At 69.5% G+C, this 113,039-nt stretch carries 110 protein-coding genes, 6 tRNA genes, 1 pseudogene and 1 riboswitch (1 of these 118 running past the window's edge); of the genes and pseudogenes, 45 read left to right on the top strand and 72 right to left on the bottom strand.

Annotated features, from left to right (window positions below; translation table 11 throughout):
* Positions 1-484, top strand: the 3' portion of a protein-coding gene (gene purQ / locus G3I71_RS33020) for a phosphoribosylformylglycinamidine synthase subunit PurQ (RefSeq protein WP_164320412.1). Its footprint begins 197 nt before the window's first position; 484 of the gene's 681 nt are visible here — the last part of the coding sequence; its start codon lies beyond the left edge, outside the window; it ends in the stop codon at positions 482-484.
* Positions 481-2,739 (top strand): phosphoribosylformylglycinamidine synthase subunit PurL, encoded by a 2,259-nt coding sequence (purL, locus tag G3I71_RS33015; RefSeq protein WP_164320410.1) that lies wholly within the window; start codon positions 481-483, stop codon positions 2,737-2,739. Before purQ ends, purL begins: the two co-directional genes overlap by 4 nt.
* A gap of 292 nt (positions 2,740-3,031) precedes the next feature.
* Here purL and G3I71_RS33010 read toward each other — a convergent pair whose 3' ends face one another.
* A complete protein-coding gene (locus G3I71_RS33010; RefSeq protein ID WP_164320409.1) occupies positions 3,032-3,340 on the bottom strand; it encodes a hypothetical protein in 309 nt (102 codons plus the stop codon).
* Positions 3,337-3,570: a hypothetical protein gene (locus tag G3I71_RS33005; RefSeq protein WP_164320407.1), complete on the bottom strand. Its 234-nt coding sequence runs from the start codon at positions 3,568-3,570 to the stop codon at positions 3,337-3,339. Before G3I71_RS33005 ends, G3I71_RS33010 begins: the two co-directional genes overlap by 4 nt.
* Positions 3,571-3,782: 212 nt before the next feature.
* Here G3I71_RS33005 and G3I71_RS33000 point away from each other — a divergent pair, with 212 nt between their 5' ends.
* The 6 genes from G3I71_RS33000 (at position 3,783) to purM (ending at position 9,399) form a co-directional block, all read left to right on the top strand.
* Entirely contained in the window at positions 3,783-4,679 is an 897-nt protein-coding gene (locus G3I71_RS33000) for a helix-turn-helix transcriptional regulator (protein ID WP_343243140.1), read from the top strand.
* Positions 4,676-4,879, top strand: coding sequence for a DUF397 domain-containing protein (locus tag G3I71_RS32995; protein WP_164320405.1), 204 nt, complete (start codon positions 4,676-4,678; stop codon positions 4,877-4,879). The genes G3I71_RS33000 and G3I71_RS32995 overlap by 4 nt, the downstream gene beginning before the upstream one ends.
* Positions 4,880-4,886: 7 nt before the next feature.
* A complete protein-coding gene (locus G3I71_RS32990; protein ID WP_164320404.1) occupies positions 4,887-5,714 on the top strand; it encodes a maleylpyruvate isomerase family mycothiol-dependent enzyme in 828 nt (275 codons plus the stop codon).
* 86 nt (positions 5,715-5,800) lie between these two features.
* Entirely contained in the window at positions 5,801-6,646 is an 846-nt protein-coding gene (locus G3I71_RS32985; protein WP_164320402.1) for an META domain-containing protein, read from the top strand.
* A gap of 94 nt (positions 6,647-6,740) precedes the next feature.
* Positions 6,741-8,270: an amidophosphoribosyltransferase gene (purF, locus tag G3I71_RS32980; RefSeq protein WP_164320400.1), complete on the top strand. Its 1,530-nt coding sequence runs from the start codon at positions 6,741-6,743 to the stop codon at positions 8,268-8,270.
* A 49-nt stretch (positions 8,271-8,319) separates the two neighbouring features.
* Positions 8,320-9,399: a phosphoribosylformylglycinamidine cyclo-ligase gene (gene purM, locus G3I71_RS32975; protein ID WP_164320398.1), complete on the top strand. Its 1,080-nt coding sequence runs from the start codon at positions 8,320-8,322 to the stop codon at positions 9,397-9,399.
* A gap of 256 nt (positions 9,400-9,655) precedes the next feature.
* Here purM and G3I71_RS32970 read toward each other — a convergent pair whose 3' ends face one another.
* Positions 9,656-9,922, bottom strand: a complete 267-nt coding sequence (locus G3I71_RS32970; RefSeq protein ID WP_164320396.1) for a DUF3073 domain-containing protein — start codon at positions 9,920-9,922, stop codon at positions 9,656-9,658.
* A gap of 288 nt (positions 9,923-10,210) precedes the next feature.
* Entirely contained in the window at positions 10,211-11,305 is a 1,095-nt protein-coding gene (locus tag G3I71_RS32965; protein ID WP_164320394.1) for a Glu/Leu/Phe/Val dehydrogenase dimerization domain-containing protein, read from the bottom strand.
* A 242-nt stretch (positions 11,306-11,547) separates the two neighbouring features.
* On the opposite strand from G3I71_RS32965, the gene G3I71_RS32960 reads away from it, so the two are divergent.
* Together G3I71_RS32960 and bldC are read left to right on the top strand one after the other, a co-directional pair.
* Complete coding sequence (locus G3I71_RS32960; RefSeq protein WP_164320393.1) at positions 11,548-12,399, top strand: hypothetical protein; 852 nt, start codon at positions 11,548-11,550, stop codon at positions 12,397-12,399.
* Between the two features lie 524 nt (positions 12,400-12,923).
* Positions 12,924-13,130 (top strand): developmental transcriptional regulator BldC, encoded by a 207-nt coding sequence (gene bldC / locus G3I71_RS32955; RefSeq protein ID WP_033321412.1) that lies wholly within the window; start codon positions 12,924-12,926, stop codon positions 13,128-13,130.
* Between the two features lie 453 nt (positions 13,131-13,583).
* Here the strand turns inward: bldC and G3I71_RS32950 are convergent, their stop codons facing one another.
* From G3I71_RS32950 to G3I71_RS32925, 6 genes are all read right to left on the bottom strand, one after another.
* Positions 13,584-13,805, bottom strand: a complete 222-nt coding sequence (locus tag G3I71_RS32950; protein ID WP_164320391.1) for a DUF6274 family protein — start codon at positions 13,803-13,805, stop codon at positions 13,584-13,586.
* Between the two features lie 270 nt (positions 13,806-14,075).
* A tRNA-Asp gene (locus G3I71_RS32945) sits at positions 14,076-14,150 on the bottom strand.
* Positions 14,151-14,264: 114 nt separating this feature from the next.
* A complete protein-coding gene (gene hrpA, locus G3I71_RS32940) occupies positions 14,265-18,281 on the bottom strand; it encodes an ATP-dependent RNA helicase HrpA (protein WP_164320389.1) in 4,017 nt (1,338 codons plus the stop codon).
* 81 nt (positions 18,282-18,362) lie between these two features.
* On the bottom strand, positions 18,363-19,991 hold the full coding sequence (locus G3I71_RS32935) for a hypothetical protein (protein WP_203731982.1): 1,629 nt from the start codon (positions 19,989-19,991) through the stop codon (positions 18,363-18,365).
* Positions 19,992-20,110: 119 nt separating this feature from the next.
* A tRNA-Phe gene (locus G3I71_RS32930) sits at positions 20,111-20,184 on the bottom strand.
* 31 nt (positions 20,185-20,215) lie between these two features.
* A tRNA-Asp gene (locus tag G3I71_RS32925) sits at positions 20,216-20,290 on the bottom strand.
* Positions 20,291-20,558: 268 nt separating this feature from the next.
* Here G3I71_RS32925 and G3I71_RS32920 point away from each other — a divergent pair.
* Together G3I71_RS32920 and G3I71_RS51530 are read left to right on the top strand one after the other, a co-directional pair.
* Positions 20,559-21,566, top strand: a complete 1,008-nt coding sequence (locus G3I71_RS32920; protein ID WP_164320387.1) for a Ppx/GppA family phosphatase — start codon at positions 20,559-20,561, stop codon at positions 21,564-21,566.
* A gap of 56 nt (positions 21,567-21,622) precedes the next feature.
* On the top strand, positions 21,623-21,814 hold the full coding sequence (locus tag G3I71_RS51530) for a CsbD family protein (protein ID WP_164320386.1): 192 nt from the start codon (positions 21,623-21,625) through the stop codon (positions 21,812-21,814).
* A gap of 46 nt (positions 21,815-21,860) precedes the next feature.
* Here G3I71_RS51530 and G3I71_RS32910 read toward each other — a convergent pair whose 3' ends face one another.
* The gene (locus G3I71_RS32910) at positions 21,861-22,640 is read right to left on the bottom strand and encodes an ANTAR domain-containing protein (RefSeq protein WP_164320384.1); all 780 of its coding nucleotides are present in this window, start codon (positions 22,638-22,640) and stop codon (positions 21,861-21,863) included.
* 133 nt (positions 22,641-22,773) lie between these two features.
* Here G3I71_RS32910 and G3I71_RS32905 point away from each other — a divergent pair, with 133 nt between their 5' ends.
* Positions 22,774-23,145, top strand: coding sequence for a helix-turn-helix domain-containing protein (locus G3I71_RS32905; protein ID WP_164320382.1), 372 nt, complete (start codon positions 22,774-22,776; stop codon positions 23,143-23,145).
* A gap of 199 nt (positions 23,146-23,344) precedes the next feature.
* On the top strand, positions 23,345-23,527 hold the full coding sequence (locus G3I71_RS32900) for a hypothetical protein (RefSeq protein ID WP_164320447.1): 183 nt from the start codon (positions 23,345-23,347) through the stop codon (positions 23,525-23,527).
* An 86-nt stretch (positions 23,528-23,613) separates the two neighbouring features.
* Here the strand turns inward: G3I71_RS32900 and G3I71_RS32895 are convergent.
* A tRNA-Glu gene (locus tag G3I71_RS32895) sits at positions 23,614-23,686 on the bottom strand.
* A 48-nt stretch (positions 23,687-23,734) separates the two neighbouring features.
* A complete protein-coding gene (locus tag G3I71_RS32890; protein ID WP_164320380.1) occupies positions 23,735-25,372 on the bottom strand; it encodes a metallophosphoesterase in 1,638 nt (545 codons plus the stop codon).
* Between the two features lie 115 nt (positions 25,373-25,487).
* Here G3I71_RS32890 and G3I71_RS32885 point away from each other — a divergent pair, with 115 nt between their 5' ends.
* The 6 genes from G3I71_RS32885 (at position 25,488) to G3I71_RS32860 (ending at position 34,106) form a co-directional block, all read left to right on the top strand.
* Positions 25,488-25,838 (top strand): metallopeptidase family protein, encoded by a 351-nt coding sequence (locus G3I71_RS32885; protein ID WP_343243139.1) that lies wholly within the window; start codon positions 25,488-25,490, stop codon positions 25,836-25,838.
* 133 nt (positions 25,839-25,971) lie between these two features.
* On the top strand, positions 25,972-26,532 hold the full coding sequence (locus G3I71_RS32880; protein ID WP_164320379.1) for a hypothetical protein: 561 nt from the start codon (positions 25,972-25,974) through the stop codon (positions 26,530-26,532).
* 232 nt (positions 26,533-26,764) lie between these two features.
* The gene (locus G3I71_RS32875; protein WP_164320377.1) at positions 26,765-28,936 is read left to right on the top strand and encodes a DEAD/DEAH box helicase; all 2,172 of its coding nucleotides are present in this window, start codon (positions 26,765-26,767) and stop codon (positions 28,934-28,936) included.
* A gap of 383 nt (positions 28,937-29,319) precedes the next feature.
* Complete coding sequence (locus G3I71_RS32870; RefSeq protein ID WP_343243138.1) at positions 29,320-32,295, top strand: VCBS repeat-containing protein; 2,976 nt, start codon at positions 29,320-29,322, stop codon at positions 32,293-32,295.
* A gap of 82 nt (positions 32,296-32,377) precedes the next feature.
* A complete protein-coding gene (locus tag G3I71_RS32865) occupies positions 32,378-33,913 on the top strand; it encodes an amino acid permease (protein WP_164320373.1) in 1,536 nt (511 codons plus the stop codon).
* Between the two features lie 120 nt (positions 33,914-34,033).
* Positions 34,034-34,106 (top strand) — tRNA-Lys (locus tag G3I71_RS32860).
* Between the two features lie 224 nt (positions 34,107-34,330).
* Here the strand turns inward: G3I71_RS32860 and G3I71_RS32855 are convergent.
* Both G3I71_RS32855 and G3I71_RS32850 read right to left on the bottom strand, forming a co-directional pair.
* Positions 34,331-34,702 (bottom strand): DUF6415 family natural product biosynthesis protein, encoded by a 372-nt coding sequence (locus G3I71_RS32855; protein ID WP_164320372.1) that lies wholly within the window; start codon positions 34,700-34,702, stop codon positions 34,331-34,333.
* Positions 34,699-34,908: a hypothetical protein gene (locus tag G3I71_RS32850; RefSeq protein ID WP_164320370.1), complete on the bottom strand. Its 210-nt coding sequence runs from the start codon at positions 34,906-34,908 to the stop codon at positions 34,699-34,701. The genes G3I71_RS32855 and G3I71_RS32850 overlap by 4 nt, the downstream gene beginning before the upstream one ends.
* A 172-nt stretch (positions 34,909-35,080) precedes the next feature.
* Here G3I71_RS32850 and G3I71_RS32845 point away from each other — a divergent pair, with 172 nt between their 5' ends.
* Both G3I71_RS32845 and G3I71_RS32840 read left to right on the top strand, forming a co-directional pair.
* Positions 35,081-35,836 (top strand): DUF6879 family protein, encoded by a 756-nt coding sequence (locus G3I71_RS32845; protein ID WP_164320368.1) that lies wholly within the window; start codon positions 35,081-35,083, stop codon positions 35,834-35,836.
* Positions 35,837-35,850: 14 nt separating this feature from the next.
* Positions 35,851-36,708, top strand: coding sequence for a helix-turn-helix transcriptional regulator (locus tag G3I71_RS32840; RefSeq protein ID WP_164320366.1), 858 nt, complete (start codon positions 35,851-35,853; stop codon positions 36,706-36,708).
* A 59-nt stretch (positions 36,709-36,767) separates the two neighbouring features.
* On the opposite strand, the gene G3I71_RS32835 is transcribed toward G3I71_RS32840, so the two are convergent.
* The 41 genes from G3I71_RS32835 to G3I71_RS32640 all read right to left on the bottom strand — a co-directional run bounded on the left by G3I71_RS32835 (position 36,768) and on the right by G3I71_RS32640 (position 65,120).
* Positions 36,768-37,127 (bottom strand): hypothetical protein, encoded by a 360-nt coding sequence (locus tag G3I71_RS32835; protein WP_164320364.1) that lies wholly within the window; start codon positions 37,125-37,127, stop codon positions 36,768-36,770.
* Positions 37,124-37,351 carry a hypothetical protein gene (locus G3I71_RS32830; RefSeq protein WP_164320363.1) on the bottom strand — a complete coding sequence of 76 codons (228 nt, stop codon included), beginning with the start codon at positions 37,349-37,351 and terminating at the stop codon, positions 37,124-37,126. The genes G3I71_RS32835 and G3I71_RS32830 overlap by 4 nt, the downstream gene beginning before the upstream one ends.
* 10 nt (positions 37,352-37,361) lie before the next feature.
* The gene (locus tag G3I71_RS32825) at positions 37,362-38,150 is read right to left on the bottom strand and encodes an N-acetylmuramoyl-L-alanine amidase (RefSeq protein WP_164320361.1); all 789 of its coding nucleotides are present in this window, start codon (positions 38,148-38,150) and stop codon (positions 37,362-37,364) included.
* A 72-nt stretch (positions 38,151-38,222) separates the two neighbouring features.
* Complete coding sequence (locus tag G3I71_RS32820; RefSeq protein WP_164320360.1) at positions 38,223-38,477, bottom strand: hypothetical protein; 255 nt, start codon at positions 38,475-38,477, stop codon at positions 38,223-38,225.
* A 42-nt stretch (positions 38,478-38,519) separates the two neighbouring features.
* Entirely contained in the window at positions 38,520-39,026 is a 507-nt protein-coding gene (locus tag G3I71_RS32815) for a hypothetical protein (RefSeq protein ID WP_164320358.1), read from the bottom strand.
* Between the two features lie 8 nt (positions 39,027-39,034).
* Positions 39,035-41,800 carry a hypothetical protein gene (locus G3I71_RS32810; RefSeq protein WP_164320356.1) on the bottom strand — a complete coding sequence of 922 codons (2,766 nt, stop codon included), beginning with the start codon at positions 41,798-41,800 and terminating at the stop codon, positions 39,035-39,037.
* A gap of 13 nt (positions 41,801-41,813) precedes the next feature.
* Positions 41,814-43,913, bottom strand: a complete 2,100-nt coding sequence (locus G3I71_RS32805; RefSeq protein WP_164320354.1) for a phage tail tape measure protein — start codon at positions 43,911-43,913, stop codon at positions 41,814-41,816.
* 26 nt (positions 43,914-43,939) lie between these two features.
* Positions 43,940-44,095 carry a hypothetical protein gene (locus G3I71_RS32800; RefSeq protein WP_164320352.1) on the bottom strand — a complete coding sequence of 52 codons (156 nt, stop codon included), beginning with the start codon at positions 44,093-44,095 and terminating at the stop codon, positions 43,940-43,942.
* Complete coding sequence (locus tag G3I71_RS32795) at positions 44,092-44,502, bottom strand: hypothetical protein (protein ID WP_164320350.1); 411 nt, start codon at positions 44,500-44,502, stop codon at positions 44,092-44,094. The genes G3I71_RS32800 and G3I71_RS32795 overlap by 4 nt, the downstream gene beginning before the upstream one ends.
* A gap of 17 nt (positions 44,503-44,519) precedes the next feature.
* Positions 44,520-45,032, bottom strand: a complete 513-nt coding sequence (locus tag G3I71_RS32790; protein WP_239149481.1) for a hypothetical protein — start codon at positions 45,030-45,032, stop codon at positions 44,520-44,522.
* The gene (locus tag G3I71_RS32785; RefSeq protein ID WP_203732000.1) at positions 45,032-45,433 is read right to left on the bottom strand and encodes a phage tail tube protein; all 402 of its coding nucleotides are present in this window, start codon (positions 45,431-45,433) and stop codon (positions 45,032-45,034) included. Before G3I71_RS32785 ends, G3I71_RS32790 begins: the two co-directional genes overlap by 1 nt.
* 79 nt (positions 45,434-45,512) lie before the next feature.
* Positions 45,513-46,250 carry a hypothetical protein gene (locus G3I71_RS32780; RefSeq protein WP_164320346.1) on the bottom strand — a complete coding sequence of 246 codons (738 nt, stop codon included), beginning with the start codon at positions 46,248-46,250 and terminating at the stop codon, positions 45,513-45,515.
* Between the two features lies 1 nt (position 46,251).
* Positions 46,252-46,455, bottom strand: a complete 204-nt coding sequence (locus tag G3I71_RS32775) for a hypothetical protein (RefSeq protein ID WP_164320344.1) — start codon at positions 46,453-46,455, stop codon at positions 46,252-46,254.
* Complete coding sequence (locus tag G3I71_RS32770; protein WP_164320342.1) at positions 46,455-46,904, bottom strand: hypothetical protein; 450 nt, start codon at positions 46,902-46,904, stop codon at positions 46,455-46,457. Before G3I71_RS32770 ends, G3I71_RS32775 begins: the two co-directional genes overlap by 1 nt.
* A gap of 10 nt (positions 46,905-46,914) precedes the next feature.
* The gene (locus G3I71_RS32765; protein WP_164320340.1) at positions 46,915-47,511 is read right to left on the bottom strand and encodes a phage head-tail connector protein; all 597 of its coding nucleotides are present in this window, start codon (positions 47,509-47,511) and stop codon (positions 46,915-46,917) included.
* Between the two features lies 1 nt (position 47,512).
* Positions 47,513-47,725 carry a hypothetical protein gene (locus G3I71_RS32760; protein WP_164320339.1) on the bottom strand — a complete coding sequence of 71 codons (213 nt, stop codon included), beginning with the start codon at positions 47,723-47,725 and terminating at the stop codon, positions 47,513-47,515.
* A 73-nt stretch (positions 47,726-47,798) separates the two neighbouring features.
* On the bottom strand, positions 47,799-49,202 hold the full coding sequence (locus G3I71_RS32755) for a hypothetical protein (RefSeq protein ID WP_164320337.1): 1,404 nt from the start codon (positions 49,200-49,202) through the stop codon (positions 47,799-47,801).
* A 135-nt stretch (positions 49,203-49,337) separates the two neighbouring features.
* Entirely contained in the window at positions 49,338-50,012 is a 675-nt protein-coding gene (locus G3I71_RS32750; RefSeq protein ID WP_164320335.1) for an HK97 family phage prohead protease, read from the bottom strand.
* Positions 50,009-51,223, bottom strand: coding sequence for a phage portal protein (locus G3I71_RS32745; protein ID WP_164320333.1), 1,215 nt, complete (start codon positions 51,221-51,223; stop codon positions 50,009-50,011). The genes G3I71_RS32750 and G3I71_RS32745 overlap by 4 nt, the downstream gene beginning before the upstream one ends.
* Before the next feature lie 13 nt (positions 51,224-51,236).
* Complete coding sequence (locus tag G3I71_RS32740; protein ID WP_239149480.1) at positions 51,237-52,778, bottom strand: terminase family protein; 1,542 nt, start codon at positions 52,776-52,778, stop codon at positions 51,237-51,239.
* On the bottom strand, positions 52,741-53,016 hold the full coding sequence (locus G3I71_RS32735) for a hypothetical protein (RefSeq protein WP_164320331.1): 276 nt from the start codon (positions 53,014-53,016) through the stop codon (positions 52,741-52,743). The genes G3I71_RS32740 and G3I71_RS32735 overlap by 38 nt, the downstream gene beginning before the upstream one ends.
* 134 nt (positions 53,017-53,150) lie before the next feature.
* Positions 53,151-53,441, bottom strand: a complete 291-nt coding sequence (locus tag G3I71_RS32730; RefSeq protein WP_164320329.1) for an HNH endonuclease signature motif containing protein — start codon at positions 53,439-53,441, stop codon at positions 53,151-53,153.
* 125 nt (positions 53,442-53,566) lie between these two features.
* Positions 53,567-53,767 (bottom strand): hypothetical protein, encoded by a 201-nt coding sequence (locus tag G3I71_RS32725; protein WP_164320327.1) that lies wholly within the window; start codon positions 53,765-53,767, stop codon positions 53,567-53,569.
* A 169-nt stretch (positions 53,768-53,936) separates the two neighbouring features.
* On the bottom strand, positions 53,937-56,060 hold the full coding sequence (locus G3I71_RS32720) for an FtsK/SpoIIIE domain-containing protein (RefSeq protein ID WP_164320325.1): 2,124 nt from the start codon (positions 56,058-56,060) through the stop codon (positions 53,937-53,939).
* Between the two features lie 87 nt (positions 56,061-56,147).
* The gene (locus G3I71_RS32715) at positions 56,148-56,312 is read right to left on the bottom strand and encodes a DUF6257 family protein (protein ID WP_164320323.1); all 165 of its coding nucleotides are present in this window, start codon (positions 56,310-56,312) and stop codon (positions 56,148-56,150) included.
* On the bottom strand, positions 56,305-56,625 hold the full coding sequence (locus tag G3I71_RS32710) for a hypothetical protein (RefSeq protein ID WP_164320322.1): 321 nt from the start codon (positions 56,623-56,625) through the stop codon (positions 56,305-56,307). Before G3I71_RS32710 ends, G3I71_RS32715 begins: the two co-directional genes overlap by 8 nt.
* Positions 56,622-56,798: a hypothetical protein gene (locus G3I71_RS50430; RefSeq protein ID WP_203731977.1), complete on the bottom strand. Its 177-nt coding sequence runs from the start codon at positions 56,796-56,798 to the stop codon at positions 56,622-56,624. The genes G3I71_RS32710 and G3I71_RS50430 overlap by 4 nt, the downstream gene beginning before the upstream one ends.
* The gene (locus G3I71_RS32705; protein ID WP_164320320.1) at positions 56,795-57,619 is read right to left on the bottom strand and encodes a hypothetical protein; all 825 of its coding nucleotides are present in this window, start codon (positions 57,617-57,619) and stop codon (positions 56,795-56,797) included. Before G3I71_RS32705 ends, G3I71_RS50430 begins: the two co-directional genes overlap by 4 nt.
* The gene (locus tag G3I71_RS32700; RefSeq protein ID WP_164320318.1) at positions 57,616-57,990 is read right to left on the bottom strand and encodes a hypothetical protein; all 375 of its coding nucleotides are present in this window, start codon (positions 57,988-57,990) and stop codon (positions 57,616-57,618) included. Before G3I71_RS32700 ends, G3I71_RS32705 begins: the two co-directional genes overlap by 4 nt.
* Positions 57,987-58,286, bottom strand: coding sequence for a hypothetical protein (locus G3I71_RS32695; protein WP_164320317.1), 300 nt, complete (start codon positions 58,284-58,286; stop codon positions 57,987-57,989). Before G3I71_RS32695 ends, G3I71_RS32700 begins: the two co-directional genes overlap by 4 nt.
* The gene (locus G3I71_RS32690; protein ID WP_164320240.1) at positions 58,283-58,540 is read right to left on the bottom strand and encodes a hypothetical protein; all 258 of its coding nucleotides are present in this window, start codon (positions 58,538-58,540) and stop codon (positions 58,283-58,285) included. Before G3I71_RS32690 ends, G3I71_RS32695 begins: the two co-directional genes overlap by 4 nt.
* Before the next feature lie 81 nt (positions 58,541-58,621).
* Positions 58,622-58,951, bottom strand: a complete 330-nt coding sequence (locus G3I71_RS52385; protein ID WP_164320315.1) for an AlpA family transcriptional regulator — start codon at positions 58,949-58,951, stop codon at positions 58,622-58,624.
* 303 nt (positions 58,952-59,254) lie between these two features.
* Entirely contained in the window at positions 59,255-59,878 is a 624-nt protein-coding gene (locus G3I71_RS32680) for a hypothetical protein (protein ID WP_164320314.1), read from the bottom strand.
* Positions 59,875-60,099, bottom strand: a complete 225-nt coding sequence (locus tag G3I71_RS32675) for a hypothetical protein (RefSeq protein WP_164320312.1) — start codon at positions 60,097-60,099, stop codon at positions 59,875-59,877. Before G3I71_RS32675 ends, G3I71_RS32680 begins: the two co-directional genes overlap by 4 nt.
* Positions 60,100-60,333: 234 nt before the next feature.
* On the bottom strand, positions 60,334-63,021 hold the full coding sequence (locus G3I71_RS32670; RefSeq protein ID WP_164320310.1) for a hypothetical protein: 2,688 nt from the start codon (positions 63,019-63,021) through the stop codon (positions 60,334-60,336).
* Positions 63,018-63,320, bottom strand: coding sequence for a hypothetical protein (locus G3I71_RS32665; RefSeq protein WP_164320309.1), 303 nt, complete (start codon positions 63,318-63,320; stop codon positions 63,018-63,020). The genes G3I71_RS32670 and G3I71_RS32665 overlap by 4 nt, the downstream gene beginning before the upstream one ends.
* A gap of 101 nt (positions 63,321-63,421) precedes the next feature.
* Positions 63,422-63,769 carry a hypothetical protein gene (locus G3I71_RS32660; RefSeq protein ID WP_164320307.1) on the bottom strand — a complete coding sequence of 116 codons (348 nt, stop codon included), beginning with the start codon at positions 63,767-63,769 and terminating at the stop codon, positions 63,422-63,424.
* A complete protein-coding gene (locus tag G3I71_RS32655; RefSeq protein WP_164320305.1) occupies positions 63,766-64,083 on the bottom strand; it encodes a hypothetical protein in 318 nt (105 codons plus the stop codon). Before G3I71_RS32655 ends, G3I71_RS32660 begins: the two co-directional genes overlap by 4 nt.
* Positions 64,080-64,526 carry a hypothetical protein gene (locus G3I71_RS32650; protein WP_164320303.1) on the bottom strand — a complete coding sequence of 149 codons (447 nt, stop codon included), beginning with the start codon at positions 64,524-64,526 and terminating at the stop codon, positions 64,080-64,082. The genes G3I71_RS32655 and G3I71_RS32650 overlap by 4 nt, the downstream gene beginning before the upstream one ends.
* A gap of 22 nt (positions 64,527-64,548) precedes the next feature.
* A complete protein-coding gene (locus G3I71_RS50425) occupies positions 64,549-64,881 on the bottom strand; it encodes a helix-turn-helix domain-containing protein (RefSeq protein ID WP_203731975.1) in 333 nt (110 codons plus the stop codon).
* Entirely contained in the window at positions 64,878-65,120 is a 243-nt protein-coding gene (locus tag G3I71_RS32640) for a helix-turn-helix domain-containing protein (protein WP_164320301.1), read from the bottom strand. The genes G3I71_RS50425 and G3I71_RS32640 overlap by 4 nt, the downstream gene beginning before the upstream one ends.
* Positions 65,121-65,221: 101 nt before the next feature.
* Between G3I71_RS32640 and G3I71_RS32635 the strand changes: the two genes are divergently transcribed.
* On the top strand, positions 65,222-65,974 hold the full coding sequence (locus tag G3I71_RS32635) for a helix-turn-helix transcriptional regulator (RefSeq protein ID WP_164320299.1): 753 nt from the start codon (positions 65,222-65,224) through the stop codon (positions 65,972-65,974).
* An 11-nt stretch (positions 65,975-65,985) separates the two neighbouring features.
* Complete coding sequence (locus G3I71_RS32630; protein ID WP_164320296.1) at positions 65,986-67,665, top strand: site-specific integrase; 1,680 nt, start codon at positions 65,986-65,988, stop codon at positions 67,663-67,665.
* 830 nt (positions 67,666-68,495) lie between these two features.
* Here the strand turns inward: G3I71_RS32630 and G3I71_RS32625 are convergent.
* Together G3I71_RS32625 and G3I71_RS32620 are read right to left on the bottom strand one after the other, a co-directional pair.
* Entirely contained in the window at positions 68,496-68,879 is a 384-nt protein-coding gene (locus tag G3I71_RS32625) for a hypothetical protein (RefSeq protein ID WP_164320295.1), read from the bottom strand.
* A gap of 15 nt (positions 68,880-68,894) precedes the next feature.
* Positions 68,895-71,174, bottom strand: coding sequence for a M12 family metallopeptidase (locus tag G3I71_RS32620; protein ID WP_164320293.1), 2,280 nt, complete (start codon positions 71,172-71,174; stop codon positions 68,895-68,897).
* A 661-nt stretch (positions 71,175-71,835) separates the two neighbouring features.
* Between G3I71_RS32620 and G3I71_RS32615 the strand changes: the two genes are divergently transcribed.
* The 9 genes from G3I71_RS32615 to G3I71_RS32575 all read left to right on the top strand — a co-directional run bounded on the left by G3I71_RS32615 (position 71,836) and on the right by G3I71_RS32575 (position 80,676).
* Entirely contained in the window at positions 71,836-72,138 is a 303-nt protein-coding gene (locus G3I71_RS32615) for a leucine-rich repeat domain-containing protein (protein ID WP_343243137.1), read from the top strand.
* Between the two features lie 701 nt (positions 72,139-72,839).
* Positions 72,840-73,043 carry a Beta-galactosidase C-terminal domain gene (locus tag G3I71_RS32610; RefSeq protein WP_164320291.1) on the top strand — a complete coding sequence of 68 codons (204 nt, stop codon included), beginning with the start codon at positions 72,840-72,842 and terminating at the stop codon, positions 73,041-73,043.
* A 137-nt stretch (positions 73,044-73,180) separates the two neighbouring features.
* On the top strand, positions 73,181-75,475 hold the full coding sequence (locus G3I71_RS32605; RefSeq protein ID WP_164320289.1) for a hypothetical protein: 2,295 nt from the start codon (positions 73,181-73,183) through the stop codon (positions 75,473-75,475).
* The gene (locus tag G3I71_RS32600; RefSeq protein ID WP_164320287.1) at positions 75,472-76,734 is read left to right on the top strand and encodes a CHAT domain-containing protein; all 1,263 of its coding nucleotides are present in this window, start codon (positions 75,472-75,474) and stop codon (positions 76,732-76,734) included. The genes G3I71_RS32605 and G3I71_RS32600 overlap by 4 nt, the downstream gene beginning before the upstream one ends.
* Positions 76,715-77,065, top strand: coding sequence for a hypothetical protein (locus G3I71_RS32595; RefSeq protein ID WP_164320285.1), 351 nt, complete (start codon positions 76,715-76,717; stop codon positions 77,063-77,065). Before G3I71_RS32600 ends, G3I71_RS32595 begins: the two co-directional genes overlap by 20 nt.
* A gap of 773 nt (positions 77,066-77,838) precedes the next feature.
* A complete protein-coding gene (locus G3I71_RS32590; RefSeq protein ID WP_164320284.1) occupies positions 77,839-78,042 on the top strand; it encodes a cold-shock protein in 204 nt (67 codons plus the stop codon).
* Positions 78,043-78,357: 315 nt separating this feature from the next.
* Positions 78,358-79,887: a DEAD/DEAH box helicase gene (locus tag G3I71_RS32585; RefSeq protein ID WP_164320282.1), complete on the top strand. Its 1,530-nt coding sequence runs from the start codon at positions 78,358-78,360 to the stop codon at positions 79,885-79,887.
* Positions 79,888-79,933: 46 nt separating this feature from the next.
* Positions 79,934-80,263 (top strand): CBS domain-containing protein, encoded by a 330-nt coding sequence (locus G3I71_RS32580; RefSeq protein ID WP_239149479.1) that lies wholly within the window; start codon positions 79,934-79,936, stop codon positions 80,261-80,263.
* Between the two features lie 101 nt (positions 80,264-80,364).
* A complete protein-coding gene (locus G3I71_RS32575; RefSeq protein WP_164320280.1) occupies positions 80,365-80,676 on the top strand; it encodes an SCO5918 family protein in 312 nt (103 codons plus the stop codon).
* A gap of 131 nt (positions 80,677-80,807) precedes the next feature.
* On the opposite strand, the gene G3I71_RS32570 is transcribed toward G3I71_RS32575, so the two are convergent.
* Positions 80,808-81,167: a hypothetical protein gene (locus G3I71_RS32570; protein WP_164320278.1), complete on the bottom strand. Its 360-nt coding sequence runs from the start codon at positions 81,165-81,167 to the stop codon at positions 80,808-80,810.
* Positions 81,168-81,851: 684 nt separating this feature from the next.
* On the opposite strand from G3I71_RS32570, the gene G3I71_RS32565 reads away from it, so the two are divergent.
* On the top strand, positions 81,852-82,190 hold the full coding sequence (locus G3I71_RS32565; protein ID WP_164320276.1) for a MerR family transcriptional regulator: 339 nt from the start codon (positions 81,852-81,854) through the stop codon (positions 82,188-82,190).
* Positions 82,191-82,434: 244 nt separating this feature from the next.
* Positions 82,435-82,638, top strand: coding sequence for a cold-shock protein (locus tag G3I71_RS32560; protein WP_164320436.1), 204 nt, complete (start codon positions 82,435-82,437; stop codon positions 82,636-82,638).
* Between the two features lie 122 nt (positions 82,639-82,760).
* Here G3I71_RS32560 and G3I71_RS32555 read toward each other — a convergent pair whose 3' ends face one another.
* The 6 genes from G3I71_RS32555 to G3I71_RS32530 form a co-directional block, all read right to left on the bottom strand.
* On the bottom strand, positions 82,761-83,027 hold the full coding sequence (locus G3I71_RS32555; protein ID WP_164320274.1) for a DUF4235 domain-containing protein: 267 nt from the start codon (positions 83,025-83,027) through the stop codon (positions 82,761-82,763).
* Positions 83,024-83,491: a DUF3618 domain-containing protein gene (locus tag G3I71_RS32550; protein ID WP_164320271.1), complete on the bottom strand. Its 468-nt coding sequence runs from the start codon at positions 83,489-83,491 to the stop codon at positions 83,024-83,026. Before G3I71_RS32550 ends, G3I71_RS32555 begins: the two co-directional genes overlap by 4 nt.
* Positions 83,488-83,907, bottom strand: a complete 420-nt coding sequence (locus G3I71_RS32545; RefSeq protein ID WP_164320270.1) for a phage holin family protein — start codon at positions 83,905-83,907, stop codon at positions 83,488-83,490. Before G3I71_RS32545 ends, G3I71_RS32550 begins: the two co-directional genes overlap by 4 nt.
* Positions 83,908-84,098: 191 nt before the next feature.
* Positions 84,099-85,205 carry a YihY/virulence factor BrkB family protein gene (locus G3I71_RS32540; protein ID WP_164320267.1) on the bottom strand — a complete coding sequence of 369 codons (1,107 nt, stop codon included), beginning with the start codon at positions 85,203-85,205 and terminating at the stop codon, positions 84,099-84,101.
* A gap of 109 nt (positions 85,206-85,314) precedes the next feature.
* Entirely contained in the window at positions 85,315-85,974 is a 660-nt protein-coding gene (gene ribA, locus G3I71_RS32535) for a GTP cyclohydrolase II (RefSeq protein WP_164320434.1), read from the bottom strand.
* A 108-nt stretch (positions 85,975-86,082) separates the two neighbouring features.
* Entirely contained in the window at positions 86,083-86,598 is a 516-nt protein-coding gene (locus tag G3I71_RS32530) for a MarR family winged helix-turn-helix transcriptional regulator (protein WP_164320265.1), read from the bottom strand.
* 126 nt (positions 86,599-86,724) lie between these two features.
* On the opposite strand from G3I71_RS32530, the gene G3I71_RS32525 reads away from it, so the two are divergent.
* The 5 genes and pseudogenes from G3I71_RS32525 to G3I71_RS32505 all read left to right on the top strand — a co-directional run bounded on the left by G3I71_RS32525 (position 86,725) and on the right by G3I71_RS32505 (position 91,880).
* Positions 86,725-87,864, top strand: coding sequence for a dihydrofolate reductase family protein (locus G3I71_RS32525; protein ID WP_164320263.1), 1,140 nt, complete (start codon positions 86,725-86,727; stop codon positions 87,862-87,864).
* Between the two features lie 54 nt (positions 87,865-87,918).
* A tRNA-Met gene (locus G3I71_RS32520) sits at positions 87,919-87,992 on the top strand.
* A 139-nt stretch (positions 87,993-88,131) separates the two neighbouring features.
* Positions 88,132-89,229, top strand: a complete 1,098-nt coding sequence (locus G3I71_RS32515; RefSeq protein ID WP_164320261.1) for a PP2C family protein-serine/threonine phosphatase — start codon at positions 88,132-88,134, stop codon at positions 89,227-89,229.
* A 293-nt stretch (positions 89,230-89,522) separates the two neighbouring features.
* Positions 89,523-89,680: riboswitch (cyclic di-AMP (ydaO/yuaA leader) on the top strand.
* 11 nt (positions 89,681-89,691) lie between these two features.
* Positions 89,692-90,756: a M23 family metallopeptidase gene (locus G3I71_RS32510; protein ID WP_164320259.1), complete on the top strand. Its 1,065-nt coding sequence runs from the start codon at positions 89,692-89,694 to the stop codon at positions 90,754-90,756.
* A gap of 145 nt (positions 90,757-90,901) precedes the next feature.
* A pseudogene (locus G3I71_RS32505) lies at positions 90,902-91,880 on the top strand (aldo/keto reductase).
* 28 nt (positions 91,881-91,908) lie between these two features.
* On the opposite strand, the gene G3I71_RS32500 reads toward G3I71_RS32505, so the two are convergent.
* From G3I71_RS32500 to G3I71_RS32485, 4 genes are all read right to left on the bottom strand, one after another.
* Entirely contained in the window at positions 91,909-93,330 is a 1,422-nt protein-coding gene (locus G3I71_RS32500; protein ID WP_164320257.1) for a PrsW family intramembrane metalloprotease, read from the bottom strand.
* 127 nt (positions 93,331-93,457) lie between these two features.
* Positions 93,458-94,264, bottom strand: coding sequence for a tRNA (guanosine(46)-N7)-methyltransferase TrmB (gene trmB, locus G3I71_RS32495; RefSeq protein WP_164320255.1), 807 nt, complete (start codon positions 94,262-94,264; stop codon positions 93,458-93,460).
* A 104-nt stretch (positions 94,265-94,368) separates the two neighbouring features.
* Positions 94,369-95,592, bottom strand: coding sequence for an L-2-hydroxyglutarate oxidase (lhgO, locus tag G3I71_RS32490; RefSeq protein ID WP_164320253.1), 1,224 nt, complete (start codon positions 95,590-95,592; stop codon positions 94,369-94,371).
* 137 nt (positions 95,593-95,729) lie between these two features.
* Positions 95,730-97,154, bottom strand: coding sequence for an MFS transporter (locus G3I71_RS32485; protein ID WP_164320252.1), 1,425 nt, complete (start codon positions 97,152-97,154; stop codon positions 95,730-95,732).
* An 812-nt stretch (positions 97,155-97,966) separates the two neighbouring features.
* Here G3I71_RS32485 and G3I71_RS32480 point away from each other — a divergent pair.
* Positions 97,967-100,159 carry an asparagine synthase-related protein gene (locus G3I71_RS32480; protein WP_164320250.1) on the top strand — a complete coding sequence of 731 codons (2,193 nt, stop codon included), beginning with the start codon at positions 97,967-97,969 and terminating at the stop codon, positions 100,157-100,159.
* A 94-nt stretch (positions 100,160-100,253) separates the two neighbouring features.
* Positions 100,254-103,562: a BTAD domain-containing putative transcriptional regulator gene (locus G3I71_RS32475; protein WP_164320249.1), complete on the top strand. Its 3,309-nt coding sequence runs from the start codon at positions 100,254-100,256 to the stop codon at positions 103,560-103,562.
* Positions 103,563-103,608: 46 nt separating this feature from the next.
* Here the strand turns inward: G3I71_RS32475 and G3I71_RS32470 are convergent, their stop codons facing one another.
* Positions 103,609-105,645, bottom strand: coding sequence for a sigma-70 family RNA polymerase sigma factor (locus tag G3I71_RS32470; RefSeq protein WP_164320248.1), 2,037 nt, complete (start codon positions 105,643-105,645; stop codon positions 103,609-103,611).
* A gap of 240 nt (positions 105,646-105,885) precedes the next feature.
* Entirely contained in the window at positions 105,886-106,716 is an 831-nt protein-coding gene (locus G3I71_RS32465; protein ID WP_164320246.1) for a TetR/AcrR family transcriptional regulator, read from the bottom strand.
* Between the two features lie 379 nt (positions 106,717-107,095).
* Here G3I71_RS32465 and G3I71_RS32460 point away from each other — a divergent pair, with 379 nt between their 5' ends.
* Together G3I71_RS32460 and G3I71_RS32455 are read left to right on the top strand one after the other, a co-directional pair.
* On the top strand, positions 107,096-108,469 hold the full coding sequence (locus tag G3I71_RS32460; RefSeq protein WP_164320245.1) for an NAD(P)/FAD-dependent oxidoreductase: 1,374 nt from the start codon (positions 107,096-107,098) through the stop codon (positions 108,467-108,469).
* Positions 108,470-108,704: 235 nt separating this feature from the next.
* Complete coding sequence (locus G3I71_RS32455) at positions 108,705-110,411, top strand: SpoIIE family protein phosphatase (RefSeq protein WP_164320243.1); 1,707 nt, start codon at positions 108,705-108,707, stop codon at positions 110,409-110,411.
* On the opposite strand, the gene G3I71_RS32450 is transcribed toward G3I71_RS32455, so the two are convergent.
* Entirely contained in the window at positions 110,404-111,684 is a 1,281-nt protein-coding gene (locus G3I71_RS32450) for an MFS transporter (protein WP_164320431.1), read from the bottom strand. The genes G3I71_RS32455 and G3I71_RS32450 overlap by 8 nt on opposite strands.
* A 147-nt stretch (positions 111,685-111,831) precedes the next feature.
* Between G3I71_RS32450 and G3I71_RS32445 the strand changes: the two genes are divergently transcribed.
* Positions 111,832-112,380, top strand: a complete 549-nt coding sequence (locus tag G3I71_RS32445; protein WP_164320241.1) for a MarR family winged helix-turn-helix transcriptional regulator — start codon at positions 111,832-111,834, stop codon at positions 112,378-112,380.
* Positions 112,381-113,039: the final 659 nt, after the last annotated feature.

The raw sequence follows: 113,039 nt of genomic DNA, 5'->3' as shown, positions 1-113,039 counted from the left end.
CTCGCCGGTGATGGAGTCGGTCATCGAGCAGGCGAAGTCGGGCATGCCGGTCCTCGGCATCTGCAACGGCTTCCAGATTCTCACCGAGGCGCACCTCCTCCCGGGCGCGATGCTCGGCAACAACCACCTCCACTTCATCTGCCGCGACCAGAAGCTGCGGGTGGAGAACGCGGACACGGCCTGGACCGTCGACTACGAGGCCGGCCAGGAGATCCACATCCCGCTGAAGAACATGGACGGCCGGTACGTCGCCGACGAGCACACGCTCGACGAGCTGGAAGCGGAGGGCCGGGTCGTCTTCCGGTACGTCGACTTCAACCCGAACGGCTCGCTCCGCGACATCGCGGGCATCAGCAACGCCGCCGGGAACGTCGTGGGCCTCATGCCGCACCCCGAGCACGCGGTGGAGCCGCTGATCGGCAGCGGCCGTACCGACGGCCTCCCCTTCTTCACCTCGATCCTCAAGAAGCTGGTCAACGCATGAGCCGGACGCCTCTGGACACGGTCGAGCACGCGACCGAGACCCCCGACGTCGAGCTGCCCTGGGCCGAACTCGGCCTGAAGAAGGACGAGTTCGAGAAGGTCGTCGAGATCCTCGGCCGCCGTCCGACCGGCGCCGAGCTGGCCATGTACTCGGTCATGTGGTCCGAGCACTGCAGCTACAAGTCGTCGAAGGTGCACCTGCGCCAGTTCGGCGAGAAGGCCCCGCACTCCGACGCCCTGCTCGTGGGCATCGGCGAGAACGCGGGCGTGGTCGACGTCGGCCAGGGCTACGCGGTCACCTTCAAGGTCGAGTCGCACAACCACCCGTCCTACGTCGAGCCCTACCAGGGCGCGGCCACGGGCGTCGGCGGCATCGTGCGCGACATCATCGCGATGGGCGCGCGTCCGGTGGCGGTCGTGGACCCCCTCCGCTTCGGTGCGGCGGACCACCCGGACACCAAGCGCGTCCTCCCGGGCGTGGTGGCGGGCATCGGCGGCTACGGCAACTGTCTGGGCCTGCCCAACATCGGCGGCGAGGTCGTCTTCGACGCCTGCTACCAGGGGAACCCGCTGGTCAACGCCGGTGCCATCGGTGTGATGCGGCACGAGGACATCCACCTGGCGAAGGCGTCGGGCACGGGCAACAAGGTCATCCTGTACGGGGCTCGTACGGGCGGCGACGGCATCGGCGGAGCCTCGATCCTCGCCTCCGAGACCTTCGACGACGCGAAGCCGTCGAAGCGCCCGGCGGTGCAGGTGGGCGACCCCTTCCAGGAGAAGCTCCTGATCGAGTGCACCCTGGAGGCGTTCAAGGAGAAGCTGGTCGTCGGCATCCAGGACCTGGGCGCGGCGGGCCTCTCCTGCGCCACGTCCGAGCTGGCGTCGAACGGCTCGGGTGGCATGCGCGTCACCCTGGACGACGTACCGCTCCGCGACTCCACGCTCTCTCCCGAGGAAATCCTCATGAGCGAGTCGCAGGAACGCATGTGCGCGGTGGTCGAGCCGGAGAAGGTCGACCGGTTCCTGGCCATCTGCGACAAGTGGGACGTCATCGCCACGGTGATCGGTGAGGTCACCGACGGCGACCGCCTCGAGATCTTCTGGCACGGCGGCAAGATCGTCGACGTCGACCCCCGTACGGTCGCGCACGACGGCCCGGTCTACGAGCGCCCCTACGCCCGCCCGGACTGGCAGGACGCCCTCCAGGCGGACGACGCCAACAAGCTTGCGCGGCCCGGGACTTCGGAGGAGCTGAAGGCCCAGGTCGTGGCGTTGGTCTCCTCTCCCAACCAGGCCTCGAAGTCCTGGATCACCTCCCAGTACGACCACTTCGTGCAGGGCAACACGGTGTTGGCCCAGCCCGAGGACTCCGGGATGATCCGCATCGACGAGAAGACCGGCCTCGGTGTCGCCATCGCGACGGACGGCAACGGCCGCTTCGCCAAGCTCGACCCTTACGCGGGCGCGCAGTTGGCGCTGTCGGAGGCGTACCGGAACGTCGCGACGACGGGTGCGAAGCCGTTGGCCGTCTCCGACTGCCTGAACTTCGGTTCGCCCGAAGACCCGGCGGTGATGTGGCAGTTCGCGGAGGCGGTACGTGGACTCGCAGACGCCTGCCAGCAGTTGGGCACCCCGGTGACCGGCGGCAACGTCTCCCTCTACAACCAGACCGGCGATGTCGCCATCCACCCGACGCCGGTCGTCGCGGTCCTGGGCGTCATCGACGACGTGGCGCGTCGGACGCCGGTCGCGTTCCAGGAGGAGGGGCAGCTGGTGTACCTCCTCGGGGACACGCGCGAGGAGTTCGGCGGCTCGGCGTGGTCGCAGGTCGTGCACGACCACCTGGGTGGCCTGCCGCCCAAGGTCGACCTGGAGCGGGAGCGTCTCCTGGCCGAGATCCTGATCTCCGCCTCCCGCGACGGCATGATCGACTCCGCGCACGACCTGTCCGACGGCGGTCTGATCCAGGCGGTCGTCGAGTCGGCGCTGCAGGGCGGGAAGGGCGCGCGTCTGGTCGTACCGGACGGGATCGACGCCTTCACCCTCCTGTTCTCGGAGTCGGCGGGCCGTGCGGTGGTCGCCGTTCCGCGCTCGGAGGAGCTCCGCTTCAACGACATGTGCGGGGCGCGGGGGCTGCCGGTGACACGGATCGGCGTCGTCGACGGTGACTCCATCGAGCTCCAGGGCGAGTTCACCCTGACCCTGGCCGAACTGCGCGAAGCGCACGAGGCGACGATTCCGGCGCTGCTGGCGTAGTTGCCCAGTCCTCCAGTCGCCTTCGGCGGTACGAGGTTGAGGTCCCGTCCGGGCTCGGGCGGGACCTTCTCGCTTGCTGGCCCAAGGGGGGCGTATGGGTTACGGAGGGTTCGTGTTTCTCTTGCTGGCTTTGGTGCTGCTGGGGCTCGCCATTGCCTGGGTCGTCGTCGGGGTGCACGCCCTGCTTCTCGGCCGAATGCCGGGCAAGCGGCTCCCGCCGCTGGTGAGGCAGCCGAGGCTCTGGGGAACGGGTGCGCTTCTGGCGGTGGTCAGTGGGTACGCCCGGTCACCGTCACTGCTCGCTGTTGCCGTCGGCCTGGTCGCGCTGGGGCACGTCATGAAGTCCCGCTGACGGGCGGACGGTTGGCGTGACACAGGCCCCGCACGCGTACGAGGTCCGGCCCGGCCCCGTCCCCTGGTCGACCGTGGGCAGCGCGACCAGCGGGGTGTTGCTGGGCTGTTGGCAGATGGCGCACAGGCGGGTCCGGTGCAGGCACTCCGAGCACATGCGGCCGGTGTTCTCGAGGGTGCCGTAGCGCAGGAACGGGGCGCGGCCGACCTTGCAGATGTCGCAGCGGGGGTCCACCTCGACGCCGGTCACGGGTTCGGCTCCGTGTCGGTCGTGAGCGCCTGACGCTCGGTGCAGTCGGCGAGCCGCACCCAGAGGAAGTCACCCTCGGCGTCGACCTTCGGGTACCCCGAGCCGACCTGCACGACGACGCCCTCGAAACGCTCGGGCGCCTCGCGCTTGCGGGAGTCGGGCGGGACGTAGGTGGTGCCGCGGACTCGGTCGCCCACGAGGAAGGGGCCGGTGACTGGAGGAGTGGTCATGGGCATCACGGTTCCTTCGCTCCAGCAGCGACGCAATCGAACGAGGGAATCCCACATGAAATGGTATATGCCTGGAAGTGAGGAAGTGGCTGCGAAGGGTGGACTGGTGCTGCCACACTCTGGGCACAGGCAGTGATCTGCTGGGCACGGGGAGCCAACTGGCAGGCATCGGCATACGGTTGCTCTGCTCGGCCGCGAAAGGAACGGACACGGTGGCAGCGAAGACGGGGCCGACGATTCGGCGGATGCAACTCGGCCAGGAGCTACGGCGGTTGCGTGAGCAGGTCGAGAAGGACGACGGCTCGGGCAAGGGGATGACCAGGGCTCAAGCGGTCAGAGGAACCAGGGTTTCGGAGTCGACGCTTCACCGTGTGGAGAAGGGACTGACCAGCCTTCCCAAGGTCCAGGACCTCAAGGAACTGCTGGACCGGTACGGGGTCGGCGACCTGGACGACGTGGAGTTCCTGCTCGACATCCACAAGAACTCGCTGAACCGGGGCTGGTGGTCGCCGTACCGCACCTTCATGCCGTCCGGGTTCAACATCAGCCTGGGCCTCGAAGGTGACGCCAAGGTCCTGAGGGTCTATCAGCCGGATGTCATGTTCGGCCTGTTCCAGACATCGCGGTATGCGCGGGCGCAGTTTGAGGCCGCCAAGCCGATCGACGAGCGTACGACCGAGTTCGTCGAGCGGAACGTCGAGATCAGGATGCGCCGCAAGGAGGCCATCACCCGAAGTGACAGTCCGGTCGAGGTTCACGCGATCCTCGACGAAGCAGTGCTCAGGCGGGTGTTCGGCGGTCCGGAGGTGATGCGGGAGCAGTACGCGCACCTGGCGGAACTGGCTGCGCTGGAGCATGTCACCGTGCAGATCCTGCCGATGAGTCAACCGGTCTACCGGTGCAGCCAGAATTTCATGCTCATGGAGTTCCTGGCACCGCTGCCCACGGTGGTGAGCGTCGATGGGTTCAGCGCGGTCGGCGTCACTGACAAAGACACGGAGATCTGGGCGTACAAGCGCCGGTTCGATGCCATGCGAGCAGAAGTCGGCGGCCCCAGGGAAACCCCCGAATTCCTGAAGCGAGCAGCACGAGAGTTGGAACAGCCATGAGCACACACCGCAATGCTCCCGATGGGGCCTGGTTCAAGTCGTCCTACAGCGACGAAACCGGCGGCACCTGCGTAGAAGTCGCCCACCTAACCCCCACCCACACCCGCATAGCCGTCAGAGACTCCAAGCACCCCCAAGGCCCCGCCCTTCTCCTCCCCCCAGAAGCCTTCGTGGCGTTGCTGGACCACGTACGGAGCTGACGCCCCCATGCCCCCAGCCAAAAACCCGAACGCCCGCACCCGCACCCGAACCCGCACCTACGACCCCGTCAAGACCCGCACCGCCGTCCTCACCCAGTACGCCAACATCCGCACCGCCGTCCTCCCCCTCACCCCCGACCGACTCGCCCTCCCCACCCGCCTCGGGGACTGGACGGTCCGTGACCTGGTCGCCCACGTCACCATGGCCGTGGAGACCGTCAGCCGCAACCTTGACCGGGACGAGCCGGAGAGAGCCGAACTCGCCCTTCTCGACTGGCCGTTCGCCACCGCCGCCCGCGCCGCCGACATCGCCGGGGACACCCGCGAGCTGGCCGACACCCACCCCGACCTCGATTCCCTCAACGCCCTCTACGCCCTCACCGAACAGCGCCTCACCCAACGCCTGGCCACGGCCCCCGGCACTCGCCGGCTCGCCACCCGCACCGGCGCCATGACGCTCGCCGACTACCTGGTCACCCGCACCGTCGAACTGGTCGTCCACACCGACGACCTGAACGACGCAGTCCCGGGCCTCGACATCCCGTACGACAGGCAGGCGCTGGCCACCTGCACCCGCCTCCTCGCCGACGCCCTCGCCGCCAAGGCCCCCGGCGGTTCGACGGAGGTCCGCATTCCGCCGTACGCCGTGGTGCAGTGCGTCGAGGGGCCGAGGCACACCCGTGGCACCCCGCCCAACGTCGTCGAGACCGACCCGCTGACCTGGATCCGCCTGGCCACCGGCCGGGTCCAGTGGGCCGACGCCCTCGACAACGCCCAGGTCAGCGCGAGCGGCGAACGCGCCGACCTCGGAGGGCTTCTGCCCCTCATGGCCTGACGGCAGCCCCCGTACGGAGAAAGCACAGCCTTCTCCGAAAAACAGCCGGACGGGAACCGCCCACCAGCCCCTTCCGTCTCACCGGCATGAAAAAGCAGCGACTGACGAGCGTCAGCCTCAGCATCCTGACCCTGGCCGTGCTCCCCCTCGCCGCGGCCTGCGGCAGTGAGAAGGACGGCGGCGGCAGCCAGACCGTCGGGACAGGGACGGGGACAGGGGCGGGGTCCGGAACATCGGAGGTCACCGGCGTCCACTGGACCGTCAATGACCTCACCGCCGACGGGAAGAAGAGCGAGGCACCCGCCAGTGCCTGGCTGAAGATCGACAAGAACGGCCAGGTCAGCGGCAACCTCGGCTGCAACGGCTTCGGGGCCGATGCCACCGTCGACGGCGACGGGATCTCCTTCGCGCAGTTCCTGTCGACCGACATGGCCTGCGCGAACGACCCGATGACCTTCGAGAGCAACCTCACCAAGGCGCTCAAGGACGGCACCCTCACCGCACAGGTCAAGGGCGACGACGAGGAACAGCTCACCCTCACCTCCGAAGCCGGCACCACCATCCACCTCACCGAAGAGAAGGCCGCCGCCCTCTCCGGCACCAAGTGGACGGTCACGACACTCGGTGACACCAACACCGTCTCCCCGCTCCCCTCCGCCGCCGAGGCCTATCTCGTCTTCGACCAGAAGAAGGGGACCGTCAGCGGCAAAGCCGGTTGCAACAACGTTTCCGCTGAGGCAACAGTCAGCGACGGCAATATCACTTTCGGCAGCCCGGCGACCACCCGAAGGATGTGCGACGGCTCACTCATGGAGACCGAGAAGGCGTTCCTGAAGATCTTCGACGGCAGGACGGCGTACAAGATCGATCACCGCTCCCTCTCTCTGACCAGCGCGAACGGGACCACCGTCAGCGCGAACGCCGCCGATTGAGCCTCTACCGCAGTCCGCGGCCCCACGGTGCCCGCACGTCACAGTCGCGTTCCCTAATTCGGACCAGTGGTCGATCTCGCCTACACTCGGTGCCGTGCCACGTGGTGACGGTCGACTCAGTCATGATCTGCTCCCCGGCGAGAAAGGCCCTCAGGACGCTTGCGGCGTCTTCGGGGTCTGGGCCCCCGGCGAAGAGGTCGCCAAGCTCACTTACTTCGGGCTCTACGCCCTACAGCATCGAGGCCAGGAATCCGCGGGTATCGCGGTCAGCAACGGCTCCAAGATCCTCGTCTTCAAGGACATGGGCCTTGTCTCCCAGGTCTTCGACGAGACCTCGCTCGGCGCGCTCAAGGGTCATATCGCGGTCGGTCACGCCCGCTACTCGACCACTGGCGCCTCCACCTGGGAGAACGCCCAGCCCACCTTCCGCGCGACCGGCCACGGCTCGATCGCCCTCGGCCACAACGGCAACCTCGTCAACACGGCGCAGCTCGCCGAGATGGTCGCCGACCTGCCCAAGCAGCACGACGGGCGCACTCCGCGCGTCGCGGCGACCAACGACACCGATCTGCTGACGGCCCTCCTGGCCGCCCAGACCGACGACGAGGGCAACCCGCTGACCATCGAAGACGCCTCGGCGCGGATTCTTCCGCAGGTCCAGGGCGCCTTCTCCCTCGTCTTCATGGACGAGCACACGCTGTACGCCGCCCGCGACCCGCAGGGCATCCGCCCCCTGGTCCTGGGCCGGCTGGAGCGCGGCTGGGTCGTCGCCTCCGAGTCCGCCGCCCTCGACATCTGCGGCGCCGCCTATGTGCGCGAGATCGAGCCGGGCGAGTTCGTCGCCATCGACGAGAACGGTCTGCGTACGTCACGATTCGCGGAAGCGAAGCCCAAGGGCTGCATCTTCGAGTACGTGTACCTCGCCCGCCCGGACACCGACATCGCCGGCCGGAACGTGTACCTCTCGCGCGTCGAGATGGGTCGGAAACTCGCCAAAGAAGCTCCTGTCGAGGCCGACCTGGTGATAGCTACTCCGGAATCCGGCACCCCGGCCGCCATCGGCTACGCCGAGGCCTCGGGGATCCCGTTCGGGGCCGGACTCGTCAAGAACGCCTATGTCGGACGTACGTTCATCCAGCCCTCCCAGACGATCCGGCAGCTCGGTATCCGGCTGAAGCTGAACCCGCTGAAGGAAGTCATCAAGGGCAAGCGGCTGGTCGTCGTCGACGACTCGATCGTGCGCGGCAACACCCAGCGGGCGCTCGTGCGCATGCTGCGGGAGGCCGGCGCGGCGGAGGTCCACATCAGGATCTCCTCGCCCCCCGTCAAGTGGCCCTGCTTCTTCGGCATCGACTTCGCCACCCGCGCGGAGCTCATCGCCAACGGCATGACCATCGACGAGATCGGCACCTCGCTCGGCGCCGACTCCCTCTCGTACATCTCCCTCGACGGGATGATCGAGGCGACCACCATCGCCAAGCCGAACCTGTGCCGCGCCTGCTTCGACGGTGAGTACCCGATGGAGCTCCCGGACCCCGAACTGCTCGGCAAGCAGCTGCTGGAGACCGAGCTGGCCGCAGGGCCCGCCGCCACGGCCGCGGCCGACGCGATCCGTCGCCCGTAAGCCGATCCGCAGCCCCTCCGCTTCACATCAACGCGAAAGATCCCAGGCAATGTCTGCGACCAACTCTGCCTCCGGTGCTTCCTACGCCGCCGCCGGCGTCGACATCGAAGCGGGCGACCGCGCCGTCGAGCTGATGAAGGAGTGGGTGAAGAAGACGCAGCGCCCCGAGGTCCTCGGTGGCCTCGGCGGCTTCGCCGGCCTCTTCGACGCCTCCGCCCTCAAGCGCTTCGAGCGCCCGCTGCTCGCCTCCGCGACCGACGGCGTCGGTACGAAGGTCGACATCGCCCGGCAGCTCGGCGTGTACGACACCATCGGCCACGACCTGGTCGCCATGGTCATGGACGACATCGTGGTGTGCGGCGCCGAACCGCTGTTCATGACCGACTACATCTGCGTCGGCAAGGTTCACCCCGAGCGTGTCGCAGCGATCGTCAAGGGCATCGCCGAGGGCTGCGTACTGGCCGGATGCGCTCTGGTCGGCGGCGAGACGGCCGAACACCCGGGTCTGCTCGGTCCGGACGACTTCGACGTCGCCGGCGCCGGTACGGGCGTCGTGGAGGCCGACCGGCTGCTCGGCGCGGATCGTATCCGTACGGGTGACGCGGTGATCGCCATGGCGGCCTCCGGGCTTCACTCGAACGGGTACTCCCTCGTCCGGCATGTGCTGCTGAAGCAGGGCGGACTGTCCCTGGACACGCACATCGAGGAGTTCGGGCGCACCCTCGGCGAGGAACTCCTCGTACCCACCAAGATCTACTCGCTCGACTGCCTGGCCCTCATGCGCACCACCGACGTGCACGCCTACTCGCACGTCACCGGCGGCGGTCTGGCCGCCAACCTCGCCCGGGTGATCCCGGACAGCCTGCACGCGATCGTCGACCGCTCCACCTGGACCCCGGACCCGGTCTTCGACCTCGTGGGGAAGACGGGTTCCGTCGAACGCCTGGAGCTGGAGAAGACGCTGAACATGGGCGTCGGCATGATCGCGATCGTCCCGGAGGACTCGGCGGACGTGGCCCTCGCCACCCTGGCGGACCGGGGCGTCGACGCCTGGGTGGCCGGCGAGATCACCGACCGCGACACCCACACCACGGGCGCCGAACTGGTCGGCGACTACGCAGCCAACTAGATCGCAAGCTGGATCGCAAGGCGGCGCAGCCGCCGAGCCGAGGGGCGCGGGGAACTGCGCGACCAGCCACAACGCACCCGCACCCGCCAATCCACAGGCGCCCCGACCCACTAGGCGCCCCTGCCCAACCCAAGTGGAACGGCAACGCACGAAACCCGGTCCGGTGTTTGAATCTCCCGGACCGGGTGAGGTGCAGCTGATGCCCTACAGGAAATGTGCAACCTGTTCAGCGCGCCGCAGCAGACGTAATAAGACGTCAAGCCCCACGGCGTTGTTGCGACGACGCGGAACCTGAGGACTGATCATCCTCGTCCTCATCGTCGTCGTTGTACCGATCCGCGTACTGGGCGTACGGGTCGTCTTCTTCCTCGTCGTCGTCCTCGAACGGCTCGCCATTCGGCGGCTGGCTCGAAGTCGAAGCGCCCAGCTCATTGGCCAGACGCGAGAGGTCAGTCCCGCCGCTGCTGTACTTCAGCTGGCGGGCGACCTTCGTCTGCTTGGCCTTTGCCCGGCCGCGCCCCATGGCTCGACCCCCTCGGATACGGGGCTCGGTGGCCCCAGAGTCTTGACACCCGTTCATGTTCTGGAACGGGCTCTCCGTGGAGAGACCGGTCCGTAGGGCTTCCACGGTACCTGAGCCCGCGCCCATACGGTACGTCGCCCGCAGGACGTGCCCGTGCCCAGAACCCGCGAGGTGCCCTGTCCCCGCTGGTCAACCGCGATTTTAACCACTTCTTGGCGGCCGACCCGCCGACGGGGGTGAGAGTTCTCTCCAACACCCCGCCGACAGGTACCTCCGAGCTGCCTCGGACTACCGGCTCCGGCGGGCCTCCGCCATGCGCTGTTCGGCGATCCGGTCGGCCGCGGCCGACGGCGGAACACCATCTGTCTTCGCACGTGCGAATATGGCCAGCGTGGTGTCGTAGATCTTCGCGGCCTTCGCCTTGCACCGCTCGAAGTCGAACCCGTGCAGCTCGTCGGCCACCTGGATCACGCCACCGGCGTTCACGACGTAGTCGGGCGCGTAGAGGATCCCGCGGTCGGCGAGGTCCTTCTCGACGCCCGGGTGCGAGAGCTGGTTGTTGGCCGCCCCGCACACCACCTCGGCGGTCAGCACGGGCACGGTGGCTTCGTTCAGGGCTCCACCGAGGGCGCAGGGCGCGTAGACGGCCAGCCCGTCCACGCGGATCAGCTCATCCGTGTCGGCGACGGCCAGTACGTTCCGGTGCCGCTCGGTGATCCGCCGTACGGCATCCCCGCGTACGTCCGTGACGAAGACCTCGGCGCCTTCCGCCACCAGGTGTTCCACGAGGTGGTGCCCGACCTTGCCGACACCCGCGATGCCGATCCGCTTGGCGCGCAGCGACGGATCGCCCCACAGGTACTGGGCGCTCGCCCGCATTCCCTGGTAGACGCCGAAGGCGGTCAGCACGGACGAGTCGCCGGCGCCGCCGTTCTCCGGGGAGCGTCCGGTCGTCCAGCGGCACTCGCGCGCGACCACGTCCATGTCGGCCACATACGTGCCGACGTCGCACGCGGTGACGTACCGCCCGCCGAGCGAGGCCACGAACCGCCCGTACGCGAGGAGGAGTTCCTCGCTCTTGACGATGTCCGGGTCGCCGATGATCACGGCTTTGCCGCCGCCGTGGTCGAGACCGGCCATGGCGTTCTTGTACGACATCCCGCGCGCGAGGTTCAGCGCGTCGGCGACGGCCTCCGCCTCGCTCGCGTACGGGTAGAAGCGCGTACCGCCGAGCGCGGGGCCCAGGGCGGTGGAGTGGATGGCGATCACGGCCTTGAGACCGGTGGCCCGGTCCTGGCAGAGCACGACTTGCTCATGACCCCCCTGATCCGAGTGGAACAGGGTGTGCAGTACATCAGCAGGCGCGCCGGTTACGTCGGTCACTGTGGTGACTCCAGGGAAGTAGCGGCGGTCGGGGCCGGAGCCCGTACGGGTGGCGGGCTTCCGTGGGCACGAGAGTAAAGCTCCTCCCCGGCCCGCGTGTGCCAACCGTCCCCGCAGTGCCGAGGATCACCCACCGGTGACATGGGACCGTACGACGGTTTGCATAATTTTCCCGTGCTGCTGTGTGCTGGTTCCGCTGGTTGTGCGGGTTTTCCTGGTCGTCCAGGGGGGAGGGAGCAGGCGTGCCCAAGGTGTCCGCGGTGATCGTCCCGTACGCGTCCTACTTGCGTGTCTACGAGCCGCTGGCGGCCTTCCCGGAGCCGGAGCGCAGCCACTGGGCGCGCTACGCCCGACGGCCCGACCGCCCCTCGTACCAGGACGAACTGCGGCGCTCCCTGGCCGACTTGCTGCCGACCCCGCCGGTCGCGGTGCCGGTGCAGGAGAGCGCCGACGCGTTCGTGACCGAGGCCGGGGGCGTGCTGTACGTCTGCCCCTGGCGCACCCGGCTGCGCGGCTGGCAGGCGCTGGGCGCGCTCGGGGAGGAACTGCCCGTCCCGGTCCTGGACGCCGTCCTGCCGCCCCTCGTACGCCACCAGGCCGCCCAGGACTACGAGCGCTGGCTGTCCCGGAATCCGGACGCCCGCCCGTGGATCCGCACGGCGACCTGGGAGGTGCCGCTGGACTGGTTCGTGCTCGTGACCGACGAGGAGCGCGAGTACGACAAGGGCTCGGGAGCCGACGGGGGCGCGGCGCCCGTGCTGCGGTACCGGACGCCCATGGTGCAGGCGCGGCGGCGCGTGGCGCGCGGGCTGCGGACCCTGCGGGAAAGCCTCGACGAGGGGCCGCTGATCGACGGGCTGACGGACGTCGGGCGGTGGCTGGAGGAGTTCCACCCGCGGTCACTGGTCGAGCTGGACTACGGCGGGCTGGTGCACGTGCTGCCGGCCGGTGATCTGGCCGGCGACCACTCGGCGGCGGACGTGGCCGCGGGCATCGAGGCGCTGCGCGAGGGGGACGGCGAGGCGGCCGGGGAGGCGTACGGGCGGCTCATGGAGCGGTGGCGGGCGGTGCGGGACCGGCGGTCGGCGAACTGACGGTCCAACTGACGGTTCGTCAAAAAAAGACTCCCTGGAACGTGAGTTCCATATGTGTGGGACGCTCTTGGAGCTGCCGTGGGACGTAGGTCCCGATCCGGGCGTTTGTGTCAAGCGTGACGGACCGCACGTACAGGTGGCTTGCGTCCCTTGCCCCTCCTCGTGCCAAAATAGGACAAGGAGTCCGGGGGAGGCTCTATCTGCCCAGCTATGGGTGGAATCTCTGCATTGCACGCTATGGGGGGTCTCGTGACTCCTGATCGCCACTGTGACTGATCGTCACGATGGTGTGACTGTCCGCTATGGCATGGTCCATTGGCTTCCGTCGCCGATGGACACCTGGGAGGGCAATTCCATCGGTTTGGCCTACGCGGTTGGACAGATGGTGTAGTTGTAGTGCCGAGGACAAGCCGTTCGTCCTATAACCGACTCGACCCGCATCCGCCATTTCGGGCAACGCGGGTCAAGGTGCAGAATTTAGAGGAATGAACCGAGAAGGTTCGGTTCTCCCGAGGAGGCCGCTCATGACCGCTCGCACCCCTGATGCCGAGCCGCTGCTGACCCCGGCTGAGGTCGCCACCATGTTCCGTGTTGATCCCAAGACGGTGACGCGGTGGGCGAAGGCCGGCAAGCTCACATCCATCCGCACGCTCGGCGGACACCGCCGTTACCGCGAGGCCGAGGTCCGCGCCCTGCTTGCGGGCATTCCGCAGCAGCGCACCGAGGCCTGACCAACTGAATAGCCGGACAAATCGGTAGATCCCCCAACTATCGGCCGAGATGTCCGGTGGGCAACACCAGTACCGCCAGCACCAACCAGAGTCACCTGGTTCATCACCAACAGCTTCAAGCGACGTGGGTCTGCCCCAACGGACCCCACACCCAAGGCAGTTCCACCAGTTCCATAGCTTCGAGGGCGCGTCGTAGAGATCGCGCTGGACTCCGCCGGGTCCAGCGCGATCTTTTTTTGTGCCCGCGGACGGGGGTGGCACGGGGTGCTGTGCGCGAGCTTGTTGGAGTCTGGGGAGGGGTGTCGGATCCGCTGTGGGAGCCTGCTGAGGCTGGTGCAATTGCACATATTAAATTGACCAGTTGTAGGAGACCGGTAAGAACCCACATTTTGAAAACTCATACGGTGACACCCGTCACATGACGCGCGCCTTGTTGACGATGCGCCACAAGTGCTAGAGGGAGCCGCTGTTGGCACCCGGTGTCTCGTCGGCCTCGGCGTCGGTCTCGAGTCCTGCCTCGGTGTCTCCGTCGGCCTCGGAGCAGTGCTCCATGGCGAGCTTCTGTAACCGGTGACAGATCGGACAGTGTCGCGTGAGATGCGGGTACCCGATGGCGGCCGACAGATGTGCCCGAAGCAGAGCGCGTGTCTCATGCCGTCGCGCGGTCGCCGCCATACGCCACCTCCGGAAGGGGGACAGGGCATCGAAGGCCCTGCTCTCTGGGTACCGGGGGAAGGTGACTCCGTCAAGAAGGCGGTGTCGGCCCGGTGGCCGTACCGAGGCTCTCTTCGCTGAGGCGGTCCTGACGGCATCTGCCGCATCGGACTGCGGCTCCGCCGCGAGAGCGGCCTCCGCCTCGACAGGGCGGCGAGCGCGTCGGAGGTCGTGCTGCGGCACGAGAAAGGCCCGCGTCCGTTGCCGGATACGGGCCTTTTTTCTTCTCTGCGGTCCTGACGGGATTTGAACCCGCGGCCTCCACCTTGACAGGGTGGCGAGCACTCCAAACTGCTCCACAGGACCAGGTTTCGCGGCACTTGATGTTGCGCTGTGCTGCGAAACGAGACTGTACAGGAGGGTGAGCCCGGGGGCGAACTCACCCACCGTGCCGACCCCGTTACGGCGTCGGCGGCCGATTTACGGGGCCTGCGCGTCGATCGCCTTCACGATCCGCTTGTCCGACACCGGGTACGCCGTGCCCAGCGCGTGGGCGAAGTAGCTGACGCGGAGTTCCTCGATCATCCAGCGGATGTCCAGCACCGCCGACGGCACCGGCCGGCCCTGCGGCAGCTGCTCCAGCAGCCACGCGTACTCGTCCTGCATCTCGTGCACCTTCTCCATGCGGGCGGTGTCCCGCTGGACGTTGGTGGGCATCTGCTGCAGGCGCCGGTCCGCGGCGACGAGGTAGCGCATCAGGTCGGGCAGGCGTCGCAGCCCGACCGCCGTCACGAACCCGGGCCGTACGAGGGCGTCCAGCTGCCTGCGTACGTCCGTCAGGTTCGGGAGGAGCACGGCGCTGCGTACGCCCTTCAGGCGGCGTTCACAGGCCTGCCAGGCGGCCAGCACCTGCTGCACCTGGTTGACCGTACGGACCGTCGTGTCGACGATCTCCGCGCGCACCTTCTCGTACAGCTTCCGGTGCGACTCCTCGTCCCACGCCGGACCCCCGAAGTCGGCGATCAGTTTGTCGGCCGCGGCCATCGCGCAGTCGTCGAACAGGGCCTGGATCGAACCGTGCGGATTCGCGGACAGCGCGAGCTTCTGAACATTCGTCAACTTCTCGGACGCGAACTTCGCTGGATTGACCGGGATGTTGCGCAGAATCAGCCGCCGACTGCCCTTCCACATCGCCTCCCGCTGCTCCGCCTCGGTGTCGAAGAGGCGTACGGAGACGGTGTCGCCGTTGTCGACCAGCGCCGGGTACGCCTTCACGGGCTGGCCGGCTCTGCGCGTCTCGAAGAGCGGCGTGAGGGTGCCGATCGACCAGTCCGTCAGGCCGGTGCGCTCCAGGGACTCGCCGCCGGCGCGCTCCGCGGTGGCCGCGGCGGCCTGGGAGATGGCCTGGCGGGCCTTCGGCTTGAGCTGGAGGCGCAGCACCTCCAGGTCCTTGTCCTCGGCCAGCTTGCGGCGCCGCTCGTCGACGATCCGGAAGGTGATGCGGAGGTGGTCGGGGATCCGGTCCAGGTCGAAGTCGTCGGCGGTGAAGGGGACCCCGACCATGCGCTTCAACTCGCGGGCCATGGTGACGGTCAGGGGTTCCTGGAGGGGGGCCGAGACGGCCAGGAAACGCTGGGCGAAGTTGGGCGCCGGGACGTAGTGGCGGCGGATCGGCTTGGGGAGGGAGCGGATGAGCTCCGTCACCAACTCCTCGCGCAGGCCCGGGATCTGCCAGTCGAAGTTGTCGTCCGTCACCTGGTTCAGCACCTGGAGGGGGATGTGGACGGTCACACCGTCGGCGTCCGCGCCCGGCTCGAACTGGTACGTCACCCGGAACTTGAGCGGTCCCTGGTGCCAGGCGTCCGGATAGTCGTCCTTGCTGACGTCCCCGGCGCGCTCGTTGATGAGCATCGCCCGCTCGAAGTCGAGGAGTTCGGGCTCCTCGGTCTTCTTCTGCTTCCACCAGGAGTCGAAGTGGGCCCCGGAGACCACGTGTTCGGGGACGCGTTCGTCGTAGAAGTCGAACAGGGTCTCGTCGTCGACCAGGATGTCCCGGCGGCGGGCCCGGTGCTCCAACTCCTCGACCTCGGTGAGGAGTCGGCGGTTGTCGGCGAAGAACTTGTGGTGCGTCCGCCAGTCGCCCTCGACCAGCGCGTTCCGGATGAACAGCTCACGGGACGCCTCCGCGTCGATGCGCCCGTAGTTCACCTTCCGCTGGGCGACGATCGGTACGCCGTACAGCGTCACCTTCTCGTACGCCATCACCGCGGCCTGGTCCTTCTCCCAGTGCGGCTCGCTGTACGTGCGCTTGAGGAGGTGTTCGGCGAGGGGCTCGACCCACTCGGGTTCGATGCGCGCATTGACGCGGGCCCACAGCCGCGAGGTCTCCACAAGCTCCGCCGACATCACGAAGCGCGGGGGCTTCTTGAAGAGGGCGGAGCCGGGGAAGATCGCGAACTTGGCGTTGCGGGCACCGACGTACTCGTTCTTGCCGGAGGTGTTGCGGTTGCTGTCACCGGTCGACGTGGACGCGGCGGTTCCCGTCGTCGTGGTCTTCGGTACGTCCTTCATCCCGATGTGGGACAGGAGGCCGGCCAGCAGGGAGACGTGGATGCTCTGCTCCGGCGCGTCGTCCTCGTTGGGGTGGATGCCCATCTGGCGGGCCACGGTACGGAGTTGGGTGTAGATGTCCTGCCACTCGCGGATGCGCAGGAAGTTCAGGTACTCCTGCTTGCACATCCGCCGGAACGAGGACGAGCCCCGCTCCTTCTGCTGCTCCCGGACGTACCGCCAGAGGTTGAGCAGGGCGAGGAAGTCGGACGTCTCGTCCTTGAAGCGGGCGTGCTGCTGGTCGGCCTGCGCCTGCTTCTCGACGGGGCGTTCGCGCGGGTCCTGGATGGAGAGCGCGGCGGCGATCACCATGACCTCGCGGACACAGCCGTTCTTGTCGGCCTCCAGGACCATCCGGGCCAGCCGGGGGTCGACGGGCAGCTGCGCGAGCTTGCGGCCGGTGTCCGTGAGCCGTTTGCGGGGGTCCTTCTCGGCGGGGTCGAGCGCGTTGAGCTCCTGGAGGAGCTGGACGCCGTCGCGGATGTTGCGGTGGTCCGGCGGGTCGAGGAAGGGGAACTTCTCGATGTCGCCCAGGCCGGCCGCGGTCATCTGGAGGATGACGGAGGCGAGGTTCGTCCGCAGGATCTCCGCGTCCGTGAACTCCACACGGGCCTCGAAGTCGTCCTCGCTGTAGAGCCGGATACAGACACCGTCCGACGTACGGCCGCAGCGGCCCTTGCGCTGGTTGGCGCTGGCCTGGGAGATCGCCTCGATGGGCAGTCGCTGGACCTTGGTGCGATGGCTGTAGCGGGAGATACGGGCGAACCCGGGGTCGATGACGTACTTGATGCCCGGCACGGTGAGCGAGGTCTCGGCGACGTTGGTCGCCAGAACGATCCTGCGCCCTGTGTGCTGTTGGAAGACCCGGTGCTGCTCGGCGTGCGAGAGGCGGGCGTAGAGGGGGAGGACCTCCGTGAACCGGTAGTTCCTCTTGGTGATCGCGTCCGCTGTGTCGCGGATCTCGCGCTCGCCGGAGAGGAAGACGAGGATGTCGCCCTTGCCCTCGCCCTGGAGTTCCTCGACGGCGTCGCAGATCGCGGTGATCTGGTCGCGGTCCGAGTCCTCGCTGTCCTCTTCCAGGAGCGGCCGGTAGCGGACCTCGACCGGGTACGTACGGCCGGAGACCTCCACGATGGGTGCGTCGCCGAAGTGCCGGGAGAAGCGCTCGGGGTCGATGGTCGCCGAGGTGATGACGACCTTCAGGTCCGGCCGCTGGGGCAGCAGTTGCGCCAGATACCCGAGCAGGAAGTCGATGTTGAGGGACCGCTCGTGGGCCTCGTCGATGATGATCGTGTCGTAGGCGCGCAGCTCGCGGTCGGTCTGGATCTCGGCGAGCAGGATGCCGTCCGTCATCAGCTTGATGACCGTCGCGTCCTGGTTCACCTGGTCGGTGAACCGGACCTTCCAGCCGACGGCTTCACCCAGGGGCGTGTCCAGCTCGTCCGCGATCCGCTCGGCGACGGTACGGGCGGCGATACGACGGGGCTGGGTGTGCCCGATCATCCCGCGTACGCCCCGGCCGAGTTCGACGCAGATCTTGGGGATCTGGGTGGTCTTCCCGGACCCGGTCTCACCGGCGACGATGACGACCTGGTGATCGCGGATGGCGGCGGCGATCTCGTCCTTCTTCTGACTGACGGGAAGCTGCTCGGGATAGGTGACGGCCGGCACGCGGCTGCGGCGCTCGGCCATCCGCAGCTCGGCCTTCGCGACCTCCGCCTCGATCTCGGCGATGACGGCGGAACGGGCTTCGGGCTTACGGATCCTGCGCGCACCTTCGAGCCTGCGCCCGAGCCGGTGCGCGTCGCGCAGGGACAGCTCGGTCAGGCGGGGGGCGAGGTCACCGAGAGCGGGAGCGCCGGGGGCGGAGGCGGGGTGCGTAGACATACCTGACCCAGGATCTCACCTCGACGAAACGAGGGGCGAACGCTTTTGCGTCCGCCCCTCGTTTCGTGCCTGTGATGCGTGTTACCGCACGTCGACGTAGTCCTCGGCCCCGGCGCCGGCGAAATGCCTGCTGTCCGGCTCCAGATGCACCGGCACCCAGGTGCCGTCCATAGGCGCCTTGATGCCCTTGGCGAAGGAGCCGTTGCGCCCGGTCTTCACCGTGCCCATCAGGTACCAGGTGTTCTCGCCCTTCGGCCGGAACAGGATCTGGACCCACTTGCCGCCGTACGCCTTCCAGCTCGTCCAGCCCACCGTGCTCGCGGGCTTCGCCTCCTGGAGGACGCCCTTCACGGTGAGGGTCGCGCCCTTGCGGACCGGCTCGGGGGTGGCGTTCGCGCTGATGATCCGGGTGAGGGCCCTCACCCGGCGTACCGCCACGCTGGTGGTGCCCTTGAAGTCCCGGGCGGAATCGCCGGCGTACCGCAGTCGCCAGTAGCCGTCAGCGTCGCCCCGGAGGCGCTCCACGATGAACTGCTCGTCGAAGCCGGTCGTCACGGTCTTCTTGGTTATCCAGCCGTTCCTGCCGTTGGCGGAGCGCTGGATGTCGACCTTGATCCGGCCGCTGTAGCCGTTGCCGGCCAGGCGCACGATGCCGGTGATGTCGAGCTGGGCCCGCTCGTCCTGCGCGGCCGTGAACTCGCTGAACCTGCTCGTCGAGGTGACCTTGACCTTCACATCGGCGGTCGCGGTCCGCACGATCCAGGCGTTGTACGGGTATGGCGGAAAGCCCACCTCGAACGTGGTGTCGCCGTCCACCCGCCGGACGAAGGTGAAGCGGCCGGCTGCGTTCGTGGTGGCGTCGGTCGCATCGGTAATGCTGCTGTTCTTGTAGTCCAGCTGCAGCGGGATGCCCGCCAGCGGCTTCCACTCGCTGCCGCTCCGGTACTCCAGCCGCCCGGTGACCTTCATCTCGGCGTTGGTCACGAGATGGAAGCTGTTCTTGTCGAGGATCAGGCGGGTCGGGGCGGCCTTGGGGGTGATCGCGACCAAGGGGACCGTGGCGTAGCCCAGGTCGCCGCGGTACTGGGCTCGGGCCCAGCCGCCCTCGCTCACCTCACGGGCGAGGGAGAAGTGCCCCTGGTCGTCCGTGGTGACGGTCTCCTCGACCGAATCGCCGAGGTCGATGTAGACGGAGGCACTGGGCATGGCCTCGGTCGCGCGGGTGCTGGGATCGCGGAGCAGTAGATCACCGGAGGCCGTGACGAGCTTGGCGTCGATGTTCGGCGTGGTCGGTGTGACGGTGAAGTTCGTGATCACGGGCTGCTTCTGGTAGCGCAGCACACCCGCGTTCCGCTGGACAATGGTCTCGCCGCCGCTGTTCGTGGCCTCGACGTCGATCGTGTACTCGCCGAGAGTGTCCAGGTGGACGGGCTGTGAGGACCAGGTGCCCTCCCAGGGGCTGGCCCGGTACGTCTCGGTGAAGTCGGTGATCGTGGCCACCGGAGTGTCCGTCTCGGCACTGCCGAGCGGGCGCAGCTTCGCGGTGATCTTCTTGACGTCCTCGCCGACCACGCTGCCGTGGTTGAGGCGTACGTCGATGACCGACCAGTCCGTGAAGTCGCTGGACGCCTCCTGGACCACCGGAGCGGCGGCGTGGGCTGCGCCGGGTATGGCGAAAGTGGAGAGCAGGACGGCACCGGCCGTCACCATCCCCCTGATGTTGTGTCTCAAGAACCCCCCATGGTTCTCGGTGGGCCACGGCTCCGCAGTGGCCCACGGTGAGCGACGAAGACCCCCTCCGGACAACCGGAGGGGGTCTTCGTGCGATGTGGCTGGGGCCGGGATCGAACCGGCGACCTATCGCTTTTCAGGCGATCGCTCGTACCAACTGAGCTACCCAGCCACGAGGTTTCACGTGAAACATGTAACCTCAGCGGTCCTGACGGGATTTGAACCCGCGGCCTCCACCTTGACAGGGTGGCGAGCACTCCAAACTGCTCCACAGGACCTTGCTGTTGTGCGCGAAGTAAGTCTCGCACACCGTTCCGCGTGCTCCCAACGGGATTTCCCGCCTGCTCGCCTTCACCGATCCGGTGGTTCTGAGTGACCGGTTCGAGGCTGGCCGGCGGGCCGATGTCGCTGGAAAAGCGTATCAGACCACGGGCGATGGCCGGCGCACACGACAGTGCAGGTCGAGGGCCGTGCCGTCCGGTTCCCGGGCACCCCCGCGGTCGATCCGAGGGAGTGGAGGAGGCGGCGCCGGGTACTCCGGGTCCCATGCGGATGAGCGTGCTGGACGTGGGGTCGAACACGGTTCGGCTGGTGGTCGCGGACACCCGGAACGGTGTTCCCCTGCCGGCGCACACGGCGAAGTGGAAGCTGCGGCTCGCCGAGAAGGCGGAACCCGGCGGAGTGATCCCCGAGGAGTCCGTGCGGCAGCTCGTGAAGGCGGTCGCGTCTGCCGACGAGACCGCCCAGCGGTGGGGGGCGGGAGAACCGCTGGCCTTCGCGACGGCTGTCGTGCGCGCCGCGCCGAACCGGCTCGACGTGCTGCGGACCGTGCGCGACGAGACCGGCGTACGACTGTGCACGCTGCCGGGAGAGGTCGAGGCCGAGCTCACCTTTCTCGGTGCCCGGCGGTGGATGGGCTGGCGTGCCGGGGCTCTTGTGCTGTTCGACATCGGCGGCGGCTCCCTCGAGGTGGCCTTCGGGCGTGGCAGGCTGCCCGACTTCGCGGCGTCGCTGCCGCTCGGCGCGGGCCGGCTGACCCGGGAGTTCCTCGGCGGGCAGGACCCGCCGTCCGAGGAGGACCTGAGGGCGTTGCGCCGCCGGGTGCGCCATCAGCTGCGGGACGTGGCCGCACGGCTGAGGTGGGAGGGGCCCCACGTGGGGGTGGCGACCTCGCGGACCTTCGAGCAGCTGGCCCGGCTCTGCGGTGCCCCGCCCGGTCGCCGGGGTGTGTTCGTGGCGCGGCAGCTGTCCCGGGGGGATCTCCGCGCCTGTCTGCCCCGGCTCGCGGCCCTGCCGGCGGCCGAGCGGGCGATGCTTCCCGGTGTCTCCGCGCCTCGGGCCCTGCAGAGTTTGGCCGGAGCGGTGGTGGGGCACACGGCGATGAAGCTGACGGGCATCGAGACGCTGACCATCTGCCCGTGGGCCATCCGCGAAGGAGTGTTGCTGCGGTGCGTCGAGGACGGTGCGTCGTGGTGGGCGGAGACCACCCAGGAGCGGGGCGAGGCAGTGCCCGTGGGGCCGACGCCGCTGCGGATCGCGACGCCGGAGGCCTGAGCCGCCGGCGCCTCGGCGGGCGAGTCGCCCCGACCTGGCCCGACCCAGGAGGAGCCGTGGTGGACAAGGGCCGTACCGACAGGATCAAGGGCAAGGCCAAGGAGTTGGCCGGCAAGGCCACGAGCGACCACGAGCAGGAACTCGAAGGCAAGCTGGAACAGGCTCGCGGCAAGGCCAAGAAGACAAGGGGAGAGGCTCAGGAGCGCGCCGAGAAGGCCGTGCGTTCGGACGAGCGGGATCGCGGCTGAGGCTGCCGAGTCCGCTGGGTCTGCTGGGTCTTTTGACGCGACATCGTCACGGGTGAGGGCCAGGAGGCGACGGATCCTCCGGCAGGGCCCGGAGGCCGGCGACCGTCTTGGCGATCTGGAGTCGGAGCGCCTCGGGGAGCGCGTCGCCCGTGACGGCGCCGATGAGGTTGTCGGCCACCTCGTGCAGCTTGGTGTTGGTGTTCTGGGAGACCGCGACCAGCACGTTCCAGGCGTCCTCGGCGCTCAGCCCGAAAGACGCCATGAGGACGCCCCGCGCGAGGTCGATGACGGGCCGTGTCTGCATGGCCCGCCGGAGCTGGACCACCTCGATCCGCAGGTCCTGGTCCGTCTCGTCGAGCGGCGCGATGTCCGTCCCGAGGGAGAGTGGCACGGCGGGGCGTGTGTCCGGGGCCCGGCCGGATTCGCCGGCCCCGCTCGCGTCGGCGGGTTCGTCGGCGTCGTCCGGGCCGGCGAACAGCGGCAGCGTGCCGGTGATCGCGAAGAGCCGGAGCATCGCGGTGCCCGCCGACCTGATGGTGATGATCTTGCCTTCGTCGAGGGCGCGCTTACGCACGCGGAGCAGGACGTTGAGTCCGGAGCAGTCACAGAAGTCGACGCCGCTCAGATCGAGCTCGATGGCGCGCTCCGAACGGGCAAGGGCCTGGCTCAGACCGTTGTGGAGTGACTGCTCCGTGACGAGGTCGATCGCCCCCGTCACCACGACGAGTGTCGCGTAGCCCGCAGGGCGTGTTTCGATGCCGAGCAGGGGTGCCGGGCGGACTTCGTCCGCCACTGTGAGCTGCGTGGTAACTGCACGGTCCGACATCGCGGCCACTCCGTAGGCATCGGGCAGTACGTGGCTCCTCAAGCGTCGGTCCAGGAAGCCTTGTACGTCAAGAGATACATGAAACCAAGTTCAGCCTTTTGAATACGTGAATCAAACGGCCTATCCTGTCGTCATGCCTGAAGTGCCCGAGTCGCATACCGGTTGGACGTTCCTCACCAACCACTCCCGTGTGCTGGCTGCGATCGCGGAGAATCCCACCATCCGCATCCGTGACATCGCCGCCCGTTGCCGGCTCACCGAGCGTGCCGTTCAGAAGATCGTCGCGGATCTGGAGACGGCCGGTTATCTCACCCATACCCGTCAAGGGCGCTCGAACGCGTACCAGATCGAGGACGGGACCATCCTGCGGCACCCCGCCGACGAGGGGCTGCGCGTGGCGGAGCTGCTGTCCCTCCTCTCGCGACACGACGACGCGCACGCCGAAGGCCGGCGCGAGCTGCAGGCGACGGCTCCGCACGCCAGGAGCCCCGAAGACGACCAGTGACGTCCCGCAGGGCGTCGTGGAGGTGGTGGTTCTGCTCTTGCCGGAGTAGTAGCGGGCGCCCGCCCGGGTACTCGCGTGTGCGACCGGGGCCCGCCGACGAAGGGGCAGCGCTGTGAGCGACTACCGCACCAACACTCCCGAGGGCGACAGAGACGGAGCGCAGGAACAGGATTCCCGGCCCAGCCCCGTCCCGAGGGACATGCCCGACCAGCAGACGGGCGCCGCCGACGATCCCTGGGAGGTGGACGCCGACCCGGCGGCCACCGAGGCGGACGACCCCGAGATCCCCGACACGGACGAAGCCGGCACGGGCAAGCGAGGCGCACCGCACTCCGGCAGTGAACGCCCTGAGCAACCCGTCCCCGACGAGCCGCCCGCCTGACCTTCGAGTCGTGAGGTCCGCAACGCCTGTAACGCACGAAATGGCGGCCACCCCTGATGCGGGATGCCGCCAACCGTACTTATCTGTGCCCCCAACGGGATTCGAACCCGTGCTACCGCCTTGAAAGGGCAGCGTCCTGGGCCGCTAGACGATGGGGGCGAGGACGTGAGAAGCATAGGTGATGCCAGGGGGGTTCGCCAAAACGGTTTACGGGCTCCGAACGGGGGACGGTGAAGGTGAAGTCGGGGCCGAAGTCGAGGGTGAAGTCGAGCCCGAAGTCGACGGTGAGGGAACCGGCGTGGCGCCCGGCTGGTTCTCCTTCGGCAGATGGCGGCTCACCTCCGCCGTGGTCAGCCCGAGGCCGCCCAGTTTGATCTCGTCCCAGGCCTGCAGACGATGCGTGTCGCGGTCCAGATAGAGGACGGACGCCTCGATCTGGGCCGGGTTCCGCTTCTCCAGGGCGCGCAGTCCGCCGCCGCCCGTCGAGCCCTCGATGCGCAGCCGGGTGCCGTACTTCATGACCTCCATCTCCGCGTGGTGGAGGTGCCCCGCCAGGACGAGCGGGACCACGCCGTCCGTCCGCCGGGCCGCGTCCGGCTCGTGGACCATCGCGATGTCGACCGGGGTGCCAAGGGTCCGCTGGTCGCGGATGGCCGAGGCCAGCCGGTCGCCCGCCACTTCCTGATCCCGGCCGCCGTCCTGCTCGCCCGCCGCGCGGTCCGGGGTGAACGCCGGGTCTCCGATGCCCGCGAAGCGCAGTCCCCCGACGTCGACCGACTGGCCGTCGTCCAGGACGTGCACGTTCTTCATGCGCTGCAGATAGCGCTGGGTGAGCCGCGAGTCGTGGTTGCCGCGCACCCAGACGTACGGGGCCCCGAGGTCCCTGATCGGGTCCAGGAAGCCGTTCTCGGCCGCCGTGCCGTGGTCCATCGTGTCGCCCGTGTCGACGATCACGTTGATGTCGTACTGCTTCACCAGCGACGCGATGATCTTCCAGCTGACCGGGTTGAGATGGATGTCCGAGACGTGCAGGACACGGATCGTGGCCGGGTCGGGCTGGTAGGTCGGGAGCGTGGACGTGACGTCGTACAGCTTCGTCACGTTGGTCACCAGGCGCGCCAACTCCTTCTGGTAGACGTCGAATTCGGTGACGATGCTGCGCGCGTTGCCGACCAGGGAGGGGGCCGAGGACAGCAGCCCGGAGAACTTCGGTTCCAGGACCGACTTGGGGTTCCAGGTCGCGTACGCCGTCGCTCCCGACGCCATCAGGAGGGCGAGGGCGAGGCCGCCGGCCGCGAGGGCCCGGCGCGGGCGGCGGTAGACCGCGAGGCCGAGGGCGGTGGCCCCGGACACGACGGCCACGCAGGAGCGGACGGCCAGGTCGAGGGTGCCGTGCCCGACGTCCTCGGCGACCTCGTCCTGGAGGCCGGAGAGACGTTCGGGGTGGTCGACGAGGGCCTGGGAGCGGACCGGGTCGAGCTGGTCGACGTTCACGTCGAGGCGGACCGGCGCGGTGTGGCTGTTCAGCTCCAGGGCGCCCAGCGGGGAGACGTTGATCTTCGTGCCGCCGGTGAGGGACGGGCGCAGGGTCATCGTGGTGTTCATCGGGCCGACCGGCGCGCGTACGTTGCCGACGATCAGCAGGCCCAGCCAGGCACCCAGAAGGACCACCGCGACCAGGCCCAGGGCGCGGGTCCAGGGATGCGGCGGATGGACCAGCTCGGCGGCCGGATGCGCGCGGCGGGCGCGGTAGGGGCCGGCGAGGGCGGTCAGGGGGCGGGTGAGGCGGCCGGGGGTGGTGCGGGGGCTTTCGGGGTGCGGGGTGTTGGCGGGTACGCGTGCCATTGGTCCCGTATGCCCAAAGCGGGACGCGGCTAAGCGGGGTGACACAGAGCACGGCTTTCCGCAGAGCGCGGGTCCGTGACCCCCGTACGGGCGGCTCGTACCGGACAATGGGCGTGTGCTGGAGATGACGCGCGAGGAGTTCGAGGAACTGGTCGCCGAGTCCCTCGACCGGATTCCGCCGGAGCTGACGAGGCTGATGGACAACGTCGCGGTGTTCGTCGAGGACGAGCCCCCGGCGGACGAGCCCGAGCTGCTCGGGCTGTACGAGGGGACGCCGCTGACCGATCGCGGGGAGTGGTATGCGGGAGTGCTGCCCGACCGGATCACGATCTACCGGGGGCCGACCCTGCGCATGTGCGAGACACGGGACGACGTGGTCGCGGAGACCGAGGTGACCGTCGTACATGAGATCGCTCACCATTTCGGGATCGACGACGAGCGGCTGCACGCGCTCGGCTACGGCTGACGGGCCGAGGAGTCATCGAGTCGTCGAGTCATGGGGCCAGGCGTGCGGAGGCTGTTGAGGGGCGCGTGTCTTCTTGTGGGCGACGGGAGTTGAGCACGTTGACTCCTTGACTCCCCACCGGAGGTGGCTGCCCGTGCGCCCCTTGCATGTACCTGTCCGACTGGCCGCCACGGTTGTGGCCGTCGCCGCTGCCGCCGGCTGTATGAGCGTGGGCGACGGCGACGCCGGCCAGGTCAAGCCCTCCCACTCCGCCGGTCAGAAGGGCGCGAAGGCCCCCGACGGGGGGCCGGGGGCGACCGGCGGGGGCGGCTACGGGTGGGTCGGCGGGGCCGCGGGCGACGGCAAGTCCGGGCGCGGGAAGGGCAAGGGGGGCGCGAAGGGGGCCAGCGGGGCGCCCGTTTCTCCGGGCGCCTCCCCGTCCGCCGGGCAGAGCGCGCCCGCGTCGCCGCCCGCCGAACCGGGCGGCGGCAGTGCCGGGCCCGTCGATCCCGGAGCGCCCACGCCGACGAAGCCGCAGCCCACGCCGACGAAGACCGCCGAGCCTGAGCCGGAACCGACGGTCGAGTCACCCACGCCTCCGCCGTCCTCGCCGGAGCCGACGATCGCGGAGCCGTCGTCCTCGGTGCAGCCCCAGCAGGCCCAACCGCAACTGGTGACGCGGGAGCCGGCGCCCGAGGCCGGAGTGCCGGTCTAGCCGAGGGTCCGGAAGGCGGGTGACCTGCGATGACGGTACTCAATTTGCCCAAAGCGGAGGTGGGTGCGTATGGTAGTAGATCGTTTGATCCCATTGCCTGGCGCCGAAGAGATGCGCCGCGTGTGGCGCGTACTCTCCCTTGCCGTGGCTGACCGCATTGAGGCGGTCAATTTGCGAAATCACGGAGTTGACGGGCGCGTGCCGACGAGACTCCGGAAGGTTTCGCATTCGCATGTCCATTTCCAGTACTGATCACATCGTCGTGCCCGAGAACGAGAACGAGAACGACGAGGCCATCAGCCTCGACCTCGACGCCGACCTCGCTGAGACGGTCACCGACACCGACACTGACGCCGCCGACACCGAGCCCGGCGAGCCGGAGATCACCTTCACCGATCTCGGTCTCCCCGAGGGCGTCGTGCGCAAGCTCACGCAGAACGGTGTGACCAGCCCCTTCCCGATCCAGACGGCGACCATCCCGGACGCCCTGGCCGGCAAGGACATCCTCGGCCGTGGCCGCACCGGCTCCGGCAAGACCCTCTCCTTCGGTCTCCCGCTGCTGACGAAGCTGTCCGGCGGCCACACCGAGAAGAAGAAGCCCCGCGGCATCATCCTCACGCCGACCCGTGAGCTCGCGATGCAGGTCGCGGACGCCCTCCAGCCGTACGGCGACGTCCTCGGCCTGAAGATGAAGGTCGTCTGCGGCGGTACGTCGATGAGCAACCAGATGTACGCCCTGGAGCGCGGCGTCGACGTCCTCGTCGCCACGCCCGGCCGCCTGCGCGACATCATCAACCGCGGCGCCTGCTCCCTGGCGAACGTCGAGGTCGCCGTTCTCGACGAGGCCGACCAGATGTCCGACCTGGGCTTCCTGCCCGAGGTCACCGAGCTGCTCGACCAGATCCCGGGCGGCGGCCAGCGCATGCTGTTCTCGGCCACGATGGAGAACGAGATCTCCACGCTGGTCAAGCGCTACCTGACCAACCCGGTCACCCACGAGGTCGACAGTGCCCAGGGCAACGTCACGACGATGTCCCACCACATCCTCATCGTGAAGCCCAAGGACAAGGCGCCGGTCACGGCCGCCATCGCCTCCCGCAAGGGCCGCACGATCATCTTCGTCCGCACTCAGCTGGGCGCCGACCGCATCGCCGAGCAGCTCTGCGAGTCCGGTGTGAAGGCCGACGCGCTGCACGGCGGTATGACGCAGGGCGCGCGTACCCGCGTGCTCGAGGACTTCAAGAAGGGCTACGTCAACGCCCTCGTCGCCACCGACGTCGCCGCGCGCGGCATCCACGTCGACGGCATCGACCTGGTCCTGAACGTGGACCCGGCCGGCGACCACAAGGACTACCTGCACCGCTCCGGCCGTACGGCCCGCGCGGGGCGCTCCGGCACGGTCGTGTCGCTGTCCCTGCCGCACCAGCGTCGCCAGATCTTCCGCCTGATGGAGGACGCGGGCGTCGACGCCTCGCGCCACATCATCCAGGGCGGCGCGGCCTTCGAGCCGGAGGTCGCCGAGATCACCGGCGCCCGGTCGATGACCGAGGTCCAGGCCGAGTCCGCGGGCAACTCCGCGCAGCAGGCCGAGCGTGAGGTCTCGCAGCTCACCAAGGAACTGGAGCGCGCCACGCGCCGTGCCTCCGAACTGCGCGAGGAGGCCGACAGGCTGATCGCGCGTGCCGCGCGCGAGCGGGGCGAGGACCCGGAGGAGGCCGTGGCCGCGGTGGCCGAGGCCGCTGCCGCCGTCGTCGTCGCGGAGGCCGCCGCCGAGGCGACCGCCGCCGCGGAGGCGCAGGTGCGCGAGGAGCGTCCGCGCCGTGACGACCGGGGCAACTACGAGCGCCGCGACCGTCGCGATGACCGTCCGTCCGGTGGTTTCAACCGTGACAACGACCGTGGTGGCCGTTCTTTCGAGCGTCGTGACGACCGCCCCTCGGGTGGTTCGGGTGGCGGTTTCCGCCGTGACGACCGTCCGTCCGGTGGTGACCGTGGTGGCTTCCGTCGCGATGACCGCCCCTCGGGTGGTTTCAACCGTGACAACGACCGTGGTGGCCGTTCTTTCGAGCGTCGTGACGACCGCCCCTCGGGTGGTTCGGGCGGTGGCTTCCGCCGTGACGACCGTCCCTCGGGCGGCTTCAACCGCGACAACAACGACCGTGGTGGCTTCCGCCGTGACGACCGTCCGGCCACCGGTCACCGGGGCAGCGACCGCCCCTTCAACCGTGACCGCCAGGGCGACCGTCCCACCGGCGGCGGCTTCCGCGCCGGCGGCCACGAGCGCCCGCAGGGCCGCCGCGACGACCACCGAGGCACCGGCACGGGGCCGACCACCGGCACCGGCACCGCCACCGGTTCCTTCGGCCGCCGCGACGAGAAGCCGCGCTGGAAGCGCAACGGCTGATCGCCGGTCGATCACCGGGTGATCGCTGACTGATCACCGAAGGGCCCGTACGACTCCGGTCGTACGGGCCCTTCGGCGTCCCGCAAACCCATCCGGCCTCGCAAGTGCCCGCTGGTAGGCTCCCGTTGACCCTGTACAGGGCATGCACATCTCAAGCCCACCTGATGCACAGGTCGAGGGCTGTCGAAGGGCCGGGGGGTTCCTTGAAGAGCCGTGGTTTCGTGCGCGGTATTTCGGCGCGCGGTCGTGTGGGGCGCATGAGTCGTTCGGGGAAACGTACGGGTGTCGCAGTCGCCGCGTCCGTCGTTCTTGGGGCCGGGCTGAGCCCTTTGCTGCCCTCGGAACCGGCGCTGGCGGAGCCACAGGCAGCGCAGGAGACGGTGGTGCCCGCGGCGCTGAGGGACTACGGCCTGGACGCGAGGGTCAGGGCGTCGTCGACCCACAACGGCCACGACTCCGCCGGGGCCCAGGGTGTGTTCCACACCCTGGAGGGCAGGACCGGCATTCTGTGGACTCGTTACGCGGACGGCGAGTCGGTGACCGTTCCGGCGCCTGCGGGGACGGCGCCGACGACGACCGGTACGGATGTCCTGGCGTACAAGTACGCCGACGGGCGGGTCGACTTCTGGGACGCGACCGACGGCACCAGCCGCAGCCTGCAGATCCCGGCCGGCCTCAACTACCTCACGTCCTACGACGATCTGACCATCGGCTACACGATGGTGACCGGCGAGGACGGCACAGCCACCCGGGTCATGCATCTGCTGACGCCGGGGCCGGACGGGACCACCGGGAACGTGAGGGTTGAGGGAGGTCCGGCCGGCCTGCTTCTCGGGACGGCCATCGGTGCCGATGCCGAGATGCTGTACTTCCGCGCGTCCGTGGACGGGCAGACGGGGCTGGTCGCCGTGGACCGCGCGACCGGTGAGGTGCGTGGCTGGAGCGGTCCGCTGCCCGTCGCGTACTACAAGGTGAACCTGGGCGGCGGCCGGGTCGTCGTCTCCGCCACCGACAAGGCCACGGTGCTGGTGTTCCCTCGCGACCTGTCGGCGGCCCCGGTCGAGATCGCGCTCAAGGGCGTCAGTGACGGAGCGAACGCCACTCTCTCCCTGGCAGTCGTCGGTGACTGGCTGGTCAACGGGGCCTACGCGACGACGGCACAGCCCATCGCGGGCGGCGAGCAGGTGACCCTGCTGCGGTCCTCGGAGTACGGGACCGCGGCCGGCCCGGGCGGCACCGTCGTGAAGATCGGCCGTACCGGCACCGACGACCGGGGTATCCAGCGCATCACCCCGGGCACGGACGGCGGCCCGCCTGTCGTCACGCTGGTCAAGGCCCTTCCCAAGCCGACACTGCCGGTCCAGGGCCTGTCCCTGGATCAGGGACGGCTCGTCGCCCGGAGGCAGTACAACGCTCTCGCACTCGCCGCCGACGTGCGCACCGTCGCCCCGTCCGGCACCCCCGAGTTCGGCGCGCGCACTTCGTTCGCCACCGGTGTCACCGTCGCCCCCTGCGCCGCCACGGACGTCGCCTGCGCTCAGGTACAGGGCACGGCCGACGGACGTATCGCCTGGCTCGCGCACGACGAGACCACCGACCGGATCTGGGTCGCCGGGCCGGATGCGGACAGCCGCTGGGAACGCACCGAGCTGCCCCGGGGCGGGCGGATCACCGACGTGTCGGGCCAGTACCTCCTGTACACGGCGCCCGCTCAGCAGGAGGTCTACCGGATCGGCGACGACGGCGGTCCGGTCGTCACCCGCACTCCTGGCCCCGCCGCTCTCTCCGGCGACATCCTGTGGTCGACCGGTACTGCCCCGGGCAGCGTCACGGCCTACGACCTGACCGCGAAGAAGACCACCGAGACCCTCACCACCGACGCGGGCTGCGCGCCCACCGAACTCCAGGCGCTCGGCCGCTGGTTGTACTGGACCTGCGACGGCCGGGCGGGTGTCTACGACCGCACCGCACACAAGTCCGTGCCCGTACCCGTCGGCGAGGCCAGGCTCGGGGACGGATACGTCCTCACGCACGACCGGCAGGCCGGGAAGCTGACCCTCACGACGGTCACCGACGGCCCGCCCGCGAGCCGGGTCATCGGCGAACTGCCAGACACCGGTGTCTCGCAGCGGGACGTGCGCTGGACCGTGGACGAGTCCGGGGCCAACGTCGCGTACGTGGACGACGAGGAGCGCGTGCACCTCGTACCGTCCGGAGTGCCGCAGCAGCCGCTGCGCCTGCTGGCGCCTGTTGTGCGCTTCCCGTTCGCCAAGGTGCGGGGGTACGACGTGACGCCGGATCCAGTGGCCACCGTGCTGCTCTCGAAGCCGTCCGGGAGCTGGCGGCTGACCGTACGGAGCCGGGCCACGGGGAAGGTCGTCGACAGCGTCGACGGTGGCGCCGCGCGCGGTGAACTCACGGTGGGGTGGGGCGGCCTGCTCGGCGAGTACGGGGGTTCCGGGTTCCACCCCAACGGCTCGTACGACTGGACACTGACCGTCACTCCGGCGGACGGGGTCGGAGGGCCGGTGGAGGCGCGGGGCACGGTGGGACTGTCCCGCGGCAGCGCGGTGCGGCACGACTACGTGGGCGGTCCGGGGTGGCAGTCCCCGGACGGCACCGGCGATCTGCTCTCCCTCACCCCCTCGGGCACACTGGCGTTCCATCAGGGCACGGGTAAGGGCACGTTCTCCGGAAGGTTCAGCGGAAGCGGCTGGCCGGCCGGTATCACGGCGGTGCCCTTCGGCGACCTGAACCGGGACCGCTGCAACGACGTCCTCGTACGGCTGAGCAGTGGGGCTCTGCGCCTGTACAAGCCCGCCTGCCACACGGCGCCGAAGCCGTCGGCGCCGTACATCACACTCGGGACCAGCGGCTGGAACCAGTACGACGTGCTGACCTCACCCGGTGACGTGACGAAGGACGGCCGGCCCGACCTGATCGCCCGTGACTCCGCCACGGGCGCCGTCTACCTCTACAAGGGCACGAGCGAGGGCAGGCTGTCCGCGCGGGTGAAGCTGTACACCGACTGGAAGACGTACAAGAAGGTCGTCGGCGCCGGCGACCTGAACGGCGACGGACTGGGCGACCTGCTCGCCCAGGACAGGACCAACACCCTGTACCGGTACTTCGGCACCGGGAACGGCACCTTCACCGCCCGCGTCAAGGTCCTCTCCAACTGGGGCGCCACCTACAACGCGGTCGTCGGCGTCGGTGACATTACCGGCGACGGACGAAACGACCTGGTCGTACGCGACACGGCAGGCAATCTCTACCGCAACCCCGGTCTCGGAAACGGGACGTTCGGGCCGCGGGTGAAGATCGCCAGCGGCTGGCAGGGGTACAAGGGCCTGTACTAGAGGCCGGTTCTGGCCACGGGTGGACGATTTTCGGTCGGCCTGTGGTGCATGTCATACCCCCAGCAAGGGCATTGCTGGGGGCATGACAGATGACGTCAGAGTTAGTGGGCTGTCGGACGAGGAACGGCTTGCCCAGCTCGGTTACACCCAGGTCCTCGCCCGCCGGATGTCGGCGTTCTCCAACTACGCGGTGTCCTTCACGATCATCTCGGTCCTGTCGGGCTGCCTGACCCTCTACCTGTTCGGCATGAACACCGGCGGCCCGGCCGTGATCACCTGGGGCTGGGTCGCCGTAGGGCTCATGACCCTCTTCGTCGGGCTGTCGATGGCCGAGATCTGTTCGGCCTACCCGACCTCCGCCGGCCTGTACTTCTGGGCGGCACGGCTCGCTCCCCCTCGTACCGCCGCCGCCTGGGCGTGGTTCACGGGGTGGTTCAACGTGCTCGGGCAGGTCGCGGTGACCGCCGGCATCGACTTCGGGGCGGCCTCCTTCCTGGCCGCCTACCTGAACCTCCAGTTCGACTTCGAGGTCACCCCGGGCAGCACGATCCTGCTCTTCGCCGGGATCCTCGTCCTGCACGGGCTCCTGAACACGTTCGGCGTACGCATCGTCGGCCTGCTGAACAGCATCAGCGTGTGGTGGCACGTGGTGGGTGTGGCCGTCATCGTCGGCGCGCTGACCTTCGTTCCCGACGAACACCAGTCCGCCTCCTTCGTCTTCACCAAGTTCGTGAACAACACGGGATGGGGCAGCGGCGTCTACGTGGTCGCCCTCGGCCTGCTGATGGCCCAGTACACCTTCACCGGGTACGACGCCTCCGCACACATGACCGAGGAGACCCACGACGCGTCCACGGCGGGCCCCAAGGGCATCGTCCGCTCGATCTGGACGTCCTGGGTGGCCGGGTTCGTACTCCTCCTCGGCTTCACCTTCGCCATCCAGTCGTACGACGACACACTCGCGTCCCCGACCGGCGTACCGCCCGCGCAGATCCTGCTCGACGCGCTGGGCGCGACCGCGGGCAAGCTGTTCCTGCTCGTCGTCATCGGCGCCCAGCTGTTCTGCGGTATGGCGTCGGTCACCGCCAACTCCCGCATGATCTACGCCTTCTCACGCGACGGCGCCCTCCCCTTCTCCCACCTCTGGCACACGGTCAGCCCACGCACCCGTACCCCCGTCGCCGCGGTCTGGCTGGCGGCGTTCGGGGCCCTGCTCCTGGGGCTGCCCTACCTGATCAACCTGACGGCGTACGCGGCCGTGACGTCGATCGCGGTGATCGGCCTCTACATCGCCTACGTCATCCCGACGCTGCTGCGGCTGCGCAAGGGCGACGCGTTCGAGCGGGGGCCGTGGCATCTGGGCCGGTGGTCGCGGGCGATCGGGGTGGTGTCGGTGATCTGGGTGGTCGTGATCACGGTGCTGTTCATGCTGCCCCAGGTCGCGCCGGTCACCTGGGAGACCTTCAACTACGCCCCGATCGCCGTCCTGGCGGTGCTCGGGTTCGCGGCGCTGTGGTGGGTGGTTTCGGCGCGGTACTGGTTCCTCAACCCGGAACACGAGCGGACCCGGGCACGCGAGGCGGCTCGTAAGGGGGCACCCGAACCGGTCGATCCGTAACGAGGGCGCCCATTTCCTCCAGGGGTCGCCGCCCTGTCCGTGAAGCGACCCGGCCGTGTCTCCGATACCCGATCGGAGACACGGCCGGGTCCGGCTATGCTCGGGGAAGCAACATCGCGGGGACCCTTAGCTCAATTGGCAGAGCAGTGGACTTTTAATCCATTGGTTGTGGGTTCGAGTCCCACAGGGTCTACGGACAAGCCCCAGTTCAGAGGACATCTGAGCTGGGGCTCGCGTCGTTTTCGGGGGCTGGGTGATCGCTAGCTGGCCCGCTGCTGGCCCGAGAGGCAGACGATCAAGACATGGAGCGGCCCCGACCGGGACACGCATACCGGCCGGGGCCTGGACCCGCCCGCCCCCATGAGCCTGGGGGGCGGGGGCGGGCGGTTCAGAGGGCAGACGTCATGCAGGGCTTGGTCACGGTGTTGCCCGGACGAGGGTCTCCCAGTGGTCGCACAGGGCGTTGAGGACGCGGGCGAGCTTCCGGGCCACCGTGACCCGGATGGACAGCAGGTCGTCGTCGCCCAGGCGCAGCTTGTTGTGCGCCTCTCCGATACAGGCGAGGGCGCAGTACCGGGGGATGCTGTCCTTCGGCTCCCGCGCCGCCGCATTCGCCACCTCGGGGATGAGTAACTGGATGTGCCCGCGCAGTGTCGCGGTGAGCGTGGCCAGTTCGTCGGCGGCCGGCGGGAGCGCGTCCGGTGCGCCGTCCGGGCCGAGAAGTAAGGCCGTGCTGGCGCGCATCTCCTCGATGTCGGGCGGGACGTCGGTCTGTTGCTTCGTACTCATGCTGCGGGGTCCCCTCGTCGGAGTGCCTCAGCCAGCCGCATGGCCACGTCGGCGCGGATGCGGCCGAGGTCGATCAGCTTCAGGTCCGGCGAGACGTAGTCGACGCTCAGAGAGGGCAGGACGATCCCGGATCCGTCTAGTGCCGCCCTCAGCGACTCCACCGCCGTATGCGGGTCGATATCCCGCGCTTGCTCGTTCGTGGCCATGACCTGGACGGTAGGGAAGGGACGACGGAGGCCGCTATGCGAGTTATCCAAAGTTTCTTGACGCCTCAGCGGAGTTACGCAATGTTTCTCGCGAGGGCCAGTCGAACCCGGTACACGGGGCGTTGCCCTCCGTGATGCTTGACGGATCAGTCCCCGACGAAAGGAACTGGTCATGGCGCGACGACTGCGCTTCAACGGCACGGGCAGCGGCGGCGGTTCCTGTCCCTCCGTTCATGAGGACCTCGACACAGGCGAGGTCATCGTGCACGGGTCGCGGCTCACCGACCCCGAGGACATCGCCCAGCTCCAACACCTCGACGAGGACGAGATCCCGATCATCGTCCCCCGCAACACACTGATCGACTTCGGGCCGAAGGCGCGGGACACCGAGCCGCGCATCCTCGACCCGGACACCTTCGCCCGCCTCTTCGAGAACTTCCAGCACAGCGCCTGGCACCTGGAGATGCGCCGCCGCTACACGGTCGACGAGCAGACCGACACGTACGCGCAGTTCGCACGCGGCGAGAAGCCGACGTGGGACATGGACTCGCCGTGGGCCCGCACGATCAGCGCCAAGACGCGGGACGGCGCGGCCGTCGGCCGGGTCCGGATCGTCGACAACCCGCCGAGCGAGGGGCAGCTGTACCTCCTCGAACACGCGGCACACAACGCCGACTTGGGCGAGGACGTCCGCAGCATGTGGCGCGACGACGCCAAGCGCGTGAACCTCCCCGACGAAGACTTCTGGATCTTCGACTCCCATATCGTCGCCCTGTGCCTCTTCGACGAGGACGACAACCTGACGGGCGCCGAGCTGATCACGGAACCAGCGCGCGTCAACCAGTACAACCGGCTGCGTGACGTCGCAGTGCACTACGCCATCCCGTACACGGACTTCGTGGCACGCATGACCGCGAAGGAGGAGTAAGCAGGTGAGGACCGGTGAGCACGGACTATCAGAAGGCGCGCGAGGATCTCGGGATCAGGCTCCGGGAACTTCGGCTCACTGCCACTGGAGGCCGGCTCACCGGTGCCCAGCTCGCTGAACGGCTCGGGCCGGGCTGGTCCAAGGTCAAGGTCAGCAAGCTGGAGAACGGCCGGCAGACGGCGACGGTCGAGGACCTGCGCGCGTGGGCGGATGGGACCGGCCGGCCCGAGGTGTATGAGGAACTCCTCGCCAGGCTGCGGGGGTTCGAGTCCCACATCCGCTCCTGGCGCCGCCAACTGGCCGCAGGACACAGGGCCGTTCAGGATGCGGTCACGCCCGAACACGACAGGTCGAAGGTCCTCACCATCTGGGAGCCCTGCCTGATTCCCGGCATGGTCCAGACACCGGACTACGCCCGTCACGTCTTCGTCCGTCACGCCGACCTCATGCGATCACCACGGGACACTGAGGACGCCGTACGTGCCCGCATCCAGCGGCAGGAGGGGCTGTACCGGCAGGGCCGGAAGTACCGGATCATGATGTGGGAGGGCGCCCTGCGCTCCCTGGTCTGCCCGCCGTCCGTACTCGCGGCACAGCTCCACCACCTCGCCGGCGTCATCGGCCTGGACACCGTCGAACTCGGCATCGTCCCCTTCACCGCCTCGCTGAAGATCTACCCGGGCAACAGCTTCTGGCTCTACGACGAGCGCTTGGTGATCGTCGAGGACTGGCACGCAGAGCTGTGGATAGACGACACGGACAGCATCGCCACCTACCTGCGGGTCTGGAAGACGTTGCAGGAGTCGGCGGTGTACGGCACCGACGCCCAGAACCTCATCAACCACGCACGACAGGCCCTCAACTCGCGCTGACCCCGGGCATGACGAAACGCCCCCTGTACGGCCCGTGGTGGGCCGTACAGGGGGCTGAGTCAGGGGGTGTCAGTGTCAGTGTCGGCGGCGAGAGTCCTCTCAACTCGGTCGACCGCGTCCCTGAGTGACTGGCCAGAGTTGGGCCGGAGCTCGTGCTGCACGCCCTCGATGTGTTCCTCGATCCGGTCCAGGCGGACCATGACGCCGGGCCGCTCGGGAACGCCCGGGCGGCTGGGAACGCCCGCCCAGTCGTCGGCGAACGTGTCGACCCGCGCAATCACACGGCGCATCCCGCGCACGCCACGCCAGATCAGGACGACGGCCGCGGCCACCGCCGCACCCGCAATACTCCAGACCACGGCGGCGTCGACCAGCGGCACCCCGGTGCTGTCGGCCAGGACCGCCCCGGGCGGCGTCATTTCGTTTCACTGCCGATGTCGGTACGCAGCCACCCCGGCAGCAGCGCCTGAACCCCCGGGAGAGCCATGACGCGGGCGAGACCGCCGGCCACGGCGAGGGAGCCGCCCACCCACGGCAGGGCCTCGGGGATGCCGGAGGCCTGGACGATCTGCGGCAGCATCACGGCCACGCCGACGGTGGTCTGGAGGGTGGTGCGCACGGTGCGCTTGGTCGAGTCCTTCATGGAGTGCCTCCTAGTTGGCGAGTCGCGCGGCGAGCTTCGCCGCGACCTTCTCGGCGATGGCCTCGGCGAGTGCGGGGTTCGTGGCGAGCGCCTGGACCTGCGCGTCGGTCAGCGTGGCCGGGCGGGCCGCGACCGCCTTGGCGATACGTTCCACGTCGCTGGTCTCCAGCGCGCCGCCCTTGAGCAGCTTGTTCACGGTCGCGACCGCGACCTTGTCGATGTCGGCGTCGGTCAGTGCCACGTCGTCCTCCTCGGGGGTGGTGGTGCCGGTCGCGCGGGCGACGATGCCCGGGAACACGACGGTCTTGAACTGGGCGATGCGGGCGGGCCCCGGGCAGGCGTGCCCGTTGGGGTTCCAGGCGTTGTACTGCGCGTGCCAGCCGAACCCTGGATCGTCCGCGCTGCGGCACAGGCGCAGGGGGATCGCGTGCGCCGGGTGTTGGTGCGCCCACGCGCCGACGCGGATGAGCTTCTCGACCTGCTCATCCGTCCACTCGTCAGTAGCGTGCAGGTTTGACGCCGTCTCGATCGAGATGGCGCCCGTGCCGTCCGGCCGCAGGTTCGCCGACGCGTTCGCATCCGCGCGCGTCTGCGTGCCGATGTACTGCGCGAGGTCGCCCGCGTAGCCGAGCCCGAAGTGGGACTCCAGGTTCGTGGAGTCGTGCCAGTACTCGTACGTCCGCTCAGCCGTCCACGACGCGGCCAGCGAGTGGACGATGAGCTGGGTCGGCCGGATGGCCGCCTGGTCGTCCGACTCGGGTTGGAGTTCCATCCGGGTGGCGCCCGGGTACCAGGCCATGAATGCCTCCAGACATGACGAAGGCCCCGGCCAGATGGCTCGGGGCAGCGGGTAGTGCGTGGTTCCTGACGGCTACGGGAGTTCGACGTACCGGCTCGTGTACTCCTCCGTCGTGAAGATGGTCGGTGTGATGTCGTGGGCGCCCGAGATGACGAGCCACTCACCGAGGTTGACGGTGTGACGGCCGCCGTTGTCTCCGTCCGCGTACACCATGTCCTGTCCTGTGTTGGACACGAGGGTGATGCCGGTGCACCAGGTGCCGGCGATGTGCTCGGCGTTGGTGCCGTCGTACTGGACGCTGTACAGGGGCTGGATGACCCTGGGCATGTGTGCTCCTCGGGAGGTCTGTCTCGTGCGGTGGGTGGCGGGTCAGCCGACGCGGGTGAGTGTCAGGTAGCTGAAGGCCATGAGGGAGACGGTGCCGGCGCTGCCGGAGCGGGCCCAGTTGACGGCGTAGGTGCCTGCGCTGGAGGTGACGAGGAGGCTGTGGACGACGATGGCGAGTTCGTTGCCGCCGCTGATGATGGCGCCGTAGGCGCGGGAGGCGCTGATGGTGCTGCCCATGGTGCGCACGGTGCCGTCGGTGGCGGTCGCTGTGGCGGGCTGGCCGATGCCCGACCACAGGCCTTGTGCGCCGGACGGGACGGTCCAGCTCAGGTTGAAGTCGCCGTTGGTGGCGTCGGTGGTGTTGACCCGCAGGACGCCGCGCATCTCGTAGACGGCGTTGGCCTCGACGGCGAACGTCAGGTCGGGGTCGTCGGAGAGGGTGGCTGTGGCCCGGTCGGTGCCGGCCGCCTTGTACTTGAGGACGGGCGGGATCGAGTTGAGGAGGGCGGCGGTGAGGGTCTGCCCGGCGAGGAAGGTGGGGAACTGCACGGGTCCTCCTACTGGGCGATGACCGCGGGCTGGGCGAGGGCCAGCGGGGTGCTGGCGCTGTGGCTCTTGACGATGCCGTTGACGGAGCGGGCGCTGATGGTGAACGTCTGCGGGTTGGATGTCCCGGAGATCGCGGAGACGGTCATGACCTCGCCGCCGAGGCGGATGTTGAAGGGGAAGTCGGCGCCGCCGGTGTTCCAGCTGGGTCCGGTGGTGGTGTTCACGGACAGGGTCAGGGCGGTGGAGTTGATGCCGGTGGCGAGTTCGCTGCTGCTGATGTCGGCGCGTCCCAGGAGGCTGTCGCCGGTGACGCCCACGGTCCATGGGGATGCCGGGGTGCAGTTGAATTCGAGGCCCCAGTCGGCGGGGTGGCCGATGGTCTCTGTGTAGCCCTGGGCGAGGAGGTCGATGGGGCCGGGTGGCAGCCAGGCGGGCGGGTTGGCGATGGTGGCGCGGTCCCCGGAGTCGAGGCCGGTGGCGCTGTCGATCAGTGTGGGTGCGGCGGCGAGGTCGACGTGCAGGAGGGGGTAGCGGGCCTCGTCGACGGTTCCCAGGTGAAGACGCCAGGCGGCTTGCTGCTGCACCTGGTCGTCGGAGTAGAGGTTGAGGGTGAGCGAGTCGTCGTAGACGCCGACGCCGCCCGGTGGGGCGGCCGTGGACAGGGCGCCGGTGTCGAGGGTGAGGCGTGCGGAGGCGCCGTCGGTGCGCTGCACGGTGATGTCGTTGCGGATGTTCTGGTCGTCGTCGACGGGTTCGAGTGGCGGGGCCACATGCCCGGGGCTCTGGTAGTTGAGGGCGAGGGCGACGGGCTGGTTGTAGAGGGAGTTGCGGTCGCGGTAGGTGAGGCCGACGCTCTCGCGCTGCTCGGAGAGGATCCCGCCGTCGGCGTCGGCGGCCTCCTCGAACAGGGTGAGGAGGGTGTCGGGGCGCTGTGGGCCGACCTGTTCTTGGGTGGTGGGGTCGCCGTACTGGGTGAGCGGGAGGTTCTCCTCCACGCCGAGGCGGGTCATGCGGGCGCCGGCGGTCTCCCCGGTCCACGCGTCGATGGCTCCGGAGTAGGCGGTGGTGGTGTTGGAGGGCCAGGCGGAGATGTGTCCGAGGGCCATGCCGTCCAGGTCGGCGCTGTAGCCGTCGGGCGGGGATGCGACGCCGGTCGGGCGGCCCACGGTGCCGGCGAACGAGGCGAACGCGTTGCCGGCGTCGCCGCCGACGTCTGTCCAGGTGATGACCCAGTCGACGTTGCCGCCGTTCTGGGTGGCGGTGAACCGGACGTGGATCCAGGCGCCGTAGAGGTCGGTGCCGGTGGCCACGTCCTGGGTGAAGACGGTGGTGCCGTCGGTGGCCAGGCCGATGATGCGGGTGAGGTCGTTGCGTTGCTGGATGTACCACTCGGCGACGGTGCCGGTGGACAGGATCCGCATGAACGTGCGCAGGGTCGTGTTCGCGGTGTCGAGGCGGTAGATGTAGCGGACGGCCCAGCTGGTGATCGCGGCGGTGGGGGCTGGGATTCGTCCGGACATCATCGGCAGGTCGGCTCCGCTGGAGGCGAGTACCGGCAGCGCGTTGGAGGAGGCCAGGGTGTCGGCGCTCGCCCAGGTGGCGCGGGTCAGGGTGAGCGGGGCGACACCGGCGACGGGGCTGTAGGCGCGGGTGGCGGAGGCGCCTTCCTCCATGGGCCAGTAGGCGAGCGGGGTGTAGGAGGGGATGCGCCGTCTCAGGGTGGAGTCGAGGGCTTTGGTGCCCTGCCCGAGGCGGCGCAGGATTCCCGCGGCCTCGACCGGTACGCGTACGTCCTTGCCGGAGACGTCCCAGCGGGACGGCCAGGAGGACACCTCGCCGATGAAGCGGGTGCGCCGGTTGGTGATCGTGGCCGGGGCGGTCACCGTCCAGGTCAGGCCCGCGCTGTCCACGAAGCTGCCCGCGCCGGCGGCCGGGATGCTGAAGTCCGGGACGGCCACGACGGAGCCGCCGATACCCGAGCGGACCTCTGCCTTGTGGAAGCGGCCGTTCGGCTGGGTGAAGCCGACGTCCGTGGCGCGGCCGACCCGCAGCGCGGTCGCCGAGTTGAAGATGGACGTCGTCCCGGCCTGCACGACCGCGCTGCCGAACTGGGTCCACGGCCCGGACGTCCCCGAGGGGGCGGTGTAGAAGGTGACGGTGCGCCCGCCGGCGCCGTTGTCGACGTCCAGGGTGGCCCGCAGCGCGATGCGGCCGGACGCCGTGTTGGGGAAGGGAAGAGTCGACGACGCCGACAGGGTGGCGGTGCCGTCCGCCGACCACTCGAAGTACAGGGCCCTGTTGCGGGTACCGAGGAACCAGCTCTTGGTGCCGCCCGCGAACCCCAGCTTTCCCACGAGGTGGGTGGTGGACCCGCTCCCGGTCGCGTAGTCGGTCCAGTTGGACAGGGTGGCGTCGATCCGTACGTCGAGGTCCCCGGTGATGTCGAGGGCTGCTGTGTCCGGGGTGGACGCGTAGGCGGTGGACGAGCCGGGCAGGTCGAGGAAGGGGGTGCCTGCCTTGACCGAGACGCGGATGAGGGTGTTGCGTCCGATGAGCAGGTAGTACGGCGAGAGCGGATTGCGCGGGCTGTACTTGCCCGACCTGTTGTTGAAGGTCAGCGTGCACTTGCCCGGGTCGACCCGCACCCCCTCGTCGGCCCGGCCCCGGCTGATGACGATCTTGTTGGCGGTGTACACGTCGGACGTGACGTCGACCCATGTGCCGCCGATCCACAGCTCGACCAGCACGGTCAGCGGGGTCTGAGGGAACACCACGGCAGGACTCCCTTCACCCGGTGAGGATCTGGATGCTGCCGCGCCCGTCGACGCGGACCATCTTGCGCAGGAGCTTCTTGAACTCCCCGTCGGCGCCGGCCATGTCGAAGCGGACCGTGACCATCCCGCCGCCCGCCTGCGCTCCCAGCAGCGGCGCCATGCCGGTGGTCAGGGGCCGTACGGGGGTGGCGAGTTCGGGGTCGACGAGGCCTCGCATGGTCTTGTCGAGGACGCCGCGGTTGTCCTCGGCACCCATGGCGATACCGGGCGGCAGCCAGCGGCCGATGACCCTGGCCATCACCTTCGACGGGGAGCCGATACCGAGGGCCTTGGCGATCGGGCCGGGGATCATGTCCTTGGCCCAGCCGATCAGCGTGCTCCGCAGCCAGGAGCCCATCGACTTGATGCCGTTCCACAGGCCGGTCACGATGTTCTGCCCCTTGCCGTAGAGCAGGCTGCCCAGGGATCCGACCGCGCGGGCGATCCGTCCCGGTAGTCCGGACATCCAGCCGACCAGGGACAGGGCCCGGCTGACGGCGGCGTCCTTGAGGGACTGGAAGGCGCGGGAGGCGGTGTTGCGCAGACTCCCGGCCAGGCTGGACAGGGCCTTGAGGAGGCGGCCGGGCAGGCCGATCTGCCACTGGACCAGTGCCAGCATCTTGTTGATGGCCCAGTCCTTGGCCGATCCGAACCAGCCCGCGAACTTCCCGGGCAGTGTCCCGAACCACCCGAAGGCGTCCGACAGCCAGGAGATGGTCGCGTCGAACGCGGTGGTGATGGCTCCCCACACCGCGGACCAGATCGTCTGGAACCACGTGGTCTTCGTCGCGATGATGACGATCACGGCGACCAGGGCGACGACGGCGAGGATGATCCAGGTGATCGGCGAGGCGAACAGGGCGGTATTGAACAGCCACTGGGCGCCCGTCGCGATCGCGGTCGCCGCGGCCCACGCGGTCTGGGCTGCGGCCCACACCATCATCCCGCCCTTGATCAGCAGGACCGTGCCCGCGATCCCGGCGAGGGTGTAGGCCAGCGGCTCGAACACGCCCGCGTTGTCCATGGCGAAGCTGACGAACCCGCCCGCGACGTCGGCCAGTTGACCCAGGGCCTTGCGCTTGAACTCCTCCAGAGCCGATGTGGCGCTGCCCCCGACCTTCTCGACGAGCCGGTCCGTGGACCCCGCTGCGGTGTCCATGCCCGCCGCGGCGGCGGCGGTCGCGGGGTCGAGGGCGAACAGTGCCTCGCCCAGCACGTTGCCCGGGTCGCCGAACAGGGCCGCCGCCGCGTTCAGTTTGGTCTGCTCGCTGCCGGCCCCGCGCAGGCCGTCCATCGTCATCTGCAGGGCCTTCTCGGCCTGGTCCCCGCCCTGCCCGATCATCTTCGACATGTCCGCCGAGCTCAGACCGATCGACTCGAAGGCGGCATCGACGGACGTACCGCCGGCCAGCGCCCGCTCACCGAACTGACCGATCGCATCAGCCACCTGGTCGGCGTCCCGGGCGCCTGCCTGAAGTCCCTGTGCGAGCAGGCCGGTTGCGGTCTGGCCGTCCAGGCCGACGCGGCGCCACTGGGTGGAGTACTCGTTGAGCGTCTCCAAAAAGTCCCCGGCTTTATCGGCGCTGGAGCCGAGGCCGGTGGTGATGATGTCGAACGCCTCGTCGGCTGAGTCGGCCAGGCCGGTGCGCATCAACTGACCGACCGCCGCCGTGGTCATGGTCAGGTCCTGGTCGAACGTGTCCGCCAGAGCGAGTGCCTTGGTCGTCACACCTTCCAGGCCGCCTTCGGCTTGCGAGGTGTCGCCGATGTTCTGGTAGACGCCCTTGATGGCGAGGTTGACCGTCTCGACGCTGTCGCCCCACGCGTTCTCGTACACCGACGCGGACACCTGGGCGACGTCGGCGGCCTCGGCCGGCCCGAGGCCGAGCTGGGCGGCGAGCTTGTTGTTCGCCGCCTCCACGTTCAGGCTCTGCACGATGCCCGCGCCCAGAGCCAGGCCGACGCCGGCGCCGATCCCCGCGGCTGCCGCGTCGAACTTCTCGCGGACCTTGCCCAGCGTCTCGGTCGCCCGGTCGCGGGCGACCAGGTTGAACACGAGCGAGGTGTCACTCATGACTCACCCCCTGAGGACAGGGGGCGTCACCGCCCCGACTTGAGCTTCTCGTTGGCCTTCTGCTGCGCCTCTTCGTAGGCGTCGATCCAGTCGAGGTAGCGGTCTGCTTCCTGGACGGTGAGGGTGTCCCAGTCCCGGCCCACGATCCCCAGGAGGTGGGCCGCGTCGCCGAGCCGCCTCATTCGGCGATCGGCAGACTCGCTTTTCCCTCCTCGTCAGGGTCCTCGTACGCCTCGTCGATCTGCTCCTGGAGTTTCGTCAGGGCGGCGTACGCCTCGTCACCGGTGGCCACGCTGGCGACCTGGTCACGCATCAAGATCAGCTCACCCTTGGAATACTCCAGGGTCAGCTCGTCCCACTCGAACATCACGTCGGCGAACTTCAGCTGGGGGTGCAGGCGCTTGAGGAAGACGAACAGCAGCGCGCGCCGGCACAGGCTGTTGCCCTGGACGACGTCCTTCGCGAACACCGACCAGTTCCGGTCGGTGAGGCGCTCGATGAGCTCACGCTCGGGCGTGACGATGCCCCGCTTCGGGCTGTACTTCCACCGCTGCTCGTCGCCTTCGGCAGGCTTGTAGATCAGGTACACGGTTGCTCTCGCTTCTCTTACCGGGCCCGGGACGCGATGCGCCGGGCCATGTCTTCCATCGCCTGTTCCACAGCGTCCCGGTACCCGTTCGCCCGGCCCTCGAAGGACCGGTCGAACCAGTCGATCTTTCCGCGCTGCTGCACCCACTGGTCGCGGTTGCCGTACACGGGGTGGCGCCAGCCGCTCGCCCGGTTGGTGCGCTTGGGCGCGTTGGGGAAGTTGCGGATGTTCTTCGTCTTGAAGGCCTTCACCCGGGCGCCGGACCAGCGCCCCCCGAGCTTCACTTCCGGCCTGATCTTGCGGGCGATCGACGAGCGCAGGGCGGGCGCCGTCGGCATGATCCCCGAGGACGGCATCGCCATGATGCTGCTCTTGGCCTCGGCGGCGCCGGGCTTGAGGGCCTCGCGCATGTTCTTCGCGAGGTCCTTGCGCAGAGCCTTGCCGTCCTCCTCGGCACGGATCGCGCGGACCAGGGCGTCCAGGCCCTCGACGTTGCTGACGCCGAGGGCGAACGGCGGCCCGCCTGCCATCAGGAAGTCGCCCTCGTCACAGCCCCCGAGGTGGGGAAGCCCTGGCTGACGGTGGCCTCGTCACCGACCGACCCGGTCAGCGGACTCCAGCCGGTGATCAGGATGCTGCCGGTGTACTTCGGGTTGGAGGTGCCGACCGCGGCCTGGTCGGCGCGCACCTCGAACGGGACGACCGTGCCCAGCAGCGGCCACATGATGGCGTCGAGTTCCGCAGCGGTGAAGGACTGGAGGAACTCGCAGCCCAGCTCCGCGGACTTGAGGCCACCGAGGACTTCCTTCCAGCCGAGGCTGGCGTAGTTGGTGACGTCCTTCTCCTCGACCTCGACCGTCAGCTCGGCCTTCTTGGTGTAGGTGTTCAGGACGTTCGCGTTGATAGACAGGTACTCGGCGAGCAGAACCATCTTGGGCACGACAGGCCCCCCTTTCCGGGCATGGCGAGAAACCCGGACCGAGGCCGGCCGGGCAGAGGTGGGGTGCGGACTATCCGATGCCGAGGGTGGCGGCGAACAGGAACGACGGAGTGGTGCCGGAGATCGTCCAGGCGATGCGCCACCACGTGTCCGTGATGGCCGTGCCCGCGGTGCGCTGGATCTGCCCGCCCACGGCGGTCGCCGCGGTGAACGTCAGCCGGGTCGTTGGGCTGGCGAAGGTGTTGTCGACGGAGGACTCCACGCGCGCGGTGATCGACGGGGTGGTACCGGCCACCGACAGCACGTGCAACGCCGCGTACATGCGCTTGTTCAAGGCGACGGCGCCGACCTGGAGGCCGGTGCCCGTGCCGGTCGCGGTGCGGGCGGTGCCGGGCGGGTGGGCGAACTGGCCGCGTACCAGCGGCCATGCCGACTTCGCGGTGCCGGTCCAGGGGGCGACCTCACCGACCGCGTCGCCGAGTTTGTAGTCGGCGCGCAGGGCGCTGGTGAAGTACGCCAGGCTGCCCACGGACGCGTCGTTGTTCGCGCTGACCGACCACGGGCCGACGCCGCCGAGCTGGGACCAGGACGCGTCGTCGACTTTGGACGGGTCCCCGGCCTCCCACTGTCCCTCGGCGGAGATCTCAGCCGAGCCCAGGCCGCCGAGGTTCTCCTTCCAGCCTGCCGAGCCGTAGTTCGTGGTGTCCTTCGCCTCGACCTCGGCGGACAGCTCGACCTTGTTCGAGACGGTGGTCAGGTCGGCGGCCACGGCGAAGCACCGCACGTTGGTCAGGATGGTCTTGGGCACGTCACTCCTCCTCGCCGGCGGCGGTCTTGCGGCGGGCGCGGGGGCGCGCGTCCTTGCCCGGCGGGCCGACTTCCTCGGCGACGCCGGAGGCGACCAGGTGTGCGGCCTCTGCCGTGGGCAGTTCGGTGTCCTCGCCCTGGGCGGGCCAGGGCTGGCCGTTGCGCGCCGCGCCGTCGGGCATCTGGACCAGCATGCGGATCTTCATCAGGTGTTCCCGTCTCCGATGACCTTGATGGCCAGCTCGGCGCCGAGGTAGGTGGACCCTTGGTGCTCGTACCAGCGGTAGCCCTGCACGCGTTCGATGTGGAGGTCGTCGGCCGCGCCGCCGAGGGCGAGTTCGCCGGGGGCGCCGCGGGCTGCCTCGATCGCCACCTTCAGCGAGGCCGGGCCCGCGCCGGACAGCATCGCGTCCAGGATCCGCTGGGTGGAGCGGTCATCGGCGCGGCCGGCCAGCACCCGGCAGGTGAAGTCCAGCCCGTCCGTACCGCGGCCGTGTGTCTTGTCGTAGGTGACCTCGACTTCGGCGACGAAGAAACACGGGACGACCACCGAGTCCGGTACGTAGCCGGTCGACGTCAGCTTCCCGATACCGGTGGGCAGGACCACCGCACGGGCAGCGTCCGCGATGGCGTCACGGACCAGGGAGATCTGCACAGCCGCCCCCTTATCCGAAGCCCGGCAGGATGTACGGCTCGATGAGCGCCCACACGTCGGGGTCCCGGCGGGAGAGGTTGCGCACGCCCCACTCGGCGGAGCCGATGATGCCCTCGGGTGAGTCCTTGCGCTTATAGAGGCGGGAGGCCTGGATCATCGCGGCCTCGGCGATGTCGTCCGGAACAGCCGGCCAGCCGAACCGGGCGGTCACCCGCAGGCGGGTGGTCGCGATGCCCCACGTTGCCAGGGGACGCAGCAGTCCGGTGATCGGCTTGCCGTCCGCCAGGGCGTTGTCGGGGGATGTCTCGTATCCGGTGACCGCGCTCCAGGACGCTCCCGATCCGGTCTCGACGAGCAGGCCGGCCGCGCTGCCGATGTCGTCGATGAGGAACAGGTCGCCGTCGTCCTCGCGCACGATGCTGCCGCGCGGGTTGAACGTGCGCTGCACGGCCGTCGCGTCGAGCCAGAAGCGGCGGCCACAGGTCTTGTCGATGCTCCGGGACGCGGACCGGCGGGCCCGGTCCAGCAGCGCGTCGCGGGTGTCGTCGGTGGCCTCGATGCCGAGCTGGACCTTCAGGTCTTCCAGGGTGACGTACTCGTTGGCCACGTCATGCCTGCTCGGCGGGGCGCGCCCGGCGGCCCTTCGGCGGCGTCGAGCGGGAGGCGGGCGCGGTCTTGCCGTCGGCCGTCGGCTCGTGTCCGCGCAGCTTCAACTGCTCGTCGACCTGGGCGACACGGGCGTCCATGCCGCGCACGGCGTAGCCCTCGCGTTCGCGCAGCAGGGCGGCGACCATCGGGTCCTCGGTCTGCGGTTCGGTCATTGCTTCGCTCCTGCGGTGAGGCCGGACACGCAGGGCCCGCCCCAGGCGAGGCGGACCCTGCGTGATGGAGGGATCAGACGCCGGTGAACGTCGGCGCGATCAGCCCGGTGCCCGCGATCTTCCGGGCGTGGGCGTACCGGGCGTGGGTGTAGGCGAAGTAGCCGTACACGACCATGAGCACCCCGAGGCTGGCGACCTTGGTCTGCTCCGCCCGGATGTACATCGGGGCGTTCGCGTCCTCCCACAGGTGGCACTCCTGGCGGTCCACCAGGTAGATCTCGTCCTCGGTGCCGCCGCCGAGCGTCGTGGCGATGTTGTTGTCGACGATGACCGGAGTGCCGTTGGGCAGCACGCCGCGCACGCCGCTGCCGTAGGTGGTGGCGTAGTTGGCGCCCAGGGTCTGTGCCACGATCCCGGGCTGCGTGATCACGGGCCAGGTGGACGCCATGGCGTTCTGCATCCAGTACCAGCGCCGGGAGTGCATGACCGCGATGTTGTCGCCGGTCGCCATGTCCAGAAGCGCACCCTCGACGCCCGACAGACCCTCGATCACCTTCGGGTACAGCTCCGCGACGGTCGGGCTGGCGTCGGTGTAGGCGACCGAGGTCGCCACGTTGGTCAGGCCGTTGGTGGCCTGGTTGAGGAGCGTGGAGTCCAGCTTGGTCGAGTAGCGGCGGAACAGGTCGTCCAGGACGACCGGCTCCACGCCGGCGCCCCGCTCGATGGCCTGCCGGGACAGCGTCTGCTGGCCCGCGTTGGTCTGCACCGTGACCGGCAGCAGCGTGTCGTCGATGTCCGTCTCAGCGACGGCGATGTTCTCCGACGCCTGCAGGTCGACGTTGGTCGCCGTGGTGATGCGGGAGATGTTGACCGTCATGCCCTGCGCGGGCAGGTCGTGCGGACGGCACGAGTCCGCGAACGGACGGCGCGCGGCAGCCGCCGGGGCGTACAGGTCGGTCAGGTACTGCGGCACGACCAGGCCCGCGAACGCGCCCGTGCCCGCCGCACGCTGCCCGGTACGCGGGTCGATCTGGTCGCCGCGCTCCACGCGTTCCTCGGCCATGTGCCGGCCAAGTCGGTCGCGGGCCTCGTAGTCGCCCATGAACGCGGCGGCGACGTCGCCCTCGAATGCGGCACCGCGCCGGTCCTGGTCGGGCCGGTAGGTGCGCTCCTCGGCGCCCACCCGGTGCACCCGGTCGTAGGCCGGTGCCCGGTTTGCGGCCGGGACGGTGCGCGCCTGCAGAGCGGTCACCTCGTCCTCGCGGACCTGCTCGGCCTCCAGCTGGTCGAGCGCTGCCTGGCGGCGGGTGACCTCGGCGTCCGCCGTGTCGCGGGTGGCGACCCGCGCGGTGACCGCGTCCTCGGTCAGGTTGTCGTCGGAGCGCAGCGCCATCAGCGCGTCCTGCTCCTGCTGTCGTGCGGTGATCGCCGTGTCCAGGGCGGTGCGCGCCTGGGCGATCAGCTCGGCGAGGGTCATCCTCGTCGTCCTTTCGTCGTCGTGATTCAGGCGCCCCGTGTCCAGACAGACGGCCACCCGAGGCATGGCGCCGGGTGGTCTCGTGCGCGAAGAGCGCAGGGCAGTACTCCCGCCGGACGGCGGGAAGATCAGAGGTCAGCGGGCGAGAGCGATCTCCAGCAGCGCCCGGGCCCGGCTGGACGTCGGGGCGGTCGGCTGGCGCATGCTCGCCCCGGTGTGGGGGTTGGCGCCGTAGCCGACGATCGCGACGTCGCCGCGGTGGATGTCGTACCGGTTGATCCGGTACTCGGTGTAGTCCGGGGACCACTGGCCCGACTCGATACGGAACGCGAACGACATCTCGTCGACCAAGCCCGCGCGCAACTTCGGCGCGATGTAGGCGACGTCGTAGTCCGCGGGGTCGAGGGCGGGCGCGTGGACGGACAGGCCGGTGCCGTCCTCGGCGAGCAGCAGCGTGCCGGTGGTGGTGCGGGCCATGCGGCGCAGCTGGTCGTGGCCCAGGACGAGCGGCACGTCGAGGTCCGCGCGGGCCAGCGATTCGGAGCCTGCGCCCTCGGTGACGATCTCGGTGTACGGGCCGAAGTAGTCCCACATCTCGTAGGCCTGCTCGTACACCGTGGCGTGCCCGAGGAACTCCAGCGTGCCGCCGCCTCCGTCGGCCTCGCGCAGCTGCACGCCGGACAGCCGGGCGCGCATCACGGCGCGGGATCCACTCTGCTCGGCGCTGCGCCGCTGTGAGGGGCGGTCGCGGCGGGCGGTGGTGTGCTGTGCCCGTTCGGCCGCAGCGGCGGCGAGCGCGGGTGTGGTCATGACGGTGCTCCCGGTACGGCGGTCGTGGGCTGTGCGGGGACGGAACGCGAGCCGAACAGCCGGTCGAACTCGGCGAGCTGGTCCTCGGTGAAGGGCGGCAGGTTCTCCAGCGCCCGGGCTTCGGACGGGGCGAGCGTCCGGTTGGTGATGCGCGCGCCGATGGTGCGGGCCCGCGCCTCGGGGTCCATGCGCAGCAGCGCGTCGGTGTTCAGCTTCACGAACCGCGGGCCGGACACGAGCTTGCGGCTGAACGCGTCCTCGCGGCGGCCCACCGCAGGACCCAGATTCATGATCAGGAACTGGAGGTTGCGCTGCGTCATGTTGGCGTAGGTGATGCTGCTGCCCGACACCGCCACGTCGATCAGGTCACCGGGGACACCGAAGAACCGGGCGATGTCCTGCGCCCCGTACTGGCGGGCCTCCAGGAACGAGGACTGCGAGGCGACAGCCTGGATCGGCTTGTACTCCCAGTCCATGCCGTGGACGAACAGACCTGAGCTGTCGACGGAGGCCCGGAACTGCTCGCGCGCGATCCGGGCACTGTCCTTGTCCACGACCTTCGCCGTGTTCTTCAGCTCGGCCAGCGGCACCGCCCCGCCGGCGAACCAGTCACGGGCGAACTGCTGCGCCGACAGCGTCTCTTCGATCGTCCACGCGGCGTAGGCCACGGGCGACAGGCCGAGCGGGCAGCCGGCCACGGTGTACTGCTTCTCGTGCCAGACCTCCCACGGCTCGTACTCCTTGCCGTTGATGACGAACTTGGTGATCGTCGAACCGTTGCCCCGGACGGTGACCGCGCCGAGTTCCACCAGGTCGATGCGGCCGGGCAGGCCTCGGCCGTCCGGGCCGATGACCCCGGTCCGTTCGGTGATGGTCCCGAAGCAGTTCCCGCCCCGGTCCAGGTCGAACTCAGTGGAGTACACCCATTCCTTGATGCCGACCTCCAGGCCGCCCGGGGCGACCAGGACGGGAGGCTTCGGCACCTCTACCTGGATCCCGTTGACGTACCGGTACACGTCGATCGGGAACGACGACATGAGGTCCGCACGCAGGCGCAGGCACGCCCACACCGCCGAGTTCCGCAGCGCCGTCTCGTTGGTGACGTGCACCCGGTTGGTGCGCCCTTCGCGGGAACGCGCGAGGAGATCCTCGGCGGACGTGATCTGCGCGTCGCGGGTGAACGCGCCCTTCAGCCTGGACCAGGCACCCATGCCGCGCCTCCCCTCACGCGAACGAGTCCGCGATGTCGTAGTCGTCGATCACGTGCGGGCCCCGGATCAGCAGCGCCCACCGGGCGAACGTGACGGCGCACAGCGGGCTGATCTCGGTCAGGGAACTCGTGCGGTCCAGCGTCCACGCGTCGCCGTTGCGGCGGGTGCGGGCGCCGTTGACGGCGGCGGTCAGCGGGACCTGGTCGAGGTGGACGACCGTGCCCTGGTTCATGGCGTCGGCCAGCTGACCGCACGCCTCGATGATGTCCCCGGACCGCATCACAGCCAGGTCGCCGCGATCCGGATGCTCCTTGTCCTTGGGCACGTCGATGCCCGCGGCTACCAGGTCGTCGATCAGAGAACTGGCCGGCGCCCCAGATGCGGCGACCGCCACGGCCACTGGCTTCCACAGCTTGTGCAGCCGGGCCACCGCGGGCACCACCCAGTCCGTACCGGTCCGGTACGCCACGACCTCCAGGTGCACCTTGCCGTCCGGCCGGAGCGAGGCCGCACTGATCGCCGCGCGCTTGCGGTCCTGTGACACGTCGATGGCCAGAGCGACGCTGGACGCCACCGGCTTGCTGGCCTCGTCGACCAGGCCCGGCCACTTCCCCTTGGGGACGTTCGGGTCGACGGGCGGCGTCGGCTTCCGGGTCCGGTTCAGGTACGCCCGGTCGAACTCTGCCGGATCCAGCTTCACCAGCTCCGCAGCGATGACCGCCTCGGTGACCGTGAAGCCGAGCGCGGGCAGCGTCGCGTACCAGGTCGCCGGGTCATCGCGCGGCATGTCCTCCGGGGCGAACCACTCGAAGTAGCAGACGCCCGGCCACACACCGGTCTTCCACGCCTCCTCGATCAGCGCCCGCCCGATGGCCCGCTTCTTGTTCAGCCACACGCTCTTCGTCGTGCCACCGGCGGACGCCCACCACAGCTGAGCCATGGGCCGCGTCGTCATCGCTGGAGAGAACGCCTGCTCCAGACGGTCGTCCTCGTGCTTGAACGCCTCGTCGATGATGCCCAGGTCGAGGGCGGGGCCGTGTCCGGCCGACTCGGTGTTCGCGGTGATGCCCATGCGCGACCGGGTCGCTGGCCACAGGATCTTCTCGTTGCCGTTCGACTTGCGGATCCGGGCCCGCCGCACCAGGTCGGAGTCTGAGATCTTCTCCCAGAACTCGTCCTCCCAGCGCTGCCGCGCCATGTTCCGGTCCTGCGCCGCGTAGATGATGTTCTGCCGGTGCCACGCCATGGCTCGGTGAACCTGTAGCCCTAGGATCAACTCAGTCTTGCCCTGCTGTCGTGACACCGACAAGCCGGCCTCACGGTGGACGAACACCCCGTCCTCGTCCAGTTCAAGGGCGACGTCCGTGACGTACTTCTGCCACGGCATCGGCGGGGCGCCGAGCTTCTCCATGACCTTCCACAGCTTCGGCCCCAGCGACTTCCGCTCAGGGTTCCGAGGCGTGCCCCAGCGCGGCGGGCACTCCAGCCCGTACCGCTCCCGGAGATCCTCGGCGAACTCAGTCGGGGGAGCCCAGGTCTCCGAGGTCGTCGTCATCGTCAGCGGCCCGCCCCTCCAGCAGCTGGGCGAGCGTCTGCCGCAGCTCGCGGATCAACTGGGGGAGCAACCGGTCCTCTTGGGTCACCGGCTCTCCACACGTCTCGCACTGGGCAGTCGCCGCAGCATCGATCCGGACGGCCAGCGTGTAGGCCAACTCGGACAGGGACGGCTCGACGCCGACCAGGTCGCCGAGCTGCTCGACGTCGCTACGCACGGCGTCCTCGACCGAGCCCATGGCGCCCCCTTCCAAGATCATCCCTGTGCCATCGGGCCGGGGGGAGAAAAATAAAAGCTGGGCGCGGGGTTGCGATATGTCCGTTTTCTAAAAATCCCAGGAGATCCCGAGCTGATCGGCCGGATCAGTCCTGGTCACGGCCCTGCGAACCAGTCGACCGAGGTGACCAGTTGGACCACTTCGGACAGGGGGCGGTCGCTCTTCTCGCTGTTGCACTTGCGGAGGCAGATGGGGCAGCCGGTGACGCCGTGGATGGGGGCGAGGTTGTCGGGGTCGAGGCGGGCGCCGCCCTTGCTGCGGGGGTGGATGTGGTCGACGGCGGTGGAGGCGCCGTGGCCGCAGACGATGCAGACGTCGGATGCGGCGAGGATGCGCTCGCGTACCTTCCGGTACTCGTAGCTGGTGAGGTCGCTGCTGCTGGCCACGCTCACCCCCTGGGACACGACGCAGCCCCAGCCGGGGGGATTGGCTGGGGCTTCGTGTGCGTCTGTGGTGCCCGTCTGCGGACACAAGGGTTCCCGGAGATCGTTACACGCTATCTGACCTGCGGTCAAGCAGCATTGCGTGCGGCGCGGTTGGCGGCGAGGGCGGCGACGGCTTCAGCGGCGTACCAGGGCTGCCGGGCACTGCCGCCGGCGCGGTCGAGCTGGCCTCGGTGGACGAGCAGTCGGACGCCGCCGAGGGTGACACCGAGGACGCGGGCGGTCTGGTGTGCGGTGAGGTGGCCGGGCCGGATGTTCTGCGACTCCATGCCTCCATGATGCGGTAGGGAGGGAGGCGCGGGCGGGGAGTCTGAAGGGCCTGTTCCCCGTTTCCCACGCGTCCCGGGTGGTGCCTCCCTGGCCTCCCTGACTGGCCATTTCCGCAGGTCATGTACAGGGAGGCAGGGCAGGGAGGCGTTAGGGAGAACTCCCCGAGATCTAGGCGGGTCCCTCCTCGTCATCGACGTCCTCGGCGAACCGTTCCAAGATGGCGTCCTGGACGCGGTCGCGGGCGACGACCATCACGCCGTTGGACTTGTACTGCTCGGCCCCGTACGGCTCCAACGCCCTCTTCAGGTCGGTGGGCCCCCAGCTGCCGTACGCCTCCGGGTTGCGGGCGGCGAGGCGGTGCAGCACCTCCTGCGCGAGGACGCGTGTGTCGTCGGCGAGGATCGCGGCGACGTCGGCGAGCGGGTCGGCCGGCTCGAACGTCGGCTCATCGACGGCCGGGCCGCCCTCGTACAAGCCCATCGCCCGTACGACCACGGGCGTCACCTCGTCGACACCCTTGTCGGGATCACGCGCCACATAGTGGGCACGCACCACCTCGAACGGCTTGTTGCTGAACCCCACGGTCACCGCCGTGCCGACGTCCTCGCCGGGAATCAGCGTGGTCGCGGTGACGCCGGCCTTGTGACGCCCGGAGCCGAGCAGCCCGTCATTCGCCACGTGGTCGCCGACCGCGAACGCGACACGGTGGCTGGTGTTGCGGGTGACGTCACGCGGCAAGCTGTCGGCGGTCGGGGACACGGTCACCCACACGAGGGTGATGGCTGTCTTGCGGGCCTTCTTCATCACCTTGATGGCCAGCTCAGCGGCCTCTTTGCCGTACTCCTTGTGCATGAACAGCTCGTGGCACTCGTCGAACACGACGACCTTGGGCCGCATCCGCGGGTCCTTCAGGGCCAGCTCGCGCGTCACCTTCGTGGCGCCCTCGCCGAGTTCCTCCAGCAGCTTGCCGCGGGTGGTCACCTCGTCGCGCAGGCTGCGCAGGGCCTTCAGCGCGGCGTAGACGTCCTCGTCGTCGTCGCCCTTGACCAGGACCCGCAGGCGCGGCTTCAGCGGGTCGTAGTCCGTGTTGTACGCCATGACGTACGCCTCGACGATGACCAGCGGATCGAGGATCGCGCCGAGCAACAGGGCGATGACCAGCGACGACTTACCCGAACCCATGATGCCGCCGACCATGTAGTTCGCGGCCATGAGCTTGCCGATGATGGGCTCGCCGCGCTGGGAGACGGCGACGGGAATGCCCTTGAAGTAGTCGGTGGTGCCCTCGGTGAGCAGCGGCCAGGGCGGGACCGGCCCGGACAGTGAGCCCTGGTCGGCGACCCACAGATCGAGGGTGCCGGGCTGCTTCGGGGGCTCAGTGGGCCACACCTCGACGGGCTTGCGCAGCAGGTTGTGGGCGAGGACGTTCTTCCTGCCGAGGATCATCTCGACGGTGACGCCCATGGGGAGCTGCAACTGGGTGTGCCAGCCGTTCCCGGAGCGGGTGGTGGGCTGCTCCCATCTCGGTTGCCAGCCGTCCTTGATGGCCTTGTTGAGCGGGGCGATGCCGAGGTTGCCGAGCGCGCGCAGGATGGCGCCCTCGTCGGGTACGACGTCCCGTTCGTCGCTGCCTGCGGGCAGTGCCCATGCGGGTGCGGTCTGCCGGTGCCGGCCGACGGCCCACACCCCGGTGAGGGCGAGCCAGGGCAGCGAGTACAGCAGCGGTTCCCACAGCACGCCCGCGATGAACGCGACCCATCCGACCAGCTCGATGACGGTGTTCAGGGGGGTGAGGACGTCCCGGACGTCGTGGTTGTACGAGGCCAGCATGAGGCCGAGCATGAGCAGCACGCTGCCTGTGCTGAGGACTGCGGCGGCGATGGCCTTGGGGGCGTTGAGGATCATCTGCAACAGGTCCATGCGCCGCTTGTGGCGGGCGAAGCGGTAGGCGTAGGCGCGTTGTTCCCACTGCCGTACGAGTTCCTCGTTCCCCGCGGCCTCGGCCTGGCGCATCATGCGTGCGTGCGTGGCGGTCGTGCGGGCCTCCCAGGTACGGCGGGTGAGGACGCGGGTACCCCCGACGACGTAGGCGCCGTGTCGGACGAGGATCCGGTACGCGGCGTGCTCGCGGGCCTCGACGACGACCCGCCGCAGGGCTTCGGTATGGACGTGGCGGCGGGGCTGTACCTCGGTCGCGGGTACGGGGGTACCTGCCGTACCCGGGGGTGCGGGTACATCGGGTACGGGTGTACCCGTCGGATCGGTGTGGGCGGGTGCGGTCGTGTCCGTCATCCTGGTCTCTCCGGTCGTTCTCTGGACGGTCCGGGACACGGGGCGCCCGGGTGTACCTGTGCCGGGTACGGGCGCCCCGTGGTGTACCTACTTGCCGTTGGCCTCGCGCTTGCGGGCCCGGTCCTTGATCCGCTGAATGCCCTTGTCGATGTCGGGCTGGTCCTGAATGTTGGCGATGGCGCGGCGGGCGCCGCGGACCTCCAGGCGGACGATGGCGGCCTTCTCCCAGAACGTCAGCTTCGGCTCAGGCACGGTTGCTCCCCTTGTTGAAGTCGCGCCACATGGAGCGCAGGACGAGGGCGACGATCGCGATGGACAGGCCGCCGATGGCGAGCGCGATGGACGCGAACGCGAGGCCGATGGAGCCGACGCAGACGGCGCCGCCGATCGCGAGCCACTCGCCCCCGCTGCGGCCCTGGTGGTGCTGGTGCTGGCAGGCCTGCGGGGCGGGCTGCTGCTGTGCCGCCTTGGCCAGCTCGACGGCGGCGAGCGCGATCTGTACGGCGGCCGTGTTCACCGCGGCCTCTCTCGCTGCGGCCTCGGCCTTGTCGAGGGCGTCGCTCACGCAGTCCACCCCCGCACGCGGCGGGTGATACGCGGCCACAGCAGGACGCCGGCGGCGAACGCGAGCACCGCGGGCTGCGAGACGACGGCGGCCACGACCGCCAGGACGACGGCGAGCAGCGCCGGATAGGCGACGAGGAGACCGAGGACGGCCCCGAAGACCAGGCGCATCATGAGCGCACCCCCGTCAGCTCGTCACGGATGCGCTGCGCACGGCCCTGGCCGATCGAGTACGTCTCCTTCAGGCGCCGTACCCCGGGTACCTCGCCGGGGAAGTCGGTACGTACCTGGGGGATGAGCGGGTCCGGGTACGGGGTGTCCTCGTCGGTGGGCTCGGTGGGGTTGCCGGCCTTGTCGGCGTAGTCGTCCGGGACCTGCCAGTCGAGGTGTACCTGTGCATCAGGTACGGGGTACTCGTGCGCCGGTGCAGGCTCGGGTACGGGTAGCTCGACGACCGGCCCGACGGCGACCGGAGCGGGCGCGGGGCGGGCGACGATCGGCAGCAGCCGGACGCCCGGAGGTACGGCGGCGGGTACGGCAGGTACCCGTACGGCGATCGCCGGGTACGCCTCGGGTACGGGCGGCGCCGTGGCGGGTACGGGGACCCGCTCGACGGCCGCCGCGAACTCAGCGACAGACTCGGCGGGTACGTCGTCCTCGTCGCGGGCGAGAGCGTGGGTACGCCACAGCGCGACCGGCACGAGGACCGAGACGACCGTGACGAGTTCGAGGTTCACGCGCACGACCCCGGCATCGAGGGCGTGAGCGGCCACCTGCGCGGCGCACATCAGGATGAGCGACAGGGCGACGTCGAACGCACGGAACCACTTCAGAGCGGCGATGACGTAGCAGTCGAGGGCGAGCGGCAGCATGACCGCGATCGGCTGCTGTGCGCCCAACCGGCGGGCCAGCTCGTACTCGGCGATGGCGGTGTAGGCGAGGCCGGCCGCAGTCGACGTCCGGCGGATCCACGTACGGGCGGGGTCGGTGGTCACCGGCCACCCCCGAGGATCGTGTGCAGCTGGTCGGCGAGGTCGCGCAGCCGGTCCGCGTATCCGTCGAGGGCGGCGGCGAGGCTGTACAGCTGGACGGGGGTCAGGGTCCGGCCGGGCGGGTAGACCGAGACGCCGGGCGTCCGGCCGCCAAGGCTCGGGTCGCCGGGCGTCGCGTACGGGGACTGTGCGAGGCACGCGGCGATGACCTCGGTGCCGTGGAAGGCGAGGTTGACGTCGGGGCCTTTGTGGAGGATGTCGGCGCGGTGGTAGTCGGGCCTGTGGTTGGGGTGGCCGATGCACCAGGCCGGGCAGGTCACGGTGACCGGGCCGTGGTCGGCCGTGGGCAGCGTGATGGTGCGGGGCTCGGTCACTGGTCCTCCCCGGTCGGGAGCGTGACGGTCTGCGGGGTGCGGGCCTGGTACGGGCGGTAGGTGACCGGGCTGTCGGCGGTCCAGCCGCACAGCTGCCCCGCGGCCCGCGCGATGTCCGAAAGGCTCGGCGAGGTGAGTGCCGAGTTCGCGATGATCCGGGCGTTGCTGGCGCGCTCGCGCATCAGCCGGTTGGCGGTGTCGTCGTCAGCGGCCTGGTCGGCGAGGGGCACGGTGAGGGCTTCGACGATCGCGGCGAGGAGGTCGCGGACGGGCTCGGGCAGGGTCTGCTCGCTCATCGTGCGGCCACCGCCTCGGAGGCGCGGGCGAGGAGGAAGGCGTCGTCGCGGTGATCCTGGGTGCGGCGGTCGGCGCTGTTGGTGTAGTCCTCGCGGCAGAGGCGGTGCAGTTCGGCGACGCGGGCGTTCTTGATGGTGCCGGTGACGCCGGCCTGGGTGACGCGGACGCTGATGGTGCGTCCGGCGATGCGGCGGATGATGCCCGCGGCGATGAGCCTGCGGGTCGGGGTGATCGCGGGCATGGGAAGATCCATGACAGCCGTTCTCCTTGCTTGATCAAGGGTTCGGTCAGGCCCTCGGTCGGTGCTCGTAACACCGCCGGGGGCCGTCTTTGTTCAGTGCTGCTGGCGGAGCTCGCGTAGCTTCTTGCGGGTGGTGGCCAGAGCGATGGCTTGGCGGGCCTCACGGGCCTCCAGCGCAGCGCGCTTGGTCTCGGTGTCCGTCGCGCTCTGCGTCGAACGGCTGGCCAGCCAGGTTTCCGCCTCGCTACGGACGACCCAGACGGTGCGGCCGGCGGTCATGACGGGCTTGGGGAAGTCGTGCCGCTTGCGCCAGTTCGAGACGGCCGCGCGGGTGACTCCGGCGAACACGGCGACTCCGGCGAGGCTGACGAGCTGGTCGTCTTTCCCCTGGAACTCCGGGCGGTGCCACGTGATATCGGACATGGTTCAGCTCCTCCGTCGCTGCTGTTCACAGTGACTTTGTGTACCTACATTAACGCGTGATGCGTGAACCGTGTCAAGTGGATCCGTGGTGGTGGGCGTAGATTCCTGTACCTACAGGGGAGGTGCCATGGGCAGGCCAGCCACAGGCAAGACGCCTTTGCGGAACGTGCGGGTCCCGGACGGGCTATGGAGTGCTGCAAAGGCGAAGGCTGAGGCGGAGGGCCGCACGGTCACCGACGTGATCGTGTCGGCCCTGCACCGATACGTGTCCAGCCGCCCGACTCAGCAGGACTCCGACGAGGCTTAGGCCGCAGGCGTGGGCTGGTAGTGCAGCAGCAGAAGCAGGTCGGTCTCGCCCTGGTACGCGCAGCCGCACGACCGGCAGCGCACCGGCCCGCCCGGCAACCGCGACAACTCCGCCCCGCACACCGTGCCTGCGTCGTCCGTCACCGCCACGCACGTACCGAGCCGCTGCCGCCGGGGCACCGGGTCCCCGACCAGCGAGCGGAGTTCGGCCTCCAGCGCGCGTACTTCGCGTGCCAGGTCCCCGACGGGTGGGTAGTGGGTGGTGATCCACTGCAGCTCCATCGCCAGCCACCGGCAGTCCGCTGCCAGCCCGGAGGGCGGCGGCGCACTGTGGTGCGGCCAGCGTTCGCGCTGCACGTCCACCCGCCAGGAGTGCACGATCTCGCCCGCCCGGTTGTCCCGCAGCTCGTCGAGGACGTCCTCGTTGATCGGCGACCGCGGACCGGCCGTGCGCGCGGTGACCAGTTCGCCGAACCCGGAGCGGGGCGGCACCAGGAAGTCGACCAGTTCGGTGGCCAGCTCGGGCAGCTGCTCCAGCCGTGTGGCCAGTTGCATGGCGTCTCTCGCGCAGAGATAGCCGCCCGCGACCGGGTCCTCGCACAGGCCGCAGTTGGCGGTCACAGGGCTGGCTCCTTGATGACGGGAGTCGGGCCCTTCGGGTACTCCGGCCCGGTCCAGATGGAGCCGTTGGCGACGAACACGGGGTGCACCTCGGCGCCGATGGCTGCCCAGGCGATGACGGGGCAGGTGGCGGGGTCGCCAGTTGCGAGGTCGGTGACGGTGACGGTCCATCCGGGCTGGGCTGGTACGAGGGCGGCGATGGGGGTGAGGTTGTTGGTCACGGGTCTCTCCTTGGAGGGGGACGGGGGGACAGGGGGGGACGCTGTTTGTCCCCCCCTCCCTCGCGCGGTACGCGAGTCGAATAGTTATTGATCTTGATCTCTATATATGCAGGTCAGCGGCTTGATTGAATCTGAGACTGTTAGGCTCGTGAATCACTTTCGTGCTTCTGAGGGGGAGAAGGGGGGGACAAACAGCGTCCCCCCGTCCCTCGCGTCCCCCCTCATGTCCCCCCATCACTCAGGGTGGACGGGGCCAGCAGCGAGCCCGCCGTCTGTCTCGACGACCCACTCGCGCAGCACCGCGTAACTGATCGCGTCGCCCACGTACTTCTTGTCGCGCCCCGCAGCGATCCGGTCCCGGATCACCCGGCGCGTCAGCGGCTCGCCCTCGCGCGCGCGGACCGCGATGCGCATCGCCACCCGCTCGATCGCCTTCTCCGCGCGCGCCTCCTGAGCGGACTCCTTGGCCTGCTCAACGCGGACCTCTTCCGTGATGCGGGCCGTCGTCCGCTTCTCCTGCTCCAGCCTTCGCAGCCCCTCGCTGTACGCCAGTACAGCGTCCCGCGTGGCGCACGAGGCGGCCCACAAGATCTGGGCAAGGCGCCAGTCCTCGGCATCCACATGGCGGCGGCCCGCGAGGATGGCCAGGAGCGAGGCGATCTTGACTCTCATCAGCGGAGCGTGGGAGTCGAGGGGGTTCAGCTCCGACGCGGGCGTCTGCCCGCGCACCTTGGCGAGGTCGGCCAGGCGTAGCTCCTCCCGGATCGCCTCGTCGAAGGTGACCAGTTCGAAGGCGTACCCCTCGCCGGGCTCGGCCTCGATAGCCGCGCGCCACTCGAACAACTCGCCCGGCCACGGCGGTTGCTCGTCCGGGATGGACGGGTCGACGACCTGCACCCACAGGAAGCGCTGCGGCGTTCCCTCTGCTACCTCCTCGAACAGTGGTGCTGCCGTCTCAGGCTGGAAGCCGACGAGCAGGCCCAGGCTGTACGAGCCGCTGGGGATGTACCGGCTGGTGTCCTTGCTGGCGTTGGTCTGGCCGAGCGTCTGCCCTACGGCCGCGCTGCGGAGCGTCTCGCCCAGGGTGGAGCCGGAACGCTCTTTCATGAGGCGGGTGATGGTGGCGCCCTCGTCGACGTAGAAGAACGCGTTGTGCCGCACCTGCTTGCGGACCCGCACGGTTACCGGCGTCGAGGTGCCGCCTCGACCCCGGCGCACCTCGCCGGTCTCCTCTTCCACGGTGTCCATGAAGACCTCGGCGATACCCTCGCCAGACCCCAGCGGCAGGCCGTCGCGGAAGTCGAGGCCGGTGGGCGCGGGCATCAGCCGGTCGGCGACTTCCACGCCGGTCGACTTGCCGATGCCGGACGGGCCGATGATGCCGCCGAACAGGTTGAGCGAGGCATATCCGGCGACGCCGGTATCCGCACGGATGCGGTGCGAGACCATGCCCGACAGGCGGGTCAGTGCGGACAGGAGCGCGACGTCACCGGATCGGTTACGGGAGTGCCCGGCCTGGCGGATGTGCCGGAGTTCGGAACGGGCCGCGTAGAACTCTTCCGGGATCAGCCCAGGGATGGGCGGCGAGCCCGGCTCGCCCTCGGGCTCGGGCTCGGGGGCTTCGCCGAACTGGGCCCAGATGTCGTCGTCCACAGGCGGAAGCGGCGGCGTCTCGCGTGGTTGCGCGGGGGGCCGGCAGTGCTGCCGCACGCGGGTGAGCACAGCCGTCGGCAGGCTCCGCGCGGCCACATGCGCGTCCTGGTCGAACGCGGCGCGCAGCACGTCGAGGGTGGCCTCGCGCTCGTTGCCGTTGTAGTGGAGGTGCGCCCACAGGGTGGGGACGGTGAGCTTGCGGCCGGAAGCCTGTTGGCCGACAGGGAGTCCGGAGCGCTCTGACCAGTTGACGGCGACGTGGTCGTCGCAGACGAGGCTGTACTCGCTGTCGGCGGAGCCTTCGGCGCCGGCCGGACGCAGCCACTTCTCCCGGCCGTCGGCGGCGGTGCCGCGGTACGTCCAGCCTTCGGGCTCCAGGATGTCGCGGAAGGTGATCTCGCTGGCGAGGATGTCGAAGACGCTCGTCCCGCCTCCGGAGCGAGGGAACGCGGGGCGCCGCGGCGGAGACGGCGCTGCGGGTGTCCGTCCCGTGCGGGCGTCGTGGCGCGCCCGCTTCTCTGCCGCCGACTTCTCCAGGAGAGCGCGGGCGTCGGGCTCCAGGCGCGCCACGGCCTCGCGCATGACGGCCAGGTCGACAGGTTCGCCGCTGCCCGGGAAACTGCCCGTCGAGCGGGCCCCCGCCTTGCGGTTGACGGTGCCGGGGATGCGCATGAGCCGGTCGAGGTTGCCGACCTGGGTGTCCCAGGAGCAGCCGTGGGAGTACGCGGAAGCGCCGAGGACGGCCTGCAGACCCATGGTGAACTGCTCGATGGACGCCCGGTCGTCGTCGCTGCCGATGATGTACGGCTCGGCCAGTACCCAGATCGGGTTGTAGCCGCCGCCGGACAGCCACCAGCCGCTCGGCTCGGGCAGCCCGGGAGCGGCCACGATCCCGCGGACGTGGTCGGCGTCGACCGGGTGCGGCAGGTCGTCCAGACCCGGCTTATGGCCAGCCGTGCCGTAGTCGCCGTCCGCCCACAGGAACGTCAGACTGTGAGCGAGGTCCTTCCCGCCACGGCCCTCTGCGGGCCGCTCGCGCAGGGTTGTCACCTGCGCGTACACGCCCTTTGCGGACCTGCTGTCCAGTTTCAGGACGTACTCGGTGGCCGCTGTGATCCCGACCTCGTCGGTGGTGAACCTGCGTCCGGCCCAGCCGTCCTTGTCCGAGCAGATGCTGACGAGGCCGGGCACGTCCTGGAAGTGGTACGCCAGGGACGCGTGCACGAGCTGCTCGTCAGCGACGAGTTCGGCGGGCGGAGCTTGGGTCACGGGCTCACCGCCGGGAAGTAGTAGACCCCGGTCGGGCGCCCGACGCACCGCGAGCGTCGGAGGCAGACGCGCGGCGCGGAGGCGAGGCCGGCTGAGTGGACGTGCTGGTGATCGCAGAACGGGCAGTCAACGACCAGCAGTGTGCGCGGCTCGCTGTCCTCGTACTGGGTGTCGCGGTAGGCGACGACGCGGGCCGGGGCGGCGGCCATGCCGAGATGGACCGGGGGCGGCTGGATGTCCGCCTGGTCCTGCTCGGTGTCCTCCCCGAAGAGCGGGAGGACGGTGGTGGTGCTGTTCACGAACGGTGCTCTCTTCTACGAGCGGGGCCAGTGGTGTTCGTGAGTGCGCGTGCGGCCCCGGGCCAGGGGGGATTGGCCCGGGGCCGCAGCGCTCCCCGGGGTTAGTCGGGGGTTCGGATACTGAGCAGCTGTGCCTCGTGGTCCCTGACCATCACGCGGGCCTCGCGGGCGACCTCCTGGCCGAGGTGCGACGCGAATCGGGAGCCGGCCGGGATGTGGACCTCGATGAGCTTCGCCGAGAGGAAGAACGCTCCGGCGATGGCGTGCGGCAACAACAGGCTGCGGCGGACTGCGTCCTCGCCGAGGCAGACGATCGCCGTGTGGCAGTCGACGTTCCGCTGTGTCTGCTGGCGCAGGTCTTCGGTGACCTCGTCGGCGCTGTCGTACCGGCCGGTGAGGTCGACCGTGACGACGAGGCGCACCTCGGGAGTCTCGATGCGTTCGGTCATCGTGCGCCTCCAAGCACGCTGTAGATGAACACGACGGCGTCGTCGCGGTGCCCCTCACAGACGGGGAGGTCCCGGCGGACCGGGCTCCCGTCGTAGACGCGGAGCACCGATCCGGCCGTCTTGGGGCAGCCGCTGCAGCGGTGTCCCTCCTTCAGGTCGTTGAAGGTTTCCTCGTCCGGGCAGTCGCACCAGGAGCACTGTTCGCCGTTGGGGAAGTCGTTAACGACGGCAAGGGTGCGGCCGTTGGATGCAGCTTCGCGGGCGGTGGCGAGAGCCTGGTCGGACCAGAACGTCTCCTGCACGGTGCGCGTCATGTCCGCGCACCTGCCTTCTTCGCGCGGGTCTGCTCCAGGAGCTCGACGTACTGCGCGGCGATGCCGGCCGGGTCCTGTGTGCGGTCGATGTCGTCGAACATCATCCCGATCACGTCACGCAGTGGACTGCCCTCGGGCTCGTTGCGGTGTGTCTCCCGCAGGGCGTCAAGTTCCGGGCCCTCGGTGTAGTCGTGGTGCATGCCGAGGAACGACCGGGCGGCCATGCTCTGCGACTGCCTGCTGTAGGCCGCGACAGGCGGCATCTGGGCGGGGTCGTACGCCATGCGGATCTCGTCGTCGAACGGACGGAAGAACATCGGGGTGCCGGCGTCGAGGTCGGCCTGCTCGACGACGAGCCGCTTACGGAGCGCGGGGGTGCTGCTGGTGCGCTGTTCGGTCGGGTCCGGCGTCGTCGTTGACGCCTCGGGGATTACGCTGGTCATTGCGTTACTTCCGATCTGCTGGCTAGCTGATTTGGTTGAGCGCGACAGGCGCCCCGGGCTCGACTCCCGGGGCGTCGCCGTTTTCCTCTGCGGACGCTGCCGACTCGACTTCGGCGGCGGCCTGGTCCTGGAGACCGAGGAAGTTCAGGAGATCGCTACGGCGGACCTTGAGGGATCGGCCGACGCGGATCACGGGTACGGGCGTCTCGCCCTTGGCGATCAGCTCGTACCAGGCGGTGCGGCCGATGCCGCCGCACGCGCCGGCGCCATCGGGCCAGGCGTCGGGCATGGCGGGGAGGGCGAAGACCTCGGCGACGGAGAGCGCCTTGCGGCGGACCGCGGTGCGCTCAGTCATGCCGACTCCCGCTCACTGATGTACGGCTTGAGCAGCTGGGAGAGCTCGCGGAGATCCAGCACCACCGCGAGGCGGTAGAGGGACTCGATGGAGAGTTGCTTCTCGCCGCGCTCGACCTTGGACAGATGGCCCGGATCGATGCCGGAGCGTTGTGCCACGGTCCGCAGCGTCAGTCCGCGGGCAGCGCGGACAGCCCGAATGGGCGGGTTACTGCGCACCAGTGTGTGTTCAGTGCTCATGGGTGAAGAGTGGCACGGGTGTGACTGCAAGGCAAACATCAATGCGCACTGGTGTCGAGTGATCCTGTACAGGTGTGGACTCTCGGTCTACGCTTGTCGTCATGTCCAAGCAGTCAGACCCTGAGCCCGAGACGCCCCCCGAGCAGGGTGAACCTGCCGACTTTGCCGTCCTCACGGTCAACCAGCTCGTTGCCTACAACCTGATGAAGGCCCGCCGGAGGGCTGGGTGGACACAAGCTGAGGCTGCCGAGCGGCTCAACTTCTTTGGCGGAAGGCGCTACACGGCGGCCACCCTTAGTGCCTCTGAACGTTCATGGGAGTCCGGCCGCAGTCGAGAATTCGATGCGAGCGAGTTGCTTGCTTTCTCCCTCGCATTTGACCAGCCGATTCCCTTCTTCTTTCTTCCGCTGAAAAGCCCAGACGCCACGAAGGAGTGGCGTTATGCGCTCAAGAAGGGGCCAAATGGAGAAACCGAACTGGCGCTTGTGTCGCATGACGTGCTCGACCATGTGGTGCCTATCAGGTACTCAGCTTCCTTTGTTGGTGACGTGAACGAACTCTTGCGTGAGCGTGGTATCACCTGGGAACCGAGCGCTCGTGTGGAGCGCTATGATCCTTCAGAAGCTGCCTGGGAAGAATATGAAGCTGACGCCAATGGAGTAGTAGACGGGCCACCTTCCGAGGATGTTGAAGAAACGGTAGTGACCTATACTTTCACCTCGGAAGAGTTGGCCAAGACCGCTAAGGAAATCATGCGCGATCTGGAGAAAGAAATCCTAAAGCGATTTGAAGCGGGAGGTGAGGCTATTATCTCGCGCGAATGGTCAGCTTCCGAGGAAGAGCCACCGTTCTAGGTGAGGAAGACATGCCCGCATCTCGTCGCGCTGGCGGCATCAGTAAACGCTGCGAGTGCCGCGGCCCGGACGGCAAGCTGCTCAGCAACGCGTGCCCACAGCTGACCAAGAAGAACCACGGCGCCCATGCTGTCCGGCAGGAACTCCCGCCGACCGCCGCGGGCACGCGCCGCACCTTCCGCCGCACCGGCTACGCCAAGGTCACCGACGCACAGGGCGACCTCACGAAGCTCCAGGGGATCCTGGACCTGCCCGGCGACGACGAGGACGCCGCCCGCCGTGTCGGCGACCTGCTCCAGGACGTGATGCGCCGGCGCCTCGACATCCCCGAGCCGGTTGAGGTGTCCCGCAAGCTCGGCGTCGGCGTCCCCCTCGACGGACGGACGACCGTCGGTGACTGGCTAGACCAGGTCATGGCCAAGAAGGCGACCCGCACCACCACGAACCACGGCTACGAGAGCCACATCCGCGTCCACCTCAAGCCCGCCATCGGGCACCTGCGCCTGGACCGGCTCGGCGTCGGCCACGTCCAGGACATGTTCGACGCGATCGACGACCGCAACGACGTGACAGCCGCAGAGAACGCCGCGCGCCACGAGCAGGTCGCACGCTCCAAGAGAGGGAAACCCGGGGCGCCGAAGGCTGCTGAACGGGCGAAGCTCGCCGCCGAGCGGGCGAAGCTCGCAGAGATGCCGCCGTTCCGCCGGATCACCGGCCCGGCCACGAAGCAGGCCATCCGCCGCACGCTTCGCATGGCGCTGAACAAGGCGATCGCCGGGCAGCTCATCACCTTCAACGCCGCGCAGCACGTCGAGCTGGCGCCGGCCGCCCGGCCGAAGGGCCTGCTGTGGACCGACGAGCGGGTCGCGCGCTGGAGAGAGACCGGAGCGAAGCCGTCCCCGGTGATGGTGTGGAACCCCGCCCAGCTCGGCGCGTTCCTCGACGAGGCCGAGGGCGACCGCCTGTACGCCTTCTTCCACCTGATCGCCCACCACGGCCTGCGCCGCGGCGAGGGCGTGGGCCAGGACTGGGCGAACTTCAGCGCGACCAGGAAGACGATCCTCGTGGCCACCGAGATCGTGGTCGACGGGTGGACGCCGATCGAGACGACTCCCAAGACACAGGACTCCGCGTCCACGGTGAAGATCGACGCGGGCACGGTCGCCGTCCTCGAGGAGCACCGCGCCCGGCAGCGGGCAGAGCGCGACGCCTGGAACGCACGGGCCGCCGCAGAGCGGGAGCAGGGCAAGGACACGCCCGACTGGGTCGACACCGGCAAGATGTTCACGACCGAGTCGGGCGAGTGGCTGCATCCCGACGTCGTCAGCAAGGCGTTCCGGCGGATCATGGAAGCTGCGGACCTGCCGCCCATCAACCTCCGAGACCTCCGGCACGGCGCGGCAGCGCTTGTGAAGGCCGGCGGCGGCGACATGAACGACGCGAAGGTGAAGCTGCGGCACTCGACCTACGTGCTCACGGCCGACACGTACATGGAGCTGTTCGAGGAGTACGAGGACGAGCTGACGGAGAAGGCGGCGGCGGCCGTGCCGCGGGCCCGGCGGGGACAGAGCGAGGCCCCGCCGCCGGTCGCTGTACCGGAGACGGGGCCTGACGCGTCGCAGCCAGCGAGCGCGGATGTTGATGACCCCACCGTACGGCCGGGCACTGACAATGCGGAGGGCTCGGCGTAGAGTTGAGGGGAACGAACGAGGCTCCGTCACCGCAGGTGGCGGGGCCTTTCTGCTGGCCCGCTGCTGGCCCGAACGCTCCGGAAGTAGTCGACAGCTACCGGCATGGAGCGACATGAGGACGAGTGAGGGGTGGCGGCGAAAGTGCTGTTGAACAGCACGTATCGACTCACCCCGGCATAGGGTGACAGTCGCCGGAATTAGACGGTCCGTCAGGGCCGGAGACTTTTAATCCATTGGTTGTGGGTTCGAGTCCCACAGGGTCTACGGGTAGTGGGTGGGGGATATGGCCTCTGACCTGCTGTGCAGCGCCTGAGTCGACTTCGGTCGGGTCGGGCGCTGCTTCGTTTTCGGGTCCTTGCGTGAGCGGATGTGCCCGTGGCGGCGGCTTGCTCGGCGAGAGCGGTGCCGAGGAACAGGGTTGGCGGGAGGACGTCATCCCGAAGTAGTCCCCCGCGGCCCACGTACCCTCGCGCCATGGCGTCACGACTCCCCTTCCATCCCGGTGACGGCCGCCCTCGTTATGTCGGGCCAGCCACTGTCGTCTTCCCTGATGGCAGAGAGGTCTCCGTCACCGCGTCGCTCGTGCTGCGCCTTGCGTGGACAGGAACAGGTGGAACTGCACCCCCAGCTTCAAGCAGGGTTACGTCGCGTTGAGCACCACATCCGCCAGCGGTCGAGGCTGTGTTTCACCCGGCGCAGATCGATTACGTGATCGTTGCCTCTGTCCAAGGGAGCTACACCCTTCCACGTTGGTGGCAGCCGTGGTCAGGTCCTGGCCGCAAGGGCAGAAGACCACGGAGTTGACCTGTCGGGTATCGGGATAGGGGGATCTATGGCTGCCTCGGTGCGCCTCTGGCGTCATTAGGCGTCAGGTGCTGGGGGACGCGGGTGACCGGCACCTGGAGCTCCGTCGTTGGTCTTCCGGGCGTAAGCGTGTGCCGGGCTGTGCTCACGTAGTCGCCCGGGGTGATCCGGCCGTCGCCGGAGACGTCGATGTGTACGCGGATCGTGTAGTGGGCCCGAGGCGAGGGGAACGTGAGATCCGTTTCGTACGGGCCGGAGGTGGGATCGGAGAGGGCGAAGGCGCGGTGGAGGACAGTGGGTGCGGGGGCGTCGGACAGGGACACGTCCTCCACGGTGAGGTGCACCCGCGTCGTCGAGCCGAGCGAGGCCCCTGTGGGCAGCTTGATGCAGCAGCGCAGGTGCGTCCTCATGCCTGTCCTCACCGCCTACCAGTTGCCCGCCTTCGTCCAATTCAGGGTGCCTCCCAATATGCTCCCGCGCCACCAGTTCAGGTCTCCGCGGTAGTGGAAGAGGACGTCAGTGCTGCCGTCACCATTGAAGTCGCCGGTCCAGAACGGGCGGCCGTCGTTGATGGCGTGTCCGAAGCCGATGGTGTTGCCGACGAGGGTCCAGGTCAGCTGGAGCCCACCGGGGTTGGGCACGGCCGGGCACTGCAGGCCCGCCATCTCCTGATGCTCCTGGGAGATCTGCTGGCGCAGTGCGGTGATCTGCCGGTTGAGGTCGCGGATCTCCTGGCGGTCTCCGAGGTCGCGTGGGTCGAGGCCGTTCTTGAGCTGTTGGAGTTGGCGGATCTCGGCTTCCTGGGATGAGATCTGGGAGCGGAGCGGACCGCACTGCGCGTTCTCTCCCGGCACGTTCTGGAGTGTGCCGAGCCACCAGTTGTCGTCGCCGGGGTAGTAGAAGAGGACGTCGGTGTGCCCGTCGCCGGTGAAGTCGCCGGTCCAGATGGGGCGACCGTCGTTCAGCGAACCGAAGCCGGCGGTGTTGCCGACGAACATCCACACGAGCTGCCCGTTCTGCAGCGTCCCGAGCCACCAGTTGTCGTCGCCGGGGTAGTAGAAGAGGACGTCGGTGTGCCCGTCGCCGGTGAAGTCGCCGGTCCAGATGGGGCGACCGTCGTTCAGCGAACCGAAGCCGGCGGTGTTGCCGACGAACATCCACACGAGCTGCCCGTTCTGCAGCGTCCCGAGCCACCAGTTGTGGTCCCCGGGGTAGTAGAAGAGGACGTCGGTGTGCCCGTCGCCGGTGAAGTCGCCGGTCCAGATGGGGCGACCGTCGTTCAGGGCGCCAAAGCCGGCGGTGTTGCCGATGAGGGACCAGGTCAGCTGCCCGTTCTGCAGCGTCCCGAGCCACCAATTGCCGTCGCCTGGGTAGTTGAACAGCACCTCCGCACGGCCGTCGCCGCTGAAGTCGCCCGTCCAGAACAGGAACGCGCTATTGATGGCGTGGCCGAAGCCGGCGGTGTTGCCGATGAGGGACCAGGTCAGCTGCCCGTTCTGGAGCGTCCCGAGCCACCAGTTGTCGTCGCCGGGGTAGTAGAAGAGGACGTCGGTGTGCCCGTCGCCGGTGAAGTCGCCGGTCCAGATGGGGCGACCGTCGTCGAGGTCGCCGAAACCAGTGGTGTCGCCGACGCCGCGGAAGTCCATGGTGCCGTTCACGGTCTGCCCGAGGTACCAGTGGTGGCGTGCCGGCGAGTAGTGGAGGAGCTCCGTCCCCGGCTGCCCCTGGAAGCGGCCGAGCCAGGTGTTCGACGGGTTCGGGTAGATCGCACCGTACATCCACGCGACCGCGCCGCGGTCGGACTGACTCAGGCCGCTGCGCTGCCCCATGACGACGCCGGGAGGAAGCGGCTGGTTGGGGCTGATCGTGGTGTTCGTCCGGCCCGTGGCGGGGTCGGTCGTGCCGAACGCCGTCGACCCGTAGTGCATGATCGACCCGAAGTCGTACTCACCGATGTCGTCGCCGTCGGAGATGTGCTGGTCGAAGTTGTGGCCCTGGCCTGACTGGATGTTCTGCCAGAGGATGCTGACGAACTTGTCGCGGTCCTCGCGGCTCTGCTCGTGCCACAGACCGACGGCGTGGCCAATCTCGTGGATGGTTGCTCCCCGTCCGCAGCCGGCGGCGATGTTGATGTCCTGGGCACTGCCCTGCCGGCCGACCCAGGACGAGCACTGGTTGGAGTCCCGGAAGACCACCCACTGCGCGTCTGACCCTGTGCGGGGCCGCAAGTGTAGGCGGGTGTTGAGGTGCCAGTGGTCGATCGCGCCGGTGATCGCGGTACGGGCGGCGGGCGTCAGGGAGTTGTCGAGGACGAACGGAACCACCCCGCCCGGCCAGCGCCTGTTCTGGCCCGGGACGATCACCGCCGACTCGGGAAGCCCGCCCGGTGGCTTCGCCGCGTCGACCGCCTCGCCGGGAGCGACCTCGTCTCCTACGCCTTGTGCCGACTGGGCCGCCGCGGAGCGGATCCGGCCTGCCTGCCGCTGGAGCTCCGCGTCGAGCCCGAGGATGATGTCGCCCTCGAACACGGCCACCCCGTCGACCACGCTGTACTGGACCGGCTGGTCGGTGAAGGTCTCCCCGCTGATGAGCGCCGTACGGACCTCGGCGCTCACGAGTTCCTCGCCCTGACCGTCGGACGGCACGTGGGGCTCGTCTTCGAGGCTCTCCGGATTCGTCTGGCTCCGCCGCTCGTCGTCACTCATGACGGCTCCCCTTTGTCTGTCGCTGGGCTCTTGCCGGAGCCCTTGCACCGGAGGACCACGCAACCAGCGGATCTCGCCATTCCTAAGGTCCGAACTCGCCATATAACGCAAATCGGTTGATATTCATCCTTGGAAGCAAATGTGGCACACCGCCTCAGGAAGCCCGTCCCGGGGAGCCCGATCGGCAGCTCCCTGAACATGCGGCCCACCAGACGGCCGTACGCCACACCCCGTCCTGCCTGAACATGGCTCGAATCTCCTTTCGCTCCTCCCAGGCACTGCCCCACCTGATGTACGGACAGCTGGAGGAGTGCAGCTTGTTTGCAAGCACTTCCGTTGGGCCCACGGCACGGCAGCGCCGGGCGCCCGATCTGGGCGAAAGACCGGCAAGTCCCTACGAGGAACGCCCCCTCGTATGGTGGCGCCACATGCTTGCCGAGGGTGGCCACGTGATCCCCGACGGGTGTAGCTCCTTTGGAGGGACGGGCTGAGCTGGGGCTATGCCAATTCCGACCGCGGACAGTGCAAGTGCCCTCCAGACGAACGCCGCAGGTCGACGTGTCAGCCGCAACCAAGATCGGCAGTACGGTCGGCGCTGGTGAACGCGGGACGGTTCGAGGAGGCCGGAAGGATCACGTGCTACTTATGGATCCGCAGGTCCGTGCCGGTGAAGCCGTCCCTCCAGAGGAGCCACACCCAAAGCCTGCCGCCGTCCATGGTCGACCTCCGCGAACTGCGCCACCTGGACCTGAGGGAGAACGCCCTCACCGAACTCCCGGAGAGACTGGTCGGCCTGCCCCGACTGCGCCAGTTCGACGTGCGAAGCAACCGCCTCACGCGGCTGCCGGATTGGGTCGTCGAAATGACCGCGCTGGAGAAGCTGGACGTGCGCTGGAACGCCTGCGAGCCCTCGCCGTCGCTGCTGACCGAACTGGAGCGGCGAGGCTGTGTCGTTCTCTTGTAGACCGAAAAGCTGCTGCTCAGTGGCCCGCTGTGCGTGAGCGGATGATCCGGAAGAGACCATCACAGCGTGGACGGAGCACGGGGCAGCACCTGCCCTGACCAGGTGGTTCCGGACGCCGAAGGGCCGTCCGGAACCACTCGGCAAGCTTTGGCCAGGACTTTTAATCCATTGGTTGTGGGTTCGAGTCCCACAGGGTCTACGGATGCGGGGGAGGGGAAACCCTTTCTGGCCTGCAGGGCAGCGCTAGGGTCGGCGCTGCTTCCTTTTGGGGCCCGGGTGTGAGGGGATGCTCGGGTTGCCCGCCAGGCGATGTCCGCGCGGCACCTGGTCGGGGGTCTACGTGGCTGCCGACATGCTGATGGCCATGTGCTTCCGCGAGGCTCACTGGATGGCACTCGGCCAAGCTACCGCGCTGGCGCCGACAGCCTGATCTGCCAGAACGTGGTCCGCCTGGCGTGATCTATATGCGTTGGCCGAGGTCCGATGAAGCACGGTTGTCGCCGAAGTGGCGATCGTCTGAGACTGGAACGCCCGCTGGGTGACGGCACTTCCCTCCGGGCTGAGCGGCCTCCGCTGCCTGTACCTGGTCCGTTCCTGGTATGAGTCGCTGTGGTGCGCGGGCGTGGTGGTGGATTTCGAGCGCCCCGACCTGGCGACCCTTGCCGAGACCTCCTGTGCCGCATCGGTGTGGCGAGGCCGGCATGGAGTCGGTGCGCAGTGTGCCGGAGAACGTGGATGTGCCGGTGCGGCGAGGGGCTGACGCCGATTACCTCTTCGTGATGAATCACAGCGTGCGAGACGCGGAGATCGCTGTGGCGCTGGAGGCAGTGGAACTTCTGCCCGGGGAAGGCGATCAGCGGGTCGGCGACGGCGAAAGGTACGGGGTTGTGTTCGAGGCGCGGTAATCGTCCTTGAGGTCCTCCCGGCGCACACGAACTAGTCATACTGTCAGTGAGTTGCGGCACACTGGACGGCCGACGGGGACGCGATGTTGGGCGATACGGGGACGGCGCGGGGCGGGGCCCTCTTAGGAACGGCCGCCGTGCTTGCGGTCACTGTGGGCGGCGTGGGTGCCGTGCTCGTATCGGTACGCGAACGCGGTCTGCCTTTGCTTGCCGGGTGGTTGGTGCTGGCAGGAATCGCCTGGTGGTGCGCAGAGGTGGCCCTCGGGCGAAGTAGCGCGTCCTCCGGAGACACGAGCGACTTCCGGACGCTGTGTCTGGACACGATCGGAATCCTGGCGACAGCTCTGGTGGCCGAACTGACGCTGATCACCGGTCGGTTGGCCCGCGAGCACGAGTACGCGACGGCCTGGGTGTCCGGGGGTGTGCTCGTCGCGCTGTTCGCTGGCACCTCCTGGCGCAGCGCCCGGGTCAGCGAGTTACACGGCTCGAGCCGTCACCACACCCCGTCCGGCGACCTCCTCACTGCCGCCGCCTTCGTGCTGGCCGAGGCGTGCGGTGGGTGGCTCACCGCACGCCTCGCGCTGGAGGGCCCGCTGTGGGCGGCGTGGGTGGTGGGATCCGCCGTGGTGGTGCTGGCCGGAGCCTTCTGGCTGTCCGACTCGCAGTCCTGGGACGCCGAGGACAAATACCTGAAGGTGTTCGGGTCGGCGGCGGTGCTGGGCCTGGTTGGCGTGGTGGCCCAACTGGCCGTGCGGGGCGAGATCGTGGCCGCGTGGTGGGTGGGCGGCGTGGGGGTGGGCGGTCCGCTGCTCGTCTTCGGGGTGACGTACCTCGTCGATGTTCTCCAACAGCTGTTGCATGGGGGCAGCCGGGGAAGGACGGTTTCGCCCGGGGCACAGTTTGCCGGGATTCTCGTCCCGTTGGGGAGTGTCGCGTGGGCGATGTGGAGCGAGCAGCCGTGGAGCGGGCCGGGCTCGGGCGATCGGCTTCCGGAGGCCGGTTGGTTGGCGGTGGCAGCTGCCGCGCTGCTGGTGGTGCAGTACGGGGTACTGATCTGGACGGACACCGCACCGGTGGGGTACTGGGTGTCCCGGCTGGTCGACGAGGTACGCATGGGGAGGGCAGAGTTCGGGCGCCGCGACGACAACTGGGTGGACGAGGTCAGTGCGCTCACCTTCTCCCAGCGCCTCACCCACGTCCTCCAGTCCACCGCCGTCCACGAGCTTCACCGGCGTACCGCCCTCACCACCGGACTCGCCATCGACGACATCTGGCCCCGGATCGCACTGGTCGCCTCCGACGAGGTCAAACGGCAGGTGCGGCGCCGGGAACAGGGCGTACTCGCCTGGCGGATCACCGTCACGAGCGCCCTGTGCACCACGGGCGTCTGGCTGTTCGTCGCACTCACCGGCCTCGGCAGCCCCCACGTCGACCACGGGGTGGCCGTACTCCCCGTCGCGGGGCCGCTGTTAATAGCTGCATTCGCACTGGTACAGGCGCGCAGAATGCTGGTCGAGGTGTACGAGGCCAAGGCGGACGCGGTCGAGCTCTACCGGTACGACCTGGCGAAGAAGCTGCACATCACGCTGCCGGACGATCCCTCGGGTCCCTACATGATCCGACTGGCAGCCGAGTTGAGCGGTGACTGGCCCCTTCACACGCGCGGGGAATACCGACGGGAGCAGCCGAGGCTGCCTCAGGGCGCCGGGCTCGACGAGCTCGCCTCCACTGTGGCGAGGCTGGTGCGCAGTGATGTACAGGCTGCGGTGCGCCAGACAGTTCAGGAGGAGTACGGGTCCCTGGCGCCGCGGGATCCGGTCCGCGCCGTCCCCCTCTCGGAACGCCAACTGCGCGTGCTCGCACACGAGGTCAGCGCTTATCTCACGGACCACCTGACGTCTCTCCAGCGCACCTTCCATGAGGACCTCCAGTCGGTGATCCGCTCCTCGCTCGAGCAGGCCGCGACTGGTGCCCCGCTCACCAATTTTGTCGGCTACCTCACCATCGAGCTGGACCGCGGTGCCCAAGACGTACGAGCCGAGAGCGGCACGATCACGGCCCCCGTGGGGAAGCGGGTGAGGCTGGTCGTCTCCGTCGTGCGTGACCCGCGCGCTCAGGGGCTTGCCTCAGTCGTCGAGAGCCGGCCGGACAGAGAGTTCTTCGTCCTCGAGTCGGTCTGCGTCGAGGGCGGCCGGGACGCAGACACCGTCTCGTTCGACGCGATGGCCGACAGCTCGACGCTCACCCCGCAGCCCCAGCGCAGGAACCTCCGCGTCGAGCGAGAGCAGCAGACGGTCTTCACGTTCCAGATGCCAGAGGAGGCGGGCAGCCACGAGGTGTGGCTCCAGCTCTACCAGGCGGGCCACCTCGTCCAGGTCGTCGCCCTGAAGATCGAGGCAACAGAGACAGCAGAGGCAACGGACGACGTATGAACGAGGCAAGACGACCGGACGTCTCCGTCCGTGTTCTGACCACCTACGAGGCGACCCAACTGGAGTTCACCGCGAACCGCTCGGGCGTCGCGCCCCTGTGCATCACCCTCCTCGGCAGTGACGCGCTGCTCAGGGTCCGGCAGGAGCTGGACAGAGGCCTGACCCGTCTCAAGGACGAACTGCCCGCACTGGTCGTCGAGGACCAGGACCTCGACCGGGTCTTCCACAGCCTGCACCGCCTCGGTCGCGTTCTTCTGCTGACCCTGTTCGGTGCACAGGAAGACGTCATCAAGGGGCTCCAGGCTTTCTGGAACGAAGCCTTGCCGTACCGCATGAACCCCGAACTGCCGCCCCCGCTCGTCGAATGCGTCGGCGCCATGAACAGTTTCCTGCCTCTGGAGTTTCTGCCGCTGTTCCGGATCTCCTCGGACCTGTCTGTGCGGACCCGGGGCGACTTCGCCACCGTCTGTCGGGCCTTCGTCGGCTTCTCGTGCGTCGTACGCCGAGCCATGCTGCCCATCCCGGTCCGCGGTGGACCCACCCTGCACACAGGGCCACAGGGGCGCGTCCCCGTCCGCTATCTGTACTACGAACATCTCGAAGGAGCCGTCGAGGAACTGGCGTGGTTCGCCGACGCTGCAACGGCGTACGTCGATCTCGAAGGCCCGTACCCCGACAACGCGGAGGACGCACCGAGGCTGGCCGAGCAGGTCTTCGACCCGCGGCTCCTCCTCGACGGCACACGCCGTGAACTGCCAGACCAGGTACAGCACTTCGCCTGCCACTGTTACACCCGTTCCGACGACATGCTCGGTGCCGAGATCGAACTCAGCGGCGCTGGCCACCATTCCCGTACCACACTGCGGGACCTCGGCGCGGACCTCATCGATCTCGCCGCAGGCCAGGACAAGCGCACCTTCGAGCTGCCGCTGGTGGTGATGAACGCTTGTGGCTCGGGTCGGATGCAGGCCCCGGGTGCGCTGTCGTTCCCGTACCTCTTCCTTACGAACCACAACCGTGGCTTCATCGGCACCGAGACCGAGATCCCCGACGACATCGCTGCCGCCTTCTCCAAGGCGCTGTACGAACGCTTCCTCATCCGCCGTATCCCCCTGGGCAGAGCACTTCTCGAGTCCCGGCTGGAGCTCCTACACACCCTGCGTAATCCGCTCGGCCTGACCTATGCCGCGTATGCCGATCCCGGCCTGCACGTCCGCCCCTCACCCAAGGAGAGACCCAGTGCCTCAGCCCACCCCTGACACCGGCGCCCACTTCAACGAGACGATCAGTGTCCTCGGGCTGGAGGACACTGACCAGGGCCGCACCGACCGCCTGTCCCTGCGGCGCTTGGACGAGTGGCGGGCCGCCCGTACGGAGATCCCCGCCGAGGAGCTCCGCTCCCGCCTCAGCGACTTCGTCACCACGATGCAGGGTGTGATCACCTCGCTGCCGCACCGGGCAGGCGAGTTCCGGCTGAACGAGGTCGCCTTTAGCGCCGAGGTGAGCGCCAAGGGAACGGTGTCACTCCTCGGCTCGGGCGGCGAACTGGCCGGTCAAGCGGGGATCACCTTTACGTTCACGCGAGGCTGAGGCATAACACTGGATGTAACGCTGGCCTCTCGCCGACCGCCGCCAACTCAGGACTGTCCGGCGAGCGGTGTCTGGGAGACCCGAACCCATCTGCCAGACAGGGACGAGTAGATGGCGGCGACGTCGAAAGGACTGTTCAGACGTCCTTTCGGCGTGAGCGATGCGTGAGCGGACGATGTGGCAGCGGCCGTGAGTGAGCGGATCGAAGATCACGCCGAACTTGTCCTGACCAGGTGGTTCCGGACCCCGAAGCAGAGTCCGGAACCACCCAGCAAGATCACGCCAGGACTTTTAATCCATTGGTTGTGGGTTCGAGTCCCACAGGGTCTACGGATGCGGGGGGAGGGGAAACCCCTTCCGGCCTGCACAGCAGCGCTCGGGTCGGCTTCGGTCGGGTCGGGCGCTGCGGCGTTTTCGGGTGGTGGGGTTCCGGCGGAAGCGGACCGTGGGCCTCCACGGGCGACGGCGGGCCGGGCGGGCCGGCCGCCGGCCGCGGTGCGCGCCGCGGGGCAGGCCCTCCGCTGGACACGCCCCAATATCTATGGCCGCAAGCTGAGATATTGACGGAACGCACGGGCAGGTTATGTGCCTCAATAAATAGCTGAGAGTTATTCAACGCTCGTCGGCCGTCGCAGTGTGCTACTGTCGATCTAAGTTGCAGTTGTGGTTCCCGAAATTTTAATGCCGGTCTTTTCCGGACGGGGTAATCATCGCGGCGACACGGAGTCTGCGATCTGCGGACCCGTAATCACTGCCCCTGAAGGAGATATGACATGGCTGCTGGCACCGTGAAGTGGTTCAACGCGGAAAAGGGTTTCGGATTCATCGAGCAGGATGGTGGCGGCCCTGACGTGTTCGCCCACTACTCGAACATCTCCGCCCAGGGCTTCCGCGAGCTGCTCGAAGGCCAGAAGGTCAACTTCGACATCGCGCAGGGCCAGAAGGGCCCGACGGCCGAGAACATCGTTCTTGTCTGACGCTGACGCGTACTGTGCAGTTGGGGCCCGCATCCCTCGGGGTACGGGCCCCAGCTGCATGCATTTTTTCGCAGTGGTTTCACCTGCTCCATCTGCTTCACCTGTGAGACGACTCCGAAGACGTCGAGGAGTCTGTGGGCGTGAACGCCCCGGACATCACTCCCTATCGAGTCACCCAATTCAGCACCTGAGCCCGCGTGAATTCACTGCCGGCCAGATTCGCTTTCGCATTCTTTCGGCCCATTCTTGCAATTCTCCGCGCCGCTCTTTGCTGCGGAAATTCCTAGATGTGAGCCGCATCGAGGAAGGTTCCGCATGAACCGCACACGTACGAACGACCGTTTCTCCCGCACCCGTAACGGCGGTGCCGCTGCCGGACGCAGTGGTGGCCGATCCGGTTCGTCGACCGCCGGCCGGTCCGGCGGGCAGAGCCGCTCCGGTGGGCAGGGGCGTTCCGGTGGTGGCGGCGGTTACGGCCGCCGACCCGCCGCGGTCCAGGGTGAGTTTGCTCTCCCCGAGACGATCACCCCCGCGCTTCCCGCCGTGGAGGCCTTCGCCGATCTCGAGATGCCCAAGGAGTTGCTGACCGCGCTCGGCACCCAGGGCGTGACCGTGCCCTTCCCGATCCAGGGCGCGACCCTGCCGAACTCCCTCGCGGGCCGGGACGTACTGGGCCGCGGGCGCACCGGCTCCGGCAAGACCCTCGCCTTCGGGCTCGCGCTGCTGGCGCGTACGGTCGGGCGGCGCGCCGAGGCCAGGCAGCCGCTGGGCCTGATCCTCGTACCGACGCGTGAGCTCGCGCAGCAGGTCACCGACGCGCTCACCCCGTATGCCCGCGCCGTGCGCCTGCGGCTCGCCACGGTGGTGGGCGGTATGCCGATCGGCAGGCAGGCCAGCGCACTGCGCGGCGGGGCCGAGATCGTCGTCGCCACCCCGGGACGCCTCAAGGACCTCATCGACCGCGGTGACTGCCGACTGGACCAGGTCTCCATCACCGTCCTCGACGAGGCCGACCAGATGGCCGACATGGGCTTCATGCCGCAGGTCACCGCGCTGCTCGACCAGGTCCGCCCCGAGGGTCAGCGCATGCTGTTCTCCGCGACTCTCGACCGCAACGTCGACCTGCTCGTGCGCCGCTACCTCAGCGACCCGGTCGTGCACTCCGTCGACCCCTCGGCCGGCGCGGTCACGACGATGGAGCACCACGTGCTGCAGGTCCACGGCGCCGACAAGCACTCAGCCACTGTCGAGATCGCGGCCCGCGACGGCCGCGTGATCATGTTCCTCGACACCAAGCACGCCGTCGACCGTCTCACCGAGCAGCTCCTGAACAGCGGGGTCCGAGCCGCCGCGCTGCACGGTGGGAAGTCGCAGCCGCAGCGCACCCGCACGCTGACGCAGTTCAAGAGCGGGCACGTCAACGTGCTGGTGGCGACCAACGTCGCGGCGCGCGGGATCCACGTCGACAACCTCGACCTCGTCGTCAACGTCGACCCGCCGACCGACCACAAGGACTACCTCCACCGCGGCGGCAGGACTGCCCGCGCCGGTGAGTCCGGCAGTGTCGTGACTCTGGTCACCCCGAACCAGCGCCGCGAGATGACCCGCCTCATGGCGGCGGCCGGCATCGTCCCGCAGACCACCCAGGTCCGCGCCGGCGAAGAGGCCCTGCACCGCATCACCGGTGCCCAGGCACCCTCGGGCATCCCGGTCGTCATCAAGGCTCCGGTGGTCGAGCGCCCCAAGCAGCGCGGCAGCGGCAGCACCTCACGTGGCCGCCGCCGTCCCGCCTCGGCGGCCGGCCGCGCGCCCGCACGCCGGCCCAACGTCGCCGCGGCGGCGTAGCACCTTCTTGATCAGGAAGCCGTCCCATCTCCGCAGGAGGCACTCTTTGCCGCTGGTCCAGATGCAGCCCCGCCCGGCAACCGCCGGCCCCGTGCACAGCACGGCGGCCGACGCCATGGACGTGACCGGACCGCAGGTCTGGCACGACATGACCGTCGAGGTGGCGCTGTCCGTCTCGGCTGCCGCCGGGACGGGGCATCTGGTCCTGCGGGATGAGGACGGCCAGTACGTGGGCCTGGTCACCCGGGCCCGGCTTGTCGCCGTCCGCGACAGCCGCGGCTACACGGACCGCGTCCGCCTGAGTGACATCACCGACGGCAGCGGGCACTTCGCCGGACACGACGGTGCCCCGGGCGTCCTCGCTCTCGCCGGCTGAACCGCTTCACCGTGGTCGGCTCCGTGTCGCCGTCCGCTCGCCTTCCCCTCTGCTCTTCAGTCTCTTCCGTCTTCCGTCTCTTCCTCTCCCTGTGAGGCATCATGCGCTGTGTCATCGCACGCTTCCCGTTCGACCTGACCAAGAGCGGTGTGCTGGAGTCGATGAAGGGCATCAAGCCCGAGCCGGTGACCGGTGAGTCCGTGATCGTCGGACGACGCCGCTACCCCGTCAAGCAGGTCGGCCAGGTCGTCACCCGCCAGGACCCCCGCGACTTCAGCGCGGGCGAAGTCGTACGGGCCATGACCCGGCTCGGCTTCACCTGCGGCACCCTTCCCGTGGCCGAACCGGAGGTGCGTACCGAGAGCCCGTTCGACCGGGCCTCGGCGCTGCTCGGCACCCCGGTGTCCGTCTGACAGACGGGGCCGGCGTGAGCCGGACAAACAGTGAGGGCCCTACCGGCGCACGCCGGTAGGGCCCTCACTGCGTGCTGTGCCGCGCCGTTCCCGGCGCCGCGGTGGGTCGGTGGGGTCTGTGGGCCGGGGGATCAGTGGTCCGAGTAGCGGAAGTCGCCCACGGTCCAGGCGGTGACGTCCTCGATGGCGATGCGGTACATCCCGCCCGTCTCCGGGATACCCACCGTGCCCTGCAGGATGCGGGCGACATGGAAGTGCAGATGCGTGGGCGGCCCGTCCCTCTTGGTGGGGGTTTTGAAGACGGCGGAGAAGTCGCCCAGTTGGGCGGAGTCCGTCAGGACCTCCGACACCCTCTGCCGCCACACGGCTTCGGGAGCCAGTCGACCGGTGATGACAGCACCACCGGTGACCACGGTCAGGGACATCTGGTTGCTCCGCCCGGATTCCACAAGGGCTGCGATGTCAACGATCAGGTCGTCAGGCTTCGGCATGACACCGGATTCTATGCAACGCCACGTCCGAGTGACTGGGGCGGTGGTGTCACTCTTCGCGACGGGCGCCGTCCGCAGGCCGGCCCAGGAGGATTACCTCATCGGTGAGCCCATCAAAATCTATGCTTGCCGGAGTAGACATTGGTGGCTCGGATCATTATTGTTTCTCTCGTAGACGAGATCGAGCGAGGCCCTGGCAGACACGAACTGCCGGGCAGCAGTACACGCAGGACGGTGCGGTGGTGGAGTTCCGAAGCCAGGGCTTTGCAGGACGGCGACGGGGCTGACGACCGGACCGGGTGGCCCGCAGTGATCAGGGGCCGCCGTGAGGAGTGAGCAGGGCCGCGGTTGACGCGGTGGCGGTACCAACAGGTGGAGGTACCGGTAGTCCGCAGTTCCTTGTTCGGTAGGTTGTTGGTTCAGAGGGAAAGAACGGAGGAGTCGAGCGCCATCAGGATCGCCCGGGCGGAAGTCTGAGCCCGGGTACCGCAGGACATCGATAGGCAGGTGGTCTCCGGTCGTAAATCAGCGATCCCCGCGCTCCCGTCGGAGTTGTCGGACGGCAGTGCGGAAAAAGTAGGCCGGTGCAGTAGTAGGGCCGGCAGATGGTGTTTGCAGTTCCTTCGGGGCCTTGGTGCCGTTACGGCACCAAGGCCCCTCGACGCGTTCCAAAAGAGAGGTGAGATGACAGCAGACGAGTCGCTGGGCCGTCTTGACGACGACGACTACCCCGCCTACACGATGGGCCGGGCCGCCGAGATGCTCGGTACCACTCCCGGTTTCCTCCGGGCCCTCGGCGAAGCACGGCTGATCACACCGCTGCGCTCCGAGGGCGGACACCGCCGCTACTCCCGCTACCAACTGCGCATCGCGGCCCGCGCGCGTGAGCTCGTCGACCGCGGCACCCCGGTCGACGCCGCCTGCCGGATCATCATCCTCGAGGACCAGCTCGAAGAAGCCCAGCGCATCAACGCCGAGTACCGTCGCTCCGACAAATCGCCCAATCCGTCGGTCTCGACCTGAAGTGAGCGTGCCCGCCGGGTCGGCGGGCCATCACCTACGAGCATGGCCGGAATACTGAGCGGCGTTTTCTGTGGTGAAGGCGGGTGCGGACGGGTAGCGTTTGTGCGAGCTGTCGTGGTTCGGATTTCCCCTTGCCCACGCCTTAGGTGTGGGCGTTTTGCTGTGCTGTGCCGCAGGGACCAGGGCGATCACCTCCGTCTGCTTCACGAAGGGGCAGACGTTTCATCGACTGGAAGGCATGACTGTGGCAACTGGAACTGTGAAGTGGTTCAACGCGGAGAAGGGCTTCGGCTTCATCGCCCAGGACGGCGGCGGTCCGGACGTCTTCGCGCACTACTCCGCGATCAACTCCTCGGGCTTCCGTGAGCTCCAGGAGGGCCAGGCCGTGACGTTCGACGTCGTCCAGGGCCAGAAGGGCCCCCAGGCGGAGAACATCACCACCGCCTGATCTTTGCCTTGCACGTACTGGGCCGCGCGGCGTTCGCCGCGCGGCCCAGTCGTCTGTCTGTGGCTGTGTCCGTGGCTGTCGTCTTCGTACTTCTGCGCCTGTCCGCGTCCGACAACCGGGGCTCAGCCCGGCCAGTTGCCCGTCAGGCGCCGGATGGCGGTGGCGCCGCCGCGGTCGACCGCGGCCTTGACCCCGGCGAAGATCGCGCCCTGTACGACCGCTGCCGCGAGCACCTCGCGCCAGCTCCGGAACTCGTCCGTGGCGTCAGGCGCGGAGTCCTCGTGCGCGAGCCGTTTCCAGGCCTGCTTGAACACCGCGCCGGCCAGGACACCTCCGAGGATGCCCATCGCCATGCCGACCGGCTTGTAGGCGGCCTTCGAGGCCTTCATCGGTGCCTCCTCGACCGGCGGACCATCAGCAGCGCGACGATCACCCCGACGGCGAGCAGCGGGACGCGATTGGCGCGCGCCGCCCGCATACCCTGGCCGGCCTTCTCCCGTACCGGCTCCGGGGCCTTGTCCCGGGCCAGCTCAGCTACCTGCACGGCCTTGTCGCGGACCTGACCGCCGGCCGCGGCGGCCTTGGCACGCACCGGCTCGGGGGTCCTTTCCTGCACTGCGTGGGCCGCGTGCGTCGCCTTGTCCCGAAGCTGGGCGCCGACCTGGGCGGTCTTCTCGGCGACCTGCTGCTTGACAGCCGTGGTCTTCTCCTGGGCCCGGGCCCTGACGTCGGCCTTCGCCGCGAGCGCCTCGACCGTCACGCCGAGCTCCTCACGGGTCGCCTCCACCCGCATCCGCAGTTCCTCGGGGGACGGTGCTGCCTCGGCACCCGGCTGTGACTTGTCCTCGGTCATCGCTGTGCACTCTCCTTGATAGCGGCCACATCGGCCTTGACGCTGTCCACCGTCCGCTCGGGCGTCGGCGGGGATGCCTTGCTGAACTGCTTCCTGCCGAGCGCCGCCATCACCGCGGTGACCACGGCCAGGACGCCGGTGACGATCAGCGCCGCCACCCACACGTCCACGGCGAGCGACAGCGCGGCGATCACGGTGACCACCAGGGCCTGCAGCGTGAGCACACCCAGCACGCCGGCACCGCCGAACAGGCCGCCGCCCTTGCCGTACCGCCGGCCCTTCTCGGTCATCTCCGCCTGCGCCAGCCGCATCTCGTCGCGGACCAGCTGTGACAACTGCTGCGAGGCACGCTGGACCAGGTCGCCCACCGGTTCATGCGCTCCGCTGTCCGTTCGGTGGGAGCCTTGTACCGTCATGGGTGCTCACCCGTCCTTCGTCGCGTTCGTCGGTGTGCGCGGCAGGCCCGGTCGGCGTTCGTTGACGCTCGTACGACCCTGCCCTGCGCGTTTGTCGGATCGGTCGGCTGTGCGAGTACCCCCGCATCGCCGCGTCACCCCGACGGATCACGAGCCGGATCAGGTGCCGGATCACACGCCGCTCGGCCGGCTCAGGACTCGAAGCGGCGGCGGTCCGCCGCGTCCCATTTCCGGGTGTCCCGCGGCTGTACGTAGGGCTCCTCGTCGGCCGGGTGACCGCCCGCGACGGCCCGCTGGCGGGCCAGTTCCGCGTCGCACTCCAGGCCCAGCAGGATCGCCAGATTCGTGATCCACAGCCACACCAGGAAGATGATCACGCCGGCGAAGGTGCCGTACGTCTTGTTGTACGAGGCGAAGTTCGCCAGGTACACCGCGAACCCGGCGGAGGCGGCCATCCAGATCAGCAGTGCCAGGAAACTGCCCGGGGTGATCCAGCGGTAGCCGCGGATCTTCGCGTTCGGGGCCGCCCAGTACAGGATCGCGATCATGACCGTGACCAGGACCACCAGCACCGGCCACTTCGCGATCGACCACACCGTGAGCGCCGTGTCGCCGATCCCCAGCGCGCCGCCGACCTTCTCGGCGAGGCCGCCGGTGAACACGACGATCACCGCGCTGCCCACGGCCAGGACCATCAGGACCACCGTCAGGCCGACGCGGACGGGCAGCACCTTCCACACCGGGCGGCCCTCCGGGATGTCGTAGACCGCGTTGGCGCTCCTGATGAACGCGGCGACATAGCCGGAGGCCGACCACACCGCGAGCACCAGACCCACGATCGCCAGGACCGAGCCGATTCCGGCGGTGCCCTGCATCTGCCGCACCATGTTGCGCAGGACGTCCTGCACCGCGCCCGGGGCCAGGTCCTGGATGTTGTCCAGCACACGCTGGGTCGTCGACCGTCCCATGATCCCGAGCAGGGAGATCAGTACGAGGAGGGCCGGGAAGAGGGCCAGGATCCCGTAGTAGGTCAGGGCGGCGGCCCGGTCGGCCAGCTCGTCCTTCTTGAACTCCTTCGCGGTGCCTTTCAGCACCGCCCACCAGGAGCTTCTGGGCAGGTCGGTCGGAGTGTCCGGGGCCCGTTGCTCGACCTGCTCGTCGGGGCCGGCCTCGGGTGCCCGCGCCCGCTCGGCCGTCCGGTCGGCTGTGGCGGGCTCGTCGTGCCCGTCGTAGCCGCCCTGTTCGCCCTGTTCGCCGCGTCCGTCTTCGTGTCCGTGTCGTCTCAGTATTCGTGGCATGCCGCCCGGGTATCCGGTTGGGCAGCACTCCAACCGTTGCCGCGGACCGCGGCCGGGGGAGCCTGTCCAGCCGCCCGCCGCCGTCTCGTGACGACCGGGGCGGACGCCGTCAGCCGACGCTCAGCTCCGTGAGGCCGCCGACGCCGCCCAACTCGCCCAGCGGCAGCGTGTGCTGGGTCTGCAGGACCTTCGCGCGGAGGTAGCGGACGTTGGCCGGGGTGGTGAACACGCCCGTGGGGACGCGGCCGTGGACGTCCGTGCCCAGGGCCCGGAGCTGGTTGGCCTTGTCCGGGTTGTTGGAGAGGAGGTCCACCGAGGTGATGCCCAGGGCCTGGAGCATCTGGGCCGCCGCCGTGTAGTCGCGGGCGTCCTCAGGGAGGCCCAGCGCGGCGTTCGCGGCGTAGGTGTCGAGGCCCTCGTCCTGGAGGGCGTACGCGTCGAGCTTGTTGTAGAGGCCGATGCCCCGGCCCTCCTGGCGGAGGTACAGCAGGACGCCACCGTGCTCGGCGATGCGCTCGACGGCCTCGCGCAGCTGGGGGCCGCAGTCGCAGCGGGCCGAGCCGAAGACGTCGCCCGTGAGGCACTCGGAGTGCAGCCGGACCAACGGGGTGGTGCCGGGCGCCGGTTCGCCGAGGACCATCGCCACGTGCTCCTGACCGTCGACCAGGCCGTGGAAGGTGACCAGTTCGGTGTCGACGCTGTAGCCGTCGTGGAAGCGCAGCGGCACCCGGACACGGGAGCGCTGGGTGGCGGCGGGGAAGTCGGGCAGGTCGGGCATGCGGGTCTCCCGGGTGCTTCTTGATCCTCTGAACCTCGATCTGCTTCAGTTTTGAAGCAGATCTTCACTCGAATGGTGACCCTACCTCATGCTTCAAAGTTAAAGCAACGGATTTGTGGACCTGCGCAGCCATGGCAGGCCCTCCGGTGCCGACTCCGTCCCGTCCCCCTGGAGCGCCCGCTCGACGCTCGTGCAGATCTCCTCCAGCTGGCCCACCTGCTCCGGGGTGAGATGGTCGAAGATGGCCGCGCGGACCGTGGCGACATGACCCGGGGCGCTGCGCTCCAGCACCGCCATGCCTTCCTCGGTCAGCTCGGCGAAGGTGCTCCGCTTGTCCCACCGGCAGGCCTCGCGCCGTACGTGTCCGTCCTTCTCCAGCCGCGCCACCGCGTACGTCAGCCGGCTGCGCGTGATCTTCAGCTTCTCGGCGAGATCGGTCATCCGCAGCCGCCGCTCGGGCGTCTCGGAGAGGTAGGCCAGGATCGTGTAATAGAGGTGCGGCATCCCGGCGTCCTGCTGGAGCTGCCGGTCGAGCGCGTCCTCCAGGAGCAGCGAGGCCGCGACGTACGCGCGCCACGCGCGCTGCTCCTCGGGGGTGAGCCAGCGGGTCGTCATGCGACCAGTGTAGGTTTGTTTAAAACTTGAACCAAGTCCGCCCGGTCGAGCCCGCCTCCGAAGACGTAAGGACAGATGGACACCGGAAGTCCTGGAAGTCCCGGAAGCGCTGGAAGAGAGTGCCCCATGCCCCTCCCTCACGTCCTGTTGTCCGCCGCCGTCTCCCTCGACGGCTACCTGGACGACACCGGCCCCGAGCGGCTGCTCCTCTCCAGCCCCGCCGACTTCGACCGGGTCGACGAGGTGCGGGCGTCCAGTGACGCGATCCTCGTCGGCGCCGGCACCATCCGCGCCGACAACCCGCGGCTCCTGGTCAACTCGCCCGAGCGGCGGGCCGCGCGGCTGGCGGCAGGGAAGCCCGAGTTCCCGCTCAAGGTGACGGTGAGCGGATCGGGCGAGCTGGACCCGGCCGCCAACTTCTGGCACACGGGCGGCGAGAAGCTCGTGTACACGACGGACAAGGGCGCCGAGCAGGCCCGGCGGGCGGACCTCGGTGCCCGCGTGGACATCGTCTCCCTGGGCCCGGGTTCCCTCGACTGGCGGGCGCTGCTCGAACACCTGCATGACGTGCGGGGTGTGCAGCGCCTCATGGTCGAGGGCGGCGGCACCGTCCACACCCAGCTCCTCCAGCAGGGCCTCGCCGACGAACTCCAGCTCGTCCTCGCGCCCCTCTTCGTCGGCGACCTCGACGCCCCCCGCCTCTTCGGCCCCGGCGCCTACCAGGGTGGCCGGCTCCGGCTCACGCGGACACGGCGTATCGAGGACGTGGTCCTCATGACCTACGAGCCCACCGCCCCCGGCGCCGGGGCGCTCGTCTCCGCCGCCGACCGGCACTGGCTGGCGCTGGCGTGCGAACTGGCGGAACGGTGTCCGGCGTCGAGCGCGGCGTTCAGCGTCGGCGCGGTGGTGGTCGGCGCCGACGGTACGGAACTCGCGCGCGGGTACTCACGGGAGGGCGGCGACCCGGTCGTGCACGCGGAGGAGGCGGCGCTCGCCAAGCTCGACCCGGCCGACCCCCGGCTCCCGACGGCCACCGTCTACAGCAGCCTCGAACCCTGCGCCCGGCGTGCGTCCCGCCCGGCACCCTGCGCCCGGCTGATCCTCGACGCGGGTGTCCGCCGGGTGGTGACCGCCTGGCGCGAGCCGGACACCTTCGTGGTGGCGGCGGACGGGAACGGGCTGCTCGCGCAGGAGGGCGTCGAGGTCGTCGTACTCCCCGAGTACGAGGAGCGCGCCAAGGCTCCCAACGCCCACCTTCCGGGCTGACGATCAAACGTGGTGATCGAGGTCCCGCGGATGGCGTATAGTTGCATTCAACGGCGCGGGGTGGAGCAGCTCGGTAGCTCGCTGGGCTCATAACCCAGAGGTCGCAGGTTCAAATCCTGTCCCCGCTACTAAAGGCTCAGGGCCGGTAACCAGGAAACTGGTTACCGGCCCTGAGCCGTTTCCTCGGGTCGTTTCCCTGAGTCGTTTCTTAGCCCGGTCGGTCCACCTGACTGGCCCGCCGCACCCGCCCCCGGAAACCTGGACGGGATGGATGGGACGGACGGGCCGGTAGAAAAGGCCATCTCGCGGGTGCGGACCCTCGTCCGCGTCCTGCCCGCGCTCCTGATCCTCACCGGGATCGTCTACGACTACGCGACCCCGCGCCACTTCACCGCCATCCCCTTCTTCACGGCCGCCCCGCTCATCGCCGCCCCGCTCTCCTCGCTGCGCACCACGGTGGTCATCGGCGCCGCGGCCCTCTTCGCCGAGTACGTCGTCCACCTCCGCTTCGGGTTCAGCGCGGACGCCGACTCGATCACCGAGACGATCACCGTGGCCACGGTCGCCGTCCTGGCCGTCGTCATCAACCGGGTCGTACGTCGGGGCGACCGGCGCCTCGCCTCGGCCCGCGAGATCGCCGAGGCCGTGCAGCGCGCCGTACTGCCCGAACCGGAGACGCGCATCGGCGGTTTCGAGATCTCCGCTCGGTACGAGGCCGCCCACGAGGGAGCCTTCGTCGGCGGTGACCTGTACGCCGTGCAGGACACCGCGTACGGCGTGCGGGTCGTCCTCGGGGACGTGCGGGGCAAAGGGATGGGGGCGGTGGCGGCCGTCGCCGTCGTCATCGGGGCGTTCCGGGAGGCCGCCGAACAGGAGGCGACCCTGGAAGCGATCGCCCAGCGGCTGGAACGGGCCCTCGCCCGCGAAGGCGCCCGCCGCGGCGGGCTCGAGGCCGCCGAGGGTTTCACCACTGCCGTCCTCGCCGAACTGCCGCACGGCGACGGGATCGTACGCGTCCTCAACCGCGGCCACCCCCCGCCCCTGCTCCTCGGCGCCGACGGCACCCTGCGCACCCTCCACCCGTCCGTGCCGGCGCTGCCGCTCGGCATGGGCGACCTCGGCACCTGGCCCGACCGCACGGAGGAGACCCCCTTCCCCGGCGGCGCGACGCTGCTCCTGCACACCGACGGGCTGTCCGAGGCCCGCGACGAGCACGGCACCTTCTTCGACCCGGCCGGCCGGCTCACGGGCCGCGTCTTCCGCGCCCCGGCCACCCTGCTCGCCACCCTCGCGGACGAGGTGCGCCGGCACTCGGGCGGCGGGACCACGGACGACATGGCGCTGCTCGCCGTACGACGGCCGTGAGGTCGGTTCTGACGTCGGCCTGACGTGGGTTCTGACATCGGTCCTGACTCAGTTCTCATCCGTTGTCACCGAAGGTGAGCAAATGCTCTCTCTCCGCGCAACATCTGACACACAGTCAATACTCGGGAGTCACTTAGGTCATGGTCAACTCGCCCGATTTTCACCGGTGGTGACCCAGAAAGTCCTCGGGAAAAGGGTTAACGATCAACGGGAACAGCTTGGAATCAGGTGGCCAGGTCTATTAACGTTCGATAACGCAGCGCGGTAGTCCCAGCCGACACAAGAGTCGGCTCCGTGCGCATGTGCCTAATCCCGCAAGGGAACCGGGGAACCATCACCTTGGGGTGAATCGCTCGTCCGCCTCCGTGGCAACACGGCAGGTATACGCGCGTAGGAGACCTTCCTGCTCCGAACCCGTCAGCTAACCCGGTAGGCGAGAAGGAAGGAAAGGAGCACGCCCACGTGGCGTCAAACCCGGCTGCCCCAGAAGCCCCGTTCGTGCCGAGTCAGCGCAGCAGCGAGACCGAGGACGGCAAGATCCCGACCTTCGGCCTCGGCGGTCGGCGTACCGACGAGGGCCCCTGGGAGGAGTGGAATCCCACCGCGGACACCACTCGTCCGGTTCGCGGCCGGCACCGCGTCGGCAAGCAGCGCGGCGGAGGACTCGCCCGCAGTTCCACCGTTCTCGGCGTCGGCGTCATAGCCGCTGTCGGCGGGGCCGGCATGGCCACCGCGCAGACCGGCAAGCCGCCGGTCTCCATCTCCATCCCCGATCTGCCCTCCGTCGGCTCGCCCTTCACGCACGACGACTCGGACGACGAGCCCAAGGGCTCCGCCACCGCGCTCAGCAGCGTCGGCGTGACCTCCGAGGAGACGCAGCAGGGCACCAGCGACGCCGGCGAGGCCCTGCGCGCCCGCATCATCCTCCAGGCCGAGCAGCAGAAGGGCCAGGCCGAGGCCAAGGTCCAGCAGGCCGCCCAGGACGCCGCCGCGAAGAAGGCCGCCGCCGAGGCCGCCAAGGTGAAGCGCGAGGCCGCCGCGAAGGTCGCCGCCGAGAAGAAGAAGGTGGCCGACGCGGCCAAGGCGAAGCTGGAGGCCGCTCGCCTCGTCGAGCTCGCCAAGCAGTACACGCTGCCGACCTCCTCGTACACGATCACCTCGACGTTCGGCCAGGCCGGCTCGCTGTGGTCCTCCGGCTACCACACCGGCCTCGACTTCGCCTCGCCCACCGGCACGCCGATCAAGGCCATCCACAGCGGCACCATCACCGAGGCGGGGTGGAGCGGCTCCTACGGCTACCGCACCATCCTCACCCTCGACGACGGCACCGAGCTGTGGTTCGCCCACCAGTCGTCGATCAACGTCAGCGTCGGCCAGAAGGTCGCCACGGGTGACGTCATCGGCCGCGTCGGCGCCACCGGCAACGTCACCGGGGCCCACCTCCACCTGGAGGTGCACACCAGCAGCTCGGACAGTGCGGGGATCGACCCGATGGCCTGGCTGCGGAGCATGGGCCTGAACCCGTAGGAGAACCTCAGGAGACACGTACCCCGGTCTCTCCCCGGCAGTCCAGGCGCTCGCACTTCGGCGTCGGGGCTGCCGGTCCGGCTTTTACACGAACTTCGTGAACCGGCCGGAATCAGGGCCTCCGTGGCACGCGTTGACGATGAGCATGACTGCACTCCGCAAGCTCGGATCATCGGACCTAGAGGTCTTCCCGCTCGCCCTCGGCGGCAACGTCTTCGGCTGGACCGCCGACGAGACGCAATCCTTCGAGGTGCTCGACGCGTACGCCGCGGCCGGCGGCAACTTCCTCGACACCGCCGACTCCTACTCGGCCTGGATCGACGGCAACAAGGGTGGCGAGTCCGAGACCATCATCGGCTGGGGGTCCCCCCGGTCGAGCGAAGTCGAGAGTGGGGGAGGCTGAAGGCCGTGGCAACCGCGAGGACATCGTCGTCGCCACGAAGGTCAGCCAGCACCCCGACTTCCCCGGCCTGTCGGGCGCCAACATCAAGGCAGCCGCCGACGCCTCCCTGAGCCGCCTCGGCACCGATCACATCGACCTCTACTTCACGCACTTCGACCAGCCCGAGGTGCCCGTCGAGGAGATCATCGGCGCCCTCGACGAACTGGTGACCGCGGGCAAGGTGCGGTACATCGCCGCCTCCAACATCTCGCCCGAGCGGCTCCAGGAGTCCCTGGACTTCTCCGACCGCGAGGGCCTGGCCAAGTACGTGGCCATCCAGCCCCACTACAACCTGGTCTCCCGCGACACCTACGAGGGCCCGCGCCGCGACATCGCCTCCCGCACGGGCCTCGCCGCCGTTCCGTACTTCGCGCTGGCCTCCGGCTTCCTCACGGGCAAGTACCGCGCCGGTACGGCGGTCGACAGCCCGCGCGCGGAGGGCGCCGCCAAGCACCTGGAGTCGGAGCGCGGCAAGAAGGTCCTGGCCGCGCTGGACACCGTCGCGACGGCACACGGGGCGGAGGTCGCCACGGTCGCCCTGGCCTGGCTCGCCGCCCGGCCGACGGTGGCCGCCCCGATCGCGTCCGCCCGCACGGTGGACCAGCTCCCGCCGCTGCTCGCGGTCGCGGAACTGGAACTGACGGAGGCGGAGATCGCGAGCCTCACGGCCGCTTCGGCGTGAGCGTCGCCCGACGACCGCCGGACAGGCCCTAGGAGCGGTACGGGTTGTAGGCCGGGTACGGGTCGTATACGGGGCGGTGGTGGCTGGGGCTCGGAATGTGGCCGAGACCGGGGCTGAGGTTCTGGCTGTACGAGGGGTACGGCGTCGTCGGTCCGTACCCGTACCCGTACTCCTGTCGGCCGTACGGCGGCCAGGTGACCGGCGGGGCGGGAGCCGGGGCCGGTGCGATGGTGCGTGCCGCGTGGTCCAGGGCCGGGCGCGCCACCGCCCTGCGCTGCCACAGCTCGCCCAGCAGCTCCTGCTCCCGGACGACGAAGTCGGCGCCCGCCCGGCCGAGGCGCCCCCGGTGGCGCAGGAACGCGAGTGAGGTGGCGTACGCCTCGTACTGAGCCACCTCGCGCGCAGCCGGCCTGCCCAGGTGGCGGCGGGCGTACTCGCGGGCCAGGCGGCGGGCGCGCATCGAGCCCAGGGCGTACGGCTCGGCCGGGGCCAGCCAGCCTGCCATCGCGTACGCCGGCAGCTCGGCGCGCACGGTGCGCAGTTCGCGCTGGCGGGTCCAGATGACCAGCCAGGTCAGCAGCCCGAAGGCGGGGACCATGAACGCGGCGTACACCGCGAAGAACCCGTAGTCCCCGAAGGTCGACGAGCTGTTCCAGAAGGCGTGCATGCTCATCGCGAGCAGCAGCCCGGACAGCGGCAGCAGCACCCGGCGGACGTGCTGGCGCTCGCCCGACAGCGCGGAGATCCCGAAACCGATGCCGGTGAGGACCGTGAACAGGGGGTGCGCGAACGGCGACATGACGATCCGCACGAAGAAGGTCGCCGCGGTGACCGAGGCGATACCGCTGTCCCCGGTGAGCTGGTCGGTGCCGAAGGCGGTGCCGAGATAGAGGATGTTCTCGGTGAAGGCGAAACCGGTGGCGGTGACCCCGGCGATGACGACCCCGTCGACGATCCCGGTGAAGTCGCGCCGCCGGAAGAGGTAGATGAGCAGTACGGCGGCCGCCTTGGCGGACTCCTCGACGATCGGCGCTATGACCGTGGCCCCGAGGGTGTCCGCGCCGGACGGGTCGGCGGTGGCCGTCGCTATCCATCTGGTCGCGAAGCTGTTGGCGACGATCGCTATCAGGGCCGCCGCGCAGGCGCCCCAGGCGAAGGCGAAGAGCAGGTTCCGCCAGGGCCCCGGCTCGACCCGGTCCAGCCAGCGGAACGCGGCGACGAGCAAAGGCACGGGAAACACGGCGAGCCCGAGCCCGACCAGGAACCCCTCGGTGCCGGTCTGTTCGCGGACCAGGGCGAGGATGACGAGCCCGGAGAGCGCGAGCAGGCTGGTGAGGGCGCCGTAACGCACCCAGGACCGCTGCCACCAGTGAGCGTGCCGCAACGCCCCGCCGACGGGACCGTCGGTGGGGCCGCTGGGCTGCGTCGGGTACGGGGGAAAGGTGGCCACGGCATTGACCCTAACGAGCGAGGGACGCGGCCCGCGACGATGCGGGAGGGTATGGGGGGTTCCAGGAGTGGTCCAGGAGCGATCCAGGAGCGATCCAGGAGTGATCCGGGAGCAGTTCAGGCGTGCTCTACGAGTGCTGTACGCGGCGGAACAGCAGGTCGTTCACGACATGACCCTTCTCAAGTCCCTGGCCCTCGAAACGGGTCAGCGGCCGGAACTCCGGACGTGGCGCGTAACCGCCCCCGGCCCGGGTGTTCTCGAACTCCGGGTGCGTGCTCAGTACATCGAGCATCTGCTCGGCGTACGGCTCCCAGTCGGTCGCGCAGTGCACGACCCCGCCGGGGCGCAGCCGGTCGGCGACCAGGTCGAGGAACTCGGGCTGGATCAGCCGTCTCTTGTGGTGCCGCTTCTTGGGCCAGGGGTCGGGGAAGTAGACGCGCAGGCCGTCGAGGGAGTCGGGGGTGAGCATCTCGCGGAGCAGGATCACGGCGTCACCGTTGGCGACGCGGATGTTGGTCAGTCCGTGCTGGTCGGCGAGATTGAGCAGGTTGCCCTGGCCCGGGGTGTGCACGTCGACGGCGAGGATGTTGGTACGGGGATCGTCGGCAGCCATCCTCGCGGTGGCCTCGCCCATCCCGAAGCCGATCTCGAGTACGACGGGCAGGTCGTCCCCGAACAGCTCGCCGAGGCGCAGAGCGCGGCCGTCGATGTCGAGGCCCCACTTGGGCCACAGCCGCCGCAACGCGTCGTCCTGCCCGGCGGTGACCCGGCTGCGCCGGGGCTGAAAGCTCCTGATCCGCCGCTCGAAGTGGGACCCGGCGGGATCGGCCTGCGGCCCACCGGGAAACCGGGGCGCACCCTTGGCCCGGACGGCAGCGGGCGTCGGCTCGGGGGCGGGGGCGGAGTCGGGAGAGGAGTCAATGGAGTCAGACACAGTGCGGCCGATTTTATCCCTTGGGGCGTTTCCCACTCACCCACTCACCCACTCACCCACTCACCCACCCACCCACCTACCTGTTCACCGCATCCCAGGTCGCCTCACCGACCCAGCACACTCAATGCCCGCCGGGCCACTTCCCGCCCGATCGGCAGCGAAGCGGTCGCCGCCGGCGACGGCGCGTTCAGGACATGTACCGCCCTCGCACCCTCCCGGATGAGGAAGTCGTCGACCAGCGTCCCGTCCCGCAGCACCGCCTGCGCCCGTACCCCCGCAGCCGCAGGCACCAGATCCGCCTCCGTCACCACCGGCAGCAACCTGCGCACGGCCCGGGTGAACGCCTTCTTGGACACCGACCGGCGCAGCTCCCCACCCCCGTACCGCCAGTGCCGTGCCGCTATCCGCCACGACCCCGGCCACGCCATCGTCGCCGCCAGCTCCCGCACCCGCACGGTCCCCCAGCCGTACCCCTCCCGGGCCAGCGCCGGTACGGCGTTCGGCCCGATGTGGACGCTGCCGTCGATCCCCCGGGTGAGATGCACCCCGAGGAACGGGAACGCCGGATCCGGCACCGGATACACCAGCCCCCGCACCAGCTCGGGCCGCGCCAGGGTGAAGTACTCGCCCCGGAACGGCACGATGCGCATCCCGGGATCGTCGCCGGTCAGCCGGGCCACCTCGTCGCAGTACAGCCCGGCGCAGTTGACCAGCACCCGCCCCCGCACGACCTCGCCGCCGCCCGGTCCCGCCGTGCGCACGGCCACCCCGAGCTCCGGCCGCCGGTCGACCTGGACGACCTCGGCCCCGTACCGGATCTCCGCCCCGGAGGACTCGGCGAGCTGCCGGGCGACCGCCACGTAGTCGCACACGCCGGTCGTGCCCACGTGTATGCCGGCGAGTCCCTGGACCTCCGGCTCGTACTCCCCGATCTGGGAGGGGCCCAGCTCCCGCACCGGAATGCCGTTCTCCCGGCCGCGCTGGACGAGGGCGTGCAGCCGGGGCAGCTCCTCCCGCTCCGTGGCGACGATCAGCTTGCCGGTGACGGCGTGCGCGATGCCGTACTCCGCGCAGAACTTGACCATCTCGGCGGCGCCCCGCACCGCGTACTCGGCCTTGAGCGAGCCCGGCCGGTAGTAGATCCCGCTGTGGATGACACCGCTGTTGCGGCCCGTCTGGTGCCGTGCCGGGCCCGACTCCTTCTCCAGCACCGTCACCCGGGTGCCCGGAGCGGCGCGCGTGATCGCATACGCCGTCGACAGACCGACGATCCCCCCACCGATCACCAGCACGTCACAGTCGTAAGCGATTCCACGCGTCAGCTCCACCGCACTCCACCTCCTGCTTTCGATAGTGCACTGCGCCACTGACACTCGCTTCAAACGCAGTCACTTCAAACGCAGTCACTTCAAACGCAGGAGGAGAGCACGCAGGAGTAGAGCATGCTTCGGACGCCGTGGGTTCTCTACGCCGGAGTCATCAGCAGAGGCCGGGCCCGTTCCCGCAACTCCACCACCCGCGGCTCGTCGCCGTAGGGCTCCAGCCGGTGCAGAAGATCCCTCACGTACTCGGTGGTGCGCACCGAGGAGATGCGCCCCGCGACCTCCACCGCCCGTACGCCCTGCTCGCATGCCGCGTCGAGGTTGCCCGACTCGAGCTCGGCGACCGCCGAGACGACCAGCCGCAGTCCGTGCGAGCGCACGAACTCCTCCGTCGGCTTCGACAGTGCCTGCTCCGTGAAACGGCGGACCTGGCGCGGTGCCTTCAGGTCGCGGTAGCACTCGGCGGCGTCGGCGGCGAAGCGGTCGTAGCCGTAGAAACCGAGCCAGGACGGGTCGTTGTCGCCCTCGCGGGCCCGCTCCAGCCAGCCCTCCGCGGAGCGCAGGGCCGCGCCGGCCGCGTGGGCGTCACTCGCGCGAGCGTGGGCCCGTGCCTCGACCAGCCGGAAGAAACTCATCGTGCGGGCCGTCGCGAGGCCCCGGTTGCGCTCCAGGGCGGCCTGGGCGAGGTCGACGCCCTCGTCGCCGAAGCCCCGGTAGGTGGCCTGCAACGACATCGAGGCCAGTACGTACCCTCCCAGAGGCACGTCCGCCGCTGCCCGTGCGAGGCGCAGCGCCTGGATGTAGTACCGCTGTGCGGCCTCCTGCTGGCCGGTGTCGAAGGCCATCCAGCCGGCGAGGCGCGTGAGTTCGGCGGACGCCCCGAAGAGCGCGCGTCCCACCTCGTCGGAGTACGACCCCAGCAGCAGGGGAGCGGCCTCCACCCTTAAGCACTCGGGCACCATCGACGAACGCCAGTCGCCGCCGCCGTACTTGGAGTCCCAGCGCCTGGCGTCCTCCGCGGCCTCCCGCAGTTTCAGCACATCGCTGTGGCCGACTTTCAGCGGTGCCCCGGAGCCCTCGGAGGGGTTCGCGTCGCGTGCCACCGAGCTGTCGGCCGGGGTTATCAGCCACCGTGAGGCAGGCGTTGCGTATGCGCTCACTGCGAACGATCCGGCGAGCGACTGCCAGATGCCGCCGGAGCCGGCGCGGCGGCCCGCGAGGTCGAGGCGGTAGAGGTCGGTGGCCGAGCGGACGGCCTGTCCGACGTCCCTGGGGAAGGCGAGGCCCACTTCGGGCGCCGGATCCGCGTCCGCCAGGCCGATCTCGTGGAGCGGCACCGGGCGGCCGAGCTTCTGGCCGATGGCGGCCGCGATGAGGTGCGGCGCGGCGCCCTGCGGCACCATGCCCTTCGACACCCAGCGCGCCACCGACGTCTTGTCGTAGCGAAGAGTCAACCCGCGTTGAGCGCCAAGGTCGTTGACGCGACGTGCGAGTCCTGCGTTGCTGATTCCCGCGAGGGCGAGAACGGCGCCGAGTTTTTCGTTCGGCCCGCGTTGCTCCCTGGACATGCGCCACCCCTCGACACAGACGGCTGCCGCGCTGGCATAACCATGCGGCATTCGTAAACCCAGCGTAGTTCGCCGCATCCCAAGCGTTAAGGGGCATTGTTCCGGATGGCGGGATTGTGGTCCGTACGGAAGTTCTGGGGATGTACGCACGGTTGCGACGTGCCCCCGACGTGTGGCCGTGCGCCTGTCCGTGCGCTCTTCTCCGGCCATGGCGGGAGCGCTTCCATGGATCCTGCGTGGGTCGGCCCGCTGTACTGGATCCAGTGGGCTGGGGGACACCGCCGCCTACATCCCCGCGGGCGGCGGACCGGTCCGGGAGGCGAACTCCGCCTCCCGGACTGTGCGTGGGCGCTGCACTCCGCAGAGCCTGTACGGAGCGTGCGCGAGCCTGCCTCCGCTTCGCCAACTTGGCCGAAAACCGATCCCGCCATACCGGGCCGATTACCCCTCTCACCATGGAAATTGAGGGCGCGTGGGGCGTCTTGGGGGAGCGTAACGGGGGCGCATTCAGGTCGCAGGCGTGGCGCGGTCGCGCCGTGAACTCCCTGCTCGACGGGTTGTGAACTTTCCTCCCGGGTCCGGCGATCCCCTGATCCGAACGCCGAAGTCTCGTGCCCAGAACCTCGAAATCCCTTGATCCGCGCGTGCGTTCGGGCTCGGGCGGGCATGTTCCAGGGGGTGCACAGGAGTTCGCAGGGGCGCACTTCGGGGAGCACAAGCGGCTCTGCCGTCCCTCCGAGGCGCGTCCTTCATGGCAGCATGGTGCCGAGTTCGTACGGTGCACTGGTTGTCCACAGCCTGTGGAGGCGTCGATGCGGTGGTTGGTGGGATGGAGCAGCACCGCAGCTGTGGCCGCCAAGTACGGGACAGGGAACGGCGGTTACGCGGCCGGCAGCGCAGGAGTCGGAACCGGGTCCGGTGCCGGGTCCGGTGCTGGGTCCGGAGCCGGATACGCGGCGGGGGCGACCGGCTACGACGGCGAGACGGTGCACCCGGTCGGCTCCCAACTCCTCTGGGGGGACCCCGATCCGCTCTGGGCGGTCGGCGACTGGCGCCCCGACGAGGTGCGCGTCGTGCGGGCCGACGAACAGACCCGCATCGCGGTCCTGGGCACCTGCGGAGCCACCGACGAGCAGCTGCGGGTCGCGCTGTTCGCCGCCCGCGGAGGGGCACTTCGCCATCTGACGGCCTGGCCCGGCAGCTACACGGCGATCGTCCAGGTGGGGCGCCGGCTCATGGTCAGCGGCGACCTGGCGGGCGCGCGCCCGGTGTTCTACACCCCCTGGGCGGGCGGCACCGCCTACGCGACGGCGGCCCTCCCGCTCGCCGACCTCATCGAGGCCAACCTCGACTTCGGCCACCTCGCCGCCCTCCTCGCGGCCCCGGACGTACCGGCCGCGCTGCACGACTCGACCCCTTACGACGGCGTACGCCGCATTCCGCCCGGGCATGCGCTGATCCTGCGCGCCGGGGCACGGGAGATCGCCGGGTACGAACCGGTCGCCTCCCTCGCGGTCGCGGCGGCCTCGGTGGACCCCGACCGCGCGGTGGACGGCGTACGGGACGCCCTGGTGGAGGCGGTACGCGTCCGGCTCTCCGCTCCTCGCCATGTGCCCGAGTCCGCCATGGATCCCGGGCCCGTGCCCGGCATGGGCCCCGCGGAACGGCGTGCCGCGCGCGGAACGCCCGTACCGGGGATAGGAGCCGATCTGTCCGGCGGCCCGGCCTCGGGGACACTCGCGCTCCTGGCGGCGGGCCTGCCGGGCAGGCCGGGGACGCTGCTGGGGCACGGCACGGGCGCGGGGGAGCGGCTCGTGGCGGTGACGTTCAACGACCTGGTGGTCGGCGGGCGCGAGGCGGAACTGGAGCGGGCGGGCAACCTGGCGGCGAACCCGCGCCTGCATCACGTGGTCGTGGCGGGCGGCGAGGACGTCCTCCCGTACGCCGACCTGGAGGGCCCGCTGACCGACGAACCGGGCCCGTCCCTGGTCACGGCGGCCAGACACCGGGCCCGGCTGGCCTCGGGCAGCGCCGACCACTTCGCCGGCTACGGCGCCCGACAGGTACTGGACGCCCACCCCGCCCGCCTGGCCGACCTCCTGATGGACCGCAAACGACGCCACCTGGTCCGCCCGGTGGCCGCGCTCGCGAAGGCCGACGGCTCGGTGATGGTCCCCGCGCGCGTGTACGGCGCCGCCCGCAAGCTCTCCCGTACGCCCTACCGGGCCGGTATCCAGAACCTCGCCGACCGCCTGATGCAGCGCCAGTTCGACGAGCCCGGCGGCGCGGTGGGTGCCTCACTCGCCGCGCTCACCTGGGCCAGACCCGGCCCGGCCGCGCGCTGGCTGACCGGCGAGGCCCTCGCTGAAGTATCGGTTCGCCTGAACTGGGCGACGGACCGCGCGGGCGCCGGCGTAGGCCCCGGCCAACGCCCCGGCGACTTCCGCGCGCGGGCGGCACTGACCCGCCAGGCGGCGGACGTACGCGTCCTGGAGCAGGCCGTCGAGATCCGCTTCCAGCGCCTGCACACGCCCTTCCTGGACAACCAGGTGGTACGAGCCTGCCGAGCCCTCCCTGAGGCTCTGCGCGTCCAGCCCGGAGCCCGGGCATCCATCCTCCGTACGGTCCTGGAAGGCGCCGGGGTTCCGGACCTGCCCCCCGGCTGGGGCGCACCGTCCCACGCGTCGGCGACCGCGGCGTCACGGACGGGCCTGCGCGTGTCCGTGGACTCCCTGATGGCCCTGTTCGACACGCCACTGCTCGCGGAGGCGGGCCTGGTGGAGGCGAGAGTGGTCCGCAAGGCCCTGCGAGGCGCCGCGGAGGGCGAACCCCTCCCCCTGGACGGCCTGGCGGACCTGGTCTCCCTGGAGGTATGGCTACGCCGCCTCCTCTCCCGCCGAGGCACCTGCTGGACCGGAACCCCGGCCCGCCAACGAGCCGTACCGTCGGGAATCACCCCCCAGCGGGGCGCGTTGGGAGCGGGGGCGGGGGCACACCGGGGGTGAGGTTGCCTCACGGGGCCTCGCGTTTCCCACCCACCTGCCCGTTTGGCGGCAGCCCCCAGGGACGGGTAAGGGCGGCGGGGGCGAGAATAGGCCGGTGCGGTACAGAATCCTGGGCGTCACCCAGGCCGAGGACGACCACGGCACCGCCATACCCATCGGCGGCCCCCGCCTCCGCGCCCTCCTCACCGCCCTGGCCCTCCGCCCCAACCGCACCACCAACCCCGAAACCCTGATCGCCGAGATCTGGGCGGACACCCCGCCCAAGGACGCCCTCGCAGCCCTGCAGGCCCTCATCGGCCGCCTGCGCCGCACCCTCGGCAAGGACACCATCACCTCGGACCCCGGCGGCTACCGCCTGGTGGCACCCCAGGACCACATCGACCTGCACGTCTTCGAACACCTCGTACGACAGGGCAGGGCGGCCCTGGACCGCGCCGACCCCGCGACCGCCGCCCGCATCCTCTCCGAGGCCCTCGCCCTGTGGCGCGGCCCCGCCCTGGCCGACCTCCCCGACCGCACCGCCGCGACCCGCCCGGAGGCCCTGCGCCGCGAGGCGACACGCGCGCGCGTGGAGGCGGACCTGAGACTCGGCCGCGCCCACGACGCCGTACCGGAGTTGCGGGAACTGACGGAGGCCCACCCGTACGACGAGCCGCTGCACGCCCTCCTCATCCGCGCCCTGCGCGACACGGGCCGCAGCGCGGACGCCCTGGCCGCGTACGAGACGGCACGCCGAACCCTGGCCGACGGCCTGGGCACGGACCCGGGCCCGGAACTACGAACGCTGCACAAGGAATTACTGACACAGCACCCCCACCGCAACAACACCAGCACCAGCACCAGCGACAACAAAAACAGCAGCCACAGCAAAATCACCAGCAACATCCGGCCCCGTCTGACCTCTTTCGTCGGCCGGGAACCCGAGATCGAAGCCATCCGTTCGGATGTGCACAGGACCCGTCTCGTCACCCTCATCGGACCGGGCGGTTCCGGAAAGACCCGTCTCGCCGAGGAGGCCGCCGCAGGCCTCCCCCAGGCGTGGCTCGTCGAGCTCGCCCCGCTCGACCGGCCGGAGGCGGTACCCGGCGCGGTGGTCAGTGCGCTCGGTCTGCGCGAGACCGTGCTCAGGACCACCGAACTCACGACCCCGCAGGACGACCCGCTCGCCCTGCTCATCGAGTACTGCGCCCCGCGCAGCCAACTCCTGCTCCTCGACAACTGCGAACACGTCATCGACGCGGCGGCCGAACTCGCCGAAACCCTGCTCACGCACTGCCCCGGGCTCACCATCCTCGCCACCAGCCGTGAACCCCTGGGCGTCCCGGGCGAGTCGGTGCGCCCGGTCGAGCCCCTCCTCCCCGACCCGGCCCGCCGCCTCTTCGAGGAGCGCGCGGCGGCCGTACACCCCGATGCGGACACCGCCCTCCGCGACACCGCGGCGGTGGAGGAGATCTGCCGTCGGCTCGACGGACTGCCCCTCGCCATCGAGCTGGCCGCCGCCCGCCTGCGGCTGCTCACCCCGCGGCAGATCGCCGACCGCCTCGACGACCGTTTCCGCCTCCTCACCTCCGGAAACCGCACGGCGCTGCCCCGCCAGCAGACCCTGCGCGCAGTCGTCGACTGGTCCTGGGACCTGCTCGACGAGCGGGAGCGGACGGTGCTGCGCGAGGTCTCCGTGTTCGCGGGCGGCTGGGACCTCACCGCCGCGGAGGCGGTGTGCACCGGTCCGGTGGCCGACCTGGTGGGGGCGCTCGTCGACAAGTCCCTGATAGTCGCGACCCCGCACGAACGCGCCGACGACGGCACAGCCGGTATGCGCTACCGCATGCTGGAGACCATCCACGAGTACGCCACCGAGCGCGCCGCGGAGGCTCCCGGGCCGCGTGCCGCCGTCGAGCTACGGCACCGTGCGTGGGTCCGAGCGCTGGTGGAGAAGGCCGAACCGTTGCTCCGCTCCGCCGAGCAACTCCCCTGGATCGCCCGCCTGGAGACAGAGCTGGACAACATCCGGGCGGCCCTCGACCGCACGATCAAGGAGGGCGACGAGGAGGAGGCCACTGCCCTGGTCCTCGCGATGGGCTGGTTCTGGTGGCTGCGCAACTACCGCCGGGAGAGCGTGGAATGGCTGACCCGGGTCCTGAAGCTGAGCACAGGGCCGGCCCGATCGACCCTGTCGAGCGAGACGGACGAATGGGCGAAGGTGAATGCCCGGCGCATGAACCTCCGCATGCTCCACATCTTCCTGACCGTGGACGCCGACCCGGCCACCGTCCCCCACGACGAGCTCTGGCACCGCCAACTCGTCGAGGCCCGCGCCTATTTCGAGCGCGGCGGCCCGGAAGCGGCCCGGCTGCCGGGCATCGCCTGGCCGTTCACCTTTCTGTCCAACCGGCTGGGCGTCGACGGCCCCGACGGCCCCGACGGAGTGGACGGCCCCGGCGACACGGCGAACAACCCCGCGGCGACCGCCGCGGCCGCCCTGGACTCGGTGATCGCCAACTGCCGTATCCACGGCGGCGACTGGGAGGTCGCCGTGACCCTGATGTTCCGTACGCATCTGGTCGTCGACTCGGCGGGCGGCCTGCGCGGCCCGCGCGTCGACGACGACCTCGCGGAACTGCGCGTGCTCAGCCGGCGCGTCGGCGACCGCTGGGTGCGCGCCCAGGTGTGCAGCGCGGCCGGGGAGGCCGCCATGTCGCGCGGCGGCTTCGAGGAGGCCAAGCGGGAGTACGCGGAGGCGCTGCGGCTCGCGCATGAGGTGGGCGCCCATGCCGAAGCACCGTTCCTCATCGCGCGGCTCGCCGAGATCACCTACCGCGAGGGCGACCGTGCCGGCGCGCTGACCGCCCTGGACGAGGCGGGCGCGGCGGCCGAGCGTTACGGGGTCGCGGACTCCCGGGCGTTCGTCCTGCTGCTGAGGGCGCAGATCGCGCTGGACGAGCGGGAGGTCGCTCGCGCGCGTGCCCTGTGCGACCAGTCCCGCGTGGAGATCGCGCACGGCACACCGCCGCCGCAGTTCATGGCGGGGCTGAACGCGATGGACGCCCTGATCACGGCCGAGGAACGCGGGCCCGAGGAGGGAGTGGCGAAGCTGACCGTCACCCTGCGAGAGGCCGTGGCCCAGCGCTGCGCCGAGGTGATCACGGCGGCGCTCGCGGACAGCGCGGCGAGACTGCTGGCCGAGCTCGGCGACCTGCCCCACGCGGCCCGTCTGCTCGCCGCCTCCGACAACTGGCGGGGCGACCAACCACGCCCGATGCCGGACCGCGCGCGGGCCGAGGAGACGGAGGCCGCGGCCCGCAGGGCCCTGGGAGCGGAACGGTACGAGTCCGAACGTACGGCCGGATCGGAACTCACCCCGGACGACGTGCTCGACCTGCTCGACGAACTCGCCCACCGGTAATCACCACCCGCGACCGAACGCACCCCCATCACCCCCATCACCTCCGTCAGCGGCACATGAACCTGGACTCCGCCCAGTCCGCGAGTGCCACCGAGTCGAACGCCGAGTGAGGTTCCACGACCAGGCGGATCGTCTTGCGCCCGGTGAGGTCGACGTGGACGGGTACCGCCCCCTGGCCGCCCTGGATCAGCTCGGACCGCCACATGCGCTGCCCGTCGGCGAACACCGAGAAGCGGACCTGGCCGAGGCCCATCGTCATGTCGTCGACGCCGACCAGGGCGTCGTACGAGGCGCAGTCGCGGTTGAGATCGATGGTGACCGAGGACTCCCCGTGGACGGTCACCCCGTGCTCGTACTGCTTGTCCCCGATCGACACCCCCCACCGCTGCCACACCCAACTGCTCTCGCCGAGCCGCATCTCGGGCTTGGTGCCGTCGCCGGTGATGCCGTACTCCAGCTCGTTCCACTGGTAGTCGGCCGGGGCGGGCGGCGCCGGGGGAGGAGGCGGCGTCGGGGTGGGAGTCGGGGCAGGTGTCGGGGTCGGGCTGGGTGTCGGAGTGGGGGTGGGGCTCGGGGTGGGTGTCGGGGACGGAGTCGGGGTGGGGCTGGGTGTCGGCGTGGGGGTGGGCGCCAGGGCCGGGACCACAGCCGGGGGTGCCGGTTCGGGTTCCTCGTCGGGCGGCGTCGGGCTCGGGGTCGTCGTCGGCGCCGCGGGCCGGACCACCGGCACGGACGGGGCCGGCTGTGCCACCGGCTTCTTCGGGACCTGGTCGCCGGCCAGCGCGAACACCACCGCCGCGATCCCGACGGCGACGACCCCCGCCGCGATCCCCGCCTTCAGCGGCGCGCCCAGCCCCTCCGAGGCCGCCGCGCCGCCCCCGGCCCCGCCGGACGACGAGCCGCTCGCCGCGGCCGCCGCGCCGCCGACGCCCACTGCGCCCGCCCCGGCGCCCCCGGCGACCAGCGCGGCCACCTTGGCGTACCCGGCGGCGCCGAACCAGCCGATGACCGCGATCGGCACGACAGCGGGGATGCCGCTCGCGACCTCCTTGATCTGGCCCGCTGCCAGCCGGCACTTGGCGCACTCCTCCAGGTGCTTGCGCAGCCCCCGTTCGGCCCGGCTGCGCAGCCCGCCGCGGGCGTAGGCGCCGAGCCGGTCGGCGTAGCGGGAGCACTCCTCGTCGGTGGTGAGGGTGGTGCTGACGTGGGCCTGGAGGTAGGCCTGCTTGAGCCCTTCCCGGGCCCGGCTGGCGAGCACGCGCGTGCCGTTGGCGTCGAGCCCGAAGAGGGTGGCGACCTCGCTCGGCGACTCGTCCTCGACCTCGGTGTGCCACAACACGGCCTGCCAGCGCTCGGGCAGCGACCGGAACGCCTGCATGGCCATGGACTGTTCGGCCTCGTGCATCGCGCGCACGTCGGCGCCCAGGTCCAGAGTGTCGGTGTCGGCAGACATCATGGGCATGGCGGACATCTCCGAGCCGCGCGCGGCCTGCGCCGCGAACACCGCGAAGTCGTCGACCAGTTGCTCACGCCTCGCCGACGTCGTCCAGTTCGCGGCGACCCGGCGGACACTGGTGAGCAGATAGGCGCGTACGGCGTACTCGGGGCCGGAGCCGCCGCGCACCGCCTGGAGCATCCGCGCGAACACCTCGGCGGTGAGGTCGTCGGCGGTGTGACCGTCACGGCAGCAGGTGCGCGCGTACCGGCGTACGGCGTCGGCGTGACGCCGGTACAGCTCCTCGTACGCCGTGTCGTCGCCCGAGCGCATCCGCCCGATCAGGTCGGTGTCGGAGGGCGGCAGTTCGATGGGCGGTGGCAGCACACTGTCCGCGCGGGGCGGCAGCAGGCTGCCCCCGCGCTGTGCCGGGACGCTGCCTTCCACCGGGTCGTCGAGGTACTCGGGGTATCCGGTGTTCTCAGGGTTCTCGGGGTGTTCCGGACCGTCCACCGAGCCGCCCAGGTACTGAACGCCGCCCTGAGCTCCGCCTGACCCGCCCTGGTTCGGCACCTGTGGTGAGGTCAGCCCGCCGCCGGCCTCCGGGTCACCGTCACCCGGTGATCCGTCCCGCCCGTCAACGCTCATCGCGGAAAGCCCCCGCTGCCTGCACAGCTGCCTGCACATCGAGTCCCGAACACCGGGTCAGAGTGCCATATTGGCTTTTGTTCAGGACACCTGGAACGAACCAACCACTCGTCCGTGGGGACTTCCCGCACCGAGGTACTAGCGTTCACCCGAACGGGGAATGCTCAACCGGCGCTCCCCGCAGGGGAGTTGGCTGCCCCGCCCGAAATATTCGGGTTCGTTGTATTCGGGTTCGTTCGATCACAGAGGCCGCGACCGCAACCCCTCCAACAGGATGTCCAGCAGCCGTGAAGAGGCCGCAGCCTGCTGCGCGGCGTCCGGCAGCGAGGGCGCCGCCGTCGCGATCACCAGCAGTACGTCCGACACCGACACGTCCGGCCGCAGCGCACCCGCCTCGCGCGCCCGGTCCACGAGCCGGCCGACCACGTCGAGCAGCGCCACCGCGCCCGCGTCGTCCGCCAGCGCAGCCGCCGCGGCGTCGTCGGACACCAGTCGCAGTTCCCCGGGACCGAGACCGCCACCCGCCGGCTGGGCCCGCTGCTGCGGCACCCGCGCCTCGTCGAGACCGAGGCCACCGGAGTCACCAGAACCACGGGAGACACCAGAACCACCGGAGTCGACGGAACTGTCGTCGTCGGCGACGCCGACCCGCAGTATCTGCGGCGGCAGCAGCCGCCCGGCGCCCGAGGCCACCGACGTCCGCAGGAAGCGCGACAGCGCCGACCACGGCTCGTCCTCCTGGCCGAGCGCCGCACGAGCCTGGTCGGTCAGTCGGGAGGTCTCCTCCTCGGCTATCCGCCGGACCAGGACGTCCTTGCTCGGGAAGCGCCGGTACACCGTGCCGACACCGACCCGCGCGCGTCGTGCCACGTCCTCCATCGGCGCGCCGTATCCCAGCTCGCCGAAGACCTCACGTGCCGCGCGCAGTACGTGTTCCAGATTGCGCTGTGCGTCCACGCGCAGTGGCGCCGTACGCGATCCCTCGCCGCGTCCGTTGCCTGCCGCCGCGCTGACCGGTCCGCCTGGTGCGATGGCGGACGCGGATGACCAACGAGAATCCTGAATGTGCATAATGTTCCCCCGGTAATGACGTCTCCCCCCGGAGACTCCCCGCCATTGGCAGCCGGAGCGTGCGGAACAAGCACTGAACACGGGTCCACCCGTCGCGGAGCGGACCCGAAAGAGCGCATCCCCCTACACCCCGTCGACCTACGAACATAGTTGAGCGACGGTCAATTCAGAAGGGGCGCGTTCCGCACAGGGGGCCGCCCGATCGGAGTATGCGCCGCTTACGTCCCGGTTGCGCCCCCTCCTGTCACCCGGCTCACACTCGCTGACCTGGGGTTGTGCCCTGCACGCCGACGATGGGGGCAACGTTGTTGCCCGCTGCCCGAAGGTCACACAAATTGCCGGGCCTGTGGACAAACGCGAGCGGTGGGTGCGTCATGGGATGGTGAAGGAACGTGCGCGCATTCTCGTTGTCGGCGGCGGCTACGTCGGTATGTACACGGCCCTGCGCCTCCAGCGGAAGCTCCAGCAGGAGCTGAAACGGGGCCAGGTCGACATCACCGTCGTCACTCCCGACCCGTACATGACCTATCAACCGTTCCTCCCGGAGGCGGCCGCGGGCTCCATCTCGCCTCGCCATGTCGTCGTACCGCTGCGCCGGGTCCTCGACCGATGCAGGATCGTCGTCGGCGAGGTCACGGCGATCGACCACGCCAAGCGCACCGCGACCGTCACCACCCTCGCCTCCGCGGAAGAGGGAACGGGCGCCCAGCAACTGACGTACGACGAACTCGTCCTCGCCCCCGGCTCCGTCTCGCGCACCCTGCCGATCCCCGGCCTCGCCGAACACGCCATCGGCTTCAAGACGGTCGAGGAGGCCATCGGCCTGCGCAACCACGTCATCGAACAGATGGACATCGCCTCCTCCACCCGCGACCCCGCGATCCGCGACGCGGCCCTGACCTACGTCTTCGTGGGCGGCGGCTACGCCGGTGTCGAGGCGCTCGGTGAGCTGGAGGACATGGCCCGCTACGCCGCGCGGTACTACCACAACGTCAAGGCCGAGGACATGAAGTGGATCCTCGTCGAGGCCTCGGGCCGCATCCTGCCCGAGGTCGGCGAGGAGATGGGCAAGTACACGGTCACGCAGCTGCGCCGCCGCAACATCGACGTACGCCTGGAGACCCGCCTCGACTCCTGCGCGGACCGGATCGCCGTCCTCAGCGACGGCGCCCGCTTCCCCACCCGTACGGTCGTGTGGACCGCCGGAGTCAAACCCCACCCCCTTCTCGCGGCCACCGACCTCCCGCTGAACGAACGCGGGCGCCTCAAGTGCACCGCCGAGCTGCGGATCGAGGGCACCACGCACGCGTGGGCGGCGGGAGACGCCGCGGCCGTCCCCGACGTCACGGCCGCGGAACCCGGCAAGGAGACCGCCCCCAACGCCCAGCACGCGGTCCGCCAGGCCAAGGTCCTCGGCGACAACATCGCCCACTCCCTGCGCGGCGAACCGCTCGAAACGTACTCCCACAAATACGTCGGTTCAGTAGCCTCCCTGGGACTCCACAAGGGCGTCGCACACGTCTACGGGCGCAAGCTGAAGGGCTACCCCGCCTGGTTCATGCACCGCGTCTACCACCTGAGCCGGGTGCCCACCTTCAACCGCAAGGCCCGGGTGCTCGCCGAGTGGGTTCTGTCGGGACTCTTCAAGCGGGAGATCGTTTCCCTCGGTTCACTCGAACATCCCCGCGCGGAGTTCGAACTCGCGGCCGGTGGGAAGCCTCCTCAGAACCTGAATCAGGACCCGAAGGGGTAGTCCTGACCGGATCCAGGAACTCCACCGACGCGGCCGGCGTCTGAAGGATGTCGGCCACGTCGGCCACCCTGCCAGACTGGTTCTCCACACCCTTGCCGCACCTCCCTTCCCGCCCCTTCTCCACCCGTCTCTACCCGCGAGGCTTTCCGTAAGTGCTGTATCTCCCGGGGAACGCCCCCTGTACCTCCGGCCGACCCGCTGCCGGCCTGTGCCGACAAACACGAGGCAAGGTTTCGTGAACTTCACGCGCTGGAGCGCCCGACTCCCCGGAACACAGCGCCGCGCCGCAGCGCGGACCGATCACACGATCACTCCGGACCGGCTGCCGGACCGACTCGGCGAGGGCACCGGCCCAGGCTCCGGCCCCGGCCCCGGCTCCGTACCCGCCGCCCGCGCCGAGCAGCTCGCCGACGGGGCGCCCTGCCTCCCCGCGGTCGACGACCTGCCCACCCGCAAGATCCTCGACCGCATCCCGGCTCTGGTCGCCATCGTCCACGGCCCGGACCACCGCATCGCGTACGCCAACGACGCCTACACGGCGGCCTTCGGCGTACGCGCGGAGGGCGTCCCCGCGCGGGACGCGGCCCCCGAGTTCGACGAACTGGGTCTGCTGCCCCTCCTGGACCAGGTCCTGCGCAGCTCCAAGCCCCGCACGCTGAAGTCCCGCAAGGCGCACAGCGGACGCTCGTACACGATCACGTGCACCCCGGTCGAGGCGACCGCCACTCCCGAAGGCAGTGGCGGTGTCCTCATCTTCGCCGCCGACGTCACCGACCACGCCGAGGCCGCCGAACGCCTGCGCGCCAGCGAACGCAGCCAGCGCGAAACCGCGGTGACCCTCCAGCGCTCCCTCCTCCCCCAGGAACTGGAGGAACCGGACGACCTCCGCGTCGCCGCCACCTACCATCCGGGCGGCACGGAAGCGGCCGTGGGCGGCGACTGGTACGACGTCATCACCCTCGGCGGAGGCCGCACGGCCCTCGTCATCGGCGACGTCATGGGGAGAGGAGTGCGCGCGGCAGCGGTCATGGGCCAGCTCCGTACGGCGGTCCGCGCTTACGCCCGCCTGGACCTCCCCCCGCACGAGGTCCTCCAGCTCCTCGACGGCCTCGCGATGGAGATCGACGCCAACCAGATCGCCACCTGCGTGTACGCCGTCCACGACCCGAACGAGGGCAAGCTGGTGTACGCCTCCGCGGGCCACCTCCCGATCCTCGTCCGCGACGAGAGCGGGGTCGTCCAGCGCGCCGACGAACCCACGGGCCCGCCCCTGGGCACCGGCGGCTGGATGCACGCCTCGGGCTCGATCCCGCTGACCCCGGGCTCCACGGCGGTCCTCTACACCGACGGCCTGGTGGAACGCCGCAACGAGGACCTCGACGAGGGCATCGCCGCCCTGGAACGCGCCCTGTCGGGCGCCACGGGCAGCCCCCAGGTCGTCTGCGACCGCCTGGTCCGCTCAGCGGGCGTCACTGCGGACCACGACGACGACGTGGCGGTCCTGGTCCTCCAGCACCCGGCCCGCACCGGCCCCGACAGCGACCTGTTCCGCAACGCGGCCCTGGAACTCCTGGGCGGCATCGAAGCGGCCCCACGCGCGCGTGCGTTCGCCTCGGGCGTCCTGACGAGCTGGCGCTTCCCCACCGAACTGCACGACGTGGGCGTCCTGGCGGCCAGCGAACTGGTCGCGAACTCCCTCCAGCACGGCACACCCCCGATGCGCCTGCGCCTGCGCCGCACCGACCGCCGCCTCATCGTCGAGGTGACGGACGGCGACGACCATCTCCCCCTGCGCCGCACCGCGGAACCCGGCGACGAATCGGGCCGGGGCATCGCCATCGTCGCGACGATCGCCACGAGCTGGGGCTCCCGCCGGACACCGGGCGGCGGCAAGGCGGTGTGGTGCGAGTTCGTGCTGCCGAACTCACCCCGTACTACGTAGCCGGCACCACGGACCCGGACTCCACCGGAGCCCCGCCCTGCGCGACAACCCGACTCCGCCGCGCCAGAGACGGCTGATTCTGAACGGGGGTCAGCTGCCGCCCCAGCCTCACGGCGAGGACGCTGATCCCCAGCGAGAACAGCAGGAACATCACGATGTACGGCCCGTGCAGCGAAGCCCCGAGCGGCCCGCCCACCGCCGGGCCGACAGCCAGCGCGAGCTGCTTCACCAGGGCGAACGCCGAGTTGTACTGCCCCGCCATCCCGTCCGGCGCCAGATCGGCCACCAGCGGCGCGACGGTCGGCGACAACATCGCCTCCCCGAGCCCGAACAGCGCGTACGTCGACACGAACGCGGCGGTCGCCATGGCCTGGCTGCCGTGCCCGAGCCCCGCATACCCGGCCACGCCCCACGCGACGGCCCAGAGGATCCCCACGGCCGCGATCACCCGTGACCGCTTCTGCCGCTCGACGAACCGCAGCACCGCGAACTGCGCGACCACGATCACCGCGGTGTTCGCCGCCAGTGCGGACCCGAGCGTGGACGTCGAAATCCCGGCCGCCTCGACCCCGTACGCACTCAGCCCAGACTCGAACTGCCCATAACAGGCGAAGAAAAGAACAAACCCCAGCACGCACAGCTGCACCATCGCCCGGTTCCCGAGCAACTGCTTCCAGCTGCCCCTGGCCTGAGCAGGAGCACCGTCGATCCTCGACGAACGAGGCATCCGTACGGTCGCCATGATCACGGCGAGCAGCAGGAACATCGCCGCCTCGATGGCGAACAGCAGGGTGAACGAGCCGACCTGGGTCGTGTCCACGAGGTGCCCACCGATGAGCCCACCGACGCCGAGCCCGAGGTTCTGCAGAAAGAACTGGGTGGCGAAGGCTCGCGACCGAGTCTCCGCCGACGAGAAGTCCACGATCATCGTCGCGAGCGCCGGCTGCATCACGGCCTGCCCGGCCCCCAGGGCCACGGCGGCAAGGAGTACGGCGGTCGCGTTGGCGGCGAGCCCGAGGCCCAGCGCGCCGACAGCGGCGGTGACCAGGGCGACGAGCAGCACCGGCAGCGGGCCGCGCCGGACGATGGCTCGCCCGGCGAACGGCAGCACGATCAGCGCCGCCACAGCGAAGACGGTGAGTACGAGACCCGCCGTCATGGCTCCCAGTCCCCGCACCTGCGCCACATAGACGTACAGATAGGGGACGGTGAAGCCGAGCCCGAACGCGCTGAGTGCGTTGCCCACATGGATCCGGCGCATCGCTGCGCCCATCGCCCTGGTCACTTTCACCTACCTTGATCGCGAAGTCGTACGCCTACTGAAAGAGTTAGGAGTGAAGACTTCGAAGCTAAAGTTAAGAATTGAACAGTACACCTCGAAGGACTTCGACACCAAGCGCCCGCATGGGACACTGCACACATGGGTGACACCCCCGCCGTCGGTGAGCCGACGCTCGATGAGCAGATCGCCGCCTACCAGCGCGAGTTCAGGGATCTCGACCCTCAGGTCGAGAAGATCGTCGCGGCCCTGGGCCGGCTGAACCGCCGTATGAACGTCGCGTACGGACGCCAGACCGCCACGCTCGGCATCAGTAACGCCGAGTGGGAGGTCCTCAAGGCACTGGTGCTCGCCGGCGCCCCGTACCGCATGGGCCCGAGCGACCTGGCGAAGCGGCTGGGCCTGACGCCGGCCGCGATGACCCACCGGATCGACCGGATGGTGACGGAGGGACTGGTCACCAGGGAGCGCGACGAGTCCAACCGGGTCCGCGTGATCGTGGAACTGACGTACGAGGGCCGCGAGAAGTGGCTGGAGGCGATGCGCCTGGCCACCGTCTTCGAGGAAGACCTCCTCCAGGACCTCTCACAGGACGAACGCGGCAGGCTCGGCGACGTCCTCACCCGTCTCCTGCGCCGCGTGGAGCACGCCCAGCCGGACGCCGGCGGGCGACTCAGCGACCTCGACTAAAGATCTTGACAGGGGTGGCCAGAGGGTGCTTGACATCCTCCTGCCCGATCCGTAAAGTTCTCCGGGTTGCCACGGGGCCGTAACAGTTCTGCGGCAGCACCTCCGCCGCAGTAGCGGCAACCCAAACCATCAGCACGATCTCCCAGCCGGGTTGATTTCGGTGTGCCCGAATTCAATTCGAATGGGGCTCGATGGAGCTCAGCGGCCCGATTGGGAATCGCCGAGACGATCCGCTAGGGTTTGAGACGTCGGAACGGCCCAACAGCCGGGAAGGCAAGCCCCACTGACTGGGAATCAGGCCCGAAACGGTCTGGTAGAGTCGGACTCGCCGGAAAGGGAAACGCGAAAGTGGAAACCTGGAAAGCACCGAGGAAATCGGATACGGAAACGGTCTGGTAGAGTCGGAAACGCAAGACCGAAGGGAAAGCCCGGAGGAAAGCCCGAGAGGGTGAGTACGAAGGAAGCGTCCGTTCCTTGAGAACTCAACAGCGTGCCAAAAATCAACGCCAAGTTTGTTGATACCCCGGCTCACGGGCTTTGTCTGTGGGTTGTGGTTCCTTTGAAGTAGTAAACACAGCGAGGACGCTGTGAACGGTCGGGCTTATTCCGCTTGACTGTTCCGCTCTCGTGGTGTGACCCGATTACGGGTTGACATTCAC

Origin of the sequence: Streptomyces sp. SID12501 (assembly GCF_010550245.1) — a bacterium.
Classification (GTDB): domain Bacteria; phylum Actinomycetota; class Actinomycetes; order Streptomycetales; family Streptomycetaceae; genus Streptomyces.
This window is presented reverse-complemented; position numbering and strand designations above follow the sequence as displayed.

Coding starts and splice junctions, on each gene's coding strand:
- purL (WP_164320410.1), top strand. CDS start 481: ATGAGCCGGACGCCTCTGGACACGGTCGAGCACGCGACCGAGACCCCC.
- G3I71_RS33005 (WP_164320407.1), bottom strand. CDS start 3,570: ATGACCACTCCTCCAGTCACCGGCCCCTTCCTCGTGGGCGACCGAGTC.
- G3I71_RS32995 (WP_164320405.1), top strand. CDS start 4,676: ATGAGCACACACCGCAATGCTCCCGATGGGGCCTGGTTCAAGTCGTCC.
- G3I71_RS32990 (WP_164320404.1), top strand. CDS start 4,887: ATGCCCCCAGCCAAAAACCCGAACGCCCGCACCCGCACCCGAACCCGC.
- G3I71_RS32985 (WP_164320402.1), top strand. CDS start 5,801: ATGAAAAAGCAGCGACTGACGAGCGTCAGCCTCAGCATCCTGACCCTG.
- purM (WP_164320398.1), top strand. CDS start 8,320: ATGTCTGCGACCAACTCTGCCTCCGGTGCTTCCTACGCCGCCGCCGGC.
- G3I71_RS32970 (WP_164320396.1), bottom strand. CDS start 9,922: ATGGGGCGCGGCCGGGCAAAGGCCAAGCAGACGAAGGTCGCCCGCCAG.
- bldC (WP_033321412.1), top strand. CDS start 12,924: ATGACCGCTCGCACCCCTGATGCCGAGCCGCTGCTGACCCCGGCTGAG.
- G3I71_RS32950 (WP_164320391.1), bottom strand. CDS start 13,805: ATGGCGGCGACCGCGCGACGGCATGAGACACGCGCTCTGCTTCGGGCA.
- hrpA (WP_164320389.1), bottom strand. CDS start 18,281: ATGTCTACGCACCCCGCCTCCGCCCCCGGCGCTCCCGCTCTCGGTGAC.
- G3I71_RS32935 (WP_203731982.1), bottom strand. CDS start 19,991: ATGGTGACGGCCGGTGCCGTCCTGCTCTCCACTTTCGCCATACCCGGC.
- G3I71_RS32920 (WP_164320387.1), top strand. CDS start 20,559: ATGCGGATGAGCGTGCTGGACGTGGGGTCGAACACGGTTCGGCTGGTG.
- G3I71_RS32910 (WP_164320384.1), bottom strand. CDS start 22,640: ATGTCGGACCGTGCAGTTACCACGCAGCTCACAGTGGCGGACGAAGTC.
- G3I71_RS32905 (WP_164320382.1), top strand. CDS start 22,774: ATGCCTGAAGTGCCCGAGTCGCATACCGGTTGGACGTTCCTCACCAAC.
- G3I71_RS32900 (WP_164320447.1), top strand. CDS start 23,345: ATGCCCGACCAGCAGACGGGCGCCGCCGACGATCCCTGGGAGGTGGAC.
- G3I71_RS32890 (WP_164320380.1), bottom strand. CDS start 25,372: ATGGCACGCGTACCCGCCAACACCCCGCACCCCGAAAGCCCCCGCACC.
- G3I71_RS32875 (WP_164320377.1), top strand. CDS start 26,765: ATGTCCATTTCCAGTACTGATCACATCGTCGTGCCCGAGAACGAGAAC.
- G3I71_RS32865 (WP_164320373.1), top strand. CDS start 32,378: ATGACAGATGACGTCAGAGTTAGTGGGCTGTCGGACGAGGAACGGCTT.
- G3I71_RS32855 (WP_164320372.1), bottom strand. CDS start 34,702: ATGAGTACGAAGCAACAGACCGACGTCCCGCCCGACATCGAGGAGATG.
- G3I71_RS32850 (WP_164320370.1), bottom strand. CDS start 34,908: ATGGCCACGAACGAGCAAGCGCGGGATATCGACCCGCATACGGCGGTG.
- G3I71_RS32845 (WP_164320368.1), top strand. CDS start 35,081: ATGGCGCGACGACTGCGCTTCAACGGCACGGGCAGCGGCGGCGGTTCC.
- G3I71_RS32835 (WP_164320364.1), bottom strand. CDS start 37,127: ATGACGCCGCCCGGGGCGGTCCTGGCCGACAGCACCGGGGTGCCGCTG.
- G3I71_RS32830 (WP_164320363.1), bottom strand. CDS start 37,351: ATGAAGGACTCGACCAAGCGCACCGTGCGCACCACCCTCCAGACCACC.
- G3I71_RS32825 (WP_164320361.1), bottom strand. CDS start 38,150: ATGGCCTGGTACCCGGGCGCCACCCGGATGGAACTCCAACCCGAGTCG.
- G3I71_RS32820 (WP_164320360.1), bottom strand. CDS start 38,477: ATGCCCAGGGTCATCCAGCCCCTGTACAGCGTCCAGTACGACGGCACC.
- G3I71_RS32805 (WP_164320354.1), bottom strand. CDS start 43,913: ATGAGTGACACCTCGCTCGTGTTCAACCTGGTCGCCCGCGACCGGGCG.
- G3I71_RS32800 (WP_164320352.1), bottom strand. CDS start 44,095: ATGAGGCGGCTCGGCGACGCGGCCCACCTCCTGGGGATCGTGGGCCGG.
- G3I71_RS32790 (WP_239149481.1), bottom strand. CDS start 45,032: ATGGCAGGCGGGCCGCCGTTCGCCCTCGGCGTCAGCAACGTCGAGGGC.
- G3I71_RS32785 (WP_203732000.1), bottom strand. CDS start 45,433: ATGGTTCTGCTCGCCGAGTACCTGTCTATCAACGCGAACGTCCTGAAC.
- G3I71_RS32775 (WP_164320344.1), bottom strand. CDS start 46,455: ATGAAGATCCGCATGCTGGTCCAGATGCCCGACGGCGCGGCGCGCAAC.
- G3I71_RS32760 (WP_164320339.1), bottom strand. CDS start 47,725: ATGACCGAACCGCAGACCGAGGACCCGATGGTCGCCGCCCTGCTGCGC.
- G3I71_RS32755 (WP_164320337.1), bottom strand. CDS start 49,202: ATGACCCTCGCCGAGCTGATCGCCCAGGCGCGCACCGCCCTGGACACG.
- G3I71_RS32750 (WP_164320335.1), bottom strand. CDS start 50,012: ATGACCACACCCGCGCTCGCCGCCGCTGCGGCCGAACGGGCACAGCAC.
- G3I71_RS32745 (WP_164320333.1), bottom strand. CDS start 51,223: ATGGGTGCCTGGTCCAGGCTGAAGGGCGCGTTCACCCGCGACGCGCAG.
- G3I71_RS32740 (WP_239149480.1), bottom strand. CDS start 52,778: ATGACGACGACCTCGGAGACCTGGGCTCCCCCGACTGAGTTCGCCGAG.
- G3I71_RS32735 (WP_164320331.1), bottom strand. CDS start 53,016: ATGGGCTCGGTCGAGGACGCCGTGCGTAGCGACGTCGAGCAGCTCGGC.
- G3I71_RS32725 (WP_164320327.1), bottom strand. CDS start 53,767: ATGGAGTCGCAGAACATCCGGCCCGGCCACCTCACCGCACACCAGACC.
- G3I71_RS32720 (WP_164320325.1), bottom strand. CDS start 56,060: ATGACGGACACGACCGCACCCGCCCACACCGATCCGACGGGTACACCC.
- G3I71_RS50430 (WP_203731977.1), bottom strand. CDS start 56,798: ATGATGCGCCTGGTCTTCGGGGCCGTCCTCGGTCTCCTCGTCGCCTAT.
- G3I71_RS32695 (WP_164320317.1), bottom strand. CDS start 58,286: ATGAGCGAGCAGACCCTGCCCGAGCCCGTCCGCGACCTCCTCGCCGCG.
- G3I71_RS32690 (WP_164320240.1), bottom strand. CDS start 58,540: ATGGATCTTCCCATGCCCGCGATCACCCCGACCCGCAGGCTCATCGCC.
- G3I71_RS52385 (WP_164320315.1), bottom strand. CDS start 58,951: ATGTCCGATATCACGTGGCACCGCCCGGAGTTCCAGGGGAAAGACGAC.
- G3I71_RS32660 (WP_164320307.1), bottom strand. CDS start 63,769: ATGACCGAACGCATCGAGACTCCCGAGGTGCGCCTCGTCGTCACGGTC.
- G3I71_RS32655 (WP_164320305.1), bottom strand. CDS start 64,083: ATGACGCGCACCGTGCAGGAGACGTTCTGGTCCGACCAGGCTCTCGCC.
- G3I71_RS32650 (WP_164320303.1), bottom strand. CDS start 64,526: ATGACCAGCGTAATCCCCGAGGCGTCAACGACGACGCCGGACCCGACC.
- G3I71_RS50425 (WP_203731975.1), bottom strand. CDS start 64,881: ATGACTGAGCGCACCGCGGTCCGCCGCAAGGCGCTCTCCGTCGCCGAG.
- G3I71_RS32640 (WP_164320301.1), bottom strand. CDS start 65,120: ATGAGCACTGAACACACACTGGTGCGCAGTAACCCGCCCATTCGGGCT.
- G3I71_RS32635 (WP_164320299.1), top strand. CDS start 65,222: ATGTCCAAGCAGTCAGACCCTGAGCCCGAGACGCCCCCCGAGCAGGGT.
- G3I71_RS32630 (WP_164320296.1), top strand. CDS start 65,986: ATGCCCGCATCTCGTCGCGCTGGCGGCATCAGTAAACGCTGCGAGTGC.
- G3I71_RS32625 (WP_164320295.1), bottom strand. CDS start 68,879: ATGAGGACGCACCTGCGCTGCTGCATCAAGCTGCCCACAGGGGCCTCG.
- G3I71_RS32620 (WP_164320293.1), bottom strand. CDS start 71,174: ATGAGTGACGACGAGCGGCGGAGCCAGACGAATCCGGAGAGCCTCGAA.
- G3I71_RS32610 (WP_164320291.1), top strand. CDS start 72,840: ATGGAGTCGGTGCGCAGTGTGCCGGAGAACGTGGATGTGCCGGTGCGG.
- G3I71_RS32600 (WP_164320287.1), top strand. CDS start 75,472: ATGAACGAGGCAAGACGACCGGACGTCTCCGTCCGTGTTCTGACCACC.
- G3I71_RS32590 (WP_164320284.1), top strand. CDS start 77,839: ATGGCTGCTGGCACCGTGAAGTGGTTCAACGCGGAAAAGGGTTTCGGA.
- G3I71_RS32585 (WP_164320282.1), top strand. CDS start 78,358: ATGAACCGCACACGTACGAACGACCGTTTCTCCCGCACCCGTAACGGC.
- G3I71_RS32575 (WP_164320280.1), top strand. CDS start 80,365: ATGCGCTGTGTCATCGCACGCTTCCCGTTCGACCTGACCAAGAGCGGT.
- G3I71_RS32570 (WP_164320278.1), bottom strand. CDS start 81,167: ATGCCGAAGCCTGACGACCTGATCGTTGACATCGCAGCCCTTGTGGAA.
- G3I71_RS32565 (WP_164320276.1), top strand. CDS start 81,852: ATGACAGCAGACGAGTCGCTGGGCCGTCTTGACGACGACGACTACCCC.
- G3I71_RS32555 (WP_164320274.1), bottom strand. CDS start 83,027: ATGAAGGCCTCGAAGGCCGCCTACAAGCCGGTCGGCATGGCGATGGGC.
- G3I71_RS32550 (WP_164320271.1), bottom strand. CDS start 83,491: ATGACCGAGGACAAGTCACAGCCGGGTGCCGAGGCAGCACCGTCCCCC.
- G3I71_RS32545 (WP_164320270.1), bottom strand. CDS start 83,907: ATGACGGTACAAGGCTCCCACCGAACGGACAGCGGAGCGCATGAACCG.
- G3I71_RS32540 (WP_164320267.1), bottom strand. CDS start 85,205: ATGCCACGAATACTGAGACGACACGGACACGAAGACGGACGCGGCGAA.
- G3I71_RS32530 (WP_164320265.1), bottom strand. CDS start 86,598: ATGACGACCCGCTGGCTCACCCCCGAGGAGCAGCGCGCGTGGCGCGCG.
- G3I71_RS32525 (WP_164320263.1), top strand. CDS start 86,725: ATGCCCCTCCCTCACGTCCTGTTGTCCGCCGCCGTCTCCCTCGACGGC.
- G3I71_RS32515 (WP_164320261.1), top strand. CDS start 88,132: ATGGATGGGACGGACGGGCCGGTAGAAAAGGCCATCTCGCGGGTGCGG.
- G3I71_RS32485 (WP_164320252.1), bottom strand. CDS start 97,154: ATGTCCAGGGAGCAACGCGGGCCGAACGAAAAACTCGGCGCCGTTCTC.
- G3I71_RS32480 (WP_164320250.1), top strand. CDS start 97,967: ATGCGGTGGTTGGTGGGATGGAGCAGCACCGCAGCTGTGGCCGCCAAG.
- G3I71_RS32470 (WP_164320248.1), bottom strand. CDS start 105,645: ATGAGCGTTGACGGGCGGGACGGATCACCGGGTGACGGTGACCCGGAG.
- G3I71_RS32465 (WP_164320246.1), bottom strand. CDS start 106,716: ATGCACATTCAGGATTCTCGTTGGTCATCCGCGTCCGCCATCGCACCA.
- G3I71_RS32460 (WP_164320245.1), top strand. CDS start 107,096: ATGGTGAAGGAACGTGCGCGCATTCTCGTTGTCGGCGGCGGCTACGTC.
- G3I71_RS32450 (WP_164320431.1), bottom strand. CDS start 111,684: ATGGGCGCAGCGATGCGCCGGATCCATGTGGGCAACGCACTCAGCGCG.
- G3I71_RS32445 (WP_164320241.1), top strand. CDS start 111,832: ATGGGTGACACCCCCGCCGTCGGTGAGCCGACGCTCGATGAGCAGATC.